This is a genomic window from Crenobacter cavernae (genome assembly GCF_003355495.1).
In the GTDB taxonomy this organism is placed as follows: Bacteria; Pseudomonadota; Gammaproteobacteria; order Burkholderiales; family Chromobacteriaceae; genus Crenobacter; species Crenobacter cavernae.
Map to the genome: position 1 here is coordinate 171990 of NZ_CP031337.1, position 115343 is coordinate 287332.

The 115343-nt window shown below is 63.7% G+C and carries 97 protein-coding genes, 2 tRNA genes and 1 pseudogene (2 of these 100 cut by a window edge); 59 read left to right on the plus strand and 41 right to left on the minus strand.

From position 1 onward, the window contains the following. The 4 genes from DWG20_RS00770 to gcl form a co-directional block, all read right to left on the minus strand. A protein-coding gene (locus DWG20_RS00770) for a glycerate kinase type-2 family protein (protein ID WP_115431960.1) crosses the window boundary here: on the minus strand, positions 1 to 833 show its 5' portion. It extends 460 nt beyond the left edge of the window; only the first 833 of its 1293 coding nucleotides appear in the window; its start codon is at positions 831 to 833; its stop codon lies beyond the left edge, outside the window. Positions 834 to 951: 118 nt separating this feature from the next. Beyond that, positions 952 to 1839: a 2-hydroxy-3-oxopropionate reductase gene (locus tag DWG20_RS00775; RefSeq protein WP_115431961.1), complete on the minus strand. Its 888-nt coding sequence runs from the start codon at positions 1837 to 1839 to the stop codon at positions 952 to 954. A gap of 42 nt (positions 1840 to 1881) precedes the next feature. Then, complete coding sequence (gene hyi / locus DWG20_RS00780; protein ID WP_115431962.1) at positions 1882 to 2661, minus strand: hydroxypyruvate isomerase; 780 nt, start codon at positions 2659 to 2661, stop codon at positions 1882 to 1884. A 72-nt stretch (positions 2662 to 2733) separates the two neighbouring features. Continuing rightward, complete coding sequence (gene gcl, locus DWG20_RS00785; RefSeq protein WP_115431963.1) at positions 2734 to 4479, minus strand: glyoxylate carboligase; 1746 nt, start codon at positions 4477 to 4479, stop codon at positions 2734 to 2736. A gap of 339 nt (positions 4480 to 4818) precedes the next feature. Here gcl and iclR point away from each other — a divergent pair, with 339 nt between their 5' ends. Beyond that, the gene (gene iclR / locus DWG20_RS00790; RefSeq protein ID WP_115431964.1) at positions 4819 to 5679 is read left to right on the plus strand and encodes a glyoxylate bypass operon transcriptional repressor IclR; all 861 of its coding nucleotides are present in this window, start codon (positions 4819 to 4821) and stop codon (positions 5677 to 5679) included. 85 nt (positions 5680 to 5764) lie between these two features. On the opposite strand, the gene DWG20_RS00795 is transcribed toward iclR, so the two are convergent. From DWG20_RS00795 to DWG20_RS00805, 3 genes are all read right to left on the minus strand, one after another. Next, the gene (locus DWG20_RS00795) at positions 5765 to 6646 is read right to left on the minus strand and encodes a DMT family transporter (RefSeq protein WP_115431965.1); all 882 of its coding nucleotides are present in this window, start codon (positions 6644 to 6646) and stop codon (positions 5765 to 5767) included. A gap of 66 nt (positions 6647 to 6712) precedes the next feature. Then, positions 6713 to 9343 carry an aminopeptidase N gene (gene pepN / locus DWG20_RS00800; protein WP_115431966.1) on the minus strand — a complete coding sequence of 877 codons (2631 nt, stop codon included), beginning with the start codon at positions 9341 to 9343 and terminating at the stop codon, positions 6713 to 6715. A 29-nt stretch (positions 9344 to 9372) separates the two neighbouring features. Beyond that, entirely contained in the window at positions 9373 to 11151 is a 1779-nt protein-coding gene (locus tag DWG20_RS00805; RefSeq protein WP_115431967.1) for a M61 family metallopeptidase, read from the minus strand. Between the two features lie 440 nt (positions 11152 to 11591). Between DWG20_RS00805 and ccoN the strand changes: the two genes are divergently transcribed. The 13 genes from ccoN (at position 11592) to DWG20_RS00870 (ending at position 25280) form a co-directional block, all read left to right on the plus strand. Next, the gene (ccoN, locus tag DWG20_RS00810) at positions 11592 to 13016 is read left to right on the plus strand and encodes a cytochrome-c oxidase, cbb3-type subunit I (protein WP_115431968.1); all 1425 of its coding nucleotides are present in this window, start codon (positions 11592 to 11594) and stop codon (positions 13014 to 13016) included. A 15-nt stretch (positions 13017 to 13031) separates the two neighbouring features. After that, positions 13032 to 13646, plus strand: coding sequence for a cytochrome-c oxidase, cbb3-type subunit II (ccoO, locus tag DWG20_RS00815; RefSeq protein ID WP_115431969.1), 615 nt, complete (start codon positions 13032 to 13034; stop codon positions 13644 to 13646). 4 nt (positions 13647 to 13650) lie between these two features. Next, positions 13651 to 13839 (plus strand): cbb3-type cytochrome oxidase subunit 3, encoded by a 189-nt coding sequence (locus DWG20_RS00820; protein ID WP_115431970.1) that lies wholly within the window; start codon positions 13651 to 13653, stop codon positions 13837 to 13839. After that, positions 13836 to 14756, plus strand: a complete 921-nt coding sequence (ccoP, locus tag DWG20_RS00825; RefSeq protein ID WP_115431971.1) for a cytochrome-c oxidase, cbb3-type subunit III — start codon at positions 13836 to 13838, stop codon at positions 14754 to 14756. Before DWG20_RS00820 ends, ccoP begins: the two co-directional genes overlap by 4 nt. A gap of 193 nt (positions 14757 to 14949) precedes the next feature. Next, positions 14950 to 16392, plus strand: a complete 1443-nt coding sequence (gene ccoG, locus DWG20_RS00830; protein ID WP_115431972.1) for a cytochrome c oxidase accessory protein CcoG — start codon at positions 14950 to 14952, stop codon at positions 16390 to 16392. 5 nt (positions 16393 to 16397) lie between these two features. After that, positions 16398 to 16919, plus strand: coding sequence for a FixH family protein (locus tag DWG20_RS00835; RefSeq protein ID WP_115434694.1), 522 nt, complete (start codon positions 16398 to 16400; stop codon positions 16917 to 16919). An 8-nt stretch (positions 16920 to 16927) separates the two neighbouring features. Next, positions 16928 to 17356, plus strand: a complete 429-nt coding sequence (locus DWG20_RS00840) for a YbaY family lipoprotein (RefSeq protein ID WP_115434695.1) — start codon at positions 16928 to 16930, stop codon at positions 17354 to 17356. A gap of 259 nt (positions 17357 to 17615) precedes the next feature. Next, positions 17616 to 19997: a PAS domain-containing sensor histidine kinase gene (locus DWG20_RS00845; protein WP_115431973.1), complete on the plus strand. Its 2382-nt coding sequence runs from the start codon at positions 17616 to 17618 to the stop codon at positions 19995 to 19997. Beyond that, complete coding sequence (locus DWG20_RS00850) at positions 19994 to 20623, plus strand: response regulator (RefSeq protein ID WP_115431974.1); 630 nt, start codon at positions 19994 to 19996, stop codon at positions 20621 to 20623. The genes DWG20_RS00845 and DWG20_RS00850 overlap by 4 nt, the downstream gene beginning before the upstream one ends. A gap of 308 nt (positions 20624 to 20931) precedes the next feature. Next, positions 20932 to 22044 (plus strand): ABC transporter ATP-binding protein, encoded by a 1113-nt coding sequence (locus DWG20_RS00855; protein WP_115431975.1) that lies wholly within the window; start codon positions 20932 to 20934, stop codon positions 22042 to 22044. Between the two features lie 33 nt (positions 22045 to 22077). Then, positions 22078 to 23115 (plus strand): ABC transporter substrate-binding protein, encoded by a 1038-nt coding sequence (locus DWG20_RS00860; RefSeq protein ID WP_115431976.1) that lies wholly within the window; start codon positions 22078 to 22080, stop codon positions 23113 to 23115. Between the two features lie 59 nt (positions 23116 to 23174). Then, positions 23175 to 24437, plus strand: a complete 1263-nt coding sequence (locus DWG20_RS00865; protein ID WP_245944744.1) for an ABC transporter permease — start codon at positions 23175 to 23177, stop codon at positions 24435 to 24437. 15 nt (positions 24438 to 24452) lie between these two features. Further along, on the plus strand, positions 24453 to 25280 hold the full coding sequence (locus tag DWG20_RS00870) for an ABC transporter permease (RefSeq protein ID WP_115431977.1): 828 nt from the start codon (positions 24453 to 24455) through the stop codon (positions 25278 to 25280). 69 nt (positions 25281 to 25349) lie between these two features. On the opposite strand, the gene DWG20_RS00875 is transcribed toward DWG20_RS00870, so the two are convergent. Both DWG20_RS00875 and DWG20_RS00880 read right to left on the minus strand, forming a co-directional pair. Continuing rightward, positions 25350 to 26741, minus strand: a complete 1392-nt coding sequence (locus tag DWG20_RS00875; protein WP_115431978.1) for a tryptophanase — start codon at positions 26739 to 26741, stop codon at positions 25350 to 25352. A gap of 279 nt (positions 26742 to 27020) precedes the next feature. Then, a complete protein-coding gene (locus DWG20_RS00880) occupies positions 27021 to 27683 on the minus strand; it encodes a TIGR01621 family pseudouridine synthase (RefSeq protein ID WP_115431979.1) in 663 nt (220 codons plus the stop codon). A gap of 223 nt (positions 27684 to 27906) precedes the next feature. Between DWG20_RS00880 and DWG20_RS00885 the strand changes: the two genes are divergently transcribed. After that, the gene (locus tag DWG20_RS00885; RefSeq protein WP_115431980.1) at positions 27907 to 28554 is read left to right on the plus strand and encodes a YiaD family glycine zipper/OmpA-like lipoprotein; all 648 of its coding nucleotides are present in this window, start codon (positions 27907 to 27909) and stop codon (positions 28552 to 28554) included. Between the two features lie 196 nt (positions 28555 to 28750). Here the strand turns inward: DWG20_RS00885 and DWG20_RS00890 are convergent, their stop codons facing one another. The 3 genes from DWG20_RS00890 to DWG20_RS00900 form a co-directional block, all read right to left on the minus strand. Next, complete coding sequence (locus DWG20_RS00890) at positions 28751 to 29437, minus strand: LrgB family protein (RefSeq protein WP_115431981.1); 687 nt, start codon at positions 29435 to 29437, stop codon at positions 28751 to 28753. Continuing rightward, complete coding sequence (locus DWG20_RS00895) at positions 29438 to 29854, minus strand: CidA/LrgA family protein (RefSeq protein WP_115431982.1); 417 nt, start codon at positions 29852 to 29854, stop codon at positions 29438 to 29440. Positions 29855 to 29929: 75 nt separating this feature from the next. Then, on the minus strand, positions 29930 to 30127 hold the full coding sequence (locus DWG20_RS00900; protein ID WP_115431983.1) for a hypothetical protein: 198 nt from the start codon (positions 30125 to 30127) through the stop codon (positions 29930 to 29932). A gap of 108 nt (positions 30128 to 30235) precedes the next feature. On the opposite strand from DWG20_RS00900, the gene DWG20_RS00905 reads away from it, so the two are divergent. The 6 genes from DWG20_RS00905 to DWG20_RS00930 all read left to right on the plus strand — a co-directional run bounded on the left by DWG20_RS00905 (position 30236) and on the right by DWG20_RS00930 (position 37959). Next, positions 30236 to 31150, plus strand: coding sequence for a LysR family transcriptional regulator (locus tag DWG20_RS00905; RefSeq protein WP_115431984.1), 915 nt, complete (start codon positions 30236 to 30238; stop codon positions 31148 to 31150). Positions 31151 to 31376: 226 nt separating this feature from the next. Next, positions 31377 to 32789 carry an aspartate ammonia-lyase gene (gene aspA, locus DWG20_RS00910; RefSeq protein ID WP_115431985.1) on the plus strand — a complete coding sequence of 471 codons (1413 nt, stop codon included), beginning with the start codon at positions 31377 to 31379 and terminating at the stop codon, positions 32787 to 32789. 49 nt (positions 32790 to 32838) lie between these two features. Next, positions 32839 to 34140 carry a dicarboxylate/amino acid:cation symporter gene (locus DWG20_RS00915; RefSeq protein WP_115431986.1) on the plus strand — a complete coding sequence of 434 codons (1302 nt, stop codon included), beginning with the start codon at positions 32839 to 32841 and terminating at the stop codon, positions 34138 to 34140. A gap of 138 nt (positions 34141 to 34278) precedes the next feature. Beyond that, a complete protein-coding gene (locus tag DWG20_RS00920) occupies positions 34279 to 36126 on the plus strand; it encodes a sensor histidine kinase (RefSeq protein WP_115431987.1) in 1848 nt (615 codons plus the stop codon). Next, on the plus strand, positions 36116 to 37429 hold the full coding sequence (locus DWG20_RS00925) for a sigma-54-dependent transcriptional regulator (protein ID WP_115431988.1): 1314 nt from the start codon (positions 36116 to 36118) through the stop codon (positions 37427 to 37429). Before DWG20_RS00920 ends, DWG20_RS00925 begins: the two co-directional genes overlap by 11 nt. A gap of 29 nt (positions 37430 to 37458) precedes the next feature. Then, positions 37459 to 37959 (plus strand): DNA-deoxyinosine glycosylase, encoded by a 501-nt coding sequence (locus DWG20_RS00930; protein ID WP_115434697.1) that lies wholly within the window; start codon positions 37459 to 37461, stop codon positions 37957 to 37959. Between the two features lie 9 nt (positions 37960 to 37968). On the opposite strand, the gene DWG20_RS00935 is transcribed toward DWG20_RS00930, so the two are convergent. Next, entirely contained in the window at positions 37969 to 38892 is a 924-nt protein-coding gene (locus DWG20_RS00935; protein WP_115431989.1) for a pyridoxamine 5'-phosphate oxidase family protein, read from the minus strand. Positions 38893 to 38955: 63 nt separating this feature from the next. Then, entirely contained in the window at positions 38956 to 39582 is a 627-nt protein-coding gene (locus DWG20_RS00940; RefSeq protein ID WP_115431990.1) for a glutathione S-transferase family protein, read from the minus strand. A 112-nt stretch (positions 39583 to 39694) separates the two neighbouring features. Between DWG20_RS00940 and DWG20_RS00945 the strand changes: the two genes are divergently transcribed. Continuing rightward, positions 39695 to 40597 (plus strand): LysR family transcriptional regulator, encoded by a 903-nt coding sequence (locus tag DWG20_RS00945; protein WP_115431991.1) that lies wholly within the window; start codon positions 39695 to 39697, stop codon positions 40595 to 40597. Positions 40598 to 40616: 19 nt separating this feature from the next. On the opposite strand, the gene DWG20_RS00950 is transcribed toward DWG20_RS00945, so the two are convergent. The 13 genes from DWG20_RS00950 to DWG20_RS01010 form a co-directional block, all read right to left on the minus strand. Beyond that, a complete protein-coding gene (locus DWG20_RS00950; protein ID WP_115431992.1) occupies positions 40617 to 41810 on the minus strand; it encodes an acetylornithine transaminase in 1194 nt (397 codons plus the stop codon). Positions 41811 to 42153: 343 nt separating this feature from the next. Next, complete coding sequence (gene sucD, locus DWG20_RS00955) at positions 42154 to 43041, minus strand: succinate--CoA ligase subunit alpha (RefSeq protein ID WP_115431993.1); 888 nt, start codon at positions 43039 to 43041, stop codon at positions 42154 to 42156. 30 nt (positions 43042 to 43071) lie between these two features. Further along, a complete protein-coding gene (sucC, locus tag DWG20_RS00960) occupies positions 43072 to 44241 on the minus strand; it encodes an ADP-forming succinate--CoA ligase subunit beta (RefSeq protein ID WP_115431994.1) in 1170 nt (389 codons plus the stop codon). Positions 44242 to 44313: 72 nt separating this feature from the next. Further along, the gene (lpdA, locus tag DWG20_RS00965; protein WP_115431995.1) at positions 44314 to 45747 is read right to left on the minus strand and encodes a dihydrolipoyl dehydrogenase; all 1434 of its coding nucleotides are present in this window, start codon (positions 45745 to 45747) and stop codon (positions 44314 to 44316) included. 140 nt (positions 45748 to 45887) lie between these two features. Next, positions 45888 to 47177, minus strand: a complete 1290-nt coding sequence (odhB, locus tag DWG20_RS00970) for a 2-oxoglutarate dehydrogenase complex dihydrolipoyllysine-residue succinyltransferase (protein ID WP_115431996.1) — start codon at positions 47175 to 47177, stop codon at positions 45888 to 45890. Between the two features lie 27 nt (positions 47178 to 47204). Next, entirely contained in the window at positions 47205 to 50033 is a 2829-nt protein-coding gene (locus DWG20_RS00975) for a 2-oxoglutarate dehydrogenase E1 component (RefSeq protein ID WP_115431997.1), read from the minus strand. Positions 50034 to 50176: 143 nt separating this feature from the next. Further along, positions 50177 to 51466, minus strand: a complete 1290-nt coding sequence (gene gltA, locus DWG20_RS00980) for a citrate synthase (RefSeq protein ID WP_115431998.1) — start codon at positions 51464 to 51466, stop codon at positions 50177 to 50179. Positions 51467 to 51535: 69 nt separating this feature from the next. Further along, positions 51536 to 51784 carry an FAD assembly factor SdhE gene (locus DWG20_RS00985; RefSeq protein WP_115431999.1) on the minus strand — a complete coding sequence of 83 codons (249 nt, stop codon included), beginning with the start codon at positions 51782 to 51784 and terminating at the stop codon, positions 51536 to 51538. Continuing rightward, a complete protein-coding gene (locus tag DWG20_RS00990) occupies positions 51781 to 52491 on the minus strand; it encodes a succinate dehydrogenase iron-sulfur subunit (RefSeq protein ID WP_115432000.1) in 711 nt (236 codons plus the stop codon). Before DWG20_RS00990 ends, DWG20_RS00985 begins: the two co-directional genes overlap by 4 nt. Positions 52492 to 52502: 11 nt before the next feature. Beyond that, complete coding sequence (sdhA, locus tag DWG20_RS00995; protein ID WP_115432001.1) at positions 52503 to 54290, minus strand: succinate dehydrogenase flavoprotein subunit; 1788 nt, start codon at positions 54288 to 54290, stop codon at positions 52503 to 52505. Further along, complete coding sequence (gene sdhD, locus DWG20_RS01000; RefSeq protein WP_115432002.1) at positions 54287 to 54634, minus strand: succinate dehydrogenase, hydrophobic membrane anchor protein; 348 nt, start codon at positions 54632 to 54634, stop codon at positions 54287 to 54289. Before sdhD ends, sdhA begins: the two co-directional genes overlap by 4 nt. Beyond that, positions 54628 to 55002: a succinate dehydrogenase, cytochrome b556 subunit gene (gene sdhC, locus DWG20_RS01005; RefSeq protein ID WP_115432003.1), complete on the minus strand. Its 375-nt coding sequence runs from the start codon at positions 55000 to 55002 to the stop codon at positions 54628 to 54630. The genes sdhD and sdhC overlap by 7 nt, the downstream gene beginning before the upstream one ends. Positions 55003 to 55260: 258 nt before the next feature. Continuing rightward, on the minus strand, positions 55261 to 55986 hold the full coding sequence (locus tag DWG20_RS01010; RefSeq protein ID WP_115432004.1) for a GntR family transcriptional regulator: 726 nt from the start codon (positions 55984 to 55986) through the stop codon (positions 55261 to 55263). A 190-nt stretch (positions 55987 to 56176) separates the two neighbouring features. Here DWG20_RS01010 and DWG20_RS01015 point away from each other — a divergent pair, with 190 nt between their 5' ends. The 8 genes from DWG20_RS01015 to DWG20_RS01050 all read left to right on the plus strand — a co-directional run bounded on the left by DWG20_RS01015 (position 56177) and on the right by DWG20_RS01050 (position 66771). Then, entirely contained in the window at positions 56177 to 57157 is a 981-nt protein-coding gene (locus tag DWG20_RS01015; protein WP_115432005.1) for a malate dehydrogenase, read from the plus strand. Between the two features lie 158 nt (positions 57158 to 57315). Next, positions 57316 to 58420 (plus strand): peptide chain release factor 2 gene (gene prfB, locus DWG20_RS01020; protein ID WP_115434698.1). Its coding sequence is split into 2 segments (ribosomal slippage): positions 57316 to 57396 and positions 57398 to 58420, totalling 1104 coding nucleotides; the frame shifts between segments, so codons are not numbered across the junction. A gap of 75 nt (positions 58421 to 58495) precedes the next feature. Beyond that, a complete protein-coding gene (gene lysS, locus DWG20_RS01025) occupies positions 58496 to 59998 on the plus strand; it encodes a lysine--tRNA ligase (RefSeq protein ID WP_115432006.1) in 1503 nt (500 codons plus the stop codon). 658 nt (positions 59999 to 60656) lie between these two features. Then, positions 60657 to 61367, plus strand: a complete 711-nt coding sequence (locus DWG20_RS01030) for a TnsA endonuclease N-terminal domain-containing protein (protein WP_115432007.1) — start codon at positions 60657 to 60659, stop codon at positions 61365 to 61367. Continuing rightward, positions 61345 to 63315, plus strand: coding sequence for a DDE-type integrase/transposase/recombinase (locus tag DWG20_RS01035; RefSeq protein ID WP_115432008.1), 1971 nt, complete (start codon positions 61345 to 61347; stop codon positions 63313 to 63315). Before DWG20_RS01030 ends, DWG20_RS01035 begins: the two co-directional genes overlap by 23 nt. Continuing rightward, positions 63312 to 64280, plus strand: coding sequence for a TniB family NTP-binding protein (locus DWG20_RS01040; protein ID WP_115432009.1), 969 nt, complete (start codon positions 63312 to 63314; stop codon positions 64278 to 64280). The genes DWG20_RS01035 and DWG20_RS01040 overlap by 4 nt, the downstream gene beginning before the upstream one ends. Positions 64281 to 64327: 47 nt before the next feature. Next, entirely contained in the window at positions 64328 to 66274 is a 1947-nt protein-coding gene (locus DWG20_RS01045) for a TniQ family protein (protein WP_115432010.1), read from the plus strand. After that, complete coding sequence (locus tag DWG20_RS01050) at positions 66268 to 66771, plus strand: hypothetical protein (protein WP_115432011.1); 504 nt, start codon at positions 66268 to 66270, stop codon at positions 66769 to 66771. Before DWG20_RS01045 ends, DWG20_RS01050 begins: the two co-directional genes overlap by 7 nt. A gap of 181 nt (positions 66772 to 66952) precedes the next feature. Here the strand turns inward: DWG20_RS01050 and DWG20_RS01055 are convergent, their stop codons facing one another. Both DWG20_RS01055 and DWG20_RS01060 read right to left on the minus strand, forming a co-directional pair. Beyond that, positions 66953 to 67486, minus strand: coding sequence for a hypothetical protein (locus DWG20_RS01055; RefSeq protein ID WP_115432012.1), 534 nt, complete (start codon positions 67484 to 67486; stop codon positions 66953 to 66955). A gap of 234 nt (positions 67487 to 67720) precedes the next feature. Beyond that, a pseudogene (locus DWG20_RS01060) lies at positions 67721 to 68744 on the minus strand (IS5 family transposase). Between the two features lie 545 nt (positions 68745 to 69289). On the opposite strand from DWG20_RS01060, the gene DWG20_RS01070 reads away from it, so the two are divergent. The 10 genes from DWG20_RS01070 (at position 69290) to DWG20_RS01105 (ending at position 81740) form a co-directional block, all read left to right on the plus strand. Further along, the gene (locus DWG20_RS01070) at positions 69290 to 70231 is read left to right on the plus strand and encodes an SIR2 family protein (protein WP_220271992.1); all 942 of its coding nucleotides are present in this window, start codon (positions 69290 to 69292) and stop codon (positions 70229 to 70231) included. Next, on the plus strand, positions 70228 to 71988 hold the full coding sequence (locus DWG20_RS01075; protein ID WP_115432015.1) for an ATP-binding protein: 1761 nt from the start codon (positions 70228 to 70230) through the stop codon (positions 71986 to 71988). Before DWG20_RS01070 ends, DWG20_RS01075 begins: the two co-directional genes overlap by 4 nt. Before the next feature lie 105 nt (positions 71989 to 72093). Then, on the plus strand, positions 72094 to 73164 hold the full coding sequence (locus DWG20_RS01080) for an ABC-three component system protein (protein WP_115432016.1): 1071 nt from the start codon (positions 72094 to 72096) through the stop codon (positions 73162 to 73164). Beyond that, a complete protein-coding gene (locus tag DWG20_RS01085; RefSeq protein ID WP_115432017.1) occupies positions 73161 to 73676 on the plus strand; it encodes an ABC-three component system middle component 2 in 516 nt (171 codons plus the stop codon). The genes DWG20_RS01080 and DWG20_RS01085 overlap by 4 nt, the downstream gene beginning before the upstream one ends. Continuing rightward, positions 73667 to 75505, plus strand: a complete 1839-nt coding sequence (locus tag DWG20_RS01090) for an ATP-binding protein (RefSeq protein ID WP_115432018.1) — start codon at positions 73667 to 73669, stop codon at positions 75503 to 75505. Before DWG20_RS01085 ends, DWG20_RS01090 begins: the two co-directional genes overlap by 10 nt. Positions 75506 to 75718: 213 nt before the next feature. Then, the gene (locus tag DWG20_RS01095) at positions 75719 to 76714 is read left to right on the plus strand and encodes a competence protein CoiA family protein (RefSeq protein WP_115432019.1); all 996 of its coding nucleotides are present in this window, start codon (positions 75719 to 75721) and stop codon (positions 76712 to 76714) included. Between the two features lie 125 nt (positions 76715 to 76839). After that, the gene (locus DWG20_RS15860; protein WP_147289899.1) at positions 76840 to 78333 is read left to right on the plus strand and encodes a hypothetical protein; all 1494 of its coding nucleotides are present in this window, start codon (positions 76840 to 76842) and stop codon (positions 78331 to 78333) included. Positions 78334 to 78408: 75 nt separating this feature from the next. After that, positions 78409 to 78639, plus strand: coding sequence for a hypothetical protein (locus tag DWG20_RS15865; protein ID WP_147289900.1), 231 nt, complete (start codon positions 78409 to 78411; stop codon positions 78637 to 78639). Positions 78640 to 78823: 184 nt separating this feature from the next. Further along, positions 78824 to 79930: a CBS domain-containing anti-phage protein gene (locus DWG20_RS01100; protein ID WP_115432020.1), complete on the plus strand. Its 1107-nt coding sequence runs from the start codon at positions 78824 to 78826 to the stop codon at positions 79928 to 79930. Positions 79931 to 80234: 304 nt separating this feature from the next. Next, positions 80235 to 81740, plus strand: a complete 1506-nt coding sequence (locus DWG20_RS01105) for a zinc finger domain-containing protein (RefSeq protein ID WP_115432021.1) — start codon at positions 80235 to 80237, stop codon at positions 81738 to 81740. A 518-nt stretch (positions 81741 to 82258) separates the two neighbouring features. Here the strand turns inward: DWG20_RS01105 and DWG20_RS01110 are convergent. Beyond that, entirely contained in the window at positions 82259 to 85090 is a 2832-nt protein-coding gene (locus tag DWG20_RS01110) for an EAL domain-containing protein (RefSeq protein WP_115432022.1), read from the minus strand. A 156-nt stretch (positions 85091 to 85246) separates the two neighbouring features. Here DWG20_RS01110 and DWG20_RS01115 point away from each other — a divergent pair, with 156 nt between their 5' ends. The 3 genes from DWG20_RS01115 (at position 85247) to DWG20_RS01125 (ending at position 88102) form a co-directional block, all read left to right on the plus strand. Next, on the plus strand, positions 85247 to 86578 hold the full coding sequence (locus tag DWG20_RS01115) for a TRZ/ATZ family hydrolase (protein ID WP_115432023.1): 1332 nt from the start codon (positions 85247 to 85249) through the stop codon (positions 86576 to 86578). Next, positions 86575 to 87276 carry a bifunctional 2-polyprenyl-6-hydroxyphenol methylase/3-demethylubiquinol 3-O-methyltransferase UbiG gene (ubiG, locus tag DWG20_RS01120; protein ID WP_115432024.1) on the plus strand — a complete coding sequence of 234 codons (702 nt, stop codon included), beginning with the start codon at positions 86575 to 86577 and terminating at the stop codon, positions 87274 to 87276. Before DWG20_RS01115 ends, ubiG begins: the two co-directional genes overlap by 4 nt. Before the next feature lie 157 nt (positions 87277 to 87433). Beyond that, on the plus strand, positions 87434 to 88102 hold the full coding sequence (locus tag DWG20_RS01125) for a GntR family transcriptional regulator (protein WP_115432025.1): 669 nt from the start codon (positions 87434 to 87436) through the stop codon (positions 88100 to 88102). Between the two features lie 100 nt (positions 88103 to 88202). Here DWG20_RS01125 and DWG20_RS01130 read toward each other — a convergent pair whose 3' ends face one another. Together DWG20_RS01130 and DWG20_RS01135 are read right to left on the minus strand one after the other, a co-directional pair. Next, positions 88203 to 88691, minus strand: coding sequence for a dihydrofolate reductase (locus DWG20_RS01130; protein WP_115432026.1), 489 nt, complete (start codon positions 88689 to 88691; stop codon positions 88203 to 88205). Next, positions 88688 to 89482, minus strand: coding sequence for a thymidylate synthase (locus tag DWG20_RS01135; protein WP_115432027.1), 795 nt, complete (start codon positions 89480 to 89482; stop codon positions 88688 to 88690). The genes DWG20_RS01130 and DWG20_RS01135 overlap by 4 nt, the downstream gene beginning before the upstream one ends. Positions 89483 to 89656: 174 nt before the next feature. On the opposite strand from DWG20_RS01135, the gene flhB reads away from it, so the two are divergent. From flhB to DWG20_RS01165, 6 genes are read left to right on the plus strand one after another with little or no spacing between them, the layout of a single operon-like run. Next, on the plus strand, positions 89657 to 90817 hold the full coding sequence (flhB, locus tag DWG20_RS01140; protein WP_115432028.1) for a flagellar biosynthesis protein FlhB: 1161 nt from the start codon (positions 89657 to 89659) through the stop codon (positions 90815 to 90817). Positions 90818 to 90831: 14 nt separating this feature from the next. Beyond that, entirely contained in the window at positions 90832 to 92916 is a 2085-nt protein-coding gene (gene flhA / locus DWG20_RS01145; RefSeq protein ID WP_115432029.1) for a flagellar biosynthesis protein FlhA, read from the plus strand. 6 nt (positions 92917 to 92922) lie between these two features. Then, positions 92923 to 94443: a flagellar biosynthesis GTPase FlhF gene (gene flhF / locus DWG20_RS01150; RefSeq protein WP_115432030.1), complete on the plus strand. Its 1521-nt coding sequence runs from the start codon at positions 92923 to 92925 to the stop codon at positions 94441 to 94443. A gap of 46 nt (positions 94444 to 94489) precedes the next feature. Beyond that, positions 94490 to 95347 carry a MinD/ParA family ATP-binding protein gene (locus tag DWG20_RS01155; RefSeq protein WP_115432031.1) on the plus strand — a complete coding sequence of 286 codons (858 nt, stop codon included), beginning with the start codon at positions 94490 to 94492 and terminating at the stop codon, positions 95345 to 95347. A 1-nt stretch (position 95348) separates the two neighbouring features. After that, a complete protein-coding gene (locus tag DWG20_RS01160) occupies positions 95349 to 96098 on the plus strand; it encodes an RNA polymerase sigma factor FliA (protein ID WP_115432032.1) in 750 nt (249 codons plus the stop codon). A 35-nt stretch (positions 96099 to 96133) separates the two neighbouring features. Then, on the plus strand, positions 96134 to 96883 hold the full coding sequence (locus DWG20_RS01165) for a flagellar motor protein (protein WP_115432033.1): 750 nt from the start codon (positions 96134 to 96136) through the stop codon (positions 96881 to 96883). Between the two features lie 74 nt (positions 96884 to 96957). Here DWG20_RS01165 and DWG20_RS01170 read toward each other — a convergent pair whose 3' ends face one another. After that, positions 96958 to 98367 carry a 3'-5' exonuclease family protein gene (locus DWG20_RS01170; RefSeq protein WP_115432034.1) on the minus strand — a complete coding sequence of 470 codons (1410 nt, stop codon included), beginning with the start codon at positions 98365 to 98367 and terminating at the stop codon, positions 96958 to 96960. Between the two features lie 3 nt (positions 98368 to 98370). Then, positions 98371 to 99654, minus strand: coding sequence for a Y-family DNA polymerase (locus DWG20_RS01175; RefSeq protein ID WP_115432035.1), 1284 nt, complete (start codon positions 99652 to 99654; stop codon positions 98371 to 98373). Between the two features lie 125 nt (positions 99655 to 99779). Between DWG20_RS01175 and DWG20_RS01180 the strand changes: the two genes are divergently transcribed. From DWG20_RS01180 to DWG20_RS01200, 5 genes are all read left to right on the plus strand, one after another. Then, positions 99780 to 99856: transfer RNA gene (locus tag DWG20_RS01180), tRNA-Arg, on the plus strand. 4 nt (positions 99857 to 99860) lie between these two features. After that, positions 99861 to 99935 (plus strand) — tRNA-Glu (locus DWG20_RS01185). Between the two features lie 382 nt (positions 99936 to 100317). Next, complete coding sequence (locus DWG20_RS01190; RefSeq protein ID WP_115432036.1) at positions 100318 to 100800, plus strand: DUF3291 domain-containing protein; 483 nt, start codon at positions 100318 to 100320, stop codon at positions 100798 to 100800. A 144-nt stretch (positions 100801 to 100944) separates the two neighbouring features. Further along, entirely contained in the window at positions 100945 to 101364 is a 420-nt protein-coding gene (locus DWG20_RS01195; RefSeq protein WP_115432037.1) for a VOC family protein, read from the plus strand. 102 nt (positions 101365 to 101466) lie between these two features. After that, on the plus strand, positions 101467 to 101931 hold the full coding sequence (locus tag DWG20_RS01200; protein WP_115432038.1) for a VOC family protein: 465 nt from the start codon (positions 101467 to 101469) through the stop codon (positions 101929 to 101931). 143 nt (positions 101932 to 102074) lie between these two features. Here DWG20_RS01200 and DWG20_RS01205 read toward each other — a convergent pair whose 3' ends face one another. Beyond that, complete coding sequence (locus tag DWG20_RS01205; RefSeq protein ID WP_115432039.1) at positions 102075 to 103310, minus strand: DUF1615 domain-containing protein; 1236 nt, start codon at positions 103308 to 103310, stop codon at positions 102075 to 102077. A 110-nt stretch (positions 103311 to 103420) separates the two neighbouring features. On the opposite strand from DWG20_RS01205, the gene DWG20_RS01210 reads away from it, so the two are divergent. The 3 genes from DWG20_RS01210 (at position 103421) to DWG20_RS01220 (ending at position 106801) form a co-directional block, all read left to right on the plus strand. Next, positions 103421 to 103918 carry an ABC transporter substrate-binding protein gene (locus DWG20_RS01210; protein WP_115432040.1) on the plus strand — a complete coding sequence of 166 codons (498 nt, stop codon included), beginning with the start codon at positions 103421 to 103423 and terminating at the stop codon, positions 103916 to 103918. A gap of 98 nt (positions 103919 to 104016) precedes the next feature. Further along, positions 104017 to 106239, plus strand: a complete 2223-nt coding sequence (locus tag DWG20_RS01215; protein ID WP_115432041.1) for a YgiQ family radical SAM protein — start codon at positions 104017 to 104019, stop codon at positions 106237 to 106239. A 208-nt stretch (positions 106240 to 106447) separates the two neighbouring features. After that, positions 106448 to 106801, plus strand: coding sequence for a hypothetical protein (locus DWG20_RS01220; protein WP_115432042.1), 354 nt, complete (start codon positions 106448 to 106450; stop codon positions 106799 to 106801). 143 nt (positions 106802 to 106944) lie between these two features. Here DWG20_RS01220 and DWG20_RS01225 read toward each other — a convergent pair whose 3' ends face one another. From DWG20_RS01225 to DWG20_RS01235, 3 genes are read right to left on the minus strand one after another with little or no spacing between them, the layout of a single operon-like run. Further along, a complete protein-coding gene (locus DWG20_RS01225) occupies positions 106945 to 107727 on the minus strand; it encodes a MetQ/NlpA family ABC transporter substrate-binding protein (protein ID WP_115432043.1) in 783 nt (260 codons plus the stop codon). Between the two features lie 52 nt (positions 107728 to 107779). Beyond that, positions 107780 to 108445, minus strand: coding sequence for a methionine ABC transporter permease (locus DWG20_RS01230; protein WP_115432044.1), 666 nt, complete (start codon positions 108443 to 108445; stop codon positions 107780 to 107782). Beyond that, positions 108445 to 109458: a methionine ABC transporter ATP-binding protein gene (locus DWG20_RS01235; RefSeq protein ID WP_115432045.1), complete on the minus strand. Its 1014-nt coding sequence runs from the start codon at positions 109456 to 109458 to the stop codon at positions 108445 to 108447. The genes DWG20_RS01230 and DWG20_RS01235 overlap by 1 nt, the downstream gene beginning before the upstream one ends. 290 nt (positions 109459 to 109748) lie before the next feature. Between DWG20_RS01235 and DWG20_RS16230 the strand changes: the two genes are divergently transcribed. Both DWG20_RS16230 and DWG20_RS01240 read left to right on the plus strand, forming a co-directional pair. Further along, positions 109749 to 109952, plus strand: a complete 204-nt coding sequence (locus DWG20_RS16230) for a hypothetical protein (RefSeq protein WP_220271993.1) — start codon at positions 109749 to 109751, stop codon at positions 109950 to 109952. Next, on the plus strand, positions 109907 to 110416 hold the full coding sequence (locus DWG20_RS01240) for a Dph6-related ATP pyrophosphatase (RefSeq protein ID WP_220271994.1): 510 nt from the start codon (positions 109907 to 109909) through the stop codon (positions 110414 to 110416). Before DWG20_RS16230 ends, DWG20_RS01240 begins: the two co-directional genes overlap by 46 nt. Positions 110417 to 110493: 77 nt before the next feature. Here DWG20_RS01240 and DWG20_RS01245 read toward each other — a convergent pair whose 3' ends face one another. From DWG20_RS01245 to DWG20_RS01255, 3 genes are all read right to left on the minus strand, one after another. Continuing rightward, positions 110494 to 111195 (minus strand): glutathione S-transferase family protein, encoded by a 702-nt coding sequence (locus DWG20_RS01245; protein ID WP_115432046.1) that lies wholly within the window; start codon positions 111193 to 111195, stop codon positions 110494 to 110496. A gap of 82 nt (positions 111196 to 111277) precedes the next feature. Beyond that, positions 111278 to 113923, minus strand: a complete 2646-nt coding sequence (locus tag DWG20_RS01250) for an autotransporter family protein (protein ID WP_181880947.1) — start codon at positions 113921 to 113923, stop codon at positions 111278 to 111280. Between the two features lie 297 nt (positions 113924 to 114220). Further along, on the minus strand, positions 114221 to 115343 hold the 3' portion of the coding sequence (locus tag DWG20_RS01255) for a putative bifunctional diguanylate cyclase/phosphodiesterase (protein WP_115432048.1). It continues 956 nt past the right edge of the window; the window shows 1123 of its 2079 coding nt (coding positions 957–2079); its start codon lies off the right edge, out of view; the stop codon is at positions 114221 to 114223.

Genomic DNA, 115343 nt, shown 5'->3' on the forward strand with positions numbered 1-115343 from the left:
ACGCCGTGCTCGCGCGCGAGACGGGCGGCCGCCTGCAGCGCGTGCTGCGGCGTCGAGATGATGTGGCCTTCGCAGCGCGCCAGACGCGGATCGCCCGGTTTCGGCGTCTCGTTCTGAGCGGCTTCGAGGTAGGCCTTCACCGACGCCGGCAGCTCGATGCCGTACTTGGCGATCACTTCGCGCGCCTGCTCGAACGTGCTCGGATCGGGAACGGTCGGGCCGGACGCGATCACCGACGGGTCGTCGCCCGGCACGTCGGAAATCATCAGCGTGACGACGCGCGCCGGGTAGCAGGCGACGGCCAGCTGGCCGCCCTTGATCGCCGACAGGTGCTTGCGCACGCAGTTCATTTCGGAGATCTGCGCGCCGGACTTCAAGAGCGCCTTGTTGACCGCGCGCTTCTCGTCGAGCGTGATGCCAGGCACCGGCAGCGACAACAGCGCCGAGCCGCCGCCGGAGATCAGGCAGATCACCAGGTCGTCCTCGGTCAGCCCCTTGACGCTTTCCAGCACCTGTTCGGCGGCCTTCTGGCCGGCCGCGTCGGGCACCGGGTGCGACGCTTCGACGATGCGGATCTTGTCGGTCGGCAGGCCGTGCTCGTAGCGGGTGATCACCATGCCCTCGAGCGGGCCCTTCCAGTTCTGCTCGAGCGCCTGCGCCATCGAGGCGGCGCCCTTGCCGGCGCCGATCACGACGGTGCGGCCCTTGGGCGCTTCGGGCAGGTACTGCGCCAGGGTCTTGTACGGCAGCGCGGCCTCGACCGCGGCGTCGAACAGGCCGCGCAGGAAGCTGCGGGCCTCGGTGGCGTTGGCCGGAACGTGGGCGTTCGACATGTGTCCTCCAGTATTCTTGTCGGGGCGGCGCGGTCGCACCCTCCCCCCATAAATAGCAAAGTCGCCCGACCAAACCGGCCCGGGCGACTTTCGTGTCAGATCAGGCGATCAGGCCGAGTTAGGCTTGAGCCGGGATCTCGTAGTTGCCCATCACTTCCAGAGCACGCACCAGCGCGCTGTGGTCCCACGCCGCGCCGCCGTTGGCCACGCAGGTGTTGAACAGCTGCTGGCACAGCGCGGTCGCCGGCAGCGCCAGACCCAGCTTCTGCGCGTTGTTCAGCGCCAGGTTCAGGTCCTTCTGATGCAGCGCGATGCGGAAGCCCGGGTTGAACGTGCGCTTGTACATGCGCTCGCCGTGTACTTCCAGGATCTTCGACGAAGCGAAGCCGCCCAGGAGGGCCTGGCGCACTTTTGCCGGATCGGCGCCCGCCTTGGACGCGAACAGCAGCGCTTCGCCCACGGCTTCGATCGTCAGCGCGACGATCATCTGGTTGGCGACCTTGGCAGTCTGGCCGTCGCCGTTACCACCGACGCGGGTGATGTTCTTGCCCATCAGTTGCAAGAGCGGCAGCACCTTGTCGAAAGCGGCTTCCGGACCACCACACATGATCGACAGCGTCGCGGCCTTGGCACCGACTTCGCCGCCCGATACCGGGGCGTCGATGTACTGGGCGCCCAGTGCTTCGACTTTCTTGGCGAATTCTTTGGTCTCGAACGGCGAGATCGACGACATGTCGACGACGATCTTGCCGGCGGACAGGCCTTCGGCGACGCCGCCCACCGAGAACAGCACCTTTTCCACGTCCGGGGTGTCCGGCACCATGGTGACGATCACTTCGGCCGCCTGGGCGACTTCTTTGCCCGACGCCAGCGCTTTCACGCCTTTTTCCTGCAGGAAGGCCGGCACGTCGCCGATCGTGTTCACAAACAGTTCATGGCCAGCGTCCGCCAGATGGCCCGCCATCGGGGCGCCCATGATACCAAGACCGATAAAGCCGATTTTCATGTCTAGTCTCCTAATTCGTTTGTTGTACGTCGTGCGTCGTACTTAGCCGAGGTAGGCCTTGGCCCAGCCCAGGCCTTCCACGGTGGTGGTCTTCGGCTTGTATTCGCAGCCGATCCAGCCGTCGTAGCCGATCTCGTCGAGGAACGAGAACAGGAACGGGTAGTTGATCTCGCCGGTGCCCGGTTCGTTGCGGCCCGGGTTGTCGGCCAGCTGGATGTGCGCGATCTGCGGCAGCTTGGCCTTGATCGTGTTGGCCAGCTCACCTTCCATGCGCTGCATGTGGTAGACGTCGTACTGGACGTAGATGTTGCTGCTGCCCGAGGCGGCGATCAGGTCCAGCGTCTGCTGGGTGCCCGACACGTAGAAGCCCGGGATGTCGAAGGTGTTGATCGCTTCGATCAGGAGCTTGATGCCTTCGGCTTCGAGCTTGTCGGCGGCGAACTTGATGTTCGACACGAAAGTCTCGCGCACTTTGTCGGCGTCCACACCCTGCGGGGTGATGCCGGCCAGCACGTTCAGCTGGGTGCAGCCGAGGGTCTTGGCGTAGTCGATCGCACGGCCGACGCCGTCCTGGAACTCGGACACGCGATCCGGCAGCACGGCGATGCCGCGCTCGCCGCCGGCCCAGTTACCGGCCGGCAGGTTGTGCAGAACCTGTTTCAGGCCGTTCTTGTCGAGCAGCTCAGCCAGTTGGTTCTTGTCGAAGTCGTACGGGAAGAGGTATTCCACGCCCTTGAAGCCGGCTTTGGCGGCGGCTTCGAAGCGCGACAGGAAGTCCACTTCGTTGAACAGCATGGTCAGGTTGGCGGCAAACTTAGGCACGTCGGTCCCTCCAGGTTTCGATGTCGGTAAAACGCCCGAACCACTGGGCTCAGTGGTTCGGGCGAAGGTCGATCAGGCCGGCAGGTCGAGGATTTCCTCGAACTCGGTCACTTTGTCGATCTCGGTACCCATGGCGATGTTGGTCACGCGCTCGAGGATGATCTCGACGACGACCGGCACCTGGAATTCGGCCATCAGCTCGCGAGCCTTGGCGAACGCCGGCTGGATGTCGTCCGGCTGGGTGACGCGGATCGCTTTGACGCCCAGGCCTTCGGCCACTTTCACGTGGTCGACGCCGTACACGCCCAGTTCCGGCGAGTTAACGTTCTCGAACGCCAGCTGCACGCAGTAGTCCATCTCGAACATGCGCTGCGACTGGCGGATCAGGCCGAGGTAGGCGTTGTTCACGACGACGTGGATGTACGGCTTCTTGAACTGCGCGGCGGCAGCCAGTTCCTCGATCATGAACTGGAAGTCGTAGTCGCCGGAGATGGCTACCACGTCGGCGTCCGGGTTCGCGGTCTTCACGCCGATCGCGGCCGGGATGGTCCAACCCAGCGGGCCGGCCTGGCCGCAGTTGATCCAGTGGCGCGGCTCGTACACGTGCAGGAACTGGGCGGCGGCGATCTGCGACAGGCCGATGGTCGTCACGTAGGTGACGTCCTTGCCGAAGAAGGCGTTCATTTCCTGGTACACGCGTTGCGGCTTGACCGGCACGTTGTCGAAGTCCGACTTGCGGTGCATCGTGCGCTTGCGCTCTTGAACCTCGGCCACCCAGCTTGCGGTGTTCTTCAGCTTGCCGGCGGCCTTCCACTCTTTCGCCACTTCGACCAGCAGCTTCAGCGCGGCCTTGGCGTCGGAGACGATGCCGTAGTCCGGGCCGAACACGCGGCCGATCTGGGTCGGTTCAATGTCGATGTGGACGAACTTGCGGCCCTTGGTGAAGGTCTCGACCGAACCGGTGTGGCGGTTGGCCCAACGGTTGCCGATACCGAACACGAAGTCGGAAGCCAGCATGGTGGCGTTGCCGTAGCGGTGCGAGGTCTGCAGACCGACCATACCGGCCATCAGCGGGTGGTCGTCGGCGATGGTGCCCCAGCCCATCAGGGTCGGCACCACCGGCACGTTCACGATCTCGGCGAATTCCTGCAGCAGATCGGACGCGTCGGCGTTGATCACGCCACCGCCGGACACGATCAGCGGACGCTCGGACTCGATCAGGTAGGACAGTGCTTTTTCAACCTGGGCACGGGTGGCGGCCGGCTTGTGCAGCGACAGCGGCTCGTAGGTGTCCGGATCGAAGTCGATCTCGGCAACCTGCACGTCGAACGGCAGGTCGATCAGCACCGGGCCCGGACGGCCGGAGCGCATCAGGTGGAAGGCTTGCTGGAAAGCACGCGGCACCTGAGCCGGCTCGCGCACGGTCACGGCCCACTTGGTCACCGGCTTGGCGATCGACTCGATGTCGACGGCCTGGAAGTCTTCCTTGTGCAGACGGGCACGCGGGGCCTGACCGGTGATGCACAGGATGGGGATCGAGTCGGCCTGGGCCGAGTACAGACCGGTGATCATGTCGGTGCCGGCCGGGCCCGAGGTACCGATACACAGGCCGACGTTGCCCGCTTTAGCGCGGGTGTAGCCTTCGGCCATGTGCGAAGCGCCTTCGACGTGGCGCGCCAGGACGTGGCTGACGCCGCCGACTTTACGCAGCGCGGAGTAGAACGGGTTGATCGCTGCGCCCGGAACGCCGAACGCGGTATCGACGCCTTCCTTCAGCAGCACGTGGACGGCTGCTTCAACGGCGGTCATTTTTGCCATGGTGTGTCTCCTCACTCTTGAATCTGCTGTCGGAAACGGACGGACTGGGCCCGGTCCCGTTTTGCGCACTATCCCCGATGGCAGACAGGCTGTCAATATTTTTTGGAAATAGATTCCATTTTCTCTTTTGATGCACGCAAGGCGCGCTGCGGCGCCGTCCGCTAGCGTGCAACAGCTTCATTTCAAGCATATTTTTTAGATTTGACAAGTGCGTTTACCGGGTGCATCAATGGCGGCGTGGTATACTCGTCACCATAAAGCGTGGGAATAATCGAAACCGGTTTCCAAAAGGCAAAACCGGTTCGCAACGAACGACAAGACTGGATTGAAGGACTCGGCATGGCCATCGGCAGCAGCACCCTCGACAAGCGCGGCGGACCGCGCGCCAAGACCCCCGACAGCGGCGGCAGTCCGACCGGACAGGTGCAGTCGCTGACGCGCGGCCTGACGCTGCTCGAGCGTATCGCCGAGTCGGTCAGCGGCGTCTCGCTGACCGACCTCGCGCTGCAGGTCGGCCTGCCCAACTCGACCACGCACCGGCTGCTCACCACCATGCAGCAGGCCGGTTTCGTGCAGCAGGTCGGCGACCTCGGGCTGTGGACCATAGGCGTGCGCGCGTTCACCGTCGGCAGTGCCTTCCTCGACAGCCGCGAGCTGATCACCATCTCGTACCCGATCATGCGCCGCCTGGTCGACGCCGCCGGCGAAACCGCCAACCTGACCGTGCTCGACCGCGAGGAAAGCCTCGCGGTGCTGATCGGCCAGGTCGAATGCCGCGAGATGATGCGCATGCTCGCGCCGATCGGCAGCCGCATGCCGCTGCATGCGTCGGGTGCCGGCAAGGCCTTCATCGCGACGCTGACCGACGACGAGGTCAGCGACTCGCTGCGCAAGACCGGCCTCGCGCAGTACACGCACAGCACGATCAACACGCCGGCCAAGCTGAAGGAAGAGATCTCGCGCATCCGTCGCCAGGGCTTCTCCTTCGACGACGAGGAGCACGCGGTCGGCCTGCGCTGCGTCGCCGCGTGCATCTACGATGAGTACAACGAGCCGTTCGCCGCGGTCTCGGTGTCGGGCCCGAAGTCGCGCATCCCCGACGAGCGCGTCGTGCACCTCGGTTCGCTGGTCGTCCAGGCCGCACAGGACATCACGCAGGCGTTCAGCGGCATCTCGCGCCCGGGCTATCCGAAGCGCTGAGTTTCATCGCCAATGCAGACGGGCCGCTGACGCGGCCCGTTTTTGTTTTCCAGTCATAAGGTTGGCCGAGCTCGGCCAACCTTGTTCATCCCGCTTTCGAACGCCCGAGCGTCACCACGCACAAGAGGCCGAGCGACAAGGCGATCAGCGCCATGCCGAGCGACTCCGACAGGCTCGGGATCTCGCCGAACTGCAGCGCGGCGATCGCGACCGACAGCGCCGGCACCACCAGCGCCCCCAGCCCCGTCGCGCCGGCCGACAGCCTTCCGAGCAGCACCATCCAGATCAGCCAGCCCAGACTATTGGCCAGCGGCCCCAGATACAGCAGCGCCGCCGCCAGCTCCCAGCCCCACACCGGCGCGGGCTCGCCCATCGCGAGCGAGACCGCCAACAGCGGCCAGAAGCCCCAGAACATCTGCCAGAAGGTCAGCGACATCACGTCGACCCGGCGATGGCGGCGCAAGGTCTTGGCGATGATCGCCGAGCTCGCCCAGGTCAGGCCGGCTGCCACCGCCAGCCACTCGGACAGCCGCGCGAGGTCAAGATGCCACGGCTCGACGATGGCCATCAGCCCGGCGAACGCCAGCGCGACGCTCGCCCATTGAGCCTTGCTCAGCCGCTCGTCGAGAAAGACGCGCGCGAGGACCAGCGTCCAGAACGGCATCGTGTACGCGAGCACCGACACCTTGCCGGCGCCGCCGGTGACGAGCGCGAAGTTGGACAGCGCGGTGAAGCCGGCGGTCTGCGCCAGCCCGAGCCAGAAGGTCGGCCAGAATGGCGTCGGCGCAAGGCTCCTGCCGGTGGCGACGAGCAGTATCCCGAGGCCGAGCACGCCGCACAGCGTGCGCGCCGTCGCGAGGTCGAACGGGCCAATATAGGGCAAGGCGAGCTTGGAGACGCTCCACGCGTAGCTCCACACCAGCCACAGGCCGGCCAGGAGGCCGAGGCTGCCGAGGTGTTGTTTCATACGAGTCCGTATTGAAAAGAAAACGCACCCCGAGGGGCGCGTCTCAACGTTGGCCGAGCCCGGCGATCACGCCGGCTCGGCGAGGTTCTTCGACACGATCTCGTACACGTCGCGCGACAGGTCCGGCGCGGCGAGGATGCGCTCGAGCTGAGAGCGCATCAGCGCGCGCCGGCCCGGTTCGAGCTTCTTCCAGCGGTTGAACGCCTGCACCAGGCGGCTCGCGACCTGCGGGTTGAACGCATCGATCTCGAGCACGCGGTCGGCGACGAAGGCATAGCCGCTGCCGTCCTCGGCGTGGAAGACGGCGAGGTTGCGCGTGAAGCCGCCGATCAGCGCGCGCGCCTTGTTCGGGTTCTTGATGCTGAATGCAGGGTGCTCCATCGCCGCCTTCACGTGGTCGAGCGTGCACGGCAGGCGGCTCGTCGCGATCAGGGCGAAGTACTTGTCCATCACCAGCGGCTCTTCGCCCCAGCGTTCGGCGAAGTCGACCAGGCAGTCGGTGCGCACCTCGCTGTCGCGGTGCTTGACCGCCTCGAGCGCGCCGATCTGGTCGGTCATATTGTTCGCCTCCTCGAACTGTTCGCGCGCCGCGTCGAGCGGCCAGTCGTCCGGCAGGCGGGCGAGCATGGCGAGCGCGAGGTTCTTCAGCGTCCTGCGGCCGGCGTCCTGCGGCCGGTATTCGTGGCCGCGATTCAGGTCGAACATCTCGTGCCACGCGCCGCGCAAGGTCTGCGCGAGCTCGGCCAGCAGCCGTTCGCGCACGCGCGTGAGGCGCGCCGGGTCGACGGCGTCGAGCAGCTCCAGGAGTTCGGCCTCATGCGGCAGCGACAGCATCAGCGCCTTAAACGCCGGGTCGATCGCATGGTCGGCGAGCACCGCGGCGAAGCACTCGGCGAGCGGCCCCGCCCCCTGCCACGGCCGGTTCGCCGCGTCGTCGGCGACGCGCGCGACGAGCACGCGGCGCGCCAGCGTCTGGCCGGCTTCCCAGCGTGCGAACGGGTCGGCATCGCCCGCCATCAGAAAGGCCAGCTCCTCGTCGTGCCACGCGAAGTTAAGCTGGACCGGCGCCGAGTAGTCGCGCAGCAGCGACGGCACCGGCTGCGCGGCGACGCCGGTGAACACGAAGACCTGCTCGGCCGACTTGACGTCGAGCACGCGCGTGGTCGGGCCGGGCACCGCCTCTCCGTCGAGGGTCAACGGCAGGTCGTCGCCGTCCGGGCCGACGAGGCCGACGGCGAACGGGACGTGGAACGGCTGCTTCTCGGCCTGGTCGGGCGTCGCCGGGCAGCTCTGTTTCACCGTTAGTGTGTAGGTCTGACTGACCGCGTCGTATTCACCCGTGACCGACAGCAGCGGCGTGCCGGCCTGGCTGTACCACAGGCCGAACTGGGTCAGGTCGACGCCATTGGCGTCGGCCATGGCATTACGGAAGTCGTCGCAGGTCACCGCCTGACCGTCGTGGCGGCGGAAGTAGAGCTCCATGCCCTTCCTGAAGCCGTCGCGGCCGAGCAGCGTCTGGTACATGCGCACCACTTCGGCGCCCTTCTCGTACACCGTCATGGTGTAGAAGTTGTTCATCTCGATGTAGCTGTCCGGGCGGATCGGGTGCGCGGTCGGGCCGGCGTCCTCAGGGAACTGCATCGCGCGCAGGGACTGCACGTCCTCGACGCGCTTGACCGCGCGGCTCGTCATGTCGGCGGTGAACTCCTGGTCGCGGAACACCGTCAGGCCTTCCTTCAGGCTCAACTGGAACCAGTCGCGGCAGGTGACGCGGTTGCCGGTCCAGTTGTGGAAGTACTCGTGGCCGATCACGCCCTCGACCGCCTCGAAGTCGAAGTCGGTCGCGGTGTCCTGGCGCGCGAGCACGTACTTGGTGTTGAAGATGTTGAGACCCTTGTTCTCCATCGCGCCCATGTTGAAGTCGCCGACGGCGACGATCATGTAGGTGTCGAGGTCGTACTCGAGCCCGAAGCGCTCCTCGTCCCACTTCATCGCGCGTTTCAGCGACGCCATCGCGTGCGCGACCTTGTCCTGGTCGGACGCCTCGGTCCAGACTTCCAGCTTGACGTCGCGCCCGCCGGCGGTCACGAAGCGGTCGCGCAGTGCCGACAGGCGGCCGGCGACCAGCGCGAACAGGTAGGAAGGCTTCTTGTACGGGTCGACCCATTTCACCCAGTGGCGCTTCTTGTCGAGCATGCCCTCGCCGACCTTGTTGCCGTTCGACAAGAGCACCGGGTAGGCCTGCTTGTCGGCGATCAGCGTGGTGGTGAACTTCGACATCGAGTCGGGACGGTCGAGGTAGTAGGTGATCTTGCGGAACCCCTCGGGCTCGCACTGCGTGAACAGGTTGCCGCCGGAAGCGTACAGCCCCATCAGGCTGGTATTGGCCGCCGCGTCGATCTCGGTCTCGATCTCGAGGATGAAGCCGTCGGGCACGTCGTCGATGGTCAGCGTCTCGGCGGCCGCATCGAGCGCGTAGCGCGGCTCGGCCAACCTTTCACCGTCGAGCACCACCGCCTTGAGCACGGCGCTGCCGTCGAGCACGAGCTTGGCCGAGTTGCCGCCGTTGCGGCGCATCACCAGGCGCGACCTGACGGTCACCAGCGGCTCGTGGATGTCGAAGGTCAGGTCGATCCGGTCGATCTGGAACGCGGGTGCGCGGTAGTCCTTGCGGTACTTGATCTGTGGCGTGGCCATGGGTTTCTCTCTTGTTCGGGGCCGAAGGTTCAGCGGTGCAGCCAGGCGGCGTCGCCGGCGAGGGCGAGGCGCGCGGTGTCGGTAGGCGCGGCGGCCAGCTCGAGCGTGGCGCTAGCCAGTTCGTCGCGGCGGAAATAGTGGACGGTGATCTTGTCACCCGGCGCGTAGCGCGCCAGCTGCTTGTCGAAGTCGGAGGCCTTCAGATGGTCGATCGCGACCAGCACGTCGCCGCCGGACAGGCCGGCAGCCTGCGCGGCGCCGCCGTCGAAGACCTGCGTGAGCTTGACGCCGAGCGGATCGGCGGCGGTCTTCGCGCCGAACACGGCGCGCTCCTTGACGTTGGCCGAGTCGGCGAGACCGCCGCGATCGGACGCCGACGCGGCCGCGTCGAAAGACAGCGTCACGCCCTGCGTCGCGAGCAGCTTCGCTAGTGGCAGGTCTTCGGTAGAGCGCAAGGCGGACGCAAAGAAGTCGGCGAGGTCGAGCCCGGTGACCGCCTCGGCGATCGCCTCCCACTCGTGCTCGGCCAAGCCTTGGCCGTCGGAGAGCCACTTGCTCCACAAGGCGCACATCACGTCGTCGAGGCTCTTCACGCCTCCGCTCTCTTCGCGGATGAACAGATCGAGCGCCAGCGCGGCGAGCGCGCCCTTCGCGTAGTAGCTGACGATGGCGTTCGGGCTATTCTCGTCCTGGCGGTAGTACTTGTTCCACGCGGTGAAGCTCGATTCTTCGAGCGTCTGCTTCCTGCGGCCGGCACCGCGCTCTACCGCGGTGATCGTTTTCGCCAACAGTTGCAGGTAGCGCTCCTTGTCGATCAGGCCGGAGCGCACCAGCGTCAAATCATCGTAATAGGACGTCACGCCCTCGAACGCCCACAACAGCCTCGTATAGTTCTCGGTGGACAGTTCGTACGGCGTGAACGCGGCCGGCTTGATCCGCTTGACGTTCCAGCTGTGGAAGTATTCGTGGCTGATCAGGCCGAGAAGCTGCAGGTAGCCGTCGGTGAGGCTCTTGTCGCCCTTGACCGGCAGGTCGTCGCGGTTGGCTACGAGCGCGGTAGACGCGCGGTGTTCGAGCCCGCCGTAGACGTCGCCGCCGACGTAGAGCAGGAAGACGTAGCGTTCGAACGGCGCCGGCTCGCCGAATAGTCTGATCTGGTATTCGCAAATTTTCTTCGCGTCGCGCGCGAGGCGCTTGAGGTCGCCGCGATGGCGGCCCGAGACGACGATCTCGTGCGGCACGCCGCAGGCCTTGAACGTCACGCGCTCGACCCCGCCGAGTTCGAACGGGTGGTCGATCAGCTCGTCGTAGCCGGCGGCGCCATACCGGCCGAAGCCGGTCCTCTTTTTCACATCGAGCGGCGCCAGGCTGGTCGCGACCGTCCAGTCGTCGAACGCCTTGCCCTCGGGCGGCTGGATGTCGAGCGTGCACGGCTGCTCGGCCAAGCCTTCGGGGCGCAGGAACACGCTGGTGCCGTTGAAGAAGCCGCGCGTGGAATCCAGATAAGCGCCGCGCACTGACAGGTCGTACGCGTACACCTCTACCGTCACCGTCAGCGCCTTCTTGCACGGCTCGGCCAACCAGCTGTGCTTGTCCAGCTGCGTCAGCGCCAAGCTCTTACCGCCCGATTCGGCGCGGATCGCCACGATCTGGCGCGCGAAGTCGCGGATCATATAGCTGCCGGGAATCCACGCCGGCAGCGTGAAGCGCTGACCGGCCTGGTCGGGCGCGTCGACGGTGAGCGTCGCTTCGAACAGATGGGCTTCGGGTCGGATCGGGCGGAGGGTGTAGCGCACGGTCGCGGTCATGGAAGGTTCCCGGCGTGAAAAGCGCGATTCTAGCATCCGTCAGCGAGGCCGGACGCGGCTTTGGCGCCCTTTGACCCAGATCAAGGGGCTTCCGGACGATGACAATACAATTCGCTGCGACGACAACTTCCGGCCACGCCCCAAAGGGCCGTGTAACGGAATGAAACCGCGGGGCCCGAGCGCCGGTATGCGTCTGGCCCGCAGGGGTCGATTGCTTTAGAATGCCGGGTTGACATCGAAGGGGCGGTCGCGTCTTCCGGTTTTGTGAAAACCGTTACTGAAGACGCGCAGCGACACACGGAATCCTCGCGCACGAGCCGGCCGCGTGACCGCCTCATCTACGGCCTTGATCCGCGTCGAAGGGAGATGGGGACAGCCCTTCAGGAATCAAGCCGTCGCGGTTTAATACGTTCTAGTTTGCAACCTTGGAGAAACCTTTAATGGAAACGCAATCCACTTATAACTATAAGGTGGTGCGCCAGTTTGCCGTGATGACCGTAGCCTGGGGCATTTTCGGCATGCTGATGGGCGTCGTCATCGCGGCCCAGCTGGTGTGGCCGGACCTGAACTTCGGTCCGTGGCTCCACTTCGGCCGCCTGCGCCCGCTGCACACCAACGCCGTGATCTTCGCCTTCGGCGGCTGCGGCCTGTTCGCCACCTCGTACTACGTCGTCCAGCGCACGTGTAACGTGCGGCTGATTTCGGACAAGTTGGCCGCCTTCACCTTCTGGGGCTGGCAGGCGGTGATCGTCGCCGCGGCCATCACGCTGCCGCTCGGCTACACGCAGAGCAAGGAATACGCCGAGCTCGAGTGGCCGATCGACATCCTGATCGCGCTCGTCTGGGTCGCCTACGCCGTGGTGTTCTTCGGCACCATCGCCAAACGCAAGATCAAGCACATCTACGTCGCCAACTGGTTCTACGGTTCGTTCATCCTGACCGTCGCGCTCTTGCACATCGTGAACAACCTGTCGGTGCCGGCCGGCGCGTTCAAGTCGTACTCGGTCTACGCCGGCGCCGTCGACGCGATGGTGCAATGGTGGTACGGCCACAACGCCGTCGGCTTCTTCCTGACCGCCGCCTTCCTCGGCATGATGTACTACTTCGTGCCGAAACAGGCCGGCCGTCCGGTGTACTCCTACCGCCTGTCGGTAGTGCACTTCTGGGCGCTGATCTTCACCTATATGTGGGCGGGTCCGCACCACCTGCACTACACCGCGCTGCCCGACTGGACCCAGTCGCTCGGCATGGTGTTCTCGCTGATCCTGCTGGCACCGTCCTGGGGCGGCATGATCAACGGCATCATGACGCTGTCCGGCGCCTGGCATAAGCTGCGCACCGACCCGGTCCTGAAGTTCCTCGTCGTGTCGCTGTCGTTCTACGGCATGTCGACCTTCGAAGGCCCGATGATGGCGATCAAGACCGTGAACGCGCTGTCGCATTACACCGACTGGACCGTCGGCCACGTGCACTCCGGCGCGCTCGGCTGGGTCGGCTTCATCACCATGGGTTCGCTCTACTATCTGATCCCGCGCCTGTGGGGCCGTGAAGAGATGTACAGCGTCAAGCTGATCGAGGCGCACTTCTGGCTCGCGACCATCGGCGTCGTGCTCTACATCTCCGCGCTGTGGATCTCCGGCGTGATGCAGGGCCTGATGTGGCGCGCGCTGAACCCGGACGGCACGCTGACCTACGCGTTCGCCGAGGTCGTCAAAGCCACCTATCCGTATCACTTCGTACGCTTCGTGGGCGGCGCCTTCTACCTGACCGGCATGGTCCTGATGGCTTACAACACCTACCGCACCGTGTTCGCAGGTCGTCCGGTCGACGCCAAGATCCCGGCCGTCACCGCCCACGCGCACTAAGGTCGAAAGAACAAGATGGAAAAGATCCAGAAACTGATCGAAGAACGCGTCGGCTACCTGATCGTGTTCACGCTGATCGTGATCAGCTTTGCCGGCCTCGTCGAAATCGTGCCGCTGATGTTCCAGAAGTCGACCACCGAGCCGGTGGCGGGCCTCAAGCCCTTCACCGCGCTGCAACTGGCCGGCCGCGACGTCTACCAGCGCGAAGGCTGCTTCAACTGTCACTCGCAGATGATCCGCCCGCTCCGCGCCGAGACCGAACGCTACGGCCACTACTCGGTCGCCGGCGAGTCGGTGTACGACCACCCGTTCCTGTGGGGCTCCAAGCGTACCGGTCCGGACCTGGCCCGCGTCGGCGGCCGCTACTCGGACGAATGGCACCGCGTGCACCTGATCAACCCGCGCGACGTCGTGCCCGAGTCGAACATGCCGGCCTTCCCGTGGCTCGCCCGCAACCTGGTCGACGCGGACTCCGTCCCCAAGCATATGGAAGCGCTGCGCAAAGTGGGCGTCCCCTACTCCGACAAGGACATCGCCGAGGCCAAGGCCGCGGTCGACGGCAAGTCGGAAATGGACGCGGTGATCGCCTACCTGCAGGGCCTCGGCCTTGCGCTGAAGAACGCGCGCTAAGCCTATGGACTGGACCAGTTACGGGCACTCTGCGTTCACGGTGTTCTGCCTCGTCAGCTTCGCCGTGATCCTGATCGGTGCCTACAGCAAACGCGCCAAGAACCGTTACGACGAGGCGGCCAAGCTGCCCTTCCTCGGCGACGAGGACGAGGCGGTCCAATTCCGCGAAGCGGCCAACGGAGCGAAAGAATGAGTGATTTTGTGAGTGATTTCTGGAGTGTCTACATCTCCGTCATCGTGATCGCCGGCATGGCCGGCCTGGGCTACGTGCTGTTCAGCCAGGCGAAGGCCGTGGCGGTGAAGAAGGACGGCGAAGCGGCCGACGTCACCGGCCACGTGTGGGACGACGACCTCGTCGAGTACAACAACCCGCTGCCGCGCTGGTGGATGTGGATGTTCTACATCACAATCGCCTTCGGCATCGGCTACCTCGCGCTCTACCCGGGCCTCGGCAAGTACCAGGGCCTGTTCGGCTGGAGCTCGGTCGGCCAGTACAAGAAGGAACGCGGCGACGCCGAGGCGAAGTACCAGCCGCTGTACGACCAGTTCCAGAAGAAGGAGCTGAAAGCGGTGGCCGCCGATCCGAAGGCTCAGGAAATGGGCAAGCGCCTGTTCCAGACCTACTGCGTGCAGTGCCACGGCTCCGACGCGCGCGGCGCCAAGGGCTTCCCGAACCTGACCGACCACGACTGGCTGTACGGCGGCGATGCGGCCACCATCAAGACCTCGATCGAGGGCGGCCGCCACGGCCAGATGCCGGCTTTCGGCGCCAGGTTCGGCGAAGAGAAGGTCAAGGACGTCGCCAACTACGCGATGTCGCTGTCGGGCAAGAAGCACGACGCCGAGCGCGCGCAACGCGGATCCGAGACCTTCAAGGCGGACTGCGCGACCTGCCACGGCCCGGACGGCAAGGGCAACCAGGGCGTCGGCGCGCCGAACCTGACCGACAACACCTGGCTATACGGCGGCACCGAGAAGACCATCGTCGAGACCATCACCAACGGCCGCAACAACCAGATGCCGGCGTGGAAGGACTTCCTCGGCGAAGGCAAGGTCCACCTATTGGCCGCCTACGTATGGGGTCTGTCGAACAACCCCAAAGCCCAGTAGTAAGGGGCGAGCCCGAAACTGCCCGCCGTCGTGCGGGCAGTTTTCTTTGGGGGTGCCGAATCGACGGAAGAATGGATTAAAATAGCACTCACGATACAGGTTTAAGCCACCCCCGCCGCCTCACCCGGCCAGAACCTTGCGGTAAGCCGGCCCGTCATGCCGTTTTACCGGAATCTTCTTACAGGGAAAGACCATGTCCGACTCTCTCAAAGACATCCCGATCAGGGTGGTACACACCCCGCCGGGAAAAGACCCTGACCAGGGCTCCTCGCTCTACGAAGTACACAAGAAGGTCTATCCGCGCGCGGTCAAGGGCGTGTTCAACAACTGGCGCGTGCTGTTCGTGCTCGGCACGCAGCTCGTCTATCTGGCGCTGCCGTGGCTGAGCTGGAACGGGCGTCAAGCCGTGCTGTTCGACCTCGCCAACCGCAAGTTCTTCCTGTTCGGCCTCACCATCTGGCCGCAGGACTTCATTTATTTAGCTGCCCTCCTGATCTGCAGCGCCTTCGGTCTGTTCGCGTGGACCACCGTCGCCGGCCGGCTGTGGTGCGGCTATTCCTGTCCGCAGACGGTGTACACCGAGATCATGCTGTGGATAGAGAACTGGGTGGAAGGCGACCGCAACAAGCGGATGAAGCTCGACAAGTCGCCGATGAGCGCCAGAAAGCTCAGGATCAAGTCGACCAAGCACGCGCTGATGATCGCGTTCTCGCTCGTCACCGGTTTCACCTTCGTCGGCTACTTCACGCCGATCCGCGACCTCGTCGCCGCGCTGCCGGCCTTCGCCTTCGGCCCGTGGGAAAGCTTCTGGATCCTGTTCTACGCCGGCTTCACCTATCTGTTCGCTGGCTTCCTGCGCGAGCAGATGTGCATCTATATGTGCCCGTACGCACAATTCCAGAGCGTGATGTTCGACGCCGATACGCTGATTGTCTCGTATGACGAAGCGCGCGGCGAGCCGCGCGGCTCGCGCAAGAAGGGCGTCAACCCGCGCGACGAGGGCCTCGGCGACTGCATCGACTGTACGATGTGCGTGCAGGTCTGCCCGACCGGCATCGACATCCGCAACGGCCTGCAGATCGCCTGCATCGGCTGTGCCGCCTGTATCGACGCCTGCGACGACGTGATGGACAAGATGGGCTACCCGCGCGGCCTGATCCGCTACACGACCGAAAACGCGCTCAAGGGCGCGTATCCGGAAAGCGAGTTCGTCTCCCGCCTGAAGCGGCCGCGCGTCGTGCTGTACACGCTGGTGCTCCTGGTCGTGGTCGGCGCGTCGCTCGGTTCGCTGCTGATGCGCAAGCCGTTCAAGGTCGACGTGCTGCGCGACCGCGCATCCTTGGTGCGCGAAACCGACGACGGCTGGCTGGAGAACAGCTACAGCCTGAAGATCATCAACACGTCGGAACAAAGCCAGCGCTTCCGCCTCTCGGTGAAGGGCCTGCCGGACGTGAAGCTGTCCACCGACACGCCGGTGGTCGCCGTGCCCGGCGGCGCCACCGAATCGGCAGCCGTGCGCGTGCAGGCCGACCCGCAGTACGCGACAAAAGGCAGCCACGAGATCCACTTCGTCATCGAATCGCTCGACGACCCGTCCAAGGTGGTCGAGGAAAAATCCAGCTTTATCGGAGAATGAGCCGCATGCAAGACAGCAAGAAACCCAAGCGCCCGTGGTACAAGGAGCCGTGGCCGTGGCTGCTGGCGGCCGGCCCGGCCATCGTCGTCGTCGCCGGACTTTACACCTACAAGCTGGCGGCAGACACCGACGACGCGCTGGTCGTCGACGACTATTACAAGGAAGGCAAGGAAATCAACCTGCAGCTCAAGCGCGACGAGCAGGCGACCCGGCTCGGCGTCGAGGCGCAGGCGATGTTCTCGCCCGACCACAAGGCGGTGCGGCTGCTGCTCAGGAGCAAGGTCGCGCTGCCCGAGGCGCTGACGCTGCACCTGCTGCACCCGACGCTGTCCAAGAGCGACCAGACGGTCTTGGCCAAGCGCATCGGCGAAGGGATGTACGAAGCGGTGATCGCGCCGACCGCCGCCGGCCACTGGTACGTGCGACTCGAAGACCCGAAGGCCGGCTGGCGCATCCAGGGCGAGTGGAAACCACAGGAGACCCCGGTCGTCAGACTCGACCCGATGCTGCCCGAAGCCGACAAGTAAGGATGCCGATGAAACCGACGCCGTTCTCATCCCGCCGCGCCGCGCTCGTCGCGCTCGCGAGCCTGACTCTCGCCGGCTGCTCGAGCCTCGGCGGCCGCTATACGCCGCAATACCTTGACGGCCAGGTCGTAGAGGCCAGGCCGCTCGCGCTGAGCGCCGCCGACACCCACGTCAGCGTGCGTCTCCTGGACGTCAGCCTCGCCGACGCGCCGTCGACGGTGCTCGCCGAACAGATCATCGAGCTGCCGAAGGCCTTCCCGGTCGCCTTTTCGCTGTGCTACGACCGGGCGTCGATCAAGCCCGGCCACCGCTACACCGTCGACGCACGCGTCTATGTGAAGGGCGAACTCAAGCAGCTCAACCAGACGCCAGTCCCGGTGCTCGGCCCCGGCCTGCCGACGCGACCGCAAGTCGCCGTCGAGGCGATCGGCCACTGAGCGACGCGACACCAGCAAGACGGGACCTGACGGTCCCGTTTTCTTTTGGAGCTCCAAAAGCTTGGCCGAGGCCGTATCCAAAAGCTCGGCCAACCTTGCCTGCGGCCTTCTACGTTGGCCGAGCCTTATCTAAAAGCCGCTGACGGGTTTCCTCGGGATGGCCAAACCGGCTTTGCTCTGCTCGAATGAAAGAGACCCAGCCTCGGCCAACGTGGCCTATCTACGTTGGCCGAGCCTCCCCCTCGCCTTTCATGAACGCATGAGCCGCCCCGCCCGTTTCCTCAAATCGCTCGAACGGCTGATCGGCCTCGTGCTCCTCTTTTGCCTCGCCGCACTGCCGGCGTTCGCGCTCGCCGAGGCCGCGCACCAAGCGATCCGCGTCGGCGTCGTGCTGCGACCGCCGTACGCGATGCGCGACAACCGCACGCAGGCGCTCAAGGGCGCCAACGTCGAGGTGCTGAACCGCATCGCCGCGCGGCTCAAACTGCCGCTGGCATGGCAGACCTTCCCCGACGTCGCCTCGCTCGAAGCCGCGGCGAAGGCCGGCGAGATCGACGCCGCGCCGGGCCTCGTGCAGACGCCGGCCGGCCTAGCCCTGTGGCTGTATTCCGAGCCCTACTTCCGCATCCCGCACAAGGTCGTCGGCCCCAAAGGCGCAAAGGGCTCGGTCGACCTCGAACAACTGCCGCTGCACGACCGCGTCGCGCTGCCCGCGCACGACGCGCTGGTCAAGTTCATCACCGACAACTACCCGGTGCTGCAGCGCGAACCGGTCGACTCGGCGCGCGCCGCGTTGCGCCGCCTGATCGCCGGCAGCGCCGAATACGCGATCGCAGACGAAGCCGAGCTCAATATATTGATGCGCGAGCCCGAATTTTCCGGGCTGGCCATCGTCGGCAACACCGGCTACACGCAGCTTTTGCGCATCGCCAGCCGCAAGGACAGGCCGGAACTGAACGCGCTCATCGACCGCGCGCTCGCCGGCGTGCCGCCTCACGAACTCGACGCGATCTACGCGCGCTGGATCCGCCCGCCCTACCCTCGGCTTGCCGATTCGACGCGCTTCTGGGCGCGCATCGCCTTGCTGTTCCTGCTGTTGTTCGTCGCCGCGACCATCGTCGGCCTGTGGCAGAAACGGCAACGGCAAGCGCTCGAAGACAAGCTCGCGGCGACGCGGCACGAACTCGACGCGCGCGCCGCGGCCGGCGAGGCATTGCAGTTGACGCAGTTCTCGGTCGACCACAGCACGGTCGGCATCCTGTGGGTGAACTGGGACAGCCGCATCCGCTACGCCAACCGCGCGGCCGAATCCATGCTGGGCTTCAAGGGCGGCGCGCTGCTCGGCCAACCTTTGGCCGAACTGCAGCCCGAACTCGACATGGACCGCTGGCTGGGCCTGTGGAAGCAGGTGCGCGCCGAGGCGCTGGTCGGCTTCGAGACCGACTGCCGCCACGCCGACGGCCACTGGCTGCCGGTCGACGTCAGCTTGAGCCATCTGCGCTTCGGCGACACCGAATACCTGGTCGCCTTCCTCACCGACGAGACCGAAAAACGCCGCGCACGCGCCGCGCTCGAGGAGAGTGAGGCGCGGCTGGCCGGCATCGCCGCCAACGTGCCCGGCCTCGTGTTCCGGCTCGAACGCGCCGGTGCGGCCGCCGACGCTCGACTGGCTTTCCTCAGCGAAGCCAGCCTCGCGCTCGTCGGCTACCCGGCGACGCAGCTGCTAGATCATGCGCGCGGCCTCGCCGCGCTGGTCCACCCCGATGACCTCGCCGAATACGAAAAAAGCTGGCGCGCCGCGCTCGTCTCGCAAGATAACTGGCAGTGGCAGGGGCGCATCCGCACGCGCGCAGGCAACGTGCGCTGGGCCGACCTGAAGGCGTCGGCGCGCCGCTTCGACGACGGCCGCGTCGTGTGGGACGGCATCCTGTGGGACATCAGCGCCAACAAGGAGAGCGAGCTCGGCCTCGCCGACTCGCGCGCGCAGTTGCGCGAGCTGTCGGCCCACCTCGAATCGGTGCGCGAAGAAGAAAAGGCACGCATCGCCCGCGAGGTGCACGACGAACTCGGCCAGGTGCTGACCGTCTTGAAGCTGGAAACGTCGATGTGCGAGTTCGCGCACGCCGAGCACGACGCGGCGCTCGCCGCACGCCTCCATAGCATGAAGAAGCTGATCGACCAGACCTTCGCCATCGTCCGCGACGTCGCGACCGCGCTGCGTCCGCCTATCCTCGATGCCGGCATCGGATCGGCGATCGAATGGCAGGCACGCCGCTTCGAGGCGCGCACGCAGATCCCCGTCCTCGTGTCGGTGCCCGAGACGCCGGTGAAGCTGTCCGACGCAAAGGCGGTCGGCCTGTTCCGCATCCTGCAGGAAGCGCTGACCAACGTGCTGCGCCACGCCGACGCGCATACTGTAGTCATGAGGCTGGCCGTAGCCGCAGACGATCTGGTCCTCACCGTCGCCGACGACGGCCGGGGCTTTGCACCCGATACGGCGCGCGCCGGTTTCGGCCTCGTCGGCATCCGCGAGCGCGCGATGATGCTCGGCGGCACGCTCGCGATCGAAAGCACGCCCGGCGAAGGCACCACGCTGACGCTCATCGTGCCGCTCGATCCCCCCGAAGGAGACCCACCTTGATCCGCGTTCTCGTTGCCGAAGACCACACCATCGTCCGCGAGGGCATCAAGCAGCTGATCTCGCTCGCGCCCGACCTGACCGTCGCCGGCGAAGCGTGCAACGGCGAACAACTGCTCGAGGTGCTGCGCCGCACGGCCTGCGAAGTGGTGTTGCTCGACATCTCGATGCCGGGCGTGAACGGGCTGGACGCGATCCCGCGCATCCGCGCGTTCGATTCGCCGCCGGCCATCCTGGTGCTGTCCATGCACGACGAGGTGCAGATGGCGGCGCGCGCGCTGAAAGCCGGCGCCGCCGGCTACGCGACCAAGGACAGCGACCCGGCGCTGCTGCTTGCCGCGATCCGCAAGGTCGCCGCCGGCGGGCGCTATATCGACCCCGAGCTCGCCGACCGTATGGTGTTCGAGGTGAGCCTCACCGACTCGCGCCCGCCGCACGCGCAGCTGTCGGAGCGCGAGTACCAGGTGTTCGAACGGCTGGTGCACGGCGCCAACGTCAATGAAGTCGCGCAGCAGCTGTCGATCAGCGCGAAGACGGTCAGCACGCACAAGGTGAGGCTGATGCAGAAGCTGAACGCGCACTCGGTGGCCGAACTGGTGCGCTATGCGATCGATAATCATCTTATGTGAGCCTGGCCCTTTAGACCGGATCGAGCGCGACAATCCGCACTATGAAATGCAGAGCCAAGGCCTATAATAGTAGTGCTTCTTCCTCTAGGCCTTTGTCGGAGGGAGAAACCCGAAAGCCCTGTGCTGGTTAAAACAGCCAGGGCTTTTGGTCGTCCGGCGCCCCCCGACGACCCTTAAGGGTCGTGTAGGAATCGCCCTACAAAGCTTTCACCCTCCCACCGACAGCAAAATCCGGCGAGCGCCGATATTGCCGCGCAGCCCCGCCGCCTAACATGGCCCCATACCGCGTCAACTTAGGTGTGTGAGCCATGGCCGAGACCCCCGCAAGCGATGTCCTCGTTCGTTTTAGCAAGATACAAAAGAGCTACGACGGCGAGACGTTGATCGTCAAAGACCTGAACCTAGACATCAGGAAGGGCGAATTCCTGACCCTGCTCGGGCCGTCCGGCTCGGGCAAGACCACCAGCCTGATGATGCTGGCCGGCTTCGAGACGCCGACCGCCGGCGAGATCAAGCTGGCCGGCCGCTCGCTGAACAACGTGCCGCCGCACAAGCGCGACATCGGCATGGTGTTCCAGAACTACGCGCTGTTCCCGCACATGACCGTCGCCGAGAACCTCGCCTTCCCGCTGTCGGTGCGCAAGATTCCCAAGCACGACGTCGGCGAGCGCGTGAAAAAAGTCCTCTCTATGGTCCAGCTCGACAAGTTCGCCAGCCGCTATCCGGGCCAGATGTCCGGCGGCCAGCAGCAGCGCGTCGCACTGGCGCGGGCTCTGGTGTTCGAGCCGCAGCTGGTGCTGATGGACGAACCCTTGGGCGCCTTGGACAAGCAGCTGCGCGAACACATGCAGATGGAGATCAAGCACCTGCATCGGCGCCTCGGCGTCACCGTCGTCTACGTCACGCACGACCAGGGCGAGGCTCTGACGATGTCCGACCGCGTCGCGGTGTTCCACCAGGGCGAGATCCAGCAGATCGACGCGCCGGCGGTGCTGTACGAACACCCGAAGAACGCCTTCGTCGCCAACTTCATCGGCGAGAACAACCGGCTCTCCGGCGAACTCGTCAGCCACGACGGCGACCGTTGCGTCGTGCGTTTGCCGCGCGGCGAGACGGTAGAGGCGCTGGCGGTCAACGTCGGCGGCCCGGGCCAGCCGGTATCGCTGTCGATCCGCCCCGAGCGCATCTTCCTTAACGGCCACAGCGAGGCGTGTCGCAACCGCTTCTCCGGCCGCGTGCAGGAATTCATCTACCTGGGCGACCACGTGCGCATCCGCATGGAGGTGTGTGGCAAGCCCGACTTCTTCATCAAGCAGCCGATCGCCGAACTCGACCCGACGCTGACCGTCGGCGACGTGGTGCCGCTCGGCTGGCAGACCGAACACGTGCGCGCGCTCGACGCCGTCGAGCACGCCGAATAAGGACGTGGATATCCCTAAAAGGAGAAACAGCGAATGTCGACATCGGTGAAAGTGGCGGTAGTGGCGGTCGGTCTGGCGTTGGCGGGTCAGGCGATGGCGAAGGACCTTACGGTCATCTCCTTCGGCGGCGCGAACAAAACAGCGCAGGTGAAGGCCTTCTATGGCCCGTTCAAGAAGGCGACCGGCATCAACGTGATCGGCGGCGAATACAACGGCGAGATGGCGAAGGTGAAGGCGATGGTCGACACCAAAAGCGTGTCGTGGGACGTGCTCGAGGTCGAGTCGCCGGAGCTGGCGCGCGGCTGCGACGAGGGCCTGTTCGAGCGGCTCGACTACGGCAAGATCGGCAACAAGGCCGACTTCGTACCGGGCGCGGTACAGCAGTGCGGCATCGGCATCTTCGTATGGTCTACCGTGCTCGCGTACAACGCCGACAAGCTCAAGGCGGCGCCGACCAGCTGGAAGGATTTCTGGGACGTGAAGAAATACCCGGGCAAGCGCGGGCTGAGGAAGGGCGCCAAGTACACGCTAGAGGTCGCGCTGATGGCCGATGGCGTCGTGCCGAAGGACGTGTACAAGGTGCTCGCCACCCCGGCCGGCGTCGACCGCGCGTTCAAGAAGCTCGACCAGATCAAGCCGAGCATCCAGTGGTGGGAGGCCGGCGCGCAACCGCCGCAGTTCCTCGCGTCGGGCGACGTCGTGATGAGCTCGGCGTACAACGGCCGCATCGCCGCGGTACAGCAGGAAGGCAAGAAGAACCTGAAGATCGTCTGGAACGGCGGCCTGTACGACTTCGACTCGTGGGCGATCCCTAAGGGCGCCAAGAACAGGGAAGAGGCGTACAAGTTCATCGCGTTTGCGAGCCGCCCAGAGAACCAGAAGGTCTATTCGGAGAACATCGCCTATGGCCCGTCCAACATCAAGGCGGTGCCGCTGATCGACAAGAAGCTCGCCGCCGACCTGCCGACCGCGCCGCAGAACATGAAGACCGCGGTCAAGGTCGACGTGAACTTCTGGGCCGACTACGGCGAAACGCTGGAACAGCGCTTCAACGCCTGGGCCGCCAAATAACCTCTTGCTGGAGCCGCCCGCCGCCGCGGGCGGTCATCTAAGCTTCCGGAGTCCGATGCATGATGGCCACCTCCCCCATCGCGAACGCCCCGATCAAGACCCAGGACGGCGTCCCGCTGAAAAAACGCCTGGCGCAGGCCGAGCGCCGCAACAAGCTCACCTCGCTCGCGCTGGTGCTGCCGCTGTTGGCGTTCCTGCTGCTGACCTTCGTCGTGCCGATCGCGACGCTGTTGATGAAGAGCGTCGACAACCCCGAAGTGGTGCGTTCGCTGCCCGCCACCGTCAACACCATCGCCGACTGGAACGGCAAGGCGCTGCCGCCGGAGGCCGTCTACCGTTCGCTCGCCGACGACCTCGTCAAGGCGCGCGAGGAACAGACGCTAGGCGACGTCGGCAAGCGCCTCAATATGGAGCTCGCCGGCTATAGGAGCCTTTTGGGCAAGACCGCCCGCGCGCTGCCGTTCGGCACCCCGCCGGCGTCGTACAAGGCCGCGCTGACCGAGATCGACGAGCGCTGGGGCGACCCGGCGTACTGGCAGGTGATCCACCGCAACGCGAGCCCTACCACGCCGTACTACCTGCTGGCCGCACTCGACCACCGTATCGACGAGATCGGCGAGATCGCGCCGGCGACGCCCGACCAGGCGATCTACCTTGACATCTTCGCGCGCACCCTCTGGATGAGCCTGGTCGTCACGGTGATCTGCCTCGTGCTGTCCTACCCGCTCGCCTACCTGTTGGCCCGCCTGCCGACGCGCCAGAGCAACCTGTTGATGATCCTGGTGCTGTTGCCGTTCTGGACCTCGGTGCTGGTGCGCGTCGCGTCGTGGATCGTGCTGTTGCAATCCGGCGGCCTGATCAACAGCGCGCTGATGGCGGTAGGCCTTACCGACGCGCCGCTCGAACTGGTGTTCAACCGCGTAGGCGTCTACATCGCGATGGTGCACATCCTGATGCCGTTCATGATCCTGCCGATCTACAGCGTGATGAAGGGCATCTCGCCGACCTATCTGCGCGCCGCGGTGTCGCTCGGCTGCCACCCGTTCGCAAGCTTCTGGCGCGTGTACTTCCCGCAGACCGTCGCCGGCGTCGGCGCCGGCTGCCTCCTGGTGTTCATCCTGTCGATCGGCTACTACATCACGCCGGCGCTGCTCGGCAGCCCGAGCGACCAGATGGTCAGCTACTTCGTCGCCTTCTATACGAATACGACGATCAACTGGGGCATGGCGACCGCTCTGGGCGGCCTGTTGTTCCTCGCGACCTTGGTGCTCTACGTGGTGTACAGCTGGCTCGTCGGCGCCAACCGCCTGCGCCTGGGTTAAGAAAGGAAACGCATCATGATCCATCCCTATCTGTCGCCGATCGAACGCGTGTGGTTCTACACCCACCGCGCGCTGTGCGGGCTGACCCTGCTGTTCCTGGTGCTGCCGGTGCTGGTGATCGTGCCGCTGTCGTTCAACGAGGGCTCCTTCCTCGTCTACCCGCTGACCGGCTTCTCGATGCGCTGGTACGAGGACTTCTTCGGCTCGGCCGAGTGGATGCGCTCGCTGAAGAACAGCCTGATCGTCGCGCCGTCGGCGACCGTGCTGGCGATGGTGTTCGGCACGCTCGCCTCGATCGGCCTGACGCGCGCCGAATTCCGCGGCAAGGCGCTGTTGATGAGCGTGCTGATCTCGCCGATGGTGGTGCCGGTGGTGATCGTCGGCGTCGCCGGCTATCTGTTCTTCGCGCCGCTCGGCATGGACGCGAGCTATACGACGCTGATCCTGATGCACGCCGCGCTCGGCGTGCCCTTCGTCATCATCACCGTGTCGGCGACGCTGCAGGGCTTCAACCAGAACCTGGTGCGCGCCGCCGCCAGCCTCGGCGCGTCGCCGGTCACTGCCTTCTTCAAGGTGACGCTGCCCTTGATCGCACCGGGCGTGATCTCGGGTGCGCTGTTCGCGTTCGCGACCTCGTTCGACGAGGTGGTGGTGACGATCTTCATCGCCGGCCCCGAACAGGCGACGCTGCCGCGCCAGATGTTCAGCGGCATCCGCGAGAACCTGAGCCCGACCATCGCCGCCGCGGCGACGCTGTTGATCGGCTTCTCGGTGGTGATGCTGTTGACGCTCGAATGGCTGCGCGGCAGGAGCGAGAAACTGCGCACGATGCCGACCGAGTGATCCGTCCATCGAAAGAAAGCCGCCGGAAACCCCGGCGGCTTTTTTATTAGGTTGGCCGAGCTCGGCCTGTCACACCATCGGCTTCAAGCGCGCGGTGAAGTGGCGCAGCAGCGGCGGCTCGTAGACGAAGTCGAGGCCGCGCACCGACGCCGCGCGCTCCTTCACCGCGATCAGGCAGTCGGCGACGTAGTCCATATGGTCGTTGGTGTAGACGCGGCGCGGAATCGTCAGCCGCATCAGTTCGAACGGCGACGCCTCCTGCTCGCCGGTCTCTGGGCTCCTGCCCAACAGCAGCGAACCGATCTCTACCGCCCTCACCCCGCCTTCGAGATACAACTCGCACGCGAGCGCATGCGCCGGGAACTGCTCGGGCCTTATATGCGGCAACAGCTTCCTCGCGTCTACGAACACCGCGTGGCCGCCGGTCGGCGTCTGGATCGGCACGCCGCCCTCGGCCAACCTTTGGCCCAGATACGCGACCTGGCCGATGCGGTAGGCGAGGTAGCCCTCGTCCATCCCTTCTTTCAGGCCCACCGCCAGCGCCGCCATGTCGCGGCCGGCGAGCCCGCCGTAGGTGACGAAGCCCTCCATCGGCACGCAGCGCACCTGCACCGCGCGGAACAGCTCCTCGTCTTCCTTAAAGCAGCACAACCCGCCGATATTGACGAGGCCGTCCTTCTTCGCCGACATCGTGAACATGTCGCCGCAATCGAACTCTTCGCGCACGATGGCTGCGAGCGGCACATCGCGGTAAGCCGGGTCGCGTTGCTTGATGAACCACGCGTTCTCGGCGAAGCGCGCCGCGTCGATCACCACCGGCACGCCGTGCTTTTTCGCGAGCGCGCTCGCGGCTTTCAAATTGTCGAGCGACACCGGCTGGCCGCCGGCGCTGTTGCAGGTGATGGTAAGGATCAGCGCGGCGACGTTTTTGCCGTGCACCTCGAGCGCCTCGGCCAGGCCTTCGAGGTCGACGTTGCCCTTCCACGGGTAGGGTACGGTGGTGTCGAACGCCTCGGGGGTCAGCAGGTTGATCGCGCGTGCGCCGGCGATCTCGACGTGCGCCTTGGTGGTGTCGAAGTGGTAGTTCGACAGGAACACCGGCTGGCCCGCCCCTTTGACGCGCTTCACCAGCTCCGGGAACAGGATCTGCTCGGCGCCGCGGCCCTGGTGGGTCGGGATGGTGAACGGATAGCCTGACAGCTCGCGCACGGTGTCGGCGAGCTCGTAAAAATTGCGGCTGCCGGCGTACGCCTCGTCGCCGGTCATCAGCGCCGCCCACTGGCGGTCGCTCATCGCGCCGGTGCCGCTGTCGGTCAGCAAATCTATATAGACGTCTTCGGCGCGAAGTAAAAACGGGTTCCAGCCGGCGGCCTCGAGCGCGGTGCGGCGTTGTTCGTACGTCGTCTGCTTGATCGGTTCCACCATCTTGATGCGGAACGGCTCGGGAATGCGTCGGGTCATGGTCTCTCTCCAGCCGGCGTGCGCTGACCCCGCGAGGGTTCGCGGCCGGCGGTTAACGTGATCGGGAGATGGAATGACTCAGACGCGCGGGAAGTCGTCGGCGAGGATGACGTCGAGGGTGTACCAGCTTTGTGGCAGACCGGGCGAGCCGGTCCGCAGGCGAACGAGGTTCATGCTGCGTGTCCGGTGAAGGGGAAAATGTCGGCGTGACGCCGACGGTGTGGCTTCTTCAAGGCTAGGGTGCAACGCGCGCCGGCACAAGCGGGGCGAACCCGGGCATTACAACAGATCCCAAGGTTGGGAAAGCTCGGCCAACTTGGCCGCGCATTCGGGCGTCAGGAATTCGGCGCCCTGCGTCGGCGGGCAGACGAAGCGATGACTCTCGCCGAAGAGTTCAAACGATAGCGCGTAGGCGTGCAGATAGACGCGGTCTGCCGGCGTGCCGCCGTAGAGCGCGTCGCCGAGTATCGGCGAGCTGACGCTCTTCATCGCGACGCGCAACTGGTGCGTGCGGCCGGTGTGCGGCGCGAGCAGAAACAAGCGGCGCTTCGGCGCGAGCGAAAACGACAGGAAACGCGTCACCGCCGGGTTGTCGTTCGTGTGCGCGAGCCGCCACGCGCCGCCGCGCGCCTTGACCATATCGCCCTTCACCCAGCCCTGCTTCTTCGCCGCTCTGCGGTCGGACAGTGCGACGTAGTACTTCTTAAGCGTGTGCTCGGCCAACGCTTCGGACAGCGCGCGCGCCGCCGCCTCGGAGCGCGCGAACAGCATCAGCCCCGAGGTCACCTTGTCGAGCCGGTGCACCGGCCACAACGCCTGGTCGTGCAAGGCTTCGCGCACCGCGTCTATCAGCGCCGGTGTGTCTTCCTCGCGGTGGAAACCGGCGCCGGGCGCCTTGTCTGCGACGATGAAATGCTCGGTGCTCTCAAACAGGGTGAACAAGACGGCCTCCTCGAAACGGGCGCCATTCTAGCACGCGCGGCGTGGCCCGCCCGGCGCCGGGAAAGGCATTACATTGGAATGGCCGTATGATTTCATCCGCTTTGCTTCACAAAAATTAATCGTTATGTTGATAACAGCGGCCCGGCCTGCCGCTACCATTTTGGCAAGGGCGGAACCCGGGTCCGCCACCCGACAGGCATGCGACAAGAAAAGGAATCTTAAGATGGCTCAACGCATCAAACTCGCCACCGTGGCCGCGATGGCCGTGGCACTGGCCGCCTGCACCACCAACCCGCAGACCGGGCAGCAGGAAATGAGCAAGACCGCCATGTACGGCCTCGGCGGCGCCGCCGCCTGCGGCATCGTCGGCGCGATGACGCACGGCGGCAAGGGCGCGCGCAACGCGGCGCTCGGCTGCGGCGTGGTCGGCGCCGGCGTTGGCGCCTATATGGACCACCAGGAAAAACTGCTGCGCGAGAAACTCGCCGGCAGCCAGGTGCAGGTGAACCGCAACGGCGACCAGATCAACCTGGTGATGCCGGAGAACATCACCTTCGCGCTGAACAGCGCCGAGCTGCGCCCGAACGTGCGCACCAGCCTCGACGACGTTTCCAAGGTGCTCGCGCAGTACACCGACACCAGCATCACCGTGTCCGGCCACACCGACAGCACCGGCACGCAGCAGCTGAACCAGGCGCTGTCCGAACGCCGCGCATCGTCGGTAGGCGGCTATCTGCAGGGCAAAGGCGTGGCAGGCGCGCGCATCCGCACCGTCGGCTTCGGCCCGAACCAGCCGGTGGCGAGCAACACCAGCGCCGAGGGCCGCGCGAAGAACCGCCGCGTCGAGATCAACATCACGCCCAAGACCTGATAATCAGACCTGATCCCCCGGATCAGCGCCTGAAGCTCGGCCAACCTGCAAGGTTGGCCGAGCTTTTTTTACGGAAGCCACAAAGAAAAAAGGGCCGGCGATCAGGCCGGCCCCAAAAGCATGCGTACAACACCATGCACAGAGGAGAAACTCACAAGAAACGCGCCGGTTGAGGGACCGGCGGCCCGGGAAATCTTTACAGCCAGCCGCCTACGATAGGCGCGGCCAGCACGGTGGCGAGGCCACCGAACATCATCGTCAGGCTGGCGACGACGCCTTCCTCGGCGCCGATCTCTCGCGCCTTGGCGGTGCCCACGCCGTGCGCCGCCGCGCCGAACAAGGCGCCCTTGGCGAGGCTCGAGCGGACCGGCAGGATCGCCAGCATCGCCTCGCCGATCAGCATCCCGCACACGCCGGTCAGCACGACGAACACCGTCGCCAGTTCGGGCTGTGCGCCGAAGCTAGGCGCGGCGGCCAGTGCGAACGGCGTGCTGATCGAGCGCGTCGCCAGCGTGTTCTGCAAGAGCTCGGGCAGACCGAGTTCACGCGCCAGCCAGACCGAGCTGGCGACCGCGACCGGCATCCCGACGAGCACGCCCGACGCGAGCGACAGCCAGTGCTTCTTGATCAGCGCGCGATGCTCGTAGATCGGCACTGCGAAGGCGACCGTCGCGGGGCCGAGCAGCCAGGTCAGCCAGCGCGTGTCGCGGAAATACGTTTCGTACGGGGTCTGCGTCGCCACCAGCAAGCCGATCAGCAACAGCGGCACCACGATCATCGGCGACGTCCACCAGCGCTTGACGTGCGCGTTCAGCCGCTTGATCGCCAGATACAGGATCACCGTCAGCGCGAAGCAGGCCAGTGCGATCGTTTCGTTGCCCATTTACGCCTCCCGTGTGCGGTAGCGGCGCTTGAGCGCCAGTTCGAGACGGTAGAAGCGGTCCACTGTCAGCGACGTTGCCGTCATCACGAGGCCGGTCGACAGCACGATCACCAAGAGGATCTTCGCGCCGGCGCTGACGATCAGCTCCGGGTACTGGACCACCGCGACGACCACCGGGATGAAGAACAGCAGCATTTCGGCGAGCAGCCAGCGCGCGCCGCTCTTGAACAGGTCGAGCGGCAGCCAGCCCTTGATCAGGCCGATCAGCACCACCGCCATGCCGAGCACGCCGCCCGGCACCGCCGGCATGAAGTGCTGGCTCAATTGGGTCGCCATCCACCACACCGCGCTCAGCAGCGCCACTTGGCCTGCGATACGGAGGGCCGGTTTTGCTTGTTGGCTAGCGTTGCGGGTCATGATCTCCACTCCTTCGGGTGCTGGGGCGATCCATTGCGGTGAGTCTAAAGTTGCCGTTACAATTCTTAAAATGAATTAGAAGAACGAAAACCATGCAAAAGCAGAATCTTTACGTACCGACTGACCCGGCTTATTCTGGCCTTTCGACGGTACGGCCGCGTAAAAAGGCATCAGAAGGTCGTCGTTGAACACTTTTTTCTTCGGACGCTCGGTGTTCGGCTTGGCAAAGTAGGCTTGCGGCGACTTCAGCGCCAGGGCAGCTGCAGATTTCATATTCATCTCTCTTTCAATGACTTGCATTCGATGAGCGGAGTATATGCCTCCGTGTTGAATGAATAAAATGAATTAAAATCATCTGAAACATTCCAATATGGAATCAATATGGACATACGCGGTCTACGCTATTTCACCGAGGTGGTCCGCCGCCAGAGCTTCACCCGTGCCGCCGAGGCGCTGTACGTCACGCAGCCGACGATCAGCAAGATGGTGCGCCAGCTCGAGGACGAGCTCGGCATGCCGCTTCTGATCCGTGAAGGCAAGAGCTTCCGGCTCACCGACGCCGGCCGCGTCACCTACGAGCGCGGCCAGGACGTGCTCATGGCGATGCAGCGGCTTAACAACGAACTGTCCGACCTGACCGCGCTCGAGCGCGGCGAGCTGGTCGTCGGCGTGCCGCCGATGATAGGCGCGACCTTCTTCGCGCCGGTGGTCAGCGCCTTCCATGCGCGCTACCCGAGGGTCGAACTGAAGCTGATGGAGGACGGCGCGACCGCGGTCGAGAACGCGGTGCGCTCGGGCCAGCTCGAGATCGGCGTCGCGGTGCTGCCGGTCGACGAGGAAGTGTTCGACCACTTCGGCTTCGTGTCCGACCGGCTGTGCCTCGTCGCGCCGGCCGGCTCGCGCTGGAAGGGCCTGGCCAGCATCAAGCTCACCGACATCGCCGACGAGCCCTTGATCCTCTACCCGGAAGACTTCACGCTGTCGCACCGCGTCGCCGACGCCTACCGGCGCGACGGGCTGAAGATGAAGGTCGCCGAGCGCAGCGGCCACTGGGACTTCATCGTCGCGCTGGTCGCCGCGCGGCTCGGCGTCGCGCTGTTGCCCGAGCGCATCACGCGCCGCATCGACCGTTCGCTGTTCGACTTCGTGCCGCTGAACGACGCCGAACTGGTGTGGAACCTCGGCCTGATCTGGCGACGCGACACCTATCTGTCGCACGCGACGCGCGCATGGATCGACATCACGCGCGAGATGCTCGCGCCCGACGACGACGAGCACGCGCACACCGGCGACTAGCGCCGACGGAGGGCCGGCCGTTCGGAATTCCGTACGCGGTTTTCGGACCCCTATCCGGTTATCCGAACGAAGCGGCGCAAGCCGCTTTTTTCTTTCTTGTTTTTCAATGACTTAGCTTTCTCCTTTTGGCCAAAAAGCTGGCACGGCGCGTGCAATAGAAGCGTCAGACGCGGCGACAGACCGCGCGCCCTGATTACACCAGCAGGCCACAACACTGGAGAAAAGCATGAGTCCCACCGACACCCGGATCGAACACGATCTGCTCGGCGACCGAGAAGTGCCCTCAGCCGCCTACTACGGCGTCCACACGCTGCGCGCGCAGGAAAATTTCCCTATCACCGGCACGCCTATCGGCCGCTACCCCGAACTGATCCGCGCACTCGCCGTCATCAAGGCGGCCGCCGCCGAGGCGAACCACGCGCTCGGCCTGCTGCCGGAAGCGAAGACGCGCGCCATCGTCGCCGCCTGCGACGAGATCCGCGCCGGCGCCTTGCACGGCCAGTTCGTCGTCGACGTGATCCAGGGCGGCGCCGGCACGTCTACCAACATGAACGCGAACGAGGTGATCGCCAACCGCGCGCTCGAACTGATGGGTCACGCGCGCGGCGACTACCGCTTTCTGCACCCTAATGAAGACGTGAACATGGGACAGTCGACCAACGACGTGTACCCGAGCGCGCTGCGCCTGGCCGCGTACAACGGCGTGATGACGCTGATCGAGGCGATGGCGGTGCTGCAGGGTGCGTTCGACGACAAGGCCGCCGAGTTCGCCGACGTCTTGAAGATGGGCCGCACCCAATTGCAGGACGCGGTGCCGATGACGCTCGGCCAGGAGTTCTCGACCTACGCGACGATGCTGGCCGAGGACGAGGAGCGCCTGTTCGAGGCGGCGCAGCTGATGCGCGAGATCAACCTCGGCGCGACCGCGATCGGCACCGGCATCAACGCCCACCCCGACTACGCGGCGACCGTACGCGCCAGGTTGGCCGAGCTCTCCGGCATCGCGGTGATGACCGCGCCCAACCTGATCGAGGCGACGCAGGACTGCGGCGCCTTCGTGCAGCTGTCGGGCGTCTTGAAGCGCGTCGCGGTCAAGCTGTCGAAGACCTGCAACGACCTGCGCCTGTTGTCTTCCGGCCCGCGCGCCGGTTTTGGCGAGATCAATCTGCCGGCGATGCAGGCCGGCTCGTCGATCATGCCGGGCAAGGTCAACCCGGTGATCCCCGAGGTGGTCAACCAGATCGCCTACGAGGTGATCGGCAACGACCTGACGATCACCTTCGCCGCCGAAGCGGGCCAGCTGCAGCTGAACGCCTTCGAGCCGGTGATCGCGTACAGCCTGTTCAAGAGCCTCGCCCACCTGACCCAGGGTTGCCGCACGTTGGCCGAGCGCTGCGTCGTCGGCATCACTGCCAACCGCGAGCGGCTGCGCGAAAGCGTCGCGCAGTCGATCGGTCTGGCGACCGCGCTCAACCCGTATATCGGCTACCGGCACGCGAGCGAAGTCGCCGTCGCCGCGCACGAGAGCGGCCGAAGCGTCGCCGAGATCGTGCTCGAACGCGGCCTGATGAGCGCCGACAAGTTGGCCGAGGTGCTGCGTCCCGAAGTGCTGACCGCGCCGCGCGCGCTCGCGCACTGAGCCCCGATTTGCCCTGCCCGGCCCCGTGCCGGGCTCAAGGAGAGACCCCATGAAAATCAACAAACTCACCACCGCCATCGGCGTCGCGATGGTCTTAGGCGTCGCGACCGGCACGATCGCCCACGAGCTCGCGGGCAGCCCCGAGGCGGCCAAGACGATCGCCGGCTACTTCTCGATCTTCACCGACGTGTTCCTCAGGATGATCAAGATGATCATCGCTCCGCTGGTGTTCGCGACGCTGGTGGCGGGCATCGCCAGCATGGACGACGGCCGTGCGGTCGGCCGCATCACGGCCAAGGCGATGGGCTGGTTCATGGCCGCGTCGATCACTTCGCTCATGATCGGCTTGGTGATGGCCAACGTGCTGACGCCGGGCCTCGGGCTCAACTTGCCGCTGCCGGACGCGCACGCGAGCACCGAACTGAAGACCGGCGCGCTGAACGTCAAGGACTTCATCACGCACATGATCCCGAAGAGCTTCGCCGAGGCGATGGCCGGCAACGAGATCCTGCAGATCGTCGTGTTCTCGATGTTCTTCGGCTTTGCGCTGGGCACGGTCAAGAACGGCCCGGGCAAGCCGGTGCTCGCCGCGATCGACGGCCTCGCGCACGTGATGCTCAAGATCACCCACTACGTGATGCTGTTCGCCCCCGTGGGCGTGTTCGCCGCGATCGCCGCGGTGATCACCAAGCAGGGCCTGTCGGTGCTGGTGGTGTATGCGAAGCTGTTGGGCAGCATGTACCTGTCGCTCGGCCTGTTGTGGATCGCGCTGATCGCCGGTGGCTTCGTGTTCCTGAAGGGCGACGTGTTCCGCCTCATCAAGCAGCTGCGCGCGCCGCTGATGCTCGGTTTCGCGACCGCCAGCAGCGAATCGGCCTACCCGAAGGTGATCGAGCAGCTCGGCAAGTTCGGCGTGAAGGAGCGCATCTCCGGCTTCGTGCTGCCGCTCGGCTACTCGTTCAACCTTGACGGTTCGATCATGTACACGTCGTTCGCCGCGCTGTTCATCGCGCAGGTGTACGGCATCGAGCTGACGCTGACGCAGCAGATCACCATGCTGCTCGTGCTGCTCGTCACCAGCAAGGGCATCGCCGGCGTGCCGCGCGCGTCGCTGGTCGTCGTCGCCGCGGTGCTGCCGATGTTCGGCCTGCCCGAGGCCGGCATCCTGTTGATCCTCGGCATCGACCACGTGCTCGACATGGGCCGCACCGTGACCAACGTGCTCGGCAACGCGATCGCGACCACCGTGGTCGCCAAGAGCGAGGGCCAGATCGGTGCGCCGCGCGAGGACGACGACGAAGTCGACGTCGAGCTGCCCGAGCCGGCCGCTCCGGCCTACGCCAGCAAGTAAGCGGCGAATCGGCGGCGCGGACACCTCAGGCCCTGCCCCGTGCCCGACGCCGCCCGAGCCCCCTCGGCCAACCCCGCAAGGGTTGGCCGAGCCTTTTGTGGTAGAAACAATCAAGCCACCTTGAATCCCGTCCCCGCCATGATCCGACAGCAGCGCCGCCTTCTCGACCGATTCGTCATCGCCCTCGTCGCGCTGGCGCTGGTCGCGGCCGCCGGCTGGCTCGGCTATAGAACGAGCCGCCTCGCCGCGCTCGAGCGGCAGGGCGAGCGCGGCCAGCAGCAGCTGCGTCTGTACAACCAGACGCTCGCCAGCGAACTCGCGCGCTACGACTACCTGCCAGGCATCCTCGGCCTCGACGACCAGATCGCCGCTCTGCTCGAGAATCCACGCGACAAAGCGCGCGTCGCCGACGCCAATTTTTATCTCGCCGCGCTGAACGAGCGCTCGGGCACGCGCGCGATCTACGTGCTCGACGCGAAGGGCAAGGTCCTGGCGACCAGCAACTGGCAGCGCACCGACAGCTATCTGGGCGAGTCCCTCGGCTACCGGCCGTACTTCAGGCAGGCGATCGCCGGCCAGAGCGGGCGCTTCTACGGCGTCGGCACCACGCGCGGCGAATCGGGCTACTACCTGTCGTCGCCTATAGGCAACCGCCGCGCGCCGATAGGCGTCGCGGTCGTCAAGCTCGGGCTCGAACAGCTCGAGGCGCACTGGCAGGACGCCGACACGCGCGTGATGCTCGCCGACGAGAACGGCGTCGTCATCCTCGCGTCGAACCCGGTGTGGCGGCTATCGACGCTCAATACGCTGTCGAGCGCCGAGCGCGAGCGCATCGCGCAGAGCCTGCAGTACAACCGCGCGCCGCTGCCGGCGATCGACCTGGCGCGCGTCGAGGCGCTCGCCTCCGGCGACGAACTGGTGCGGCTCGAGCGCGGCCCGGTGCTGTTGTCGCAGCGGCTTGCGCTGCCCGGCTCGCCGTGGCAGCTGATCCTCTTGTCGCCGACCGGCGAAGTGCGCCGTGCGGCGATGGGCAGCGCGCTCTTGGCAGCCGCGCTCACCGCGCTGGCGCTGACGATCGCCGTCGCGCTCAACAGTCGCAGGCGGCGCATCGCCGAGCGCTTAGCGGCGCGCGCCGCGCTCGAGGCGGCGAACAACGAGCTGGAAAGAAAGGTGATCGAGCGCACCGCCGACCTGTCGGCCGCCAACCGCCAGCTCAAGGCCGAGGTCGCCGAGCGCATCCGCGCCGAAGCTTCCCTTCGACGCACACAGGACGACCTGTTGCAGGCGGGCAAGCTCGCGGTGATCGGCCAGATGTCGACCGGCATCGCGCACGAACTGAACCAGCCGCTCGCCGCGCTGCGCACCCTGTCGGGCAACACGCAGAAATTCCTCGCGCGCGGCGATCTGACGACCGCCCAGACCAACCTTGCGACGATCAACCAGCTGGTCGAGCGTATGGGCCGCATCACCGGCGCGCTGAAATCGTTCGCGAGGAAGACCGGCAACGGGACGAGCTCGGCCAACTTGGCCGAGGCGCTGGAGAACGCGCTCTTCCTGCTCGACACGCGGCTCAAGGGCATGAAGCTCGAACTGGTCCGCGATGTCGATCCGGAACTCGTCGCCGCGTGCGACCCGAACCGGCTCGAACAGGTGCTGGTCAACCTGATCGCCAACGCGCTCGATGCGGTCGCCGGCATCGAGTCGCCCAGGATCGAAATCCGCGCCGAGCGGCTCGGCAACGATACCTTGTCGCTTGCGGTGCGCGACAACGGCCCGGGCTTCTCCATCGATACCGAGGTACGGCTGTTCGAACCCTTTTTCACCACCAAGCCGGTCGGCCAGGGGCTCGGCCTCGGGCTGACGCTGTCGGCCGGCATCCTCGACGACTACGGCGGCAGCCTCGTCGCCGACAACCATCCGTGCGGCGGCGCGCGCTTCACGCTGACGCTGCCGCTGTCCACGGAGAAAGCAAACCATGGCCGATAAGCTGACCGCACTGAGCGTATTGATCGTCGAAGACGACCCGGCGGTGCGCCTCGGCTGCGAGCAGGCGCTCGCGCTCGAGGGCATCGCGACGCGCGGGCTCGCCAGCGCCGAGGCGGCGTTGAAGGAAGTCGGCGCCGGTTTTCGCGGCGTCGTCGTGTCCGACATCCGCCTGCCGGGCATCGACGGCATGGCGCTCTTGCGCGAACTGAAGGGCCGCGACGCAGCGCTGCCGGTGTTGCTGATCACCGGCCACGGCGACGTCGCGCTCGCGGTGCAGGCGATGAAGGACGGCGCCTACGATTTCCTCGAGAAACCGTTCTCGCCCGAGCGGCTGGTCGAGGTGACGCGCCGCGCGCTCGAACAGCGCCGGCTCGCGCTCGAGGTCGAAGAACTCAGGGGCCGGCTCGTCGGCCGCGACATCATCGGCGTGTCGCCGGCGATCGACCGGCTGCGACGCCTGATCGCCGACGTCGCCGACACCTCGGCCAACGTGCTGATCCACGGCGAGACCGGCACCGGCAAGGAACTGGTCGCGCGCTGCCTGCACGACGCGAGCCAACGCCAGGGCAAGCACTTCGTCGCGATCAACTGCGGCGGCCTGCCCGAGAACCTGTTCGAGAGCGAGATCTTCGGCCACGAGGCCGGCGCGTTCACCGGCGCGTCCAAGCGCCGCGTCGGCAAGATCGAGCACGCGGCCGGCGGCACGCTGTTCCTCGATGAGATCGAGTCGATGCCGATGGCGATGCAGATCAAGCTGTTGAGGGTGTTGCAGGAGAGGACGCTCGAGCGGCTCGGCTCGAACACATTGATCCCTATAGACACGCGCGTCGTCGCCGCGACCAAGGCCGACCTCAAGGAGATGGGCGAGGCGGGGCGCTTCAGGACCGACCTCTACTACCGGCTCAACGTCGTCACGCTCGACTTGCCGCCGCTGCGCGAACGGCGCGAAGACGTGCCCATCCTGTTCGAGCACTTCGTCATCCAGGCGGCGCTGCGCTTCGAACGCGACGCGCCGCCGATCGAGCCGGCCGACATGGCCGCGCTCTTGGCCTACCCGTGGCCGGGCAACGTGCGTGAATTGCGGAATCTCGCCGAACGGCACGTGCTGGGGCTGGGCTGCCGCCCCGGGGAAACGTTGGCCGAGCCGGTAGCGCTGCCCTTGTCGCAGTCGGTAGAGCAGTTCGAGCGCGCGCTGATCGCCGAGGCGCTGCGCCGCCACGAAGGCAACCTTTCGCGCGCGAGCGAGGCGCTGAAGATCGCCAAGACCACGCTGTTCGACAAGGTGAAGAAGTACGGGCTGTGAGGGCGGCGCGCCACGCTATGATCGGCACGATGCCCGATATTCACCCCTTCCGCGACGGCCTGCCGCCGGTGGTCGCGCCCGATACCAGGCTGTTGATCCTCGGCAGCCTGCCCGGCGAGGCGTCGCTCGCCGCCGCCGAGTACTACGCCCACCCGCGCAACGCGTTCTGGACCATCATGGCGGCGTTGACCGGCGAAGACCTGGTCACGCTGCCGTACGCCGAACGACTGGCGGCACTGCTCGCACACCGCGTCGGCCTGTGGGACGTCGTCGGCCGCGCGCGGCGTCGCGGCAGCCTCGACACGCATCTGCGCGAGGTCTCGGCCAACCCGCTGGCCGATCTCATCGCGACGCTGCCGGCGCTCGAAGCGGTCGCCTTCAACGGCGCGACCGCGGCGAGGCTCGGCCAACCCTTGCTGCCGGCGGGCCTCGCCCTTTATGCGCTGCCGTCTACCAGCCCGGCGCACACGATGAAGCTCGACGCCAAGCTCGCCGCGTGGCGCGTGCTCGCGCCGCATATCGGCCGCTGAGGGCCCGGATCAATCGGCGGGAATAAAACGCAGCGGCAGCGCCGCCGGCCTCCTCACGACCGAATCGACGCGAAAGCGCACCAGGCGCTCCGCCCCTTCGAAGATACTCACCTCGTCGCCGTCCCAGACGATCTCGCCGCGCCCGGCCACGTGCAGCAGCTCCCCCGTCTCGAAGTCCGGAAACACCAGCCCGGCGCGCGGGTTCGCGATCAGGTTGCCGAGCGTGTTGAACATCAGGTTGCCGGCGTAGTCGGGCCAGGTCAGCGTCCCCGCATTATCGACGCGCACGAAGCCGGGTTCGCCGCCGCGGTGCGACACGTCGACGCCGAGCGACGGGCTCGCCTCGCCGTCGCGGAAGTAACTCGCGATGAAGAAGGTGTCGGCCGCGGCGACGGCGGCCGCATCGAGCGCGTCCAGCCGCTCGGGGGCGGCCGGCGGCGCGTCGTCCGTGTCGAACGCGTAGCGCTTGCGGATGTACTTCGGGCAATTACCGAAGCTTTGCGCGACGCGGACGGTGAAGCCCGTGTCGTCGAGCGATTCGACGGTACCGTTCATCCGGTTGCGGCGCCGCGAGTGCGGCTCGATGCCGAGCAGGCCGAACGCGGCGCCGAGCGTCACCGCGTGTTCGAGCGGATCGCCGGGCAAGGGCAGTGCGCCGATCCGCAGGCGCTGCGGGTCGGGCGACGACAGGAAACCGGGCTCGCCGCTCCACAGCGTGGCCCAGGGGACACCGTTTTCGTCGACCGCGCCTGCGACGATGAACGGCAGCTGCGCGAAGAATTCGCGGTGCTGCTCGGGCATGTAGTCGCGCACCACGCGCCGCCCGATGCCTTCGATCTTGTCGCGCACGCCAACGCGCCGCTGCATTTCCTGCTCGCCCGGGTGGAAAGGCGAATCCGCGTGGGGCCAGCCGGCCGGTGTCGTGTGCGTCATGATTGCCTCCTTGCGTTTGATTACGATCAGCGGGCCGCCTACCGGGGATGCCTGCCGCCCGGATCAGGCCTGCGCCAGCACGTCAGACCTCACCATCGGCACGAAGCCCGGCAAGACCTCTATCCGCTCGAGCCACGCGCGCAGCTTCGGGTAAGGCTCGAGCGTGACGTTGCCTTCCGGCGCATGCGCGATGTAGCTGTAGCACGCGATGTCGGCGAGGGTCGGCGCGTCGCCCGCGAGCCAAGGGCGGTCTGCCAGCACGCCTTCCATCACCACGAACAGTGCATGCGAGCGGGCGATCAGCTCTTGGGCGTTATAAGGCGCGCCGAACACGGTGACGAGCCGCGCGGCGGCCGGGCCGGACGCGATCTGGCCGGCGGCGACCGACAGCCAGCGCTGTACACCCGCCAAGCTCGCCGCGTCACGCGGCAGCCAGGCGCCGTCGTCGTACTTCGTCGCGAGGTAGACGAGGATGGCGTTCGAATCGGCGACGATCGTGCCGTCATCGTCGATCACCGGCACCTGGCCGAAAGGGTTCATCTCGAGGAAGGCCGCGCTCTTGTGTTCCTTTGCCGCGAAATCGACGTCGATCGCCTCGTAAGGCAGGCCGAGCAGCGACAGGAACAATTCGGCGCGGTGTGCGTGGCCGGACAGGCGATTGCGATAAAGCTTGATGGTGCGGACGGTCATGGCGAACTCCTGGTCTGTTGGATAACAAGCTTCATTCTCGTCCGCGCCATTGCTCTGATAAATGCGCACAATCGGATTTGACTACTGCGAATAACGGAGCAATGATCGGCGCATGGACAAACTTCGCGCGATGCAGACCTTCGTCGCCATCGCAGACGGCGGCAGCCTCACCGCGGCGGCCAAGGCGCTCGATTCGTCGCTGCCCGCCGTGGTGAGGACGCTCGCCGCGCTCGAGGAGCATCTCAAGCTGCGGCTGATCAACCGCACGACGCGGCGGCTGTCGCTGACCGAGGAAGGCCGCACCTACCTGGAGAGCTGCCGCCACATCCTGGCGGCGCTCGACGAGGCCGAGACGGCCTTGAGCGCGCAGCAGAGCGAACCCGCCGGCACGCTGACGATCACCGCGCCCGTGCTGTTCGGCCAGTTGCACGTGGCGCCGATCGTCACCGGCTTCGTACAGCGCTACGAGCAGGTGAAATGCAGGCTGATGTTGCACGACCGGGTGGTCAACCTGCTCGAGGAAGGCGTCGACGTCGGCGTGCGCATCGGCGCGCTGAGCGATTCGTCGCTGGTCGCGCAACCGGTGGGCGACATCCGCAGGGTAGCCGTAGCCAGCCCCGAATTCCTCGCCCGCCACGGCGTTCCCACCCACCCGGACGAACTGTCGGCCGCCAACTGCCTGCGCTTCACCGGCCTCGGCTCTGCGAGCTGGACCTTCCACGAGGACGGGCGCGCGTTCACCGTGCCGGTGTCGGGCAAGCTCGAATTCAACCAGGTTGCGCCGACCATCGACGCCTGCCTCGCGGGCCTCGGCTTTGGCGTCTTTCTGTCCTACCAGGTCGCGGCCCACCTCGCGGCAGGCCGGCTGCGGCTCGTGCTCGAAGCATTCGAGCCGCCGCCGCGCCCGGTCAATCTCGTCTACCCGCACGCCCGGCTGCTGCCCGCGAGAACGCGGGTTTTCGTGGCAGAGGCAAAGCGGGAGTTGAAGGCGAGGCTGGGCGGCTTGCCGGCTTGAACCGTGCCCTACTTCGGCATCACAGAATCGAACGCAGCACGGCCCTCAACATGTCCGCCATCTTCTCGATCTCGTCCTCGCCGACGTTCAGCGCCGGCATAAAGCGCAACAGGTCAGGCCGCGGCGCGTTCAGCAGCAATCCCTCCGGCGCGAACTCGCGCGCCTTTTCGACGATCTGAGGGCCGATGTCGCGTCCCAGCTTCAGCGCGCGGAGCAAACCGACTCCCCGCTCGCCCTCGAAGCCGAACTCTTCCGACAGCGTCAGCAGTCGATCGCGCAGCACGTCGCCGAGCCGCACGACGTTTTCGAGAAAGCCCGGCGCGCTCAGCTCGCCGAACACCACGAGGCCCGCCGCGGTCATCAACGGGTTGCCGTTGTAGGTGCCGCCCTGCTCGCCCGGCTCGAACACCGACACCTCGTCGCGGCACAGGAGCGCCGCCAGCGGCACGCCGCCGCCGATGCCCTTGCCGAGCGTCATGATGTCGGGTTCGATTCCGGCGTACTGGTGCGCGAACAGTCGGCCGGTGCGGCCGCAGCCGGTCTGCACCTCGTCTGCGATCAACAGCAGCCCGCGCTGCCGCGTCAGTTCGCGCAACTCCCTCAGAAAATCATCCGTCGCCGGGATCACGCCGGCCTCGCCTTGGATCGGCTCGAGCATCACCGCGATGGTGTCGTCGTTTATCAGCGCCTTCACCGATTCGATGTCGTTGAAGCGCGCTTTCTTGAAGCCCAGGACCTGCGGCGCGAACATCGTGTCCCAACCGGGTTTGCCGCTCGCCGACATGGTCGCCAGCGTACGGCCGTGAAAGCCGTTGTCGAAGGTGACGATCTCGAAGCGCGCTGCGCCATCGGCGCGCGGATGCAGTCGCCCCCATTTGCGCGCGAGCTTGATCGCGCCCTCGTTCGCCTCGGCGCCGCTGTTGGCGAAGAATACCTTGTCGAAGGCGCTGTGGCGGCACAGCGCGTCGGCCAGAAGAATCATCGGCTCGGTGTAGAACGCCGGGCTCGGGTTGATCAGCTTTTCGGCCTGCTCGGAAATCGCGCGCACCAGCGCCGGGGGCGAGTGGCCGAGGCCGTTCACCGCCCAGCCCTGCACGAAGTCGAGGTAGCGCTTGCCTCGCGTGTCGACCAGCCATGAGCCCTGGCCGTGGCTGAAAACGATGTCGGGGCGGTGGGCGATAGGCATCAGCGCGTGGATGGGCAGGTCTTGCATGGTTCACTCCATAGCGACAAAAAAAAACAGGCCACGGGGGGTGCCCGTGGCCTGTTAGGAAGAAGGGTCGACGTGTCAGCGTCGCCCAGCCCGAACCGCGCGGCATCCCGGTGGAGGCGGCGTGAATCGGCGTCGGAGCGAAAGCGGCTGAGAGGTCATGACAAAAAGATAATTGATCATCGCACCGGCTGTCAAAACCCGGCGTGCGAGAGTGCAAGGTTGGCCGAGCCTAGACCAGCGCAGCGCTCGGCCAGGCTTGCGACCCCATCACGGTAAATCGTCGATCGCCAACAAAAAACGCCCCGGCTTCCGGGGCGTTTCGTCTCGGGCAAAGCCTGGCCGATTACAGCAGGCCTTTTTCCTTCAGCAGCGCCTGCAGCGTCGAGCCGAGTTCGGCCGGGCTGCGCGTGTAGGCGATGCCGGCACGCTCGAAGGCGGCGAACTTCTCTTCGGCCGTGCCCTTGCCGCCGGAGATGATCGCACCGGCGTGGCCCATGCGCTTGCCCTTAGGCGCGGTGACGCCGGCGATGTAGCCGACGATCGGCTTGGTCACGTAGTCCTTGGCGAACTCGGCCGCTTCTTCCTCGGCCGAACCGCCGATCTCGCCGATCATGATGATCGACTCGGTCGCCGGATCGTCCTGGAACAGCTTCAGCGCGTCGATGTGGCTGGTGCCCGGGATCGGGTCGCCGCCGATGCCGATGCAGGTCGACTGGCCCAGACCCAGCTTGGTCGTCTGAGCGACGGCCTCGTAGGTCAGCGTGCCGGAGCGCGACACGATGCCGACCTTGCCCGGCAGGTGGATGTGGCCCGGCATGATGCCGATCTTGCACTCGCCCGGCGTAATGATGCCCGGGCAGTTCGGGCCGATCAGGCGCACGCCGCCGCTATTTTCGATGTAGCGCTTGGCCTTCAGCATGTCGAGGGTCGGCACGCCTTCGGTGATCACGACGATCAGCTCGACGCCGGAGTCGACCGCTTCGACGATCGAATCGAGCACGAACGGGGCCGGCACGTAGATGACCGACGCGTCGGCGCCGGTCTCGCGCACCGCTTCCTTCATCGTGTTGAACACCGGCTTGCCCAGGTGCAGCGAACCGCCCTTGCCCGGCGTCACGCCGCCGACGACCTTGGTGCCGTAGGCCAGCGCCTGCTCGGAGTGGAAAGTGCCGTTCTTGCCGGTGAAACCCTGCACCAGCACCTTGGTGTCTTTGTTAACCAGTACGCTCATTGTTTGAGGCTCCTATCAGTGCGGGGCGGATCAGGCTTTGGCCAAGGACGCGACCACCTTCTGGGCGGCGTCGGCGAGGCCTTCGGCGGAGGTCAGTTTCAGGCCGGACTCGTTCAAGAGCTGGGCGCCCAGTTCGGCGTTGTTGCCCTCGAGACGCACCACCACCGGCACGGTCACGTTCACTTCCTTCACGGCGGCGATGATCGCCTCGGCGATCATGTCGCAGCGGACGATGCCGCCGAAGATGTTGATCAGCACCGCTTCGACGCTCGGGTCGGCCAGGATCAGCTTGAACGCTTCGATCACGCGCTCCTTGGTCGCGCCGCCGCCGACGTCGAGGAAGTTGGCCGGCTGGCCGCCGTAGAGCTTGATGATGTCCATCGTCGCCATCGCGAGGCCGGCGCCGTTCACCATGCAGCCGATGTTGCCTTCGAGCGCGACGTAGTTGAGGTCGAATTCCGACGCCTTCAGCTCGCGCTCGTTTTCCTGCGACTTGTCGCGCAGCGCGGCGATCTGCGGCAGGCGGTACAGCGCGTTCGAGTCGATGCCGATCTTGGCGTCGACGCAGGCGAGCGAACCGTCGCCGCGCACGGCCAGCGGGTTGATCTCGAACAGCGCGAAATCGTTCTCGATGAAGGCATCGTAGGCGCCGAGCATCAACTGGGTGAACTGCTTGACCTGGTCGCCCTTAAGATTCAGCGCAAAAGCGACTTCGCGCGCCTGGCAAGGCTGCATGCCGACCAGCGGGTCTACGGTGACCTTCAGGATCTTTTCCGGGGTCTCTTCGGCGACCTTCTCGATCTCGACGCCGCCTTCGGTCGACGCCATGAAGGTCACGCGACGGGTGCCGCGGTCGACGACGGCGCCCAGGTACAGCTCGCGCTCGACCGGGTACATGTCTTCGCACACCAGCACCGAGTTCACCGGCTGGCCGTTGGCGTCGGTCTGGTAGGTCACGAGATTCGTGCCGATCAGGCTCTTGGCGAGTTCGGCGGCTTCTTCGCGGCTTTTCACCACTTTCACGCCACCGGCCTTGCCACGGCCACCGGCGTGGACCTGAGCTTTTACGACGGCGAACTTGCCGCCGAGCGAATCATAGGCAGCAGCGGCTTCTTCCGGGCTCGAGGCCAGGACGCCCTGTTGCACCGGCAGGCCGTACTTGGCCAGAAGCGCTTTTGCTTGGTATTCGTGCAGGTTCATGTGTTTTTCCTCACTGAGTGGGAAGGAGGGTCAAAGGCGGGCCCGGGTACGGCCCGCCCGATTCTCATGGGATCAGCCGTGCAGCGCGCGCTTGTCGGCAGCGAGCGCCGCCTCGTGCACGACTTCGGACAGGCTCGGGTGGGCGTGGACGATGCGCGCGAGGTCTTCGCTGGCCGCCTTGAACTCCATCGCCACGACGCCCTCGGTCACGAGCTCGGACACCATCGGGCCGATCATGTGCAGGCCGAGGATGCGGTCGGTCTTGGCGTCGGCCAAAATCTTCACCGTGCCCTGCGCATGGCCGAGGCCGAGCGCGCGGCCGTTGGCGGCGAAGCCCGACGTGCCCTTCTTGTACTCGACGCCTTCGGCCTTCAGCTGCTCTTCGGTCTTGCCGACCCAGGCGATCTCCGGGCTGGTGTAGATCACCCACGGGATCACGCCGAAGTCGACGTGCGGCTTCTGGCCGGCGATGCGCTCGGCGACCGCGACGCCCTCTTCGGACGCCTTGTGCGCCAACATCGGGCCGCGCACCACGTCGCCGATCGCCCACACGTTCGGCAGGTTGGTGTGGCAGTGGTCGTCCACCACCACGAAGCCGCGCTCGTCGACCTGCAGGCCGACCGCTTCGGCGCCAAGGCCCTGAGTGTTCGGCAGGCGGCCGATCGACACGATCAGCTTGTCGAATTCTGCGATCTTGGCTTCGCCGTTCAGCTCGTAGGCAACAGAAACACTATTGTCGCCGGTCTTGATCTCGCCGATCTTCACACCGAGCTGGATGTTAAGGCCGGTATCACGGGTCAGCGTCTTGAACGCTTCCTTGGCGATCTGCTGGTCGGCGGCGGCGAGGAAGGTCGGCATCGCCTCGAGGATGGTCACATCACTGCCCAGGCGCTTCCATACCGACCCCATTTCCAGGCCGATCACGCCGGCGCCGATCACGCCGAGGCGCTTCGGGGTGGCGGTCAGAGCCAGCGCGCCCGCGTTGTCGAGCACCAGCTGGTTGTCGATCGCCACGCCCGGCAGCGGACGCGGGCTCGAACCGGTGGCGATGATCACGTGGCTCGCTTCGAGCGTGTCTACGACGGCGCCGTTTTCGCTGACCTCGATCACCCACTTCTCGCCCTGACGGCCCTTCAGCGCGCCCAGGCCGTGGACGTTGGCGACCTTGTTCTTCTTGAACAGGAAGGCGATGCCGCCGGCGTTCTTGGTGATGATGCCGTCCTTGCGCTCGAGCATCGCGGCGACGTCCATCTTCGCGTTATCGACGGTGATGCCGTGCTTCGCGAAGTCGTGCTGGACCGCGTGGAAGTTTTCCGACGACTGCAGCAGCGCCTTCGACGGAATGCAGCCGACGTTCAGGCAGGTGCCGCCGAGGCTGGGCTTGCCTTCCGGGCTCTTGTAGGCGTCGACGCAGGCGGTGTTGAAACCGAGCTGGGCGGCGCGGATGGCGGCTACATAACCCCCGGGGCCGCCGCCGATGACGACGACGTCGAACTGTTGGCTCATGATGCTCCCTTTCGCCATGCGGACGGGATCGCCGCCCGGGCGTTGGATGGTTTGAACAAGGTTGGCCGAGCCTCGGCCAACCTTGCCGTCTGGGTCACGATCTAGACAAACGATAGACGCGCAGGATGACAATATCCCGCTTACAGATCGAGGATCAGGCGAGCCGGGTCTTCCAGCAGGTCCTTCATGGCGACGAGCGCCAGCACCGCCTCGCGGCCGTCGATGATGCGGTGGTCGTACGACAGCGCCAGGTACATCATCGGGCGCACCACGACCTGGCCGTTTTCGACCACGGCGCGCTCCTTGGTCGCGTGCATGCCGAGGATGGCCGACTGCGGCGGGTTGATGATGGGCGTCGACAGCATCGAGCCGAAGGTGCCGCCGTTGGTGATCGAGAAGGTGCCGCCGGTCAGGTCCTCGAGCGCGAGCTTGCCGTCGCGCGCCTTCACCGCGAAGTCGGCGATCTGCTTCTCGATCTCGGCGATCGACAGCTGGTCGGCGTTGCGCAGGATCGGCACCACCAGGCCGCGCGGGCTGCCGACGGCGATGCCGATGTCGAAGTAGCCGTGGTAGACGATGTCGTTACCGTCGACCGACGCGTTCACCACCGGGAAGCGCTTCAGCGCGGCGACCGCGGCCTTCACGAAGAAGGACATGAAGCCCAGCTTCACGCCGTGCTCCTTCTCGAACTTGTCCTTGTACTTCGCGCGCAGGTCCATCACCGGCTTCATGTTCACTTCGTTGAAGGTGGTGAGGATGGCGTTGGTCTGCTGCGACATCACCAGGCGCTCGGCGACGCGCTGACGCAGACGCGACATCGGCACGCGCTGTTCCGGCCGGTCGGCCAGCACGCGGTTGACGTCGACCGCGGCCGGCGTCGACGCGAGCGCGACGACTTTGGCGGCGGACGGGGCCACGACCGGACCGGCCGGCGCGGCGGCCGGTTTGGCGGCGGCGGCCAGCACGTCTTCCTTCAGCACGCGGTCGCCACGGCCGGAGCCGGCAACGTCGGCGAGCTTGACGCCGGTCTCGGCGGCGAGCTTGGCCGCTGCCGGCATCGCCACCGTCTCTCCCTCGGGGCGCGGAGCCACCGCGGTGCCGAAGCCGATGGCGCTGGCCGGCACACCGGCTTCCGCCGCCGCGGCCTTCACGGCCATCTCGTTCGCCGCCTGCGCGCTCACGCCCGGCTTGGCTTCGGTATCGATCTGCGCGATCAGCTGGTTGCTGACCACGGTGGTGCCGTCGGCTTCGACGATCTTCACGATCACGCCGGCCAGCGGTGCCGGCAACTCGAGCACCACCTTGTCGGTTTCCAGGTCGATCAGGTTTTCGTCGCGTTCGACGAACTCGCCCACCTTCTTGTGCCAGGTCATCAGCGTGGCTTCAGACACCGATTCCGGGAGTTGCGGGACTTTGACTTCGATCAGCATTTTTTTCTCCGTTACGGATGCGGGCACTTATTTGGCGAGGTTCATGGCTTCTTCGACGAAAGCCTTCAGCTGGGACACATGCTTGCTCATGTAACCGACGGCCGGCGACGCCGACGACGGACGGCCGGCGAATGACAGCGTCTGTTTGGCCGACAGCAGGCCTTCGAGGCGGTGGCGGATCTGGAACCACGCGCCCTGGTTCTTCGGCTCTTCCTGCACCCACATCACCTCTTTCACCTGGGTGTAGCGGGCGAGCTCGGCGGCCAGCTGTTCGGTCGGGAACGGGTAGAGCTGCTCGATGCGCACGACGGCGATCTCGTCTTCGACACCGCGTTCCTTGCGGCCATTGACGAGGTCGTAGTAGATCTGGCCGGCGCAGAGCACGACGCGCTTGACCTTCTTGGCGTCGCTGATGCCGGCGTCGCCGATCACCGGGCGGAAACCGCCGCTGGCGAACGCGTCGATCGGGCTCATCGAGTCCTTATAGCGCAACAGGCGCTTGCTCATCAGGATGATCAGCGGCTTGCGGAACGGGCGCAGCATCTGGCGGCGCAGCACGTGGAACATCTGCGCGGCTTCGGACGGCATCACCACCTGCATATTGTGCTCGGCGCACAGCTGCAGCCAGCGCTCCGGGCGGGCGGACGAGTGCTCCGGCCCCTGGCCGTCGTAGCCGTGCGGCAACAGCAGCGTCAGGCCCGACAGGCGGCCCCACTTGGTCTCGCCCGACGAGATGAACTGGTCGATCGCGACCTGCGCGCCGTTGACGAAGTCGCCGAACTGCGCTTCCCAGATCACCAGCTGGTCCGGCGCCGAGCAGGCGAAGCCGTACTCGTAGGCCAGCACCGCTTCCTCGTTGAGGATAGAGTCGACCACCAGGAACTCGCCCTGGTTGTCCGACATATTGCGCAGCGGCACGTAGGCGCCCGCGTCCCACTTCTCGCGGTTCTGGTCGTGCACGACCGCGTGGCGGTGGCTGAAGGTGCCGCGGCCCGAGTCTTCACCCGACAGGCGCACGCCGAAGCCGTTGGTCACCAGGCTGGCGTACGCCAGCGTCTCGGCCATGCCCCAGTCGGCGTCCTGGGAGCCTTCCGCCATCGCACGGCGGGCGTTCAGGATCTTCTGCACCGTCGGGTGCGGCTTGAAGCCTTCCGGCACGGTGGTGAACTTCTCGGTCAGGCGCTGGATGTCGGCCTGCGGCAGCGTGGTGTCGACCGGATGCGCCCAGTGGGTACCCAGATACGGCGTCCAGTCGACCGCGTGTTCGCGGCGGTAATTGGTCAGCACGGTCTGCTCGACGTGCTCGCCCTTGTCGAGCGCGTCGCGGTAGGCGCGGATCTGCCCTTCGGCCTCCTCGGCCTTCAGAACGCCCTCGGCGACCAGGCGCTCGGAGTACAGCGCGCGCACGCCCGGATGCTTGGCGATCTTCTTGTACATCATCGGCTGGGTCAGGAAGGGGTCGTCGCCCTCGTTGTGACCGAGCTTGCGGTAGCAGACGAGGTCGATCACCACGTCCTTCTTGAACGTCATGCGGTAGTCGAGCGCCGCCTGCATCACGTAGCACACCGCTTCCGGATCGTCGCCGTTCACGTGGAAGATCGGCGCCTCGATCATCTTGGCGATGTCGGTGCAGTAGATCGTCGAGCGCATGTCGCGCGTATCCGAGGTGGTGAAGCCGACCTGGTTGTTGATGACGATGTGCACCGTCCCGCCGGTACCGTAACCGCGCGTCTGCGACAGGTTGAACGTGCCCTGGTTGACGCCGAGGCCGGCGAAGGCCGCGTCGCCGTGGATCAGCACCGGCAGCACCTGCTTGCGCTCGGTGTCGTTACGGCGCTGCTGGCGCGCGCGCACCGAGCCCTCGACCACCGGGTTGACGATCTCGAGGTGCGACGGGTTGAACGCGAGCGACACGTGCACCGGGCCGGCCGCGGTCGGGATGTCGCTCGAGAAGCCCATGTGGTACTTCACGTCGCCCGACGGCAATTCGACCATCGGCTTGCCTTCGAACTCGGCGAACAGGTCGCGCGGCAGTTTGCCCAGCGTGTTCACCAGCACGTTCAGACGGCCGCGGTGCGCCATGCCGATGATGATTTCCTGTACGCCCTGCGCCGAGGAATGCTGGATCAGCGTGTCGAGCGCGGCGATCGTCGCCTCGCCGCCTTCGAGCGAGAAGCGCTTCTGGCCGACGTACTTGGTGTGCAGGTAGCGTTCGAGCGTCTCGGCGGCGGTGATCTGCTTGAGGATGCGTCTCTTGGTGTCGACGTCGTAGCGCGGCATCGACAGGTCGGCCTCGAAGCGCTTTTGCACCCAGTGCTTCTCGGTCGAGTTGGTGATGTGCATGTACTCGAGACCGACGTTGCCGCAGTAGGTCTGCTTCAGGCGCGCGAGGATCTCGGACAGCGGCAGCTTCTGCGGGCCGATCAGCGAGCCGACGTTGAACTGCACCGCCATGTCGGCGTCGGTCAGGCCGTGGGTGGCCGGGTCGAGCTCGACCAGCGTAGCCTGGTCCATGCGCTTGAGCGGGTCGAGGTTGGCGTGACGCGAACCGAGCACGCGGTAGGCCGAGATCAGCTTCAGCACCGACACCTGTTTCTGCATCGACGCCCACTCGGTGGCAGAGCTGACGCGCTGCCCCGCCCCGCCCTTCTTGGCGAGCTGGATGAAGGATTCCTGGATAGGCTGGTGCGGCACGTCGCGCTCGGCGGCGCCCGGCGCCTGCGAGAGCCTGTCGAAGTAGTCTCTCCACTCGGTCGGTACCGTGTTCGGATCGGCGAGGTACTGTTCGTACAGCTCCTCGATGAACGGCGCATTCCCACCGAATAGGTAGGAATGGCTGACCATGGCTTGCATCATTGTTCGGCCCCTCTGTCTCATGGGTGCGTGGCAAAAAGCGCTATGAACATGGGGCTTGTGGCCCCATCGTCATAACGCCCTCTCGGGCGTGGCAAGGTTGGCCGAGGTCTTCGCTCAGGCTCGGCCAACCTTGGCGGGACGGCTTAGCGCTTGTCTTCGGGGACGTAGTCGCGGCGTTCGGCGCCGTTGTACAGCTGGCGCGGACGGCCGATCTTCTGCTGCGGATCGGAGATCATCTCGTTCCAGTGGCTGATCCAGCCGACGGTGCGCGCGAGCGCGAAGATCACGGTGAACATCGACACCGGGATGCCGAGCGCGGACAGCACGATGCCCGAGTAGAAGTCGACGTTCGGGTACAGCTTGCGCTCGATGAAGTAGTTGTCTTCGAGCGCGAGCTTCTCGAGCTTCATCGCGAGCTTGAACTTCGGATCGTTCTCGAGGCCCAGCTCGGTCAGCACTTCGTAGCAGGTCTCGCGCATGATCGCCGCGCGCGGGTCCATGTTCTTGTACACGCGGTGGCCGAAGCCCATCAGCTTGTAGCGCTTGTCCTTCACGCCGTCGATGAACTCCTCGATGTTCGACTCGTCGCCGATCTCGTCGAGCATCTTCAGCACCGCCTCGTTGGCGCCGCCGTGCGCCGGGCCCCACAGGCAGGCGATGCCGGCCGCGATACACGCGAACGGGTTGGCGCCCGACGAGCCGGCCAGACGCACGGTCGACGTCGACGCGTTCTGCTCGTGGTCGGCGTGCAGCGTCAGGATGCGGTCCAGCGCGCGCACCAGCACCGCGTTCGGCTCGTACGGCTCGCACGGGGTCGCGAACATCATGTGGATGAAGTTCGCGGTGTAACTGAGGTCGTTGCGCGGGAAGTTGAACGGCAGACCCTGGTTGTAGCGGTAGCACATCGCCGCGATGGTCGGGATCTTGGCGATCAGGCGGTACATCGTCACGCGGCGGTGTTCCGGATCGCCGATGTCGAGGCTGTCCTGGTAGAACGCCGACAGCGCGCCGACCACGCCGACCATCATCGCCATCGGGTGCGCGTCGCGGCGGAAGCCGTTGAAGAAGCGGGAGAGTTGATCGTGCACCATCGTGTGGCGGGTCACGGTCTTCTGGAACTCGGCGCGCTGCGCCGCGGTCGGCAGCTCGCCGAAGATCAGCAGATAGCAGGTCTCGAGGTAGTCGCTGTTCTCGGCGAGCTGTTCGATCGGGTAACCGCGGTAGTACAGATGGCCGAGGTCACCGTCGATGAAGGTGATCTTGGACTCGCAGCTGGCGGTCGCAAGAAAGCCCGGGTCGAAGGTGAACATGCCGGTCTTCGAGAAGGCTCTGATGTCGACGACGTCCGGGCCGAGGGTGCCTTCCAGCACCGGCAGCTCGAGCGCGTCCTGGCCCTCTTGGTAATTGAGCGTCACTTTGCGGTTGGTTTCCACAGCAATACTCCCAGTCAAGTTTTTGTGGTCTTTGTAATGTGGTGTTGTGCGTGTCCGCACCCCTGCCGCCTACAGACTGCGCAAGAGCGCGATCATCCCTTCGAGTTCCGCATCGTCGATATCGGCCTTGCCGTTTACCACGTCGAGGAAGTCGGTGTCGGGCAGCTCGAGAAGACGCTGATAGGCGGCAAGTTCCGCTGGCGTGAGCGAATCGAAGTGTGTCTCGAGTAACTTCGAGAGCACCAGATCCAGCTCGAGCAGGCCCCTACGCGAGCGCCAGCGAATCCGCTTGAGTTCTACGGGATCGAACTCGGTCATACCGCACGCTTGACCATCAGGTCCTTGATCTTGCCGATCGCCTTAGTCGGGTTAAGGTTTTTCGGGCAGACGTCCACGCAGTTCATGATGGTGTGGCAGCGGAACAGACGGTATGGGTCTTCCAGGTCATCCAGGCGTTCGCTGGTGGCGGTGTCGCGGGTGTCCGCGATGAAGCGGTAGGCGGCCAGGAGGCCGGCCGGACCCACGAACTTGTCCGGGTTCCACCAGAAAGAGGGGCAGGAAGTCGAACAGCACGCACAAAGGATACACTCATACAGACCATCAAGCTCCTTGCGATCCTCGGGCGACTGCAGCCGTTCGCGCTCGGGCGGCGGCGTGTCGTTGACGACGTAAGGCTTGATCGAGTGGTATTGCTTGAAAAACTGGGTCATGTCCACGATCAGGTCGCGGATCACCGGCAGACCCGGCAGCGGACGCAGTTCGATCGGCTGCTTCAGGTCCTTGATGTCGGTCAGGCAGGCCAGACCGTTCTTGCCGTTGATGTTCATCGCGTCGGAACCGCACACGCCTTCGCGGCATGAACGGCGGAACGACACGGTTTCGTCGGTTACCTTCAGCTTCACCAGCGCGTCGAGCAGCTTGCGGTCGGTCGCATCGACCTCGACGCTGATGTCCTGCATGTACGGTTTGGCGTCCTTGTCCGGGTCGTAGCGGTAGACACGGAACTTGATCGTTTGGGTCGTCATCGTCGTTCCCCTTAGTAGGAGCGGGTCTTGAGGGCGATCGTCTCGACGGTCAGCGGGGTCATGTTGACCGGCTTGTAGTCGAGGCGGTTGCCGTCACGGTGCCACAGGGTGTGCTTGAGCCAGTTCTTGTCGTCGCGGCCGTTCGGCGTGTCGGCGTTGTCCGGCGCGTCGTCGCGCACGTGGGCGCCGCGCGACTCGGTGCGGGCGTTGGCCGAGATCATCGTCGCCTTGGCGACCTCGATCAGGTTCTCGAGCTCGAGCGCCTCGACGCGCGCGGTGTTGAACACCTTCGACTTGTCGGCGATCTCGCAGGTCTTCACCAGCTGTTCGACTTCGAGGATCTTCTCGACCCCCTCGGCCAACATGTCCTTGAAGCGGAACACGCCGCAGTGCTTCTGCATCACCTGCTGCATCGCGCTGCGCGCTTCGTGCACGTTGGTGCCGTTCTTCTGCTCGTCCAGGCGCTTGACGCGGGCGACCGAGCGCTCGACGTCGGCCGTCGCCAGTTCCGGCAGCTCTTCCGGTTCGCTCTTGATGAAGTCGATCATCGAGTTGGCCGAGCTCTTGCCGAAGACCAGGAGGTCGAGCAGCGAATTGGTGCCGAGGCGGTTGGCGCCGTGCACCGATGCGCACGCGGCCTCGCCGGCGGCGTAGAAGCCCGGCACGGTCGCCTTGTCGTCGCCGTCCTTCGGCACCACGACCTCGCCCTTGTAGTTGGTCGGAATGCCGCCCATCTGGTAGTGGCAGGTCGGCACCACCGGGATCGGTGCCTGGATCGGGTCGATGCCGGCGAACTTGATCGAGATCTCGCGGATGCCCGGCAGCTTGGACATGATCACCTCCGGGTCGAGGTGAGTGATGTCGAGCAGCACGTGATCCTTGTTCGGGCCGCAGCCGCGGCCTTCGTTGATCTCGGTCACCATCGCGCGCGACACCACGTCGCGCGACGCCAGATCCTTGGCGTTCGGCGCGTAGCGTTCCATGAAGCGCTCGCCGTCGGCGTTGCGCAGGATGCCGCCTTCGCCGCGCACGCCTTCGGTGATCAGCACGCCCGCGCCGGCCACGCCGGTCGGGTGGAACTGCCAGAACTCCATGTCTTCGAGCGGGATGCCAGCGCGCGCCGCCATGCCCAGACCGTCGCCGGTGTTGATGAAGGCGTTGGTCGACGACGCGTAGATACGGCCGGCGCCGCCGGTGGCGAACAGCGTCGCCTTGGCCTGGAACACGACGATTTCCGACGTTTCCATTTCCATCGCGACCACGCCCTGCACGCGGCCTTCTTTGTCGCGCACCAGGTCGAGCGCCATCCACTCGACGAAGAAGTGGGTGTTGGCGCGCACGTTGCGCTGGTACAGCGCGTGCAGCATCGCGTGACCGGTCCGGTCGGCGGCGGCACAGGCGCGACGCACCGGCTTCTCGCCGAAGTTCGACATGTGGCCGCCGAACGGGCGCTGGTAGATGGTGCCGTCGGCGTTGCGGTCGAACGGCATACCGTAGTGCTCGAGCTCGACCACCACTTTCGGCGCCTCGCGGCACATGAATTCAATCGCGTCCTGGTCGCCCAGCCAGTCCGACCCCTTCACGGTGTCGTACATATGCCAGTGCCAGTGGTCCGGCTCGGAGTTGCCGAGGCTGGCGGACACGCCGCCCTGCGCGGCGACGGTGTGCGAACGCGTCGGGAACACCTTGGACAGCACGGCGGTCTTCAGACCGGCCTCGGACAACTGCAGCGCGGCGCGCATGCCGGCGCCGCCGGCGCCCACGATTACCGCATCGAAATGACGAACAGGTACGCTCATTGCAGCCCCCAGACGACTTTAACCGAGTAGATGAAACAGGACAGGAGCCACACGATGGTGAAGCTGTGCAGCGCGAGGCGCACGCCCACCGGCTGGACGTAGTCCATCCACACGTCGCGGATGCCCACCCAGACATGCAGGAACAAGGCGAGGAGCGTGGTCTGGGTCAGCACCTGCACCCAGGTCTGGCCGAAGAAGGCTTGCCACGCTTCGTAGCCGGCCGGAGCGGTCAACAGAAACAGGGCCAGCGCGAAGGTGTAGAGCGCCATGATCACGGCGGTCACGCGCTGCATGACCCAGTCGCGCAGGCCGTAGCGCGCGCCGACGACGATGCGGTTTACCATAGGAACACCCCCAGGACGACGGTCAGCGCCAGGCTCACGCCCAGCACGGCTTTGGCGGTCGCGCGGGCGGTTTCGAGCTCCAGCCCTTTGTGAATATCGAGAAACAGAAAGCGGATGCCGGCACAGAAATGATGCAGGTAGGCCCACATCAGGCCGAGCAGCACCAGCTTCATCAGCGGGTGTGCGACGACGGCGCGGTAGCTTTCGAAGGACTCGGCCGAACTCAAGGAGCCGGCGAGAAGGTAGATCAACAAGGGGAGAGAGAGGAACAGCGCCACCCCACTGACCCGGTGCAGGATCGAGACGATGCCCGGTACGGGCAGTCTGATCGTCATCAGGTCCAGGTGCTTCGGTCGTTGCTTCTGCATACTGGCTTCCTTGGACAAAAAATTACCAAGCGATTGAATCCGGCTCGTCTTGCAAGGACATGAAACCCGCAAAACCCTGGAGCCGCCTGAACGCCGCACCGGGACCTCCCGGGTGCGTCATCCAAAGCCGCCGCTGCCCCGCCCACACGGGAAACAGTCCGGCGGTGGATCTCGCCTGAACGGCCTTCGACCGGCCGTTCGTTTTTTCTTCATCAACTTATATAGGTTGCATCAGCGTTCGCCGCGCCCCCTCATGTTCTATCCGCGCAGCTGGGTATACGCCACCTGCTGGGTCAGGCAGTAGCGCATCCGCCACTCGACCGGGTCGCCCTCGATCGAGGTCGACAAACGGGTCACCGCCAGCACCGGGGTATCGGCCGCCACCATCAGCAGCTGGGCGTCCTCCCGGTTCAGCGCGGAGATCCGCATCTGTTCCATCACCGTTTTCGGTCGCACGCCGAACCGGCGCTGCAATGCAGCATAGACGCCGCCCGCCTGGCGCAACCAGCGCGCCTCCAGCCCTTCGAAGCGGTCGGCCGGCAGGTAGGCATCGTCCAGCGCGACCGGCTGTCCGCCGAGCCGCCACAGCTGGCGGACCCGGATCATCGGCACCAGACGGCGCAGGCCCATCAGCTCGGACACTTCTTCCGGCGCGTTGGACTTCCAGCAGCCCAGCAACTCTTGCATAAGACTTTCCTGGCGCCCCGACAGCGTGCCTATCGTCTGCAAGCGTGCTTCGCCCCAGTCGCTCGCCGCTTCGGCGACGAAGGTGCCGCGGCCCTGCTGGCGGTACAAAACGCCCTCTGCGACCAGTTCTGTCAACGCCTTGCGGACGGTCCCCTGGCTGACCGACAACTCCTCGGCCAACTCCCACTCGCTCGGGAGCGCCGCGTTTTCTTGCCACTCCCCCTCGGCGATCCGGCGCAAGAGTAGCTGCTTGATCTGCTCGTATAGGGGTTGGCGGCGGAGCTTGTTGCTGGTCATGGCCGACTTTTTACCATCATTGGCCGCAAGGCGTAAACAAAGTCTTATATAAGACATATATATGGATAACCCTAGGTCGCAAAAGGCATTTGCGGCGGCGCAACATCGCCAAAACGCGTGTTACACTCGAAGCACAACACGACCCGTCTGTTGTTCCATAAGGGCAACCTAGCGAAAGGAGAACGCCACGATGAAAGCCCCCGTACGCGTTGCAGTGACCGGTGCCGCCGGTCAAATCGGTTACAGCCTGTTGTTCCGCATTGCCAGCGGCGAAATGCTCGGCAAAGACCAACCGGTGATCCTGCAACTCTTGGATCTGCCGCAGGCCCAGGCCGCCGTCAAAGGCGTGATGATGGAACTGGAAGACTGCGCCTTCCCGCTCCTGGCCGGCATGCTCGCGACCGACGACCCGAACGTGGCGTTCAAGGACGTGCAGTACGCCCTCCTCGTCGGCGCCCGCCCGCGCAGCAAGGGTATGGAACGCAAGGACCTCTTGGAAGCCAACGGCGCCATCTTCACCGTGCAGGGCAAGGCGCTGAACGACCACGCCGACCGCAACGTCAAGGTGCTGGTGGTCGGCAACCCGGCCAACACCAACGCGTGGATCGCGATGAAGAGCGCGCCGGACCTGAATCCGAACAACTTCACCGCGATGTTGCGTCTGGACCACAACCGCGCGCTGTCGCAGCTGGCCGCCAAGACCGGCAAGCCGGTCGCCGACATCGAGAACCTCGCGGTGTGGGGCAACCACAGCCCGACCATGTACGCCGACTACCGCTTCGCCACCATCGACGGCGAAGCCGTGAAAGCGCTGATCAACGACGAAGCGTGGAACCGCGACGTGTTCCTGCCGACCGTCGGCAAGCGCGGCGCCGCCATCATCGAAGCGCGCGGCCTGTCGTCGGCCGCGTCGGCCGCCAACGCCGCGATCGACCACATCCACGACTGGGCGCTCGGTTCGAACGGCAAGTGGGTGACGATGGGCATCCCGTCCGACGGCTCCTACGGCATCCCGGAAGGCGTCATGTACGGCTTCCCGGTAGTGTGCGAAAATGGCGAGTACAAGATCGTGCAGGGCCTGGAAATCGACGAGTTCAGCCGTGAGCGCATGAACTTCACCCTCGCCGAGCTCGAAGAGGAACGCGCCGCGGTCGTTCACCTGTTCGGCTAAGCGATACGTCGCCGGCCACGCAAAAGCGCACCCCCCGGTGCGCTTTTGCATTTGTTCTGGCCGCTGCCGATGCGCGGTTCGAGACTCATAAAGAAGAGCCGCGCCCCGACAGCCGCCCGGCACGCACGCATATCTATTGTTGATTGGAGAATCCCATGATCGAAGCCGAAGTGCTCAACCAGACCGACGCGACCCTCAACGACCTGGCTCATCGCAGCCAGGACATTCGGGGGTATCTTTGACTACGCCGGCAAAAAGGACCGGCTGGAAGAAGTCTCGCGCCTGACCGAAGACCCGGACATCTGGAACGAACCGAAAAAGGCGCAGGAACTCGGCCGCGAGAAGAAGCAGCTCGAGGACGTGGTGCTGGTGCTCGACGAGATCGGCCAGACGCTGAACGATAGCGGCGACCTGTTGGAAATGGCGAAGGAAGAAGACGACCTCGAGATGCTCGAAGCGGTGCAGGCCGACCTCGCCGCCGTCGAGACCCGCCTCGCGCAGCTCGAATTCCGCCGCATGTTCAACCACCCGATGGACCCGAACAACTGCTTCATCGACATCCAGGCCGGCGCCGGCGGCACCGAGGCGCAGGACTGGGCCGGCATGCTGCTGCGCATGTACCTGCGCTACGCCGAGCGCAAGGGCTTCAAGGTCGAAGTGCTCGAGGAATCGGAAGGCGAAGTCGCCGGCATCTCGAGCGCGACGATCAAGGTCGACGGCGAATACGCATTCGGCCTGATGCGTACCGAGACCGGCGTGCACCGCCTGGTTCGCGTGTCGCCGTACGACTCTAACGCGCGCCGCCACACCTCGTTCGCGTCGGTGTTCGTGTACCCGGAGGTCGACGACTCGATCGAGATCGACATCAACCCGGCCGACCTGCGCGTCGACACCTACCGCGCGTCGGGTGCCGGCGGTCAGCACATCAACAAGACCGACTCGGCGGTGCGCCTCACGCATAACCCGACCGGCATCGTCGTGCAGTGCCAGAGCGACCGCTCGCAGCACCGCAACCGCGACGAGGCGATGAATATGCTGCGCGCCAAGCTGTTCGAGCTGGAAATGAAGAAGCGCAACGAGGCCAAGCAGGCGCTGGAAGACACCAAGACCGACGTGGGCTGGGGCCACCAGATCCGCTCCTACGTGTTCGACCAGAGCCGCATCAAGGACCTCAGGACCAGCTTTGAAGTCGGCAACATCAAGGGCGTGATGGACGGCGACCTCGACGGCTTCATCGAAGCCAGCCTCAAGCAGGGCGTGTAAGCCGCCCCACTCCCCAGAACGCAGGAAGGTTGGCCGAGCCTCGGCCAACCTCGAGAAAAAATCCCGGAGACCCGCATGTCGGAACAAGACAACGTCCTGCCGCAGCAGGACGAAAACCAGATCATCGCCGAGCGCCGCGCCAAACTGAAAGCCATCCGCGAAGCCGGCATCGCCTTCCCGAACGACTTCAAGCGTGAAGACCAGGCCGGCAAGCTGATCGCCCACTACGCCGAAAAGACCAAGGAAGAACTCGAGGCGCTGAACATTCAGGTCGCCGTCGCCGGCCGCATGATGCTCAAGCGCGTGATGGGCAAGGCGAGCTTCGCGACCGTCCAGGACGGCACCGGCCGCATCCAGTTCTACATCAACGACCAGGGCGTCGGCGCCGACATCCACGCCTCGTTCAAGCACTGGGACATGGGCGACTTCCTCGGCGCGCGCGGCACGCTGTTCAAGACCAACAAGGGCGAGCTGTCGGTCAACGTGTCCGAACTGCGCCTCTTGTCCAAGAGCCTGCGCCCGCTGCCGGAGAAATTCCACGGCCTGGCCGACCAGGAACAGAAGTACCGCCAGCGCTATCTGGACCTGATCACCAACGACTACTCGCGCGACACCTTCATCAAGCGTTCGCGCACCGTCCAGGGCGTGCGCGAGTACATGGTGAACGAGGGCTACCTCGAGGTCGAAACGCCGATGATGCATCCGATCCCAGGCGGCGCCACCGCGAAACCGTTCGTCACCCACCACAACGCGCTCGACATGGCGCTGTATCTTCGCGTCGCGCCGGAGCTGTACCTGAAGCGCCTGGTGGTCGGCGGCATGGAGCGCGTGTTCGAGATCAACCGTAACTTCCGCAACGAGGGGATGAGCACGCGCCACAACCCCGAGTTCACCATGATGGAGTTCTACGAGGCGTACGCCGACTACCAGCGGATGATGGAGCTCACCGAAGGCGTGATCCAGTCGGTCGCGCGCGCGGTGTGCGGCGGCCTGCACATCCACTACCAGGGCAAGCCGGTCGACCTGTCCAAGTTCGACCGCCTGACCATCGTCGACGCGATCAAGAAGTACAACCCAGACTACACCGACGAGCAGCTGAACGACCGCGCGTGGCTGAAGGACGAGATCGTCCGTACCGGCGGCAAGCCGGTGCTGACCGACGGCATCGGCGGCCTGCAGCTGTCGCTGTTCGAGGAAGTCGCCGAGAGTCAGTTGTGGAACCCGACCTTCATCGTCGACTACCCGGTCGAAGTGTCGCCGCTGGCGCGCGAATCCGACCAGCACGCCGGCATCACCGAGCGCTTCGAACTGTTCGTCGTCGGCCGCGAGCTCGCCAACGGCTACTCCGAGTTGAACGACCCGGAAGACCAGGCCGCGCGCTTCATGGCGCAGGTTGAGCAGAAGGACGCCGGCGACGACGAGGCGATGCACTTCGACGCCGACTACGTGCGCGCGCTCGAATTCGGCATGCCGCCGACCGGCGGCTGCGGCATCGGCATCGACCGTCTGGTGATGCTGCTGACCGACGCGGCGTCGATCCGCGACGTGATCCTGTTCCCGCAGATGAGGCCGGAATAAGCGCGTCAGGAAGCCAGAGCTGTTGTAGGTTTGCAGTGTTGGTGACTATTTTGAGCATCCAAATGATGATTCAAACAGTCGCTTTAATTCAGAGGCCCCGACAGAGTGTCGGGGCTTTTTTCTTTTAGCCAGTTAAACAAAAATCTTTGCATACTATTATGCATTATTTAAATTTTCGCCGCGAAAACATATATGAAATCATGCAAATTCAACAAAGAATTTCTTCACTCCCATCATGAGCAAAGCGCGGGAAACCTAGTAATTCAAAGGGCTTTGCGAGAGCAACTTTAGTCTCATTTCAATTTTCACTGGTAAAAACACCGAATTAATTTACTAGCCAATTTTTTAAAAATTTGGCCTATATAGAAGGTATCTCATCGCATGCCTGCCGCGATGATCGTTAACCTAGATCGGAAAGGAAAAAGCTATCGAAGAGAGTGCAGAGAGGAAGTGCTGGAAACAAGAAAGGGCAAGCGACTAGCGCTTGCCCTTCACTTGAACCTTGGTGACCGAAGAGTATTCGATACGAAGGCGTCGACACCCAAAGTATCGTCTCTTCCCCTACCTAAGGTCAAGTCTCCGTTCGTCATTATTTTTGGATCTCGTCAGCAAGAGACGCATAAGTGCGCCTGGATACTGGCGAGATCATGGAGACATCATGACTCGCCATTCATATGCCACGGGCCCTTGGTCAGGCGGGCAGCGGAATGTTCATGTTCCTGCCCGCAGCATTATCACCCCGACTGGAACCATCATCCGAGGTCGCTTTCCATCCGTCACCGCGAGACGGATGGTCGGATTCGAGCAACTGCTAGAACGAGACGCACTGTACCTATGTGACTTCGCACCGCAGGTGGTCGATATCAGGGAACAACCGTTCAAACTTCAGTACACCATGGGCAACAAAGTCCGTCGCTACACTCCAGACTATGCACTCATCCTGAAAGACGACTCGTCCCTGATCATCGAGGTAAAGCCGGCTCGCTCTCTTGCCAAGTCGGAGATCCGCGAGAAGCTCCTATACATCCGGGATGCAATGCGTCGCCAAGGTCATCAGTTCATCGTGCTCTCGAGCGACACCGTTCGAGCTCCGCATCGTCTGGACAACCTCAAGCAACTTCATCGTGACCTGCGCCAACCACTCTCGACTGAAGACATTTTGGTAAAGCAGCAGTTATCCGACTGCTTTGGCGCCAGCACCCAGGTTGCCATGGGGCTTCTCTCGCAGTGGCTAAGGAGCACCGTTCCCGTTCTGCGCCTATTGGCTCATGGACAGGTGAGCTGCGATCTAAACCAGCTCATCACCGACGACACGCTGATCACACTGGCAAAGCAGGAGGCCGACTATGTCTTCGTCGATTCGCTTTAACAAAGGCAGCTCCTTCCTTTTGGACGGGCGCGAGGTCAGTGTGACCCGGGTGATCAATGGCAACCTCGTTACGCTGGAAGATGTCGTCTCATTGGTGGTTTACCAGTACACGAAGGAGCAGCTGCTGGAACTATGGGCGGCCGGGCGCACCTCGCCAAAACCGGGTATCAACTTTCCTTCCGAGGGCTTGCAAAACCACTCATCTCTTACCGCGCTGTGCAGTTACCCGCAGAAGCTGATCGATGCGGCCCTGCGTCGGCAGAAATATCTGGACGCACTGACGACCATGATGGGGAAGGTCGTCTTCACCCCTGCCAAGTTGCAACCCCTTCTCGAGAAAATCGCCAAGCAGCTCAACGACTCCAAGGTGCCGGGCGTGGCATCGGTCTATCGCTGGTTCAAGAGGAAGTTGCAGCACGACAACCATCCTCTTGCTTTGCTGGAGAAGGCACATTCTCGCGGATGGTTTGGCTGCCGATTCCCAACCGAGGTCCAAGAGGCGCTGATCGAATTGATCGAAACCCGCTATCTGGAACCTCCTGGATGCAGCATCGCGGACCTCCATGACGCCTTACGAGTCCGAATTCATGAGTTGAATCAGCTACGCACCACCAGCGGGGACCTGAAGTTGCCGAGCTACCACACGGTACGGCGCGCTGTTCTGGCCTATCCGGCTTATGAACGAGCGGTCGCCAGGTATGGCAAACAAGAAGCGTCTCTTCGCTTCCGCACCAGCTTGGCAGGCCCAAAGGCGAAGTTCATTCTGGAGGTAGCCGAGGTCGATCACACGCCGGTTGACCTGTTCGTCGTCGATGAGCGGACAGGCATGCCACTCGGCCGCCCCTGGCTCACGGTCATCATCGACCGCAAGAGCAGAATGATTCTCGGCATCTACGTCAGTTTTGGGGGGCCAAGCACTGAAGCGGTGTTTGGTTGCCTGCGTAACGCGATCCTGCCCAAAACCTACGTTAGAGACCACTACCCGCGTGTTGAGGGTGTCTGGCCTTGCCATGGGCTCATGCAGACCTTGGTCTGCGACAACGGCCTCGAATTTCATAGCCGCGCACTAGAGCAGGCATGCTTCGATCTCGGGATCATCCTTCAGTTCTGTCCAAAGCGGAAACCTTATTTCAAAGGCGTGGTGGAGCGCGCTTTTGGCTCGATTTCCCGCAACTTTCTGCATGCCCAACAGGGAACCAGCCTGGCCAACTGGATGGAACGCCATGGCTATGACCCGCTGAAGACCGCGGTGGCAACCTTTGACGAACTGATGCACGCCTTGCACATCTGGATCATCGATGTGTACTCGGTCAAGTTCCATCGTAGCCTCAAGCGTACTCCGCTAGGTATCTGGCAGGATGGCATCCATGACAACCCTCCAGCCCTACCTGACCTTCAAGTGCTTGATGTAGCGTTGACTGAGGATGAAGACCGGGTGCTCTGGCACTACGGCATCGAGCTGTTCAACCTGCGCTACAACAGCCGAGACGTCTATCCGATCCGCTACCAGTACGGCGAGAAGGTGACAGTACGGGTTCGGTACAATCGCGCCGACCTTGGCCACATTTACGTCGTTCACCCGGGGACTGGAGAGACCATGAAGGTACCGGCCATCGAATTCGACTACGCCTCGGGCCTACGTCTGGAAGTCCACCAGCTCATTTGCCGTGAGTTGCGCGAGGCCGGCCTATCCGAAACCGACCCGCTCAACCTCGCCCAAGCCAAAGAGCGGATACGCCAGGTGATCGGCGAGCAACTGGCCAGCAAAAAGCTCAAAAAACGCAAACAAGCTGCTCGTTTGTCTGGCGCCAACTCCCTGACGGTCCCGTCACAGCGTCCAGTTGCTTCGCCTACCACGTCCAGAGAAATCAAGGCTGCCCTGCCTACCGTTACCCCACGGCAGTTCAAAACCAGCTCCCACCCTCTGGGTAAAGGAGATCGGCCATGATCACTTCCGGCACTGACTTGTATGACGAAATCGGCAAGGTTGAACAACGGCGGCTGCTGTTCCCCGATTTTGATAAGGCCTATCGCCGCATCAGCCGTATCCACAGGATGTCGCTCGCCGGCAACCAACCGCGCCATCTGATGATTCTTGGCCCATCAGGAGCGGGCAAAAGCTCAGTCCTGGAAGAGTACGTTCGCTACTTCCCGGTGATCGAGGAGCCCGAACAGCGTCGAATTCCGGTACTTCGGGTCGAAATAAAATCTTCGCCAACCGTGCGTAGCCTGGCCGAAGATATCCTGAAGGCGATGGGCGTCCCGATGGCCTACCGGGGCACCGTCAACGAAAAAACCGACAGGGTGATCTCATCCCTTCAGAAACTGAAGGTAGAACTCCTCATGCTGGACGAGGTTCAGCACCTGCTCGGAGCCACAAAGCGAAGTTTCGGCTCAAACAACGAGACAGAGTGGCTCAAGACCCTGCTCAATCAGATTGATATCCCTGTCGTGCTCGCCGGGCTGCCCTATGGGCGGGCTCTTTTGAGCACAAACGAGCAGCTGCGCCGACGCCTGGATGGAGTCCGTAACCTCAATCCCTTTTCAGTCGAAGACGAGGACTCGGCTGCAGATTTCGCTGGGGTCATCAGCTGGTTCGACAGCGAAATCCATTCGGGACACCCGATCGGGCTGCATGAGGGCGATATGCTCTACCGGCTCTACTACGCCACGGACGGCCTGATCGGCTATCTCAGCAAGCTGCTGATCGGCGCGCTGGAGATCCGCCTGGAGCATGGCCATAAGCAGGTAGAAAACTGGATGCTCGAACAGTCGTTCACGCAAAACCTGTGGGACGAAGGCGTTGGGACCCTGAACCCGTTCCATAAGAAATTCGTGCATCGGCGACTGAACAAAACGAACGAACTCTTTGCCCCCACTGCCTTCTCGGCCATGGCAGTTTCTGCAACCTAACCCCCGAGGGCCCTTGCTAGGTCAGCCGCCTGGTGAGGGCATTTTCTATGCTTCCGCTTCTCCCCATTCACCCTCTGCCGCTCCCGCTGGAGAGCGCGATCGGCTATCTGCTGCGACTGGGGGCAGTCAACGATTTGCCAACGCTGCCCTGGCTACAGGCCTTCCAAAAGCGTATGGACCTACCTGCTCAGAGCCTCGAAGCCTTCTTCGAACAAACGACAGGACATGGCGCGACGGAAATGAACTGTCTATGGGGGCCCTCCATCCCCACCCTACCGATCAACCCCGAGCGCAAACTTGGCATCAAGACCACCTACTGGAACCTCCACCACCGGCGTTGGTGCCCTGACTGTCTGCGAGAGTCTGGCTACTGGAAGACCGAATGGTTGCTGACGCTACAAGTGGCCTGCCCCGCCCATCGGCGTTTGCTTCACGAACTGTGCCCGGCCTGCCAACAGCCTGTGAGCTGGTATAGCGGTGGCTTACACCAATGCCGCTGTGATCACTCACTCACCACTGCCGCTCCGATGCCCACATCCGCAGAGTTGTGCCAAGTTGCTCAACTTATCAGTGAGAAGTTTGCCGCAGCGACTGAGACCCCATTCCCAGCCGCAACCAGCGATCTTGCCCACTTGCTAGAGGACGTGCAGCTTCCCCGGCTGCTCGACCTGCTATGGGTGTTGGGGTGCTATGGACATTTCCGCTCACTCAAGAAGTCGCTGAAGGTGCAGGACCACCACCGGCTAGCCGTCGCATTGCCGGTGCTCGAGAGCGCTGGCCACATGTTGACGCAATGGCCCCATGCCTTTCATGCCCTACTGTCCGACTCTTGTGACCAGACACAAACACATGCTTTGCACTTATATAAGTTCACAGGTCCCCGGCTGCTCGCCCTTAATCGAGCCCTCAGCCACCCTGAGCTGCATTTTGTGCGCCATGAGTTCGAGCGCTTCATCTCGGCACACTGGAAAGGGGTCATCGGTGAACGGCATAGGTTTTCCGAGGCCATTACAGCCGACCACGCGACCATCCTTGCCAAGGAAGCTGCCGAGACTTTGGGAATCTCCCGGAAGAAACTGAATGTGCTGGTCGATCAGGGGCACATCCAAGGCTGGTATCAGCAATCCAAGGGCTCCCTTCGCTACCTCGTCGTCGACCGCAAGTCGGTGCTGCGCTTCCAGCGTGGTAGTGCCGATGCGTTGCACACACTCGCAGAGGCGGCTGACTATCTTGGCCTCTCCCATCCACGACTCAAGTTGCTCGTTGAGGCTGGTCTACTGGCCCCCTTACGCCAACCGGAAGGGGATAATGCCCAGCACCTACACTGGGCATTTGAAAAGTCTGAGCTGGACAGAGTTCTCGGTGACTTGCGCATCCAAGTCCATGCGACCCCAGCATGCAGTAGCGTGATCTCCCTGGAGGCCGTCTGTCGTTCCCGAAGCCGAACTGGCGCCGACTTCATCACGCTCATTCGTGCCATACAGCGTGGCGAACTCGACTGCATCGCCCGTGATCCCAGTCAGCCAGGCCTGAAAGGGCTGCTACTCGGCCGGACCCAATTTGAAACTTGGTTTGCGGAACACCTGCAGTCGCAGCAGTTGTACTCCATCTCGCCTGCCGCTCACTACCTGGGGCTCAAGGAGCATGTGCTGTCCTGGCTGCGTGATAAAGGGCTACTGTATGGATTCGAATATCCCGAAGGTGCTAAAAGTCCTAAGTTACCGAGGCCGGTGCTGGATAGCCTTAAGGCCCGCTATGCCTGGGGTTTGGAGCTAGAGAGGCTAACGGGATACGGAAGGAAGTCTGCGGCACGTGCGCTGATCAACCGTGGGGTGTGGCCCGTTACGGGCCCTGCGGTCGATGGTGGAACGACTTACCTGTTCTTACGTGCGGACGTCATCGCTTTTCAGAGACACCAGGCTCAGTACACACGGCACGGCTCCCATAAAGCATTGCCATGCAAGGCTGTCGGAGGTGGAGGCCACACATGTTGATTTTTCTTGATACGGAGTTTGCCGACTTCGCCGACCGCGAGCCTATCAGCATCGGCATGGTGTCTGAAGATGGTCGACACGTTTTCTACGCGGAGCTACAAGACTTCGACCGTGATCGCTGTAGCGCTTTCGTACGTTCGACAGTGTGGCCCCTGTTGGGCCAGATTCATGGAGCGACGGTCAAGCGGATTGACCTCCCCAATCGGTTGCGCACCTGGTTTGCCACACTGCCCAGAAGGGCGACGATCGCGTGCGATAGCCAGTTTGACCGCGAGGTGTTGGGAACAGTGATCGGCGGACCGTGGCCGGCCAATCTAGCTGGATGGTTCGACTTGCGCCCGCTGATTGACACGACGGTTTTTGACCAGGCGGTAAGCGCTTATCACGATCAACCGGGTCGGCCTTGGCATCACGCTCTGCACGATGCCCATGCTCATCGTGCAGGTTGGCTAGCATGGATGGACAAACGCCGGCGCGACAATGCCAGGCAGGAATGAGTAACCGTGCAAGATAGCATAATGAACAATAAACAGCCGTGAGCTGATCCGAATTTCCGGGATAGGGGCGATCACATGGCTCAACAGCAGCAGGCCCAAATATAGGATTTCCCGGATAGGCTACTGCAGTTGCTGGCAGGTCCGAGGCTGCCATCGGTGGCCCTGTTGTATGCAGACTCTGCTACCCATTGATCTCCGCATAGATGGCCTTGATCAACTCAAGTGTCTCTCGGCAGAGCGGTATCACGGGGGTACCTGCATCTCGCATGCTCCCAAAGTGGAAGTCTTCAGGTAAGGATGGTCCGGTAGCCATCACAGAGAGTGAGAAGTGGTGAGTGTTCTTCTTCCGAAACTCATAGAGCTGCGTGGTGATGGGCGTCAGACCCGCTGTCTTCACATAGTTCGGATTGCTCGTGCGCTGGGACACCTTTACATGTCTTCGCAGAACAGCAAGTCCCTCATGATCTATACAAGGATCTTCGCTATGTGGATCTGTGTAGCGGAAGTGGGCCATAAGTGCAGACGATTCGAAGAAGCTGTATGCCGCATTCAGAAACGCAGACACCAACCACCTGAACCTGTTGCGATCCGTTTCCACTGAGAGAAAATCAAAGAAGAACTCGCATTCTCGGACTTTGTCGTCCAGATCCGGGACTGACTGTATGTCCCAGCGACGGAACCAGTCATTCAAGTCGAATGCATCGGTATTGGACATGCGAAACCTAACGTGATGTATCCGCTATAAATTGCGTCTTTAAAGAGATGCCATTCATGGTGCGTAGGGGAATCCGGAGCCCCCCTCATGGGAACCTCTAAATACCGCCTCCGGCAGCGCATGTTGATCTTAAAGATGTCCTCTTTCGGCCCCACCGCCCGTGCTCAAGGCCTGGGCGCTTGATTTTTCACCCGGGAGAGTTGCTTTGGTCGCGCGCCGGGCGCGCTTTGGGCGTCAGAAGGCCTCGACGCCGATGGCCTTCAGGCTGCACAAGCGCCGCAGATTGTAGCAGGCTGCCTTGCAGTAAAGCTGCAGTCGGGCACGAGCCAGGCCGATGCTCCGCAGCAGCTTGCCGCCCATTTGGCTGAGCGCCGCGAACGGATGTTCCACGCGAGCTCGCACCCTGGCAATGCGCCGGTTCCGCCGGTGCTGGCAGTCACTCAGCGGTTTGCCGGCCTCCGCCTTGCGCTGGATCTGCACCCGCCAGCCAGATCGTGTCAGGCGCGCTGCCCGCGCCTGATCGACGTAACCTTGTCTGCCCACACATCGCGGCCGGTATTGCCCGCGTCGAGCACGGCCTCCAAGTGCAAGGTGTCATTCTCGTTGGCCGGCGTCACCACCATCCGGCGGATCAGTTTGCAGCGCTTGTCCACGCTGGCGTGCAGCTTGTAGCCATACCAGGACTTGCCGTGCTTCTTGGTCCAGCGGGCCTGCGTGTCCTTCTGCCGCCGTTTCGCCGGCGACCAGTCCGCTGGCGTTGCCTGCTGCTCGATCCAGGTTTTGTCTTCCTTGCTGAAATGCAGGGTCGGGGCAGGCACGAGGCTGGCGTCGACGATCTGTCCGCCGCGGGCGAGGTAGCCCTGTCGGAGCAATTGCTTGTTCACGGCGTCGAACAACACGCTGTAGGCCTGTTGCTCGACCAGACGCTCGCGAAAGCCCCAGATGGTCTTGGCGTCCGGAATCTGGCTGCTGTCGCGCAGCCCGACAAAGCGCTGGTAGCTCAATCGGTCGAGCAACTGGAACTCCATCCGGTCGTCGCTGAGATTGCTCAGCTGCTGGATCACCACGATGCGTACCATCACCTCGGTCGGAAACGGTGACGACCACCCCGCGACCGATCAGGGCGCGGCGCCACCCGGTCCACCTCGGCGGCGAGCGCGGCAAAGTCGATCAGCGCTGCCAGTTGTTGCAGGGTGTCGCCCAACTTGTCGATCCTGGCCTCGCGCTCCGCGCCGGCAAACAGGCTGGTCTTGATCATCGTGCAGTCCGGTTGGTTGGCATCCTTGCATCATGCTGGAAGGGGGGAGGTTTTTCGAGGTTCCCTCATGCCTTAGGAGGCCAGCCGGATCAGACTACGGATGGCAAGCCACTCAAACTGCTTGGCAACTGCGCTATGTGATTCGCAACAAGCATTGCAGTCTGCGCACCGGGCGGCCCTCTACTAGAGGTCTAGTAGCGCAGTGCGATTCACCCTGTTGTCTTGAGTGAATCATTCACACCATTCCATTGTTGTACAATGGAGGTCAAGGTCAAACTTTGGGTCGCCGCGTGACCTAGACGTGCTCGGCCATATCCCCCATGTGAAGCAAGGACTACCGGTTGGGTTGCCTGAGGGCCCGAAGTGCCTACCGCCCCAAGGGGAGCCCACAACCATCTGACTGCCGCCGTGGCAAACGCGCTCAGCTTCCAAGTTCGAGAAAAATGGACTTACATACCTTGAAGTCTAGCCTGCAGGCCCATCTAAGTGACGGGCTTGTCACAATTGTGGGGTCTGGTCTTTCTTGTGCGGAAGGACTGCCAGGGATGGGAGAGCTCGCAGATTATCTGCTGGCCCATGTTGGGCATGGACTAAGCGGTGCAGACGCTGATGCATGGTCAGCTGCTTTGCCACTCATTTTTACGCATGGTCTCGAAGCAGCCCTTCTTGCTGCGCCGCCCACCCCACTACTTGAAGCTTTGATATCCGCAGCAACAGGTCAACTCATATCGGAGCGGGAGCGCAAGGTTGTGTCCGAAGTGTTTGCCGGTAAGCGGAAGTTACGGCTGACAAGACTGTTGGCGCACATGGTTAAGCCAGCGGTGGGCATGACCATCGTGACGACCAACTATGACCGCCTTGTCGAGATTGCAGTCGAGGAAGCCGACATCGGCGCTGATACGATGTTTACCGGGAGGTTTGCTGGACAGCTGAATGAGCTTGAGAGCCGAATGAGCTTTTGCCGTGGTGTCGCGATAAATCCCCGTCGCACGGCCACACTTCAGTTCCGACCGCGGGCTTTGATTTGCAAGCCACACGGAAGCTTAGATTGGTACGCAAGGGATGGACGTCCAGTCTTCTATGCAGGCGACCTACCCGATGCTATTCGTTTGATCATCACGCCGGGTCGGAACAAATTCAGAAATGGATATGAAAGTCCATTCGACCATCATCGCTCGCGGGCCAACGATGCAATTGATCGGGCCAGCCGCTACTTGATCCTTGGTTATGGCTTCAATGACGACCATTTGGAAACGCACCTGTCACCCGGCATCAAGAGTGGCAAGCCCACATTGATGCTCACGCGGTCGCTCTCCACCGTAGCTAGGCAACTGGCACTCATGCAGGCCAATGTGATTGCCCTTGAGTACGCCAACCTGGATGGGGTTGAAGGCACATCAGCCATCGTAGAGCAAAAAGAGTTCTTCTTTCCGGGAGTCGGGATGTGGGACGTAGATTCGTTCGTAACGGAGGTTCTTGAGCCATGACAGCTACATCCGCAGCATTGCAATTTGCAGAGGCCGATCTACTCGGCCGTGTTTCGTCTGTTGATACGAGTCGTGTCGCTGTCGATGTGTCGAACTCTGTTTTGTTGACTCGGATCGGCATCGGCAACCTGATCGCAATCAAAGGCAGCACCGAACAAGAGTTTTTGATCGCAATCACCGAGCGAGTTACACGAAGTCTCAGCGACGGCCTGCCAGATGAACTATCCACTGACGGAGATGAGTTACCGTTGGTTGCCGTACCGACAGACACAGTCCGAGGAGCATTGATCGGGACTTTCCGGACCGTCGATGGCGACAAGAAGAATACGTTCAAGCGTGGCGCAGACAGCTTTCCGCAAATTGACCGGGAATGCTATGTCATTGAGAGCGCAAACCTTCAAAGATTCATGGGTATCCTCGGTGCAGATTACCCCGAAAACGAGCGCTTGAAGTTGGGAGTCTTTGTTGCTGATCGTACTGCGGAAGCAATCGCTAGCGGTGATAAATTCTTTCAGAGACATGCTGCAATTCTGGGTAGCACGGGCTCTGGTAAGAGCTATGCGGTGGCGTTGATTCTGGAACGGGCCGCACAGCTCAAGTATCCGAACATTCTGGTTTTTGATATGCACGGGGAATATGCCCCGTTAGCCGATACGACCAAGGGTGGTTACGCGACCCGCCTTCGCATTGCCGGCCCGGGAGATCTCATTGCGCAGGCAGACGATGCGCTGTTCTTGCCTTATTGGCTGCTGAATCGCGATGAGATGCTATCGATGATTCTCGACCGCAGTGACCAGAATGCCCCGAATCAGGCATCGAGGTTCACGTCTCACGTTCGTGCCTTAAAGCAGAAAACACTTGAGGCCGAAGGCAAGTACGATGTTGCGAAAACTTTCACCGTTGACTCGCCAATCCCTTATGCGCTCAAAGATCTCCTAGATGTCTTGAACATTGACAACACAACAAAGGGGGTTGGCAAGAGCGGTCCAGTTAAAGGTGAGTGGGAGGACAAGCTGACGCGCTTCATCTCACGAATGGAGGCCAAGCTCGAAGACCGGCGCTATGGTTTCATGTTTTCACCACCTGCTGCGGCCAATACGTATGGTTGGCTTGCAGCGCAGATCGCCCGGTTGCTGAGCTCGAATGGCGGAAAAGGCATCAAGGTCATCGATTTTTCCGAAGTACCATCTGACGTTTTACCCGTGGTGACCGGAACACTGGCTCGGTTACTCTACGATGTGCAGTTCTGGATGGCAGCGGAGAAGCGAACACCTGTTACGTTGCTTTGTGACGAGGCGCACTTGTACTTGCCCGTCCGCGACGATGCAGATGCTGTTCAGCGGCAAGCCCTTGGAGCATTCGAGCGGATTGCAAAAGAAGGACGGAAGTACGGGTTCTCGCTGCTTGTCGTCAGCCAACGTCCCTCAGATGTCAGCCGAACAATTTTGAGCCAATGCAATAACTTCTTGTCGCTACGCCTTACGAATGACATGGACCAAGGGGTTATCAAACGCCTGATGCCTGACTCGTTGGCGGGTCTGACGAGCGTTCTTCCTCTGCTGGACACGGGTGAGGCCTTGATGCTGGGAGATGCAGTACTTTTGCCGTCACGCATCAAGTTGGATGTTCCAACGATAGCCCCCGACAGCGCAACCCGTGACTTCTGGAAGGACTGGGGAGCGCAAGCACCAGATGAGACTGCGTTGGCGAAGGCTGTCGAGTCTCTACGGAGTCAGACTAGGAACCTAGGTATCTGATTGGTGCCGTTGGGAGAAAAGAAGAATGCACGCTCATCGTCGTTCGAATAGTAATAAGTTAATCACTTGGCGATCCCTCCGCAGTCCATATATGCAGAGGTTGGAATGTCGCTGACCACCCCATTGGCCAAGCCTATAGCCGCAGTTACATCTGCAGACGTGGTAGCGGCTGGCTTGCCCATTCCACCTATTGAACGGATTCGGATCTTCAGCCCAGGGCAGTGGGAAGACTTTGTTCTTGAATGGGCCGACTCGCTGAGGGATCAGTATGGGCTTGTCGAGCGGTGCGGTGGTGCCGGGGACATGGGCCGAGACATCATCGCGTTCGACAAGGCAAACCCTGTAATCTGGGATAACTACCAGTGCAAGCACTACAGCACTGGTCTGACCCCAAGTGACATCTGGGTAGAGCTTGGGAAACTGGTCTATTACACCTTTTCCAAGGAGTACACCTATCCCCGCAGATACGTTTTCGTCGCGCCTCAAGGGGCAGGAACCAAGCTGTCAAATCTGCTAAAGAAGGCTGACAAACTCAAGGCGCAGCTGGTTGAGAACTGGGACAAGTACTGCAAGACGAGTATCACGGCAACGGCAGAAGTAGAGCTGAATGCCGACTTGCGTAAGTACCTCGATATGCTCGATTTCTCGATCTTCGAGGCTGTGCCGCCTCTGCGACTTATTGACCAGCATGCCAAGACCCGATGGTATGTAACACGATTTGGTGGTGGTCTTCCTGCAAGACCACAGATGCCTCCACCACCTGTCGTGGTCGCGGCCCATGAGGTCACCTATGTGCGCAATCTGCTGGATGCCTATGGTGGCCATCTGAAGTGCGCCATTCCGACAGTTGCGGACTTGGACACTCACGAAGATGTTCGGGAGCACTTCAACGACGCTCGCCTTGAGTTCTACAGTGCCGAAGCTCTTCGAGCGTTCTCTCGGGACACCTTGCCACCAGGAGCATTTGAGCAGCTTCAAGACGAGTTGCATGGTGGCATCAAGGATGAAATCCGCGGAGCACATTCAGATGGCTATCGGCGTGTTCTCGCAGTGGTCAAGACTGCCAAGCTGCTACCTATTACTGACCACGCGCTCAAGGAGCGCTTGTCGACTTACGACCGAGGCGGCATTTGTCATCAGCTCGCCAATGACGGAAAGGTCAGGTGGGTTCGATGAGTGAGCACGGCGAGATCGAGACATTGCCACCGTTCAATGGCCCGATTGAGATCGGTCTGCGAGCGGTGACGCTCTTGTGTGAGGCCTTTCCGTTGGCGTACTCGTTCCAGCGACTAGTAGTATCCGACTACTTGCTTGTCCATTCCGATGACTTACCAGGTGGCCCACCTGGACTGCACCCCAAGACGCCGCATCGCGGGGGGGAACTGTTGGTGCGCCGTGCTGTTTTAGAGCAGGGGCTGATGTTGTATCAGAGTCGAGGTCTTTTAGAGCGCCATTACACAGAAGCCGGTGTGATGTTTGCGGCGACGGAGAGGACGGCAGCGTTTCTGGATGTATTGTCGTCCAACTACGCACTGCAGTTGAGAGAGCGGGCGGCATGGCTCGTCTCATTGCTAGGAGAGATGTCCGACGATGAGCTACTGGACATTGCCAACTCCCAAGTCGGCGAGTGGGGTGCGGAATTCACTATGGAGTCTGTGTTGAAAGTGGAGGACGCTGAATGGCGATGACAGGATTTCAACTCCGACGTTTGACTTTGGTCGGGAACGGTGTCCCGAATGCAGAAGTGCAATTCAATGAGGGTCTAAACGTCGTATCTGGTCCGTCAGATACCGGCAAGACATTTATCGTTCAGTGCATCGACTACATGTTTGGTGCTAGTAATGTGCCCAAGCCCATACCGGAGTCGGAGAGGTATGAGACGGTTCGTCTTGCGTTGAGTTTGCCAAGTAGCAAGGAGGAGTTCGTTCTTGAGCGGTCCATGCGTGGTGGCAACTTCACGCTCATCAGTACAAGCCAAGCAGATAGAACGCTTTCTGCAAAGCACAGTGCGGATGACAAGGATTCGGTCTCACGTTACCTGTTGGGTCTTTCTGGTTTGACAGGAAAAAAAGTTCGCAAGAACAAGCAAGGGGTAACTCGCGAGGTCAGCTTTCGGGATCTGGCTCGGCTGATACTGGTTGATGAAGAGACGGTCATCAGTGAGGAGTCGCCGATCCTCTCTGGGCAGTACACCACAGCTACTTCGGAAAGTGCAGTCTTCCGATTACTACTGACTGGAGTAGATGACAGCTCCATAATTTCCATCGAGGACCCAAAGGTTGCAAAGGGACGGCAGGCAGGCAAGGCCGAGATGCTTGAACTGCTGCTGAGTCAGACCAAGGGACGCATCGCCGAGCTGCAACTACCGGGTGATGCAAAGGTCTGGCAGGATCAACTGACCCAGGTTGAGTCCTTGTATGAGGCGGCGCAGAAGGAACTTGCTGTTGAGCAACAAAATGCGGCGTCACTTGAGGGAAAGCGCCGGGTTGAGCTGAACGGATTGCGCAAGCTTGAATCGCAGTCTGGTGTCCTGCGGGAATTGCAACGTAGATTTACACTACTTGAACAGCAGTATCTTTCTGACCTCCGTCGACTGGAAAGCATTGCGGAAGCTGGTTCTCGTCTCGGACAAATGAACGAGGAGCGCTGTCTAGTTTGTGGGGCACTCGCAGAGCATCAAGAGCACGAACACCAGAAGGAAGATGCTGCCCCCGGGGATGTGGCCCAGTCTTGCCTTGCCGAGGCAGCCAAGATCAGAGCGTTGATTTCAGACTTGCATCTCACGCGGGAAGAGAACGACAAGGAGATCACGCGGCTTCACGACCAATGCGAGTTGGCGAGAGAGCACATTCGAGCTGTTTCCGCAGACCTCACGGAGTTGTTGAAGCCACGTGTTGAGATTGCATTGCTGCGCCTACGTGAGAGTCAAACGACAAGGGATACCTACCGTCATGTAATTGAACTCAATGGACGTGTGAATGAGTTGCAAGGGCTGCTGTCTGATCTGGGGAACCTGACCGCTACGAAGGGGGCCGAGTTGGCAACGGCACGCATCCGCGCCGACGAGACTGAAGACTTCTGCCAGGAGGTCGAATCGTTGTTGCGTGCCTGGCACTTCCCAGGATTAGACCGGGTCACTTTCAGCGAAGGCGATCAGGATATAGTGATCTCCGGTCGGACGCGCGCGAGCCACGGCAAGGGTGTTCGGGCAATAGCGCACGCTGCATTCAATCTGGCGCTGCTGAAGAGTTGTCTTAAGCGTGAAATGCCGCATCCGGGCTTCGTATTGATTGACTCGCCCCTTGTGGTCTATCGCGAACCTGATACGAACGAAGGAGGCTTTTCGCATGACGTGAAGGATGCGTTCTACCGGTCGATTGCAGAAGACCTCCGCTCTGCTCAGGTGATCATCTTCGAGAACGAAGATCCACCTTTCGATCTAGACAACAAGGCAACCGTTATTAAGTTCACGGGAGCATCCCATGGTCGGCAAGGGTTCATTCCCAAAAAACATTAACGGAATCGCCCTTGTTATCTCTGATAGGGATGGATTCCTGCCTAAGGTTCACGCTTGCGTGCTTTATCAGAACCACCTAGCTATGTAATGAGCCTCTCCCGTGAGGCTTATTTTTATAGAACAATTCCACATGAGGCACCGCCACGCCTACACCCCCATTTAATGACATTGATGTAAAGTATGGTTCATCATCATTTCTGATGAGGTGCGCTCATGGCGAGCATCTTCAAGATTCCCGCATCACTCAGGCATCGAGCCACCTTTGGTCTCCTGGCCGGGCGTCTGGTTGATGCATCATCCGTAAAGCGGGGGCTGGCGTGCGGTTGTGTGTGCCCGCAATGCCAAAGCCCCTTGGTCGCCAAGCAGGGCGAGGTCTATATCCACCACTTTGCGCATCACAATAGGCGAGCTTGTGATAATGCTTTAGTCGCCTCCATTCTGTTCGCGGCCAAGCAGGAGCTGTCTGAATCGACCGGAGGTATCACAGCCAAGCGAGAGGCCGAATACGGCGGCGAGCTTCTCTCGAAGCTAGGCCGAGAAGTGAACTGGCAGGTGGAAACGGTGGCCAAAAACTGGCCCGTTGACCATGATGGTCAGGAGCCCGACCTGGTCGTGGCCATCGCTTCACATCGGATGGCTATCCTAGTCGAGATCGCGAGTCGAGTATTCCCCTCATCGCTCTCCCTGCACTACAAGCAGCACAATCTTCCCTGCATGGTCATCAGTTTGAATGCGGTGCTCACCCAGTTGGTCGACTATCAGAAGTCCATCAGCCTTGAGACGCTCAACCGTTTGTTGCTGAGGGAACCATCCTGCCGCTATTGGTTGTGGCACCCGAAGGTAGATGAAATGCGCGAGCAACTCGTGCAAAAGGTGCGTGAGCAGCATGCTCGGCACCAGTGGTTCGGCAAGCGTGGGACAGCAGCCGTTCCCGTTCACCTCCCCGAGCTGCCTCCGATCAAGGCATCGCCATCCGGTTGGATGTGGAACCGACACATCCCCTTGGCGAGTGCTATACAGCGTGCCATCCATAAAGTGGGCATACCGTTTGGCAAGCAAAGCTATTTGGAGGCATTTCTGGGCAACCCCGGGACCTTTCGGGAAAAGGATTTCCCAGATCCTCTGCAATGGGCGTTGCGAATGTCAGCGCAAGAACATGGAAAGTACATCGAACTGCTCAAAGAGCTGGCGATGATTAAAAAAGAATAGGGCTAGCTGTGTTCGGACGGAGTATATCCATGCAATGTTTTTGCATGCTCCCGAACAGCTAGTTGATTATTCACCACTCACAACAGAGGGAGTTCTCTGTGTCTGCACAGGGTACGAATGCCATCATGGGGTTCACATTCCAGGATCAGGTCGCATTAAATTACGCTCTCAGGATGTTGGACGAGCCGGCACTTATCGCTGTCTACGCCGAGGCAACGGGCAACAAAGGAAGTACGGAGCGGGTCTTTATCGACGACATCATTCTGTCCTTCAATACTGGCGCACAGACTTTCGTGCAAGTTAAAAGCGCGTCCCCCGGAAAGGCCGGCTGGTCTATCAGAGAGCTGTCGAGAGCAAATGAGCTCGGCAAGTTAATCTCACAACTCGCTCTTTGCCATACCAGCATTGTTGAATTGGTGTGCCCTCACGGATTTGGCGATCTGGAAGAGTTGCGACAAGATACGCGTCAGTATTTTGACCTTGCCGCCTTTCAGGGCAATGCGAGTGCCGCTGCCAAAAAACGTCTGAGCGACTTTTGTCGCTTTTCCAGTATTTCGGAAGAAAGTGCATTTTGCTACTTAGCACGGATTCAGTTTGGAGAGCGATTCAGTGAGGAGGGTTGGAGAAAACAAGCGCTTAATCAGATTGCACGACATACCACCTCGACCCAGGCCGTATTTAACGCGCTTCTGATCCTGATACGCGACCATCAAGCCAAAAACAACCCCGCCTTACCTAGCCTACTGACTGTCCAAGTAATCAGGGAAATTCTGTTGGCTAACGACAGTACTCAGCTTACAAGGCCATGCCTTGACGACAATCAGAGAGGTCCTTGGCGATTCGAGACAGAACGTCATGTACTAGGAATCCGTCTCATTCGGATCGATGAGGAAGGCCAACCAGAAGACTCCTGGGAGAAGCCCTCCCCCCGTTTTGATCTGGCCATTCGGCCTCGGAACGATATAGGGGGCTGGAATATCGATGGGTTGGTAAAAAGTCTGCAACAAGGCAGTCTTGTCTTGCCCAGCTTTTCGCCACTCTGCTGCGATCGCTTGGCCAGAAGTGTCGTTGGCATACACAGCTATGAAACTCGTATCATTCCACCACCGCCATCCCACTGGCTACGTCGACTGTCATGTGCCTTATTCGGAGAGCGATTTACTATAAAACCTGAGCGCATATTCTCGGCATTTAACACACTCTACACAAATGGGGAGCTAGTGTTGAGTGATGCACTTTCTATTTATCCTGAAGGTGAACAAGGCACTCGGGTTTTTCCACCAGACTTCGAACAACGATTCGTGGCAACGTTGGACAGCGCTAGGGCCGCACTACGCACACTCGGTTGCTCAGAACCATATGAGGTGCGGGTAAATATCATCGGTGTTGGGGGGCTTGGCTTGACCATCCTTGATGCTGGAGGTAACCCAAGTGAGGTGGCTACTCCAGAAGGGGAAGCTGCCATACTTGATGGGGAATGTATGATTACCTCACCTGAGGCTACTTCGCTAGCCACACTTATGCCGTTCTTTGAAAAGGTTTGGCACAATTTTCATTACTCTCGCCCAGACCACTATGATCAGCTCGCCATACTTCCCGTAGCTGCAGCCCCTGGGTAGACGTGTTGCCAGAACCCATGCTCTCCGCCAGAATTCCCTCAGGATTTAATTTGAAGGTAGCCAGATATGCCAGTGATGAGCCGAACTAGCCGCCAGCGGCTTGAAGATGAACTTAGAGCCCGTTTTGAAAAGCTACTTGAGACCATTCAAGAAAGAGACTTGGTTCACCCTGGAGAAGGGGTGAAAGGTCAAGGCGAATGGACAAAGCCAGAGACCATGTGCGGGCTTATAGGTACAGACATGAGTAGGCGTCTGGCGGTAGAGGACTTCAAAGCAATTTTGGCTGAAGTTAAATCACTCAAGTGATTTCGGCATAGGCGAGGAATGCCTACTGGAGCCGGTGCAACCACCTTGATCCGAACCTCGCTCTCGCATACCCTCAAGGAGTTCGCCGCGATGCTAAAGGGCGACGACCATCGTGATGGTTGCACGCTATATCCCTCAACTACACTTTTTTCTATTCTCCTTATAACCGTCTCTCACGAACATCATGGACGCCGAAGCTAGAAATCGCCACCTTAACGACATTGCCCAATCACTTCGAGATGGCCGACCAATGGAGCCCATCTCCGTCCGAGAGCTCATCGGCTGGTTCAATGCGCTTCGGAGAGGAGCGAACGTGAATTGGTTGGTTCGACGTGCGCTCGAGCACGCCGGCCTAATCACAGAGCCCGACTTCGAAGGCTCGCACATTGACGGCCGCGTTCAGCTCGCGCTCCCCAATGCGCTGCAGGAGCCACAAGTGGATGAGGAACCCGGCCAACAGGCCGTCAACCAACCCGCGGCTCAAGATTTACAAGCTGTGGTCGAATTTGTTGGCGGTGCTGGCGTGGAGCCGGCATATCGGGTAAGCCGACTGCTTGATCCTAGATTGCAGCTAGTCACTATCGGTCCAGACGCCACGTTGGAAGAGGCTGCGACCTTGATGTTGCGGCACGATTATTCCCAGCTTCCTGTCATGACCAACGAGCGGGATGTTCGCGGGGTTGTTAGTTGGGAAAGCATTGGGCCTGCGATGACACTAAGTCAACCGACACCCCGCTTCGTTCGCGAATGTATGCGGCCTCAGGTCGAAGTTAAGACAACCGATTCGATTTTCCAAGTAATCAATCGAATAATCGAAAGCTCGTACGTGTTGGTACGCGATGAGCGGCGCGTGGTCGTTGGAATCCTAACCACCACTGACCTTAGCCAACAGTTCCAAGACCTTGCTGAACCATTCCTGCTCATTGGTGAAATTGAAAACCATATCCGAGCACTGATCGACGGTCGCTTCACTCAGCGGGAGCTGGAGGCCGTGCGCAACGAGAATGATCCCGAACGCGCAATCGAATCTGTGGCTGACCTGACACTGGGAGAGCATGTCAGGCTGATCCAGAATCATGACAACTGGGCACGCTTGGGGCTCCGAGCTGACCGTGGCGTTTTTGTAAAGGAGCTAGATGTGATACGTCAACTTCGCAATGATGTCATGCACTTTGACTCAGATCGGATTACCGACGTAGAGCGAGGCTTACTCCGAAACTTTGTTCAGTTTCTTCACCAGCTAAAGGCGTACCAGCCTGTTGCCGCCGCAGGTGCAGCGGTCCCAGTGTAGGCAGTGGGATTTTGTCGACAAGGTCTATTGGACACTGCCGGTTGTCCGCTCCTAGACTGGGGCCGGAAGACACGCGAAAGCCTACAATACGCTGCGGAGCAACCATTGTTCCGCCCGTCCAAACCTCCGCTTTGGGCCGATAGCGGCCGTCAGTCATGGGGGGGTACTAGCTAGGCTCCTAAGATTGGCCATGTGAATTGGCCTACTGAGCTAGGGTGGTGACAAAACGAGGCCAGGGGAGCCCATCTTTGAGGTGAGTGCTGGCTACAGCCTCCTGGTCTCATCACAGCACTGATGAAATGAAATGAAAGCTAATCTCTTAAATGAGTACCAGGCGGCCGCCTTGATAGGTATGTCTCCTGAGCTCCTCCAATATCTGACAAGCCATCAAGCCAAGTGGAGGGATTCACGCAAGTTGGCCATTGCAAAAATGGCCGATGGTGCACTGTACTTTGAGGAGGCCGAGCTGAAGAGCTACGATGCCTGGCTCAGAGCTCCTTGGCCTGCCAAAGACGACAAGCGCCCTGCACTCCCCGACGCCATTAGAGAGGAAATTCGACTCGAGGCGAACTTGGAGTGTGCGCTCTGCAAATCCTCAGGCCAGGCGGGAGAGGCGGCGCATATAGACCCTGTGCACACGGGCAGAAGCAACCATCCGCACAACCTGATTTGGCTATGCGCCAACCACCACACCAAGTTCGATAACGGTTGTTTTGGCCCTAAGGGCGCTGATAACGAGGTCATCGTTGCTCTGAAGCGAGGCCTACATCATTTCAAGCGGATCGCTTGGCAGGGGCAAGCCGAGGTATGCAAACAGATTGCTGCCACGCTTTCCCTGTGTAGCGAGATGCGGGAGAAGCTAGCGCGCGCAACCCAGAAGGTCGAGGTGGATGCTGTCGAGCGGATTGCAAAGGAGGCTTTGGCACAGCTACCCAAATTTGCCTCCCAACCGGGTTTAGATGCGGTGCGGCCAACCCTGACCCGATTGGCAGATCAGCTCGCAGCAGGACAGGCTCGAAGGGGGACCACCACCAGGAAACAGTTGGAAACCGCTGCTTCATTTGAGGAAGAGTTCTTGCTAAATAGCGGGTTGGTATGGTGTCCGCTGTGCAAGGGAACCAAAACCCACAATGGCTACGACTGCCCTGTTTGTTCCGGGGATGGCTCAGTAGACAAAGACCTCCAGGTTAACCTTACCGAGTTCGAACTGGTCAAGTGTCAGCTCTGCAGTGGTGAGGGAAGCTACGAGCACGGGGACTGCCCTGCCTGCGGCGGTGAGGGTGAATTAGAGCGCCGGTTCGCAGAACAATTCGATTTCAGCCAGTTTGACATAGTTCCCTGCCAGCTCTGCCGTGGCAAGGGCAAGTTGCAAGGGGATGACTGTCCGGCGTGCTACGGGGAGGGTGAGATGGCGCGGGGTGCGGCAGAGCGGATTGACTTTATCGACTTTGAAGAGGTGGACTGTCCTCTCTGTGATGGCGAGGGCCGCTATAACGGTGATGACTGCCCCGAGTGTCAGGGTAACCGGACAATGCAAAGGCGCTATGCGGACCGCGTGGACGTTTCGAAATACGATCTCCAACAATGCCCTATTTGCAAGGGCAAGGGCCAGTACCTTGGTGAGGACTGTCCCGCGTGTGGTGGGGAGGGGTCTATGTCCACCGGGGCAGCGGAGCAGCTGGATCGTTCCCTGTACGAACTGGTGAAGTGTCCGGCGTGCAGAGGCAAGGGGGTAATCGATGACGGTGACTGCTACGCATGCGGAGGGGATCGGATGATGCTGAGATGCTACGCCGAACGTCTTGAATAGCATAACTTAAGCGCGCGTTAGCCATACGTGCTAGCGACTAGGCGAGGTTAAGGAGCTTTCCCAAAGTAGAAAGAATCTAAGGCGCCTTTGTCGCACTTCCACCTAATGCAGTAGCGACCGCGATGCAGCTACGGATTTGGCTTGAGAAGCTGCAGCGAGAGTCACGCCACAGTTTTTATTTTTCAGGTAACGCCACTGTAAGCCATTGATTTTAATTGTCTTGCAACTTTTTCTCATAAATATCGCAAGTTTTGTAGGAATTCTTCACGTAGTCTGCACATCCTGAGGTACTCGTGCGTGCGCACGACAGTGAAAAAATCCTTAGAAATCAAGGGCCGCATTTTTCACGAACTCTGCAAACCTACAGCCGTCGCAAACGACGGCGGACACACAAAAGCCTGGCCGAGCCCCCAAGGGGGCTCAGCCAGGCTTTTGGTTTGAGCCGCGCCTGCGGCCGGTCGGTCGGGCCTTCGCGACGCTTCGCTCAGCCAGTCCAAGCCTGGGAACGGATCGGAGGCTTACAGCCCGAGCTCGGCCAACTCGACGCCTGGTGTTTCGCCGTAGCGCGTGGCGAATTCGGCAGCCGGCATCGGCTTGGCGACGAGGTAGCCCTGCACCAGGTCGCAGCCTTCGCCGGCGAGGAAGTCCCACTGCTCGCGCGTCTCGACGCCCTCGGCGACCACCTGCATGTTCAGGTACTTGGCCATATTGATGATCGCGCGCGTGATCGCGGCGTCGTCCGAATCGCCCGGAATGTCGCGTACGAAGGAGCGGTCGATCTTCAGCTTGTCGGCCTTGAAACGCTTCAGGTAGGACAGGCTCGAGTAGCCGGTGCCGAAGTCGTCGATCGACAGCGACAGCCCCATCGCCTTGATGCGCTTGATCGCCGCGAGCGTCGCCTCGGCGTCTTCCATCACGACGGTTTCGGTCACCTCGACGTCGAGGCAGTCGCCCGACAGGCCGTACTCGGTCAACGCGTCCTCGATCACCGCCGTCAGGTCCTGCTGGCGGAACTGCAGCGCTGACAGGTTGACGCTGACCGTCATCTTCGGCAGCCCGCGCGCCAGCCATTCGGCGAGCTGGCGGCACGCCTCGCGGATCACCCAGTTGCCGATCTGCACGATGAAGCCGCGCTCCTCGGCGACCTGGATGAAACCGGCCGGGCCGATCAGGCCGAGGTTCGGATGCTGCCAGCGGATCAGTGCCTCGGCGCCGACGACGCGGCCGGTCAACATGTCGACCAGCGGCTGGTAGTGCAGCACGAACTCGTCGCGCTCGAGCGCGAACCTGAGCTGGCTCTCGATCGCGAGGATCTCGCGCGCCCGCGCGTTGAGGTCGGCCGTGTAGAACTTGTAGCTGTTGCGGCCCGACGACTTGGCCAGGTACATCGCCGCGTCGGCATTGCGCACCAGCGTCTCGAAGTCGCGCCCGTCGTCCGGGAACACGCTGATGCCGATCGACGGCGTGATCGTCAGACGGTGGCCGTGCGCATCGAACGCCTCGGCGAACGATTCGCGCACCGCCTCGGCGACCGCCGCCGCCTCGGCCGGCTCGGCCAGCACCGGCAACAACATGATGAATTCGTCGCCGCCCTGGCGCGCGAGCATGCCGGTCTGCGGAAAGATGCGCTTGATGCGCTCGGTGGCCGCCTGCAACAGCGCGTCGCCGGCCGAATGGCCGAGCGACTCGTTGATCGTCTTGAAGCGGTCGAGGTCGAGCAGGAGCAGCGCGAGCTTGTGGTGGTCACGCACCGCGTTCTGGATCGCGAGTTCGGCGCGGTCCTGCATGTGCGCACGGTTCGGCAGGTTGGTCAGCACGTCGAAGTGCGCGAGGAACTGGATGCGCTCGTCGGCCGCCTTGCGCTCGGACAGATCGCTGAACACCGCGACGTAGTGGGTGATTTCACCGGCCGCCCCGCGCACTGCGTTGATCGCCAGCCATTCCGGGTACACCTCGCCGTCTTTGCGGCGGTTCCACACCTCGCCCTGCCACGCGCCGGCGTCGGACAGCAACTGCCACATCGATTCGTAGAACGGCTGCTCATGGCGGCCCGACGACAGCACCGACGGCTTCTTGCCGAGCACCTCATCCTCGCTGTAGCCGGTGATCTTGGAGAACGCGCGGTTGACGCTGCGGATGCGCAGGTCGGGGTCGGTGATCATGATGCCTTCGACGGTGTTCTCGAACACCTTGGACGCCAACTGCATCCGTTCTTCGGCCTCGCGACGCTCGGAGATGTCGCGCACCATGCGCCACACCGCGCTGATGCGGCCACCGGCGTCGCGCATCGCGACCGTCTTCACGCTGACCGGCACCGGGTTGCCGAGCCTATTGATATAGGCCGCCTCGAAGTCGTCGCAATAGCCGAAGCGCATCACCTTGTTGTCGAGGTTGAAGCGCTCTACCGGCTCGCTGTCGCTGGCGACCAGCGTCCAGAAGTTCTGCAGCTTCAGCTGGTCGAGGCTGTAGCACATCAGGTTCAGGAAGGCCGGGTTCGCGTCGAGCACCTGGCCGTCGAGCGAGCTGATCACGATGCCGTCGAGGTTGGACCAGAACAGCTCGCGGTACTTGCCCTCGGAACGGCGCAGCGCCTCCTCGACCTCGCGGCGGCGCGCCATGTCGGATTCGAGCGCCAGCGTCTTCGCGCGCAATTCGTCGATCAGGCGCTTCAGTTCGGCGCGCGTCCACTCGAGGTGGTTGCCGAGCCGGCCGAGCTCGTCGCCGCGGCTCCACGCGAACGGTTCGTCGAGCTTGAGGCCGGCCAGCTGCGTCGCCTGCTCGGTCAAGGTCTGCATCGGCCTGAAGAAGCGCGACTGCAGCAGCCAAAAGATGAGCAGGCCCGACAGCGCGAGCTGCGCCAACACCAGCAGGATCAGGTTCTTCAGCTGGCTGTTCAGTTCGATCGCCAGGTGCTCGGTGTCGAACTCGATGCTGACCTGGCCGATCTCCTCGCCGCGGTACAGCACCGGCTTCTGCACGAAGGCGACGCTGCCGATGCGCCGTTCGCTCCTCAACGCCGACAGGAAAACGGTGTTCGACTGGGTGTCGGTGACGCGGATCGCGATCACGCGCGCGTCGTCCATCACCGACGCGAGCAAGGGGCTGCCGGCCTGGCGCGACAGGTTCCATAACGGTTCCTGCATGCCGAGCGACACGATGTCCAGCAACCGTCGCTGGTCGGTTTCCAGCCCTTGCGTCAGCTTATCGCGCTGCGCGCTGAAGCCCACCAGCGTGATCAGGAGCGCCGGGATCAATAGGCCGAGCACCACCGCGATCAGAAACATCTGACGCAGCGTCAGGCGATGCAGGGCCGAGCGTTTCTTGTCTGCTGCAGCGTAGGGGAGTGCCATGTTTTATCGGGGTTGTCGTCCTAGGCACACGGCCTGTGCGGAACGTTTTGTCATGAGCGTGCAGGATACCGCCAGTATACACATTTGTCGTTGTTTACCTCGTTCCCGGCGCGGCCTAAAATCGCCCGATTCTACAGAGTCACTAAGGCTGCCCCGATGTCCGCTACAAGCATTGACGCGCTGATCCGCGCGCGCTGGATGATCACCGTCGAAAACGACGGCGAGGTCCTGGAAAACCACGCGCTGGCGATCAAGGACGGCAAGATCGCCGCCGTCCTGTCCCCGGCCGACGCCGCACAGGCCGCCGCCCACGCCGACATGGTGCACACGCTCGACACGCACGTGCTGATGCCGGGCCTGATCAACCTGCACGGCCACAGCGCGATGACGCTGCTGCGCGGCTACGCCGACGACCTCGCGCTGATGGACTGGCTGAACAACCACATCTGGCCGGCCGAGGGCAAACACGTCAGCGACGCCTTCGTCTACGACGGCACGCTGATCGCGATGGCCGAGATGATCCGCGGCGGCACCACGACGATCAACGACATGTACTTCCACCACGGCGCGGTCGCGCGCGCCGGCATCGCGTCGGGCCTGCGCACCTTCGTCGGTTGCAGCATCCTCGAATTCCCTACCGCCTACGGCCGTGACGCCGACGACTATATCGAGAAGGCGCTCGCCGAACGCCGCGCCTTCCTCGGCGAGGAGCGCGTCGACTTCGTGCTCGCGCCGCACGCGCCGTACACCGTGTCGGACGACACCTTCAAGAAGGTGATCACGCTGGCCGAGGAAGAGGACATGCTCGTCCACTGCCACATCCACGAGACCGGCTTCGAGGTCGAATCCAGCGTCAAGGAACACCACCAGCGCCCGCTGGCGCGCCTCAAGCAGCTCGGCCTGTTGTCGCCGCGGCTGACCGCCGCGCACATGGTGCACCTGAGCGACGACGAGATCGAGCTCGCCGCGCGCCATGGCGTGAACGTGGCGCACAATCCGGCGTCCAATATGAAGCTCGCGTCGGGCATCGCGCCGGTGGCGAAGATGCTGGCCGCCGGCGTCAACGTCGGCATCGGCACCGACGGCGCCGCGTCGAACAACAAGCTCGACATGTTGGCCGAGACCCGTCTGGCGGCACTGCTCGCCAAGGTCGGCACGCTCGAGCCGACCGCGGTACCGGCCGCAACCGCGATCCGCATGGCGACGCTAAACGGCGCGAAGGCGCTCGGCATAGACGACAAGGTCGGCAGCATCAAAGCCGGCAAGCAGGCCGACGTGATCGCGATCGACCTGACGGCGCTCGAGACCGCGCCGGTGTTCGACCCGGTCTCGCACGTCGTCTACGCCGCCGGCCGCGAACAGGTCAGCCATGTGTGGGTCGACGGCCAGTGCCTGATGGCCGGGCGCGAGCTTGCCACCCTCAAACCTGATGACCTTCTGGGCCGCGCCGAAGACTGGCGCGCACGCATCCAAGCGAGGACCGCATGAGCAACGTCGACGAACAGGAAATCGACAAATTCAGCCAGATCGCGCACAAGTGGTGGGACAAGGACAGCGAGTTCAAGCCGCTGCACGAGATCAACCCGCTGCGCCTCGACTACATCGACACGCATAGCGGCGGCCTCGCCGGCAAGGCCGTGCTCGACGTCGGCTGCGGCGGCGGAATTCTCGCCGAGAGCATGGCGGTGAAGGGCGCGACGGTGACCGGCATCGATCTGGCGAAGAAGTCGCTGAAGATCGCGCAGCTGCACAGTCTCGAGACCGGCGTCGCGGTGAACTACCGTTGCGTGCCGGTCGAGGACTTGGCTGCAGAAAGCCCCGAAAGCTTCGACGCCGTCACCTGCATGGAAATGCTCGAACACGTGCCCGACCCGCAGAGCATCGTCGATGCCTGCGCCAGGCTGGTGAAACCGGGTGGCTGGGTGTTCTTCTCGACGCTGAACCGCAACGCCAAGAGCTATCTGATGGCGATCCTCGGCGCCGAGTACCTGCTCGGCCTGTTGCCGCGCGGCACGCACGAGTTCGCGCGCTTCATCAAGCCGTCCGAACTGACGCGCATGACGCGCCACGCCGGCCTGGAGCTCGCCGACATCAGCGGCATGGAATACCACCCGCTGACGCACCGCTACTTCCTGTCGGGCAACAGCGACGTCAACTACCTGATCGCGACGCGACGCCCGCTCTGACGCGCCCAAACGCGGCTCGGCCAACCTTTGTAGGGTTGGCCGAGCTTTTTTTGTCCGACGACCGACAACCTGACAGTCTGTTTACCCAACAGCCGGTCGATTGAACGAGGCCGACCGGCCCGTGCACAATAGCGCGATTCCGATTCGGGAGATCCCCATGGCGTTCAAGGCGAACGACTCGCTGACCGAACAGATCGCCCAGTACCTGGGCAAGAAGATCATCGAGGGCGACATGCCGCCCGGCGAGCGCATCCAGGAGCTGCGCATCGCCGCCGAACTCGAAGTCAGCCGCGGCTCGATCCGCGAGGCGCTGTTGATCCTGCAGCGCCGCCACCTGGTCGACATCTACCCGCGCCGCGGCGCGGTCGTCGCCGGCATCAGCCGCGACGACGTGCGCGACTTTTTCGAACTGTGGTTCTGGCTGCTCGACCGCCTGTTCAGCGAGCTGGCCACCGGCTGGCGCGGCGACGACCTCGCCGCCTTCGACGCGCGGCTGACCGCGCTCGCCGAATGCGAGGCCGCCGGCGACTGGCGGCGCTACTACGAGACCGGCGTCGAACTGTTGGGCGCGGTCTACGACCGCAGCCGCAACCGCTACCTGCAGGAGTTGCTCGCCGACCTGCTGCCGCAAAGCCAGCGCTGCCTGTTCATCATCCTCAAGGGCGGCAGCGCACGCATGGAGCACACGCTGGCGATGCTGACCGGGCTGTTCGGCCACGTACGCGCGCGCGACGTGAACGCGGTGCGCGCCACCGTCGCCGAGTTCTGCAAGGCCTACACCGAGCTGGCCGAAGCGTCGGTCGGCCATTTCGCCGCGCCGCGTTAAGACCGCCACCAAAAGCACAGGGCCGCGCTCCTAAAAAGGAGCGCGGCCCTGTGCTTTATGTGATGTTCAAGGTTGGCCGAGCCCTGTCCGGCCAAGCCGGTCAGCGGCGCACGTACTCGACGAAGGCGTAAGCGAGCCCGGCGGCGCTGACGTGCGCCTCGCGCGACGCCTCGCGCCACACGTTCTTGTCGACCTCGGGAAAGAACGCATCGCCGTCGACCTCAAGCGCGATCTCGGTCAGCGACAGCTTGTTAGCGCTCGCTATCGCCTGCGCGAACAGCTCGCCGCCGCCGATCACGCAAATCTCGTCGACCTCGGCCAAGGTCGCCAGCGCATCGGCCAGCGAATACACGACCTCGACGCCGTCGGCGTGCCAGTCGCGGTTGCGCGTCACCACCACGTTGCGGCGGCCCGGCAGCGGCCGGCCGATCGAATCGTAGGTCTTGCGCCCCATCACGATCGGCTTGCCGAGCGTGACCGCCTTGAAGTGCTTCAGGTCCTCCGGCAGGTGCCACGGCAGGGTGTTGGCGACGCCGATCACGTTGCCCTCGGCCATCGCCGCGACCAGCGTCACGGTCGGTTTCGTCATACCGCCACCTTCGCGCGGATCGCCGGGTGCGGGTCGTAGCCCTCGAGCGTGAAGTCCTCGTACTTGAAGCCGAAGATGTCCTTCACCGCCGGGTTGAGCTTCATCACCGGACGCTGACGTGGCTCGCGCGACAGCTGCAGGCGGGCCTGCTCCAGGTGGTTACTGTAGAGGTGCGCGTCGCCGAGCGTGTGCACGAAGTCACCCGCTTGCAGGCCGCAGACCTGCGCCACCATCATCGTCAGCAGCGCGTAGCTGGCGATATTGAACGGCACGCCGAGGAAGATGTCGGCCGAGCGCTGGTAGAGCTGGCACGACAGCCTGCCGTCGGCGACGTAGAACTGGAACAGGCTGTGGCAAGGCGGCAGCGCCATCTCGTCGACCAGCGCCGGGTTCCACGCCGACACGATCAGCCGGCGCGAGTCCGGGCTCTGCTTGATCATCTCGACCACATTGGCGATCTGGTCGACCTTGCCGCCGTCCGGCGCCGGCCACGAGCGCCACTGGTAACCGTAGACCGGGCCGAGCTCGCCGTTCTCGTCGGCCCACTCGTCCCAGATCGACACGCCGTTGTCCTTCAGATACTTGATGTTGGTGTCACCGGCGAGGAACCACAGCAGCTCGTGGATGATGGACTTGAGGTGGACCTTCTTGGTCGTCACGAGCGGGAAGCCGTCGGCCAGGTCGAAGCGCATCTGGTGGCCGAACACCGACAGCGTGCCGGTGCCGGTGCGGTCGGACTTGGCGTGGCCGTGCTCGAGCACGTGGCGCATCAGGTCGAGATAAGGGGTCATGGGCAGGAAAAAACGGAATCGGGACCGGCACGATTCTACCCGATGGCCGGCCCCGCCGCATCGCCGCCGCTGCGTGAAACTCCCTCGTCGTAAAGCTATTACTTATCCGCCCCTTAGGCTAACATCGACCCTTTTGTCACCGGCGTTTACCGCCGACCCGGAACGCCCTAAGCGATGGCCGCCGAAGACTCCGACCTCGAACGCACCGAACCCGCCTCAGAACGGCGCCTGCAGCAGGCGCGCGAAGAGGGAAACGTGCCCCGCTCGCGGGAACTGGCGACCTTCGCCGTCACCATGACCGGCGTCGCGATGCTGATGGCGCAGGGGCCGGCGCTCGCGACCTTCCTGATGGAGGTGATCCGACGCCTGTACACCTTCGACATGGCGACGCTCAAGACCAACGACGTCATCATGACGCGCTTTCGCGACGCCTTCCTCGACACGCTGATGGCACTGTTGCCGACGCTAGGCGCGCTGGCGCTGGTGGCGGCGATCACGCCGCTCATGATCGGCGGCTGGAACCTCACCTTCAAGAACATCCAGCCGAAGTTCTCTAAGCTGAACCCGGCCTCCGGCATCAAGCGCATGTTCTCGGTGGCCGCCGCCGGCGAAGGGCTGAAGGCGATCCTCAAGAGCGTGCTGATCGGCGGCGTCGCGACCTGGGTGATCTGGACCGACAGGATGGAGATCGTCGGCCTGGTCAGCCTGCCGCTGGAAGTCGGCATCGTTAGGCTGGGCGAGCTGTTGATCCACACCTTCCTGATCGTGGTCGGCGCGATGCTGTTGCTGGTGGTGGTCGACGTCCCCTTGCAGCTGTGGCAGTACCACAAGCGGCTGAGGATGACCAAGGAAGAGGTCAGGCAGGAATACAAGGAACAGGAAGGTTCGCCCGAGGTGAAGGGCCGTATCCGCCAGCTGCAGCGCGAGGCGGCACGCAAACGGATGATGAGCGAGATCCCGAAGGCGAACGTGATCGTGACCAACCCGACGCACTACGCGGTGGCGATCAAGTACGAGGAAGGGATGCGCGCGCCGCAGGTCGTCGCCAAGGGCGCGCTGAAGTTGGCCGAGCGCATCATCGAGACCGGCCGCGAGCACCGCGTCACGCTGATGCGCGTGCCGAGCTTCACGCGCGCGATCTACTTCAACGCCGACATCGGCGAGGAAATCCCCGGCAAATTGTTCGAGGCGGCGGCGCAGGTGCTGGCCTACGTCTACCAGTTGAAGGCCTATGAAATCAACGGCGGACTCGCGCCGGTCTTCCCCGACGCGCTCGACGTTCCGCCCGAGCTTGACCCGCAATCGAAACGACCGCAAGCTACCGCACCGCGCTGATCTTAAACCGATAAATGGATAAACTCCGCGATTTTTTCAAGACGTTCAACCTGACCCGCCTCGCGGGCCCGGTGCTCATCTTGTTGATCCTGTCGATGATGGTGCTGCCGCTGCCGCCCGTCCTGCTCGACATCTTCTTCACCTTCAATATCGCGGTGTCGGTGATCGTTCTGCTCGTCGGCATCAATGTGCGCGCGCCGCTCGAGTTCTCGGCGTTTCCGGCGGTGCTGCTCGTCACCACGCTGCTCAGGCTGTCGCTGAACGTCGCGAGCTCGCGGATCATCCTGCTCGAGGGCCACACCGGCCCGGCGGCCGCCGGCCACGTGATCGAATCGTTCGCGACCTTCCTCGTCGGCGGCAACGTCGCGATCGGCGTCGTCGTGTTCGTCATCCTCACCATCATCAACTTCGTCGTGATCACCAAGGGCGCCGGCCGCATCGCCGAGGTGTCCGCGCGCTTCACGCTCGACGCGATGCCCGGCAAGCAGATGGCGATCGACGCCGACCTCAACGCCGGCCTGATCGGCGAGGACGAGGCGCGAAAGCGCCGCTCGACCATCACCGAGGAGGCCGGCTTCTTCGGCGCGATGGACGGTGCGTCCAAGTTCGTCCGCGGCGACGCGATGGCCGGCATCATGATCATGCTGATCAACATCGTCGGCGGCCTGATCGTCGGCGTGCTCCAGCACGACCTGCCGGCCGGCGAGGCCGCGCACACCTATACGCTGTTGACCATCGGCGACGGCCTCGTCGCGCAGATCCCGGCACTGATCATCTCGACCGCCGCCGGCATCGTCGTGTCGCGCGTCGGCACCGAGAAAGACATGTCCGAACAGTTGCTCGGCCAACTGTTCATGAAGCCGCAGGTGCTGTACATCACCGCGGTGGTGATCGGCCTGATCGGCCTGATCCCGAACATGCCGCACTTCGCCTTCCTCCTGATCGCGAGCCTGTTGGCCGGCCTCGCGTGGTGGATGGAAAAGCGCGAGGCGCGCACGGCCGCCGACGAGGTCGCGCGCCAGACCGAGGCGCCGCCGGCGCTCGAAACGCCAATGGCCGAGGTCAGCTGGAACGACGTGCAGCCGGTCGACCCGCTCGGGCTCGAGGTCGGCTACCGGCTGATCCCGCTGGTCGACCGCGGCCAGGACGGCGAACTGTTGCGCCGCATCCGCGGCATCAGAAAGAAGATCGCGCAGGAGCTCGGCTTCCTCGTGCCGGCGGTGCACATCCGCGACAACCTCGAGATCAAGCCGAACGCCTACCGGATCCTGTTGAAGGGCGTCGAGGTCGGCAAGGGCGAGGCGTATATCGGCCAGTTCCTCGCGATCAACCCGGGGCGCGTGTCGGGCGAGGTTCAGGGCGTGCCGACCACCGACCCGGCGTTCGGCCTGCCGGCGCTGTGGATCGACGCGGCCCAGCGCGACGAGGCGCAGACGCTCGGCTACACCGTGGTCGACGCGTCGACCGTCGTCGCCACCCACCTGTCGAACCTGCTGCAGAGCCACTCGGCCGAGCTCCTGGGCCGCGAGGAGGTGCAGGCGCTGATCGACCACCAGGCGAAGGAATCGCCTAAGCTGATCGAAGACCTGGTGCCGAAGGTGGTCAACGTCGGCACGCTGCAGAAGGTGCTGCAGCAGTTGCTGACCGACGGCATCCACATCCGCGACTTCCGCACCATCGTAGAAACCCTGGCCGACCACGTCGGCACGACGCAGGACATCGACGAGCTGACCGGCACGGTGCGCGCCGCGCTGTCGCGCGCGATCGCGCAGCAGCTGTTCCCCGGCGAGGTCGAGCTGCCGCTGATGACGCTCGACCCGATGCTCGAGAACGTGCTGATGCAGGCGGTGCAGTCGAAGGCCGGCGGCGGGCTCGAGCCGGGGCTGGCCGAGAACCTGCTGTCGAGCGCCGCGCAGGAAGCGGAGCAGGTCGAGGCGCAGGGCTACGCGCCGGTGCTGTTGACGCCGCCGGGCTTAAGGCCGTTGCTTGCGCGTTTTCTGCGACGCGCACTGCCACAATTGAGGGTCATTTCGCATAACGAGATCCCCGACAGCAAATCCATTCGTATAATTGCCGTGATAGGCGGAAGCAAGGGCTAATCGGTCATGGTGGTCAAAAAGTATTTCGGTAAAACCACGCGCGATGCGCTGCGCCAGGTCCGCGAGGAACTGGGCGCCGATGCCCTCATCCTGTCCAACCGGCCGACGGTCGGCGGCGGCGTCGAGATCATGGCGGTCGCCGACGCCGACGTCGCCGCGCTCGCGACCACGCTGTCGACCAACAGCCGCCACCCGGCGCGCAATACCCATGGCAGCGCTCTGCGCGCGGCACCGGCCGCGCCCGCAGCCGGCGGCAACGCGCTGAACCGCGCGATCGCGCGCACTTATGCGATGCCGGTCGAAGGGCTCTCGTCTCCCGCGCAGCCCCAGTTTCAAGCGACAAAGCCGGCCGCGACGCCCATCGTCCCGAACGATCCGCAGCCAGCCGAACGCCCGCCCGAACGCTCCATGCTCCCGTTCAGCGACCACCTCGGCTCGCCCGCCGGCACGCCGCGCCAACCGGCTGCGAACCGGCGCGAAGAGCCGGAAGCCGCACCGCGGCCGGTGATCGCCCCCGAACCGGTCCCGCACGCGGCGGCCCCGGCGCCCGAGCCTGCCGCTCTGCGCCAAGACGCCGCGTCGTCCGAAGACATCCGCCAGATCGGCGACGAGATCAAGCTCTTGCGCAGCATCCTGCAGAGCCAGCTGGCGACCTTCGCGTGGAACCACCTCGAAGACCGCTCGCCGAACCGTGCCGAGCTGTTCCGCAGCCTCTTGTCGTCCGGCCTGTCCTCGGCGCTGATCCGCCAGCTGATCGCCAAGATGCCCGGCCAGTACGAGGGCGAGGTCGCGAGCAAATGGGCGCGCTCGGCGCTGACGCACAACCTCAAGTGCGCCGAGGCCGACCGCGAACTCCTGGACCAGGGCGGCATCTTCGCGCTGGTCGGCCCGACCGGCGTCGGCAAGACGACGACGGTGGCCAAGCTCGCCGCGCGCGCGGTGATGAAGTTCGGTCCGCAGCACGTCGCGCTCGTCACCACCGACGGCTACCGGATCGGCGCACAGGACCAATTGCGCATCTACGGCAAGATTCTCGGCGTGCCGGTCTACGCGGTGCAGAACGAGGCCGAACTGGAATTGACCTTGGCCGACCTCGCCGGCCGCCACATCGTCTTTGTCGACACCGTCGGCATGGGCCAGCGCGACGCGCGCGTGGTGCAGCAGGCGGCGATGTTCGCCGCCGCCGGCCGCCCGGTCGAGCGCATCCTGCTCCTGGCGGCCAACGCCGACGGCCACACGCTCGAAGACGTCGTGCGCCACTACCGCGGCGTCGGCCTGGCCGGCTGCATCCTGTCCAAGATCGACGAATCGGTGTCGCTCGGCCCGGCGCTCGACGCGGTGATCCGCAACCGGCTGCGCCTGTTCTACGTGACCAACGGCCAGCGCGTTCCCGAAGACCTGCATCTGGCGAGCGCAAGCTATTTGATCGACCGCGCGCTGAAGGCGCCGCAACTGCCGGCCTCGCCGTTCGAGATGCAAGCCAACGAAATGGCCATCATGAACGCCGCGCAGGCGGGTTGGCTGTAATGCCCATGCCCGGCAACATGCAGGACCGCGTTAGGATGAGGGGATAATGCAGGATCAAGCCGCCAGCCTTCGCCGTCTTTCGCACCGTCCCTTGCGGGCGCCCAGCTTCGCCTTTGTCGGCGCGCCCGGTAGCGGCGTGAGCACGCTCGCGATGGAACTCGCGGTCGCGAGCGGCTATGCGGGCACCCGTGTGCTGCTCGCCGACTGCCAGGGCGGCCAGCAACTCGCGCGCCGTCTCGGCGTGCCGTCGACCGCGACGCTCGAAACGCAGAGGGTCAGCGAAAGCGGCCTCGCGGCGATGAGCACCGGCTCGCGCCACGGCGTCGAGCTGATCAACCTGTTCGCCCGCCCCGAAGACCGCCAGTTGTTCTCGCCGCAACTGTGGCTCAAGCTCACCGGCGAGTTCGCCTCGCTCGAGCGCGACGCCGACGCGCTGATCGTCGACTGCCCTTCCCCTTCGCTCGACCCCGTCCCCGCCGGCGTCGCCGACAACTTGGTGCTGGTACTGACGCCGTCCGCCGACTCGCTGACCGCCGCCTACGCGGCGATCAAGCGGCTGTCGCAGGAAGCCGGCCGTGCGTCGTTCAACGTGCTGGTGAACCGGGCGCAAACCTTGGCCGAGGCCCGCGCGCTGTTCACGCGGCTGTCCGCCGTGGTCGGCGAATTCTTGGCGGTGTCGCTGCGCTGGCTCGGCTTCGTTCCCGACGACAACCTCGTCCGCCGCAGCCAGAGCCTCAGGCGCCCGCTGACCGAAGCGTTTCCCGACAGCGAAGCCGCGCAGGCCTTCGCGCAGCTGGCCGCCGTGCTGCCGCACTGGCACGCGCCCGAAGCGGGCCGCGCCGACGCCGGCTACCTCGATCTCTTGATCGCCGCCTCGCGCGACTGGTCCCCGAGCGGAGTCTGACATGGCCCATTACGCCGCCAACAGCCGCCATCTCGCCTACGCCCAGCACGCGCCGGCGCCCGAGATCGACGTGACCGACTACGCGCCGCTGGTGAAGAAACTCGCCGGCATGATGATGGCGCGGCTGCCCGCGTCGGTCGACGTCAACGACCTGATCCAGGTCGGCGTGATCGGCCTGATCGAGGCGGCGCGTCAGTACGACGCGAGCCAGGGCGTCGCTTTCGAGACCTTCGCCAGCCAGCGCATCCGCGGCGCGATGCTCGACGAACTGCGCCGCGAAGACTGGCTGCCGCGCCAGGCGCGCCGCCAGTCACGCCAGATCGAACAGGCGATCGCGCGCCTCGAACAGACGCTCGGCCGGCCGCCGCTCGAATCCGAGATCGCCGACGCGCTCGAAGTCCCGCTCGACGACTACCAGACGATGCTGCACGACTGCCGCGGCGTGTCTCTGGTCCACTTCGGCGACTTCGCCGGCGACGATGGCGACGCGCTCGACGCGGTGTCCAACGTCGCCGACGACAACGCGCACGACCCGCTCGCCGCGCTGTCCGAACTCGGCTTTCGCGAGGGCCTCGTCGACGCGATCAAGGCGCTTCCCGAACGCGATCAGCTGGTGATGGCGCTCTATTACGAGCAGGATCTGAACCTCAAGGAAATCGGCGCGGTGCTCGGCGTTTCCGAGTCGCGCGTCAGCCAGCTGCACAGCCAGGCGGTCGCCCGCCTGCGCGCGAAGCTGAAAGACTGGCTGTAGCCCCAGCCCTCTTCCGCAAAAAAACGGACGTCTCATTGGACAAGATCAGCCTCATCGCCGTCATCGGCGGCCTCTCCGTCATCCTCGCAGGACAAGCGCTCGAGGGGGGGCATATCGGTTCGCTGTTGCAGCTGACCGCCTTCATGATCGTCATCGGCGGCACCGCCAGCGCGGTGATGCTGCAATCGACGCCGAAACAGTTCGTCGCCGGCGTGAAGATGCTGCGCTGGGTGTTCCAGCCGCCCGACTTCGACCACGAAAGAGTGATCCGCGACATCGTCAACTGGAGCCAGGCCGCGCGCCGCGGCGGCTTTCTTGCGCTAGAGGGCGCCATCGCCGCACAGAAGGACCCGTTCACCAAGAAGACGCTGCAGATGCTGGTCGACGGCACCGAGCCCGATACGCTGCGCGCGGTGATGGACGTCGAGATCGCGATGTTTGAACACGCGCGCCGCCAGTCGGCCAAGATCTGGGAGTCGGCCGGCGGCTACGCGCCGACGATGGGTATCCTCGGCGCGGTGCTCGGCCTGATCCACGTGATGGAGAACCTGTCCGACCCGACCAAGCTCGGCTCGGGCATCGCCGTCGCCTTCGTCGCGACCGTCTACGGCGTCGGCTCGGCCAACCTCTTGTTCCTGCCGATCGCGACCAAGCTGAAGAACCTGGTCGCCGCCGAGGTGGCGACAAAGGAGTTGATCGTCGAGGGACTGGTGGCGATCGCCAACGGCGAAAACCCGCGGCTGATCGAGACGCGGCTGCGCGGCTTTCTCGCGATGCACGACTGAGGCTTTAACACCTGTAAAAGACAAAGGTTGGCCGAGCCCGGCCAACCTTTGTCTTTAATGGCGAAGCGAAACGCCTACACCGGCTCGGTATCGAGCAGGCGCAGTTCGGTGTGGTCCGGGGTTTTCTTCAACAGGCCGCCCAACAACTTGTAGGTGTCCAGATCGAACGACGGCTTGCCTTCGAGCGGACCGCTCATGTCGCGGCGCGAGCCGAGGTAGCACCAGCGGTCGAACACGTGCTCGGCGATATCGCCCGACACCGCGTCGGTCTCGACCACCGCGACCGGGCCGGGAAACGGCCAGCTCTGCACGCGCAGCCGCGACAAGGCCATCATCAGCCGCGCGTTGTGGTTGTCGATCGGCTCGCGGCCCATGCACGCGCCGCGGCAGCGGCCGAGCGGCCACGCGTAGCACGGCCGTCCCTTCTTCGGCGTCGGCTTCTCGATGCCGAGCGTGGTCTGACACAGACCCTGCGCGGCCGCGAGGTCGGTGAGCGCCTTCTTCGCCTCGCGCTGCGTGCGGAACAGGCCGAACAGATCATGAGAGCGCGAGAAGTCGACGTCGTCGGCAAACACGATCTCGGGGCGCAGCACGCCGTCGTCGCTCTTTTCCAGCCGGATCGAGCACAGCTCGGGGCTCGGCCGACCTTTCACATTGTGCAGCGGCTGCAGCCGCTTGATCAGCTGCAATTCGGCCAGCATCGCGCCGAACTCGCCGACCGTTTCCACCCAGTCGATGCGCTTCACCTCGCGCGCGATGCGCGCCTCCTTCGGGTGCCTGGTATCGCCCGAGAAGTACGACAGCACGCGGCTCCTGAGATTCGCTCCCTTGCCGACGAAAAGCGGCACGTCGTCGTCGCCGTAGAACAGGTAGACGCCGGGCACGTCGGGCAGCGCGTCGACCACGTCCGGGTCGATGCCTTCGGGCACCGCCGGGCGCGCCAGCACCTCGGCGACCGCGTCGGCCATCGTCGCTTCGCCGAGTTCGCCCTTCGCCTTCTGCAGGAACAGCCACACCGCCTCGGCGTCGGCGAGCGCGCGGTGGCGCGCGGCCAGCTCGATGCCGTGGCGTTCGATCAGGCTGTCGAGGTTGTGCTTGTAATACTGCGGGTAGAGCTTGCGCGACAGCTTGACGCTGCACAGCACCTCGGTCTGGAAGCGGATGCCGGCGCGCTTGAACGCATTTTTCAAAAAACCATAGTCGAAGCGCGCGTTGTGCGCGATGAACAGGCGGCCGGCGAGTTTCTCGGCCAGCTCCTCGGCCAGGGTATCGAACGCCGGCGCGTGCGCGACCATCGCGTCCGAGATGCCGGTCATCTTTTCGATGAACGGCGGGATGGCCTTGCCCGGCTGGACCAGCGTCGAGAAGCGCTCGACGCGGTCGCCGTCGACGAGGATGACGCCGATTTCGGTGATGCGGTCGCGGGTGATGTGCCCGCCGGTGGTTTCCAGGTCGACGATCGCGCAGGGTCGGTCAAACAGCATGTATCAGTTCGCTTTCACGATGGGGAGTTCGTCTTTGTGGGTGGTGTAGCGCGGCGACACGTTGTCGCGCCTACCCTTCCAGGGTTGGGCGACGCCTTCGGACGCCCACTTGAGCTTGCCGCGGCCGAATTTCTGGTTGATCGCGTCGACGGCCGCCATCAGGCGCTCGCCGCGCGCGTCGGCGTCGGCGCGGCCGACGAACAGGTCGTCCTGCGCGTGCTCTGCGTCGGAGAGCTCCAGCGCACACACGCCGACCTTGGCGTAGCGTACGTGACGCCGGTACAGGCGCGCCACCGCGTCGCGCGCCGCCGCGATCAGCCGCCGGCTGTCGTTAGACACCGGCAACAGGCCGACGGTGGTCGAGTCGCGCACGTAAGGTTCTGACGCGTGCGGGCTCGAGCGTATCGTCACCTGCAGGAAACCCGCGTGCGAGCGCTGCGTACGCAGCTTTTCGGCAACCTGCGCCGCGTGCATCGCCGCCGCCTCCTGAAGCTCGGCCAAGGCCGTGACCTTGCGGCCGAAGGAACGCGACGACAGGATCATCTTCTTCCTCGGCGCGACGTCGTCGATGTCGAGGCAGGCGACGCCCGACAGCTCGTCGGCGAGGCGCGCCATCACGACGCTGAAACGGCGGCGCAAGAAGTCGCGGTCGGTGCGCACGAGCGCCGCGGCGTCGGCGATACCGACCAGCCGCAGCCGCGTGCCGAGGCGGCGGTTGATGCCCCAGACCTCCTCGACCGCGAGCTCGGCCAAGCTCGCGTCGCGCTCGGCGGCCGACAGGTCCATGAAGCTGAACACGCTGCTTAAGCTCGGGTCGCCCTTGGCGATGCGGTTGGCGGTCTTGGCCAGCGTCTTGGTCGGGCCGATGCCGACGCAGACCGGCAGCCCCAGCCCGCGCAGCACGTCGTCGCGGATGCGCCGCGCCAGCGCCACCGGGTCGGCTTCGCCGGTCACGTCGAGGAAGCACTCGTCGACCGAATACACCTCGTGCGAACGCGCGTAGTGCGCCAAGAGCGCCATCACCCGGTTCGACATGTCGCCGTACAGCGTGTAGTTGGACGACATCACCACCGCGCCGAGGCGCTTGAGCCGCTCGCGCACCTCGAACAGCGGCGCGCCCATCGGCACGCCGGCGCGGCGGGCCTCGGCCGAACGCGAGATCACGCAACCGTCGTTGTTCGACAGCACGACCAGCGGCCGGCCGGCGAGACTCGGATCGAACACCGTCTCGCACGACGCGAAGAAGTTGTTGCAATCGACCTGCAGAAAACAGCGTTGCGTGTTCACGATGCGTCCTCAATCCAAGGCGGCGCCCGCCCTTTTCCGCATTTTACTGCAAAGGCGCTTGACACGGCGAAAAGCGCCCATTATGATTCGCCTCCTCGTTGCAGCACAAACCGCGACGGGACCGTGCACCCGTAGCTCAGTTGGATAGAGTATCTGGCTACGAACCAGAGGGTCGGGCGTTCGAATCGCTCCGGGTGCACCACCAAGTCCCTATAGTTTAGCGGTTAGAACACCGCCCTTTCACGGCGGTAGCCGGGGTTCGATTCCCCGTGGGGACGCCAGATTCAACAAAAAAGCCAGCGCATGCGCTGGCTTTTTTGCGTCCGAGAAACGGCGATCATTCCTTGCCGCGCCTCGCCTGCGGTTCAGACCTTCCTGAACTCCCCGCAGCCTGTTCCCCGTACGTCAAGCCGCCGATGCGGCCTCAACGCCCACCGCAACTCTTTTGTCATATCGCTATATGTGGCAAGCTAGCCAACCACATAGGGGGCGACGGGGCACTGCTGTTCTGCAGCCACTCACGCAGAGTGAACGGGGCGATCCATGCCATCTATCCCGTGCCGCGCGTGCAGTCAATGCCAAGAAGGCATACTCCCATCGATCGAGCGGAGCCCCCACGGCAGCGGCTCCACTCCCACATTCAGACGAACCCAGAGAGCGGCAATGGAAGACAGATTTCAACTGGCGCAAGTCAATATCGCCAGGGCAAAAGCCCCACTTGACCATCCGATCATGAAAGGCTTCGTCGATCGGCTGGATCACATCAATGCGCTTGCCGAGCAGAGTCCGGGCTTCGTGTGGCGCCTGCAGACCGAGGTAGGCGATGCGACGGCCATCAAAGCCTTCGAGGATCAGCTCATCATCGTCAACCTGTCGGTCTGGGACTCGTTCGAATCGCTGAAAAGCTATGTTTACACCGGCGAGCACGTGACCCTGATAAAAAACAAAAAGAGCTGGTTCGATCCATTAAACGCCCCCTCGCTCGCCTTATGGTGGATATCCGAAGGCCACATCCCGACCGTCGAGTCGGCAAAGGCAAGGCTTGAAGCCTTGCAAGAAAAAGGCTCAACGCCCGAAGCCTTCACCTTCGCCAAGCCCTACCCGGCACCGAATCAAGATACGGCACCGCGTGTACGACTCGCCTGACCCGGACAGCCAGCCGCCTTCGTCCTTAGGCGTCGCCCCCTAAAACCTCGGCCAACGTTGGCCGAGGCAAGACGCCGCCGCCGTCCTATCTTTGTAATCGACCCCGCCCTTTCAACGCCTCATGAAGACCGCAAGGAGACCGCCATGGAAAACGACTTTCCCAGCCTGATCTCGCACGTATCGATCGGCACCAACGACTTCGACCGAGCGACGCGCTTTTACGACGCGGCGCTCGCGCCGCTCGGCTGCAAGCGCGTGATGGAACACCCCGGCGCGGTCGCCTACGGGCGGCTTTACCCGGAATTCTGGGTGCAGGTGCCGATCGACGGTGCGCCGGCGAGTCGCGGCAACGGCTCGCACTTCGGTTTTCTCGCACGCTCGCGCGCCGAGGTCGACGCGTTCTACCAGGCGGCGCTCGCAGCCGGCGGCGTCGGCGACGGCGCACCGGGGCCGCGCCCGCACTACGGCGCGCCCTACTACGGCGGCTTCGTGCGCGACCCTGACGGCCACAAGATCGAGGCCTGCTTCTGGGACGCCGCGCTCGACGAAACCGCCGACGCCTGACGCTGGCGGACCGCAGGACGATGGTCTATTGCTTAGAAGTCCGGGGCGCCGGCCGCGACTCCGCCCGCCCCTATCCGATCTCGCCCGCAAAGGAGCTTCGCCATGGCCGTCAAACCGGTTCCGGACGGTTACCACACCGTCACCCCCTACCTCGCGATCCTGAACGCCGCCGCAGCGATCGACTTCTACAAGCAGGCGTTTGGCGCCGTAGAGGCGATGCGCGTCGACGCGCCCGGCGGCAAGGTCGGGCACGCCGAGCTGAGGATAGGCGACTCGGCGGTGATGCTCGCCGACGAATGCCCCGACATGGGCTTTCGCAGCCCGCAGACGCTGGGCGGCCCCGGCATGACGCTGATGCTCTACGTCGACGACGTCGACGCGTGGTTCGCGCGCGCGCTCGATGCCGGCGCCAAGACGCTGCGCCCCTTGCAGGACCAGTTCTACGGCGACCGCAGCGGCACGCTCGAAGACCCGTTCGGCCACGTGTGGACGCTGGCGACGCATATCGAGGATCTCAGTTTCGAGGAAATCACCGAGCGCGCCGCGAAGTTCATGGTGAAAAGCTGACGCCTCAGCGCCGGAAAACCCCGCGCTTCAGCTGCCGCGACCGGACGACGAACGGGCAGACGAGCGAGGGGGCTCGCCCAGAAAAAAGCTCGGCCAACCTTGAACAGGGTTGGCCGAGCTTTTTTTGGCGAACGACGCGGCGTTTACTGGCGCGCGAGGCAGCGCCGGTAACGCCCGTCGACCCTTTCGGCGAACCACTGCGTCGTCAGCTTGCGCGTGATCTTCGGGCTCTTCAGGTCGATCTGCGGCATCGCCTCGCGCGCCACGCGGCGGCCGGCGGCCTGGTCGGCGAGCGCGAACACCTTCTTGTACAGCTCGCTCTGGCCGAAGACCGCGCTCTTCTCGAGCTTCAGGTCGCGCAGCATCGCGTTGTCGCTCATGCCGACGCGGCGCGACGCGTTGGACAGCGCGCTATAGGTCTCGCTGCCGGCCGGCGCGCCGCCCTGGTAGCTCAACAGATCGCCGTCATATGCGAGGCGGCGGCCGGTGATCTCGCGCACCGCGGCCTGGAAGGCGGCGTTGCGGCTCGAATAGCGGCCGGCGTTGAAGTCGGCGAAGCGGTAGACCATCTGCGAGTACGGCGCCGGGTAGTGCAGCAGGTTGGCGATGCCGAAGTAGAGGCCGCCCTGCCGCGTGAACACCTCGTTCCGCCAGCTGCCGCGCTTGCTGTACGGGTAGGGCCAGGCGTGCGCGTGGCCTTCGGCGAATTCGACGCTGACCTGCATCGGCCCACCGGTGCGGATCGGGTTCTTGCCGGCCGGCAGGCCGAGGCGGCCCGATTCGGCGGCCATGTCCTCGTACAGCGCGTTCATTTCCTTCTCGGTGCGCAGCCCATCGATGCGCTCCTTGTAACTCCTGCCGTTCGGCGACGTCTTCATCAGCGCCGTCTTCACCGCGACCATCGGCAGGTGGTAGCGGTCGGCCTTTTCCTCGATCTTGCCCCACACGATCTTCGGCAGACCCGGCACCGACGGGTCGGCCTGCCAGCTCGACTCCTGCTCGATCACCGCGATCGCCGCGCAGAAGTTTTCCGGGCTGTACGGCAGTTTCAGGCCGGTGAAGGCGTCGAGAATGTCTTCGGTCCAGCCCTTGCGGTCGGCGATGCCGGTCGGCATCAGCCTGGCGAGCAGCGCCCGGCCTTCGCTCTGGCTGGTATAGAGGTAGATCTTGCGCGGCGGCGTGACGACGGGCGTGGCAGGCGGCATCACCGTCGGCGTCGTCGGCATCACGATGTCGCCGCTCGGCGGGTAGAGCGGCGTCTGCGATTCGACGCCGGGGACCATAGCCGGAGCCATTTGGGGGGCGACCGGGGGGGTGGTGCAGCCGGCGGCGAGCGCGGCGGCGGCAAGCGGCAGGCAGAAACGGCGGGCCAGGGTCATGACGGCTTTCGGGCAAAATACGATGGCCGCTATTGTAGGGCAGGCGGCCGCTTTGCACACCGGCGACGCCGCAGCCTGCGGGTTGTCCGCGCTTGTCCGGACAGCCCGGCGTGTACTACTCGCAGCCGCTGCTCCATTACCGCAACCGCGCCATTTCGCTGGCGTCGTCCCGGCTGACGCTGCGCACGCCGGCCGACCTCGCGCCCTACCGCGTCGCCGCCTTCCAGAACGCACGCGGCCTCTTCGGCCGCGAATACGCCGAGACGATGGCCGAGCACCCGGCTTACCGCGAGCACGCCGACCAGTCGCTGCTGGGCCCGCTGCTCTACCGCGGTCGCGTCGACGTCGTGATCGGCGACGTCGACATCTTCGCGGCCTTCGACGCCCGCGCGTTGACCGGGCGCTGCGACGTGCCGGCGCTGGCGGTGGCCGACATCCTGCCGCCGTCGCCGCGCCACGCCGGCTTCGCGCGTGCAGAGGACCGCGACGCCTTCGACAAGGCGCTCACCGAGCTTGCCGCCCGCGGCGAAATCGAACGCCTGCGTCGGCGCTTCAAGCCGCGCGCCCCGGTCCGCACCCGCCTGTCCGACTGCGAACGCGCACCCTGATCAAAAAGCCAGGCCAAGCCGATGAAAGCAAAGCTTTTTTCGTGATCATGGCGGCCGAATCTGGCACAATGCGCGTCTTGCCGAAAATCCCCCCCGCCATGAACACGCAACTGTCCGACGTCAAAGCTATCTTTTCCTACCGCAAGTTCTGGGCGCAGCGCTTCGGCACCGCCCCGTTCCTGCCGATGAGCCGCACCGAAATGGACGAGCTCGGCTGGGATTCCTGCGACATCATCCTCGTGTCCGGCGACGCCTACATCGACCACCCGAGCTTCGGCATGGCGCTGGTGGGGCGGCTGTTGGAATCGCAGGGCTTCCGTGTCGGCATCATCGCGCAGCCCGACTGGCAGTCGGCCGACGCGTTCCGCGAGCTCGGCAAACCGAACCTGTTCTTCGGCGTAACCGCCGGCAACATGGATTCGATGATCAACCGCTATACGGCGGACAAGAAGCCGCGCTCGGACGACGCCTACACCCCCGGTGGGGAGCCTAACAAGCGTCCCGACCGCGCGGTGACGGTGTACGCGCAGCGCTGCCGCGAGGCCTACCCCGGCGTCGGCGTGATGATAGGCAGCATCGAGGCCAGCTTGCGCCGCATCGCGCACTACGACTACTGGAGCGACAAGGTCCGCCCGTCGGTGCTGATCAACTCGAAGGCCGACATCCTTCTTTACGGCAACGCCGAACGCGCGCTGGTAGAACTCGCGCACCGCGTCGCCGGCGGCGAGAAACTGTCCGAAATCCACGACGTGCGCGGCACCGCCTTCATCGTGCCGCACGGCTGGCGTCCTAACGACGAGTGGGAGGAGATGGATTCGACCACCGTCGACGTCCCCGGCCGCGTCGACGCGCACCCTGACCCGTACGCGATGAGCCCGGCCGACAACGCGCCGAAAGACGCCGAACCGGCGCCTGTGGTCCAGACTATCAAGTTCATGAACGTGCACGAGCGGGTCGCGATCCGCCGCGCCCAGCGCGCGAAGACCGTGGTGCGCATTCCGGCCTTCGAGGCGGTCGCCTACGACCCGGTGCTGTACGCGCACGCCAGCCGCACGCTGCACCTCGAGTCGAACCCCGGCAACGCGCGCGCGCTGGTGCAGCTGCACGGCGACCGCGATGTGTGGCTGACGCCGCCGCCGATCCCGCTGACGACCGAAGAGATGGACTTCGTGTTCGGCCAACCGTACGCGCGCAACCCCCATCCTTCGTACGGCAAGGCGCACATCCCGGCGTGGGAGATGATCAGGTACTCGGTCAACATCATGCGCGGCTGTTTCGGCGGCTGTACCTTCTGCTCGATCACCGAGCACGAGGGGCGCATCATCCAGAGCCGCTCGGAAGAGTCGATCCTCAAGGAGATCGAGGAAATCCGCGACAAGACCGACGGTTTCACCGGCCATATCTCCGACCTCGGCGGCCCGACGGCGAACATGTATCGCCTGTCGTGCAAGGACCCGAAGATCGAGAAGTCGTGCCGCAAGCTGTCGTGCGTCTACCCGGACATCTGCGAGAACCTGAACACCGACCACAGCTCGCTGATCCAGCTCTACCGCAAGGCGCGCGCGATCCCCGGCGTGAAGAAGATCAACATCCAGTCGGGTCTGCGTTATGACCTGGCGGTGAAGTCGCCCGAGTACGTGAAGGAACTGGTGACGCACCACGTCGGCGGCTATCTGAAGATCGCGCCCGAGCACACCGAGGAGGGCCCGCTGTCCAAGATGATGAAGCCGGGCATGGGCGCGTACGACAAGTTCAAGGAGATGTTCGAGCGCTTCTCGAAGCAGGCGGGCAAGGAACAGTATTTGATCCCCTACTTCATCGCCGCGCACCCGGGCACGACCGACGAGGACATGCTGAATTTGGCTTTATGGCTGAAGAAGAACAACTTCCGCCTCGACCAGGTGCAGACCTTCATGCCGACGCCGATGGCGATGGCGACGACGATGTGGCACACGCGCCGCAACCCGCTGAAGAAGCTCGCGCGCTCGTCCGAGAAGGTCGACGTCGTGCGCGACGGCTACCGCAGGAAACTGCACAAGGCCTTCCTGCGCTACCACCATCCGGACAACTGGCAGATCCTGTACGACGCGCTGTTGAACATGGGCCGCCGCGACCTGATCGGCTATGGCAAGCAGCACCTGATCGCGCCGACGCCGCCAGGCAGCGGCCGCGATCGGCCGGGCCAGCGCTTCAACGTCGCGCGCACCGCGCACCATCCGACGCAGCGCTTCCAGGACGCGCCGCCGGCCCCGCGCGGCAAGCCTGCGGCCAAGACGGGCGGAAAGCCCGCCGCGCGCGGCAAGCCGTCCGGGCGTCGTTAAGCCTCGGCCAACGTTGCATCAAAAACAGGCACCCGCGGGTGCCTGTTTTTTTTTATATGCGCACGCCGGGATGCCGCCGCCGATACGGCACCGCCGCGATGGATCCCCCCGCAGCGTCTCTTAACACTTGCCCCGCCAACGCACATAGATGGGCAAAACCTCGCACCTATGCTGGACACATCGTCACCGCTCCGGTAAGGAGACCACCATGAAAAGACTGTTCATCGCCCTCGTCGCCCTCGGTTGCGCGCTGCCGGCCTTCGCCCAGCCCGATGCTTACTACTCGGCGCGTCCGCTCGAAAGGCGCATCGACCAGGGGGTGCGCGCGGGCCAGCTGAACCGCCATGAGGCCTTCCGTCTGACCCAGATGGTGCGCGACTACCAGCGCCAGCGTCGCGACTACCTCGCCGACGGCCGCCTCTCCGGCTGGGAACGCGACCGCCTGCAGCGCCGCTACGACGAGCTGTCGCACCGAATCCGGAGCGCGCGCCACGACCGTCAACGCGACCGCCCCTACCACCGTCCTCACGACGGGGACCCCTCTCGCCCCATGCCCTACTGATTTCCCTGGCGCAAACTGATGGTTTCTCCACTCCATCGAGCTTTCGGGCCGCTTCGTGCAGCCCGTGCCCGTCGCGCGCGCAGGACACAAAAAAACAGGCGTACCGGACGCCTGTTTCATCGAGTCGCGACCTTGGCCGACGCTCAGAACGCCGGGACGATCGCCCCCTGGTACTTGGTCGCCAGGAATTTTTTCACGTCCGGGCTGTTCAGCGCCTTCGCGAGCTTCTGCATCGCCGCGCTGTTCTTGTTGTCCGGACGCGCGACCAGCAAGTTCGCGTACGGCGACTGCTTGCCCTCGATGAAGAGCGCGTCCTTGGTCGGAACCAGCTTGGCCTCGAGCGCGTAGTTGGTGTTGATCAGCGCCAGGTCGACCTGGTCTAGCACGCGCGGCAGCGTCGCCGCTTCGAGTTCGCGGATCTTCAGCTTCTTCGGGTTGGCCGAGATGTCGCGCGAGGTCGCGAGCAGGTTCTTCGGGTCCTTCAGCTTGATCAGGCCGTTGCTCTGCAACAGCAAGAGCGCGCGCGCGCCGTTCGAAGGGTCGTTCGGGATCGCGACGGTCGCGCCGTTCGCCAGCTGCGCCTTGGCCTTGATCTTCTTCGAGTAGGCGCCGAACGGCTCGACGTGGACGGCGGTCACCGGCACGAGGCGGGTCTTCTTGGCCTTGTTGAATTCGTCGAGGTAGGGCTTGTGCTGGAAGAAGTTGGCGTCCAGGCGCTTCTCGGCGACCTGCACGTTCGGCTGCACGTAGTCGGTAAACACCTTCACCTCGAGGTCGACGCCCTCTTTGGCGAGCGCCGGCTTGATGTGTTCGAGGATCTCGGCGTGCGGCACCGGGCTGGCGGCCACCACCAGTTTTTCACCGGCGTGGGCGAAGCCGGTCGCGGCGGCGGTCGACAGGGCGAAGGCGATCAGCGTCTTTTTCATGGTCTGCATCCTTATGGAAGGGCAAGGCTCACAACATCGTTGGGGTGAAAACTTATTTGCGCGACACGCGCGTGACCAGCCAGTCGCCGAGCATCTGCAGCAACTGCACCATCACGATCAGGATCACGACGGTGATGATCATCACCTCGGTCTGGAAGCGCTGGTAGCCGTAGCGTATCGCCAGGTCGCCGAGGCCGCCGCCGCCGATCACGCCCGACATCGCGGTGTACGACACCAGCGTGATCGCGGTGACGGTGATCGCCGCGACGAGGCCCGGGCGCGACTCGGGCAGCAGCACCTTCGAGACGATCTGCCAGCGCGTCGCGCCGAGCGATTGCACCGCCTCGATCACGCCGCGGTCGACCTCGCGCAGCGCGGTCTCGACCAGCCGCGCGAAGAACGGCGTCGCGCCGACGACGAGCGGTGGGATCGAGCCTTCGACACCGAGCGAGGTGCCGACCAGCCACGCGGTCAGCGGAATCATCACGACGAGCAGGATCAGGAACGGCAAGGAACGCAGTACGTTGGCGACGAAGGACAGCGCCTTGTTCAGCAGGCCGTTCTGCAACAGCTGGCGGCGCGACGTCAGGAACAGCAGCACGCCCAGCGGCAGGCCGAACAACACGGTGAAAAACAGCGACCAGCCGAGCATGCGCAAGGTGTCCCACGTCGCGATGCCGATCTCGGTCCAGTCGAGCAGGTTCCAATCGAGTTCCATCAACGCAACACCTCCACCACCACATCACGCGCGGCCAGCCCTTCGCGGGCCTCGGCCAACCTTGACGCCTCGCCATGCCATTCGACCACCAGCTGGCCGTACGGCAGGTCCTTCAGGCGCGACACCGTGCCCTGCAACAGGCTGAACGACAGCCCGTAGCGGCTGGCGGTATCGAACAGGATCGGTTCGTGGGTGGTCGCGCCGACGAAGGTCAGCCGCCATACCGCGCCGGTCGCGCTGGCCAAGAGGCCCGAGTCTTCGAGCTCGTCGGCGTGCGACAGTTCGGCAACCATGCTCTGCGTCGCCGGGTGCTGCGGGTGCAGGAAGACGTCGGACACCGCGCCGATCTCGACGATGGCGCCGGCGTCGATCACCGCGACGCGGTCGGCGATGCGGCGGATCACGCCCATCTCGTGCGTGATCAGCACGACGGTCAGCTCGAGCTTTCTATTGATGTCGGCGATCAGGTCGAGGATGGCCTGTGTCGTCTGCGGGTCGAGCGCGCTGGTCGCCTCGTCGCACAACAAGAGCTTGGGCCGGTTGGCGAGCGCACGCGCGATGCCGACGCGCTGCTTCTGCCCGCCCGAGAGTTGGCTCGGGTACTTGTCGCGGTGCTCCCTTAGCCCGACGAGTTCGAGCAGCTCGGCGACGCGCGCGTCCTGTTCGGCGCGGCTGCCGCTGGCGGTCAACTCGAGCGGCAGGCGCACGTTCTGGGCGACGGTGCGCGAACTCAATAGGTTGAAGTGCTGGAACACCATGCCGATCTGTTGGCGCACGCCGCGCAGCGCGGCGTCGGACAGGCCGGAAATGTCGTGGCCGTCGACGAAGATGCGGCCGGAGTCCGGGCGCTCGAGCAGGTTGAGCATGCGGATCAGCGTGCTCTTGCCGGCGCCCGAGCGACCGATGATGCCGAACACCTCGCCGGCCGGCACCTCGAGCGAGATGCCGTCAAGCGCCGGCACGGCGCGACCGTCGACGACGAAGGTTTTTTGCAGATTTTCTAGGCGTATCACGTGGGTAACCGTGTTTTTGAAGCGCTTGTTCGGGTGCGGGGTACGCAGGGGACGAATGTTACCGTCTGGGCCATAGTCAGTAAACGAATAATAAATATTGTATATATTCCGTTTTTCGCTATATGACGCCGACGGTTGGAAACGCCACGCTATATAAGCGTCGGCTTATGCCATACGCTGCAGATCCGTCCGCCCATAAATGCATAAGCCATTAAAGTACACGAAGTGCCCCCGGCTCGGCCAACGTTGGCCGAGCCGCCCGCCCGACGGCAACTGCTATAAAGCCCGCCATGAAAACCCTGCTCAGCTGGAGTAGCGGCAAGGACAGCGCCTGGGCGCTCTTCGTGCTGCGCGAAACGATGCCCGACTACGACGTGGTCGGCCTGTTCTGTACCGTCAACGCCGAATACGACCGCGTCGCGATGCACGCGCCGCGCCGCGCCGCGCCTTGCTCGAAGCGCAGGCCAAGGCCGCCGGCCTGCCGCTACACGTGATCCTGATCCCCAACCCGTGCAGCCACGAACAGTACGCCGAGGTGATGGCCGACTTCGTCGCCGGCGCTAAGGCCGACGGAATCTGCTGCATGGCCTTCGGCGACCTGTTCCTCGAAGACGTTCGCCGCTACCGCGAGGAAAAGCTCGCCGGCAGCGGCATCGAAGCGGTGTTTCCGCTGTGGGGCAGCGACACGCGCGAACTCGCGGCCGAGATGCTAGAAGCCGGCGTAGAGACCTACGTCTGCTGCGCGAACCCGAAACAGGTGCCGGCCGAGATCGCAGGCCAGCGCTGGGACGCCGACTTGATCGCCACGCTGCCGGACGAGGCCGACGTGTGCGGCGAGAACGGCGAGTTCCACACCGTGGTCGCCTACAGCCCCTGCTTCGCCTACCCGCTCAAGGTCGAAGTGAACGAGGTGGTCGAGCGCGGTGGCTATCTGTTCGCCGACGTCTTGCTGAAATGAAAAAAGCGGCGCCAGAGCGCCGCTTGTCCTCCTCTCGCCTCCAGTCAACTGCCCCGCCAGGCGGCGCAACCCGCCGTTCACTCCGCCGGATAGAAGCGCGCGCGCATCCGTTCTACGTAGGCGACGAGATTCGCGTGGCGCGCGACCCGTTCGATCAGCGGCGTCTGGAAGACCGGGCACGCGATACCTATCACGAAGGCATACACCGTCGCGTCGGTGCCGCATGGCGTGTCGCCGAGCAGGAAGGGCTTGTCGCCGAGGATGGCAGCGACCGCGTCGATGTCGCGTGCCGCGAACTCGGTGATCTCGGCGTCGCTGTGCCGGCCCATGCCCTGCGCCTTCAGCAGCTTTTTCACCCTCCCGCGGATCACGCGTTTGACGAAAGGCCTCACCAGCGCCGGCGCGCGTTTGAAAAAGACCGCCGGGCCACTCTCGAAGTTGGCGTCGTCGACCCAGCGCACGTGCGCCAGCGCGAAGTACAGGTGCTCTTCGAGCATCTTCTCGACCGACCACGCGAGCGCGCGCTCGCGCTCGTCGTAGCCTGTGTCGAAGTCGATGCGATACTTTCGTTCCAGATGCCAGCGGATCAGCGTCGAATCGGCGACGCGTACGCCGTCGTCGTCGATATACGGCAGCTTGCCCTTGGGCGCGCGCGAAAAACCGTGCGTGTCGGTGCGATAGGGCTGGCCGGACAGCTTCAACAGCAGCTCGGCCTTGGTCACGAAGGGGCTGGGGTCGGGCAGCCCGAAGGCCGGGCCGAAGGTGTAGAGGGTGATCATGGTCGCTCCATATTATGACGACGGGCCACCCATTATTCATGGCACGCGCAAGGCGAGTATCAAGTCGGGTCCCATGCCGGCACTACCACAGCACCCGCACACCGACGTTGCCGCCGAAGCTTGAGCGGTCGGCGCCGTCGACCGACTGACCAACCTCGATCGACCCGTATAAGCTCACGCGCTTCGTCATCTGCTGCGTCAGCCCCGCGCCGAATTCTGCCCAGGTACTGCGCCGTTCGGTGACGATGTCATCGCTGCCGAACCTCGTCCTGTCGCTGCCGCCCAGGCTGTGCCAGAGGTTGGCCTTGAAGTAGGGCGACACCGCCGCCGCCCCCTCGTCCGGACGCGACAACTTCACGCCGACGCGGCCGGTCCAGCCATCGCCGACGTCGTAGCCTATGGTCGAGAACGGGTCGGAAGTGTCGTCGAAACGGTTTTTCTGCCAGATCAGCTGCGCCTGCGGCTCGATCGCCAGATCGTCCGAGACCCGGAACGGCCGCCCCGCTTCTACCGATGCCGTCAGCCCCCTCCCTTTGACGTCGGTGCGCACGCTATCGCCGCGCGAGCGCGTCTCGCCGTCGAACCAGCTGCCCATCAGCACCGTGTCGACGTAGCCCGAATCCTGCCACAGGTGGGTCCAGTAGCCGGCGAGGCCGTAGCCGTCGACCGACACGCTGCCGACCGGCTTGTCCTCGCGCCCCAGCGCGTAGCCTTTCACGCTGCCGTGTGCGCGGGCAACCGATACGAATACGCCCAGCCGGTCGGCGTTATCGCGACCGACCAGCGCATCACCGCCGGCCTGGACGCCCGCCAGTTCGCCGTCGAACGACGGCGACACCGTGCCTTGCCAACGGCTCTCCAGGCTCTGGCCGAACACCCTTCCCCAGCCGCGCGAGGTCCGCTCGCCCTGTTCGCGCAGCAAGGCTTGCGCGCCCATGCGCTGATGGAAGGTGCCGAGCATTGACATGCCGACCAGACGCGTCACCTCCGGCACAGCCGCCTGCAGCGCGGCCTCGGGGCGGTACAGCAGGACGGGAGCGCCACCGGCCGGCGGCGCGGAAGGCAGCGCCGAGACGTCGGTCGGCGGCAGCGCGTTGAGCGCGGCGCTATCCGTGGCAGGGGCAACCGGCGCGGCGGGCGGCTCCGACCCCGGCGTCAGCGACGAGCGCAGATACCAGTTTTCTGCGCCGCCCTCGCCGCCCTTGAAAAGCAGGTACTCGTAGGCGCCCGCCGCCACCGCCGTCGCGAGGCCGAAGCGGCCGCCACCGCCCGCGCCGTTGACGGCCTCGACCACCAGGATGCCGTCCCGCTGCGTCGCGGCGCCGGCGCCGCCGAGATTCTGTACGACGATGCCGGTCGTGCCCGAAAGCGTGCCGCCCGACACGATCAGCCGGTCGGATGGCGCACCGTCGCCGTCGAGCCGGCTCTGTACGATGAGCCGGCCGCCGGCGCCGGCGTAATGGCCCGCCACCGTCAGCGAGTCCGAGACGCTCGCGCCATGCCGCGCCAGGTCTATCGTGCCGGCGTTGTTCAGCGTCGCCAGCTGCCCGGCGCCCAGAGGCCGCACGGCCGCTGCGCCCTGCACGCTCAGCACGGCGCCGTTCTCTACGTTGAGCGTGCCGGTGCCGCTTGCCGCGTCGCCGAGCTGCAGCGTCGATCCGAGCAAGCGCAGATCGGTGGCGCCGCGCAGCGTGGCCGTTTCCCAGTTCACCCATTGTCCTGGCGCGTCGGCGACGGTGTCCCCGAGCAGCAGCGTGTCGCTGCCCAGGCCGCCGTCGATGAGCGGCGACGCGGCAAGGCTCGCCGGCGTGTGTCTTGCCAGCGTCGCCGTGTCGTTGCCTGTGCCGAGGCTGACCGTGCCGCCCAGCGTGCCCGCCGTGTCCCAGACGAAACGATCGGCGCCCGATCCGGTGACGAACTGGCCGGCGATCGCGCCGCCCGATATCCGCGCCGTATTGTCGCCGCTGCCCAGATCGACCATCCCGCCTATCGTGCCGCCGCTCAGCTCGAACAGGTCGCGCCCCTGTTCTGCATTCACCTTGCCGTCGATCTGGCCGCCCGACATCCGCATCTCATTGTCGGCCTGCTTCAGGTCGACCGAGCCTATCCGTCCGCCGGTCATCGTGAAGAAGTCGCCGTCGTTGAAGGCGCCGATAATGCGCCCGCCGGAGACGAGCGCGGTATCGAGGCCGCCGCCCTGGTCGAGAGAAACGATCGCGCCGCCAGTCAGTGTGAGGCTGTCCCGGCCGTCTCCCTGCTCGACGTGGCCCTCGATGCTTCCGCCGCTCACCTCGAGCGCATCGTTGCCCGAGCCGAACAGAATGGCGACGCCGCCGCTGCCGCGCAGCGTGCCGGCGTTGCTCACGCTGCTGTTGCCGTTGCCGAAGGTGATCGCCGTCGCGCCCTCTATGGTCGCGCCCGCCGCGTTGTTGACGACGCCCGCCCCGGCGAACGCGACGCCGGTCTGCGCGGACAGGATCGATCCGAAGCTATTCAGCTGCCAGACGGCAGAGGTGTCGCCCGACAGCGCGTCGACCGCCGCGGGCCGCGTCTCTATCGTAGAGCCGGCCGCCAGACTGAACGGATTGCCTCCGGGAAAGTCCTGAAAACGCAGCGCAGAAGTCGAACTGGGCAGCACCGTTGCGGCCTGCGCCGGCAACACGCAACCGGCAAACGCGCTGCCCACCACCAGGGTCAGCTCGGCAACGGCGAATCCTCTTCCCTGCATATTCATTCCCTTCGGTTTATCGTCGAACGGGCCTTGGCCGCTCGAGCGATCCTATTTATTAGGAATGATTATGCTAACGAAATATATTCAAAACGAGTAACTTGATGGCGACGTCGCCCGAAAGGAAGAAAACCGATCTTGATCAAGGCGGCTGACGACGCTGCTGTTCGCCGACTGAAAGGGCAAGGCGCGAAGCGCGTAAGAGATCAAGCTCCATCGAACTGGGGGTGATCCACATCCAAGGCTTACCGTCATGACGCTCTAGTGTGCGGGAAGGCCGTGGCGACCATGCCGCTCCTACTGCTCAGAAAGCCGCGGACAAAAGGCTGGATACGCGGCACATTCGGCGCTATCCAGCCTCCTTGTCCGGCCGTCTTGGTGCAGCTGCTGGCGCAAGGCTGCCTCGGCGTCCGCCACGCCAAGCGGCTTAAAGAAGAAATAGCCCTGCGCATACTCGCAGTTCAGGCGTTTGAGGTAGATCACCTCTTCGATCGTTTCCGTTCCCTCGGCCACCACCTCCATGTTCAGCGTGCGGGCGAGCGTCACGATCGCTTCGAGAATGCGTAGATTCTCCGAGCTCTTTTCCAGTCCGCTGACAAACGAGCGGTCAATCTTGAGCGTGTCGATCGGCAAGCGGCTCAGATAGCTGAGCGAGGAATAGCCGGTGCCAAAATCGTCGAGGCTCAGTTGGATGCCCATGGCCTTGAGTTCGAACAACAAGCGAGCGGTATGCTCCGGGTCGCTCATCGCCATGCTCTCGGTCAGTTCCAGCTTCAGGCTGCTCGGCACGACCGCGGTTTTCCGCAATATCCGTTTGACCTGCTCGATGAACCCCGGCTGGCTCAACTGGCTTGCAGACAGGTTCACGCTCATCGTCAGAGGCGGGTCCGTCAGGAACGCCTGCTGCCAGCGCTGCGCTTGCAGGCAAGCCTCTTCCAGCACCCACTGCCCGATGGGCAAAATCAGCCCCGTTTCTTCCGCGGTGGGAAGAAACTCCATCGGCGAGACGCAACCCTTGCTTGGATGCTCCCACCGCAGCAGCGCCTCGAAACCCCGGATTTTCCCATCCAGCAACGAGACGATGGGCTGGTAGCAGAGCCGGAACTCCCGGCGCCTGAGCGCGTCACGCAACTCCGAATCGAGCCGCAGGTGAGCCACGGCTTGTTCGCCCATCCGCTGATCGAACACTTCCCAGCGCGCGCGACCACCCGCCTTGGCCCGATACATGGCGATATCGGCGTCACGCAGGATTTCCTGGACTTCGTCATAGCCGGGCGTGCTTAAGGCGATGCCGATGCTCGCGGTGGTGAACACCTGCTGGCCCGATAGCACAAACGGTGCGGCCAGTGCACGCTGAATGCGTTCGGCGACGAGGATAGGGACGCTGGCATCCTGGATATCTTCAAGGATGATGGTGAAC

Coding starts and splice junctions, on each gene's coding strand:
- DWG20_RS00775 (WP_115431961.1), bottom strand. CDS start 1,839: ATGAAAATCGGCTTTATCGGTCTTGGTATCATGGGCGCCCCGATGGCG.
- gcl (WP_115431963.1), bottom strand. CDS start 4,479: ATGGCAAAAATGACCGCCGTTGAAGCAGCCGTCCACGTGCTGCTGAAG.
- iclR (WP_115431964.1), top strand. CDS start 4,819: ATGGCCATCGGCAGCAGCACCCTCGACAAGCGCGGCGGACCGCGCGCC.
- DWG20_RS00795 (WP_115431965.1), bottom strand. CDS start 6,646: ATGAAACAACACCTCGGCAGCCTCGGCCTCCTGGCCGGCCTGTGGCTG.
- pepN (WP_115431966.1), bottom strand. CDS start 9,343: ATGGCCACGCCACAGATCAAGTACCGCAAGGACTACCGCGCACCCGCG.
- DWG20_RS00805 (WP_115431967.1), bottom strand. CDS start 11,151: ATGACCGCGACCGTGCGCTACACCCTCCGCCCGATCCGACCCGAAGCC.
- ccoN (WP_115431968.1), top strand. CDS start 11,592: ATGGAAACGCAATCCACTTATAACTATAAGGTGGTGCGCCAGTTTGCC.
- ccoO (WP_115431969.1), top strand. CDS start 13,032: ATGGAAAAGATCCAGAAACTGATCGAAGAACGCGTCGGCTACCTGATC.
- DWG20_RS00820 (WP_115431970.1), top strand. CDS start 13,651: ATGGACTGGACCAGTTACGGGCACTCTGCGTTCACGGTGTTCTGCCTC.
- ccoP (WP_115431971.1), top strand. CDS start 13,836: ATGAGTGATTTTGTGAGTGATTTCTGGAGTGTCTACATCTCCGTCATC.
- ccoG (WP_115431972.1), top strand. CDS start 14,950: ATGTCCGACTCTCTCAAAGACATCCCGATCAGGGTGGTACACACCCCG.
- DWG20_RS00835 (WP_115434694.1), top strand. CDS start 16,398: ATGCAAGACAGCAAGAAACCCAAGCGCCCGTGGTACAAGGAGCCGTGG.
- DWG20_RS00840 (WP_115434695.1), top strand. CDS start 16,928: ATGAAACCGACGCCGTTCTCATCCCGCCGCGCCGCGCTCGTCGCGCTC.
- DWG20_RS00845 (WP_115431973.1), top strand. CDS start 17,616: ATGAGCCGCCCCGCCCGTTTCCTCAAATCGCTCGAACGGCTGATCGGC.
- DWG20_RS00855 (WP_115431975.1), top strand. CDS start 20,932: ATGGCCGAGACCCCCGCAAGCGATGTCCTCGTTCGTTTTAGCAAGATA.
- DWG20_RS00860 (WP_115431976.1), top strand. CDS start 22,078: ATGTCGACATCGGTGAAAGTGGCGGTAGTGGCGGTCGGTCTGGCGTTG.
- DWG20_RS00865 (WP_245944744.1), top strand. CDS start 23,175: ATGATGGCCACCTCCCCCATCGCGAACGCCCCGATCAAGACCCAGGAC.
- DWG20_RS00870 (WP_115431977.1), top strand. CDS start 24,453: ATGATCCATCCCTATCTGTCGCCGATCGAACGCGTGTGGTTCTACACC.
- DWG20_RS00875 (WP_115431978.1), bottom strand. CDS start 26,741: ATGACCCGACGCATTCCCGAGCCGTTCCGCATCAAGATGGTGGAACCG.
- DWG20_RS00885 (WP_115431980.1), top strand. CDS start 27,907: ATGGCTCAACGCATCAAACTCGCCACCGTGGCCGCGATGGCCGTGGCA.
- DWG20_RS00890 (WP_115431981.1), bottom strand. CDS start 29,437: ATGGGCAACGAAACGATCGCACTGGCCTGCTTCGCGCTGACGGTGATC.
- DWG20_RS00895 (WP_115431982.1), bottom strand. CDS start 29,854: ATGACCCGCAACGCTAGCCAACAAGCAAAACCGGCCCTCCGTATCGCA.
- DWG20_RS00900 (WP_115431983.1), bottom strand. CDS start 30,127: ATGAAATCTGCAGCTGCCCTGGCGCTGAAGTCGCCGCAAGCCTACTTT.
- DWG20_RS00905 (WP_115431984.1), top strand. CDS start 30,236: ATGGACATACGCGGTCTACGCTATTTCACCGAGGTGGTCCGCCGCCAG.
- aspA (WP_115431985.1), top strand. CDS start 31,377: ATGAGTCCCACCGACACCCGGATCGAACACGATCTGCTCGGCGACCGA.
- DWG20_RS00915 (WP_115431986.1), top strand. CDS start 32,839: ATGAAAATCAACAAACTCACCACCGCCATCGGCGTCGCGATGGTCTTA.
- DWG20_RS00920 (WP_115431987.1), top strand. CDS start 34,279: ATGATCCGACAGCAGCGCCGCCTTCTCGACCGATTCGTCATCGCCCTC.
- DWG20_RS00925 (WP_115431988.1), top strand. CDS start 36,116: ATGGCCGATAAGCTGACCGCACTGAGCGTATTGATCGTCGAAGACGAC.
- DWG20_RS00930 (WP_115434697.1), top strand. CDS start 37,459: ATGCCCGATATTCACCCCTTCCGCGACGGCCTGCCGCCGGTGGTCGCG.
- DWG20_RS00935 (WP_115431989.1), bottom strand. CDS start 38,892: ATGACGCACACGACACCGGCCGGCTGGCCCCACGCGGATTCGCCTTTC.
- DWG20_RS00940 (WP_115431990.1), bottom strand. CDS start 39,582: ATGACCGTCCGCACCATCAAGCTTTATCGCAATCGCCTGTCCGGCCAC.
- DWG20_RS00945 (WP_115431991.1), top strand. CDS start 39,695: ATGGACAAACTTCGCGCGATGCAGACCTTCGTCGCCATCGCAGACGGC.
- DWG20_RS00950 (WP_115431992.1), bottom strand. CDS start 41,810: ATGCAAGACCTGCCCATCCACGCGCTGATGCCTATCGCCCACCGCCCC.
- sucD (WP_115431993.1), bottom strand. CDS start 43,041: ATGAGCGTACTGGTTAACAAAGACACCAAGGTGCTGGTGCAGGGTTTC.
- sucC (WP_115431994.1), bottom strand. CDS start 44,241: ATGAACCTGCACGAATACCAAGCAAAAGCGCTTCTGGCCAAGTACGGC.
- lpdA (WP_115431995.1), bottom strand. CDS start 45,747: ATGAGCCAACAGTTCGACGTCGTCGTCATCGGCGGCGGCCCCGGGGGT.
- odhB (WP_115431996.1), bottom strand. CDS start 47,177: ATGCTGATCGAAGTCAAAGTCCCGCAACTCCCGGAATCGGTGTCTGAA.
- DWG20_RS00975 (WP_115431997.1), bottom strand. CDS start 50,033: ATGATGCAAGCCATGGTCAGCCATTCCTACCTATTCGGTGGGAATGCG.
- DWG20_RS00985 (WP_115431999.1), bottom strand. CDS start 51,784: ATGACCGAGTTCGATCCCGTAGAACTCAAGCGGATTCGCTGGCGCTCG.
- DWG20_RS00990 (WP_115432000.1), bottom strand. CDS start 52,491: ATGACGACCCAAACGATCAAGTTCCGTGTCTACCGCTACGACCCGGAC.
- sdhA (WP_115432001.1), bottom strand. CDS start 54,290: ATGAGCGTACCTGTTCGTCATTTCGATGCGGTAATCGTGGGCGCCGGC.
- sdhD (WP_115432002.1), bottom strand. CDS start 54,634: ATGGTAAACCGCATCGTCGTCGGCGCGCGCTACGGCCTGCGCGACTGG.
- sdhC (WP_115432003.1), bottom strand. CDS start 55,002: ATGCAGAAGCAACGACCGAAGCACCTGGACCTGATGACGATCAGACTG.
- DWG20_RS01010 (WP_115432004.1), bottom strand. CDS start 55,986: ATGACCAGCAACAAGCTCCGCCGCCAACCCCTATACGAGCAGATCAAG.
- DWG20_RS01015 (WP_115432005.1), top strand. CDS start 56,177: ATGAAAGCCCCCGTACGCGTTGCAGTGACCGGTGCCGCCGGTCAAATC.
- lysS (WP_115432006.1), top strand. CDS start 58,496: ATGTCGGAACAAGACAACGTCCTGCCGCAGCAGGACGAAAACCAGATC.
- DWG20_RS01030 (WP_115432007.1), top strand. CDS start 60,657: ATGACTCGCCATTCATATGCCACGGGCCCTTGGTCAGGCGGGCAGCGG.
- DWG20_RS01035 (WP_115432008.1), top strand. CDS start 61,345: ATGTCTTCGTCGATTCGCTTTAACAAAGGCAGCTCCTTCCTTTTGGAC.
- DWG20_RS01040 (WP_115432009.1), top strand. CDS start 63,312: ATGATCACTTCCGGCACTGACTTGTATGACGAAATCGGCAAGGTTGAA.
- DWG20_RS01045 (WP_115432010.1), top strand. CDS start 64,328: ATGCTTCCGCTTCTCCCCATTCACCCTCTGCCGCTCCCGCTGGAGAGC.
- DWG20_RS01050 (WP_115432011.1), top strand. CDS start 66,268: ATGTTGATTTTTCTTGATACGGAGTTTGCCGACTTCGCCGACCGCGAG.
- DWG20_RS01055 (WP_115432012.1), bottom strand. CDS start 67,486: ATGTCCAATACCGATGCATTCGACTTGAATGACTGGTTCCGTCGCTGG.
- DWG20_RS01070 (WP_220271992.1), top strand. CDS start 69,290: ATGGGAGAGCTCGCAGATTATCTGCTGGCCCATGTTGGGCATGGACTA.
- DWG20_RS01075 (WP_115432015.1), top strand. CDS start 70,228: ATGACAGCTACATCCGCAGCATTGCAATTTGCAGAGGCCGATCTACTC.
- DWG20_RS01080 (WP_115432016.1), top strand. CDS start 72,094: ATGTCGCTGACCACCCCATTGGCCAAGCCTATAGCCGCAGTTACATCT.
- DWG20_RS01085 (WP_115432017.1), top strand. CDS start 73,161: ATGAGTGAGCACGGCGAGATCGAGACATTGCCACCGTTCAATGGCCCG.
- DWG20_RS01090 (WP_115432018.1), top strand. CDS start 73,667: ATGGCGATGACAGGATTTCAACTCCGACGTTTGACTTTGGTCGGGAAC.
- DWG20_RS01095 (WP_115432019.1), top strand. CDS start 75,719: ATGGCGAGCATCTTCAAGATTCCCGCATCACTCAGGCATCGAGCCACC.
- DWG20_RS15860 (WP_147289899.1), top strand. CDS start 76,840: ATGGGGTTCACATTCCAGGATCAGGTCGCATTAAATTACGCTCTCAGG.
- DWG20_RS15865 (WP_147289900.1), top strand. CDS start 78,409: ATGAGCCGAACTAGCCGCCAGCGGCTTGAAGATGAACTTAGAGCCCGT.
- DWG20_RS01100 (WP_115432020.1), top strand. CDS start 78,824: ATGGACGCCGAAGCTAGAAATCGCCACCTTAACGACATTGCCCAATCA.
- DWG20_RS01105 (WP_115432021.1), top strand. CDS start 80,235: ATGAAAGCTAATCTCTTAAATGAGTACCAGGCGGCCGCCTTGATAGGT.
- DWG20_RS01110 (WP_115432022.1), bottom strand. CDS start 85,090: ATGGCACTCCCCTACGCTGCAGCAGACAAGAAACGCTCGGCCCTGCAT.
- DWG20_RS01115 (WP_115432023.1), top strand. CDS start 85,247: ATGTCCGCTACAAGCATTGACGCGCTGATCCGCGCGCGCTGGATGATC.
- ubiG (WP_115432024.1), top strand. CDS start 86,575: ATGAGCAACGTCGACGAACAGGAAATCGACAAATTCAGCCAGATCGCG.
- DWG20_RS01125 (WP_115432025.1), top strand. CDS start 87,434: ATGGCGTTCAAGGCGAACGACTCGCTGACCGAACAGATCGCCCAGTAC.
- DWG20_RS01130 (WP_115432026.1), bottom strand. CDS start 88,691: ATGACGAAACCGACCGTGACGCTGGTCGCGGCGATGGCCGAGGGCAAC.
- DWG20_RS01135 (WP_115432027.1), bottom strand. CDS start 89,482: ATGACCCCTTATCTCGACCTGATGCGCCACGTGCTCGAGCACGGCCAC.
- flhB (WP_115432028.1), top strand. CDS start 89,657: ATGGCCGCCGAAGACTCCGACCTCGAACGCACCGAACCCGCCTCAGAA.
- flhA (WP_115432029.1), top strand. CDS start 90,832: ATGGATAAACTCCGCGATTTTTTCAAGACGTTCAACCTGACCCGCCTC.
- flhF (WP_115432030.1), top strand. CDS start 92,923: ATGGTGGTCAAAAAGTATTTCGGTAAAACCACGCGCGATGCGCTGCGC.
- DWG20_RS01155 (WP_115432031.1), top strand. CDS start 94,490: ATGCAGGATCAAGCCGCCAGCCTTCGCCGTCTTTCGCACCGTCCCTTG.
- DWG20_RS01160 (WP_115432032.1), top strand. CDS start 95,349: ATGGCCCATTACGCCGCCAACAGCCGCCATCTCGCCTACGCCCAGCAC.
- DWG20_RS01170 (WP_115432034.1), bottom strand. CDS start 98,367: ATGCTGTTTGACCGACCCTGCGCGATCGTCGACCTGGAAACCACCGGC.
- DWG20_RS01190 (WP_115432036.1), top strand. CDS start 100,318: ATGGAAGACAGATTTCAACTGGCGCAAGTCAATATCGCCAGGGCAAAA.
- DWG20_RS01195 (WP_115432037.1), top strand. CDS start 100,945: ATGGAAAACGACTTTCCCAGCCTGATCTCGCACGTATCGATCGGCACC.
- DWG20_RS01200 (WP_115432038.1), top strand. CDS start 101,467: ATGGCCGTCAAACCGGTTCCGGACGGTTACCACACCGTCACCCCCTAC.
- DWG20_RS01205 (WP_115432039.1), bottom strand. CDS start 103,310: ATGACCCTGGCCCGCCGTTTCTGCCTGCCGCTTGCCGCCGCCGCGCTC.
- DWG20_RS01215 (WP_115432041.1), top strand. CDS start 104,017: ATGAACACGCAACTGTCCGACGTCAAAGCTATCTTTTCCTACCGCAAG.
- DWG20_RS01220 (WP_115432042.1), top strand. CDS start 106,448: ATGAAAAGACTGTTCATCGCCCTCGTCGCCCTCGGTTGCGCGCTGCCG.
- DWG20_RS01225 (WP_115432043.1), bottom strand. CDS start 107,727: ATGAAAAAGACGCTGATCGCCTTCGCCCTGTCGACCGCCGCCGCGACC.
- DWG20_RS01230 (WP_115432044.1), bottom strand. CDS start 108,445: ATGGAACTCGATTGGAACCTGCTCGACTGGACCGAGATCGGCATCGCG.
- DWG20_RS16230 (WP_220271993.1), top strand. CDS start 109,749: ATGAAAACCCTGCTCAGCTGGAGTAGCGGCAAGGACAGCGCCTGGGCG.
- DWG20_RS01245 (WP_115432046.1), bottom strand. CDS start 111,195: ATGATCACCCTCTACACCTTCGGCCCGGCCTTCGGGCTGCCCGACCCC.
- DWG20_RS01250 (WP_181880947.1), bottom strand. CDS start 113,923: ATGCAGGGAAGAGGATTCGCCGTTGCCGAGCTGACCCTGGTGGTGGGC.